We start from the raw sequence: 115343 nt of genomic DNA on the forward strand, positions 1-115343 counted from the left end.
GTAATTGTTTTTGAAAAATGAGTTGTGACCGTAGCAGGCATGCGCCATGACCAGTGCCTGCATGGTAATGGTGTTTTCTTCCATCAGGTAGGCAATGCACGGATTGGAGTTGATCACAATCTCGTACGCCAGTCCTTGCTGGCCGTGCTTATACAGACGTTCTGTTTCGATAAACTTTTTACCGAACGACCAGTGGGGATAGTTAATAGGCATCCCGACGCTGGAGTAAGCATCCATCATCTGCTCGGACGTGATGACTTCGATTTGATGCGGGTAGGTTTCCAGGCGGTAGAGTTTTGCCACCCGGTCGATCTCGGCGAGATACACATCAAGGAGATCGAAGGTCCAGTCAGGTCCATCACTGAGACGTACAGAATCCTTATTCATGGAATCAATCGTAGCCATTAGCGCGCCCTCGTTGTTAACAACCTTCTCTGTATGGAAGGTCTCATTTCAATGATAGATCACGCAATAAAAACTGTGGGTTAGCGAGATTTTTTTCTTCACGATTTCTTGTCGTGAATGACCGGGAAATAGCGCCATGAACAGCAGATTATACTGAGACTAAAGAACGTGCAGCAGGAGATGTCATCCAGGTGAATACCTTTATTTACGGAAAGATGTGAGAAATATCACCATAAAAAAGCCATATGTTGAATAACATTTTCATCTGGGTTATCAATTTGTAATCAGATGATTGTGCTTTACTCATGGGAGCAGGCTATGCGAGTTGTCGTACTGGGGGGAGGGGTTGTGGGAGTCACCAGCGCGTGGTATTTACGCCAGGCAGGTCACGAGGTGACAGTAATCGACAGGGAGGCTGGCCCGGCACTGCAAACCAGCGCCGCGAATGCCGGCCAGATTTCGCCCGGGTACGCAGCGCCCTGGGCGGCTCCTGGAGTACCGCTTAAAGCGATCAAATGGATGTTCCAGCGCCATGCTCCGCTGGCCATCAGTCTTGACGGCACCCCCTTCCAGCTAAAATGGATGTGGCAAATGCTGCGCAACTGCGATACCCGTCACTACATGGAAAATAAAGGGCGAATGGTACGTCTGGCGGAATACAGCCGCGATTGCCTGAAGCTATTGCGCGACGAAACCCAGATTCAGTATGAAGGTCGGCAAGGTGGAACACTGCAGCTGTTCCGCACCGCCCAACAGTATGAGAATGCGACCCGCGATATCGCAGTGCTTGAGGACGCGGGGGTACCTTATCAACTGCTGGAGTCAGCCCGCCTGGCCGAGGTCGAACCGGCGCTGGCCTCCGTCGCCCACAAACTAAGCGGTGGCTTGCGTCTGCCAAACGACGAAACTGGTGACTGTCAGCTCTTTACGCAACACCTTGCTGAAATGGCCGAACAGGCAGGGGTCACATTCCGCTTTAATACCCCGGTCGATCGCCTGCTATATGAAAACGCGCAAATTTATGGTGTGAAGTGTGGCGAGGAGATCATCAAAGCCGATGCTTATGTGATGGCGTTTGGCTCTTATTCCACCGCGATGCTGAACGGCATTGTCGATATCCCGGTTTATCCGCTGAAAGGCTATTCACTCACCATACCCATTGCGGATGAGGCGGGTGCGCCAGTTTCGACTATCCTCGATGAAACTTACAAGATTGCGATTACCCGTTTTGATAATCGTATTCGGGTGGGGGGAATGGCTGAAATTGTCGGTTTTAACACCCTGTTACGTGAACCCCGGCGCGCGACGCTGGAAATGGTGGTAAAAGATCTGTTCCCTCATGGTGGGCATGTTGAGCAGGCCACATTCTGGACCGGTCTGCGTCCGATGACGCCAGACGGTACACCGATTGTCGGCCGTTCACCCTTTAAAAACCTGTGGCTTAATACCGGTCACGGCACGCTTGGCTGGACAATGGCCTGCGGCTCGGGTCAGTTACTCAGCGATCTGATTTCAGGTCGGACCCCGGCAATACCGTGGGAAGATTTGAGCGTGGCGAGATACCTGCCTGGATTCAGTCCTGGTCGCCACGACCAGTTGCATGGTGCACACAACTAAAACAAGGAGACAGCATGTCACGTCCTGTTCAGGCCACGATCGATTTGCAGGCACTGCGCCATAACTTGCAGATTATTCGACGTGCCGCCCCAACGTCACGCGTCTGGTCCGTGGTGAAAGCCAATGCGTATGGTCACGGTATTGACCGAATCTGGCGGGCGCTTGAAGGCACGGATGGCTTTGCGATGCTCAATCTTGAAGAGGCGATTCTGCTGCGTGAACGCGGCTGGAAAGGGCCGATTCTGATGTTAGAGGGCTTCTTTAATGCCGATGAATTGCCCCTCTTCGATAAGTATCGCCTTACTACCAGTATCCACAGTAACTGGCAGCTGAAAGTGCTCCAGGATGCAGAATTGCACGCGCCCCTGGATGTCTATTTGAAAATGAACAGCGGTATGAATCGACTGGGTTTTCAACCTGAACGTGTACAGAGTATCTGGCGACAGTTGCGTGAGCTGAAAAATGTCGGGAACATCACGCTGATGGCCCATTTTGCCAATGCGGAGTTACCGGAGGGGATTACGGAGGCCGTACAACGGATTGCGCAGGCAAAAGAGGGGCTCGACTGCCCACTGTCACTGGCCAATTCGGCGGCCACGCTCTGGCATCCGGAAGTGCATGCTGACTGGGTACGTCCCGGTATTGTGCTCTATGGCGCGTCGCCTTCCGGGCAATGGCAGGATGTGGCTAATAGCGGTATCCGCCCGGTAATGACGCTTACCAGCCAGATTATCGCCGTGCAGACATTGCAGGCGGGTGATTGCGTCGGTTATGGCAGTCGTTACTGTGCCAGCGGCGAGCAGCGGATAGGGATTGTCGCCTGCGGTTATGCGGACGGTTACCCGCGTCTGGCACCCACCGGGACACCCGTGCTGGTGGATGGTGTTCGCACAGGCACTGTGGGGGCTATCTCGATGGATATGCTGACGGTGGATTTAACGCCGTGCCCGCAGGCAGGTATCGGTACACCCGTTGAGCTATGGGGTAATGACGTCAAGATTGATGAAGTGGCTTCAGCGGCAGGGACGGTGGGTTATGAGCTGATGTGTGCTCTGGCACCACGCGTCCCGGTTGTGACGGTGTAACTTATCGCGAGGCGGTTATTCCGCCTCGTCTTCTGCAACGCGAACACCGACTTTTAGCACGGCGTTCTCTGCTTTCTCCGCTACTGTCCAGATCATTCCAGCAAACTCCACCTGGTCACCGACGACAGGCGCGGCACCGAGTAGTTGTTGCACAATTTCACCCAGTGTCTGCTGCTTTTCACGATACTCCAGCCCGTCCTCCAGGCCGTAAATCAGCGCGACATCGGCAAACTTGGCATCCGCCTCAAGAATAAAGTCGCCGAAGAAACGTTGATCGAGCGCGACCGGAGGCGTCTGGCTGAAAAGCTTGCCGAGGGCAGGTAGATCGCCTTCGCGGCCAATCACGCAGAGTACGTCACCTTCGCGCAGCCGGGTGCTCCCGCTCGGGTGTAAGAGAGCATTATCGCGAAACAGCGCCGCAATGCGCGTCTCAGCGGGCATGTGCAAATCACGTAGCGCGGCACCGACGCACCATTTATCTGCGCTGAGTTGATAAACAAACTGCTCCCACGGATTCTCCGGGTGAATATCAAGCCCCACACGTGAAACCGGCATCCCGACCGGCGGCACCACCACCTTCGCTTTTTTCGCCGCCCAGGAGAGTGACGTTCCCTGGAACAAAAGGGAGATCAACACCACGAAGAAGGCGACGTTAAAGAACAAGCGGGCATGATCCAGTCCCGCCATCATCGGGAAGACGGCAAGGATGATGGGCACCGCACCGCGCAGCCCCACCCAACTGATGAAGACGCGCTCGCGCAGATTAAAGCCGCGAAACGGCAGTAGTCCGGCGAAAACTGACAGCGGACGGGCGACAAAAATCATCCAAGCCGACAGGATCAGCGCCGGTATCGCAATCGGCAGCAGGTCGGACGGTGTCACCAGCAGTCCCAGTACCAGGAACATGCCAATTTGCGCCAGCCAGGCCAGGCCGTCAAAGTTTTGCTGAATCGCAAAGCGGTTACGAATTGGGCGATTACCCAACACAAAACCACACAGATAGACCGCCAGAATGCCGCTGCCTTCGATGGCAGTGGTGACGGCAAAGACCAGAATGCCGCCGCTCAGTGCTAATAAAGGATATAGCCCGGCAGGCAGGTCAATGCGGTTGACCATCTGCAACAGCAGGTAACCGCCACCGAGACCCAGCAAAATCCCCAGCCCGAACTCTTGTACGATGTGCACCGCAAACATCCAGCTCAGCCCGAGATTGTGCTGCTGGATCATCTCAATCAGCGTAATCGTGAGGAAGACCGCCATCGGGTCGTTGCTACCGGATTCAATCTCCAGCGTTGAACCGACACGCTCGTTAAGCCCTTTGCCGCCAAGCAGCGAGAAGACCGCTGCTGCATCCGTCGAGCCCACAATCGCGCCAATTAGCAACCCTTCAATCACATCAAGATGGAACAACCAGGCCGCCATCATCCCGGTCAGACCGGAGGTGATCAGTACACCTATCGTCGCCAGCGACAGGGCAGGTCCGAGCGCCACGCGAAAAGAGCTGGCCTGAGTCCGCATCCCACCATCGAGCAGGATCACTGCCAGCGCCAGGTTACTGACCATATACGCGAAGGGATAGTTGTCGAACGGAATACCGCCAATACCATCAATACCTGCCAGCATACCAATGGCAAGGAAGATGACCAGGATAGGAATACCGAGACGGGAAGAAAATGAACTTAATAAAATACTGCAGGTTACAAGTACTGAACCCAAAATAAACAGACTAATTACCGCCTCAGCGTCCAATGTCGTGCTTCTCCTCTCTACGTCACTCCACTCAACATCCGCCCCTGCATAAGTTTTGCGCAGTGGCAGGCACGGATGTGAAAACCTATCTATATTAACGGCAGAAAAGTTGAATCAATCAGCCAAATAAAGATTTTTTTATGCAGATAGTACCGGATGCCCGCTAATGGTCAGGCGTGTCGTCTCACTTTTCTCCAGGACGGCATGTGCGCCCAGAGGCAAGGTCACCGTTTGTTGCTCGTGGCCGAATTCCAGTCCTGTGATAACAGGGATTGACAGGCGACTGCGCAGGTAATCCACCATTGTCATTAAAGTGTAGCCTGCATCGTACTCATTCGGCTCGGAACGGGTGAAACTGCCGAGAATCAGCGCATTCTGACGCGCCAGCACGCCAGCGTGCAGAAGCTGAAGCAGCATACGCTCAACGCGGAAAGGGTGTTCGTTGATGTCTTCCACCACCAGAATCCCGCCATCGATAGCCGGGAACCAGGGAGTGCCAAGCAACGAAGTGAGCATCGCCAGGTTGCCGCCCCATAAGGTGCCTTGCGTATTGCAACGCGGACCTTCACCGTCCCACTCTATAGTAAAGTATGCATTGCTCAGTGCTCGCCAGAAATGGTCCACGGTGAAGTCATTGAGGGAAGGGGCGCCGAAATTCGCGGCCAGCATTGGCCCACTGAAGGTGATGACGTTACCCAGCGACAGTAATCCCAACTGGAAGGCGGTGAAGTCGCTGTGCCCACAAATCAGCAGCGGGTTTGTACGCTGACGGGCAATTAACCCCTGCCAGTCAACCTGCTCCAGTAAACGGCTGGCACCATAACCCCCGCGCACGGGCAGAACAATCACATCGGCATTGTTTAAATCTGTCAGCGCATTCAGATCCTGAAGGCGTTGCGTGTCGCTTCCGGCGAAGCGTTGATCCCGGCGGGCAATTACCTGGCGATTATCTACCTGGTGCCCCATTGCCTCCAGTCGTTGAACCCCAAGCGCTGCGGCAGACTGATTAATGCAATAGCCGGAGGGCGCTATCAAATGAAACCTGGACATGGCAATTCCTTGCTGACATCTGATCGGAAACAGTTATCATGCCGCTAACCCTGTTCGTTGTCATCCGTAGAGATGCGTTCACCAAAGAAGGATTGCGTGTGAAATTAAGATGGTTTGCTTTTTTAGTCGTGTTGCTGGCGGGCTGTAGCTCTAAACAAGATTACCGTAACCCTGACTGGAATCCGGAAGTGCCGGTTAAACGGGCAATGCAGTGGATGCCAATCACCGAGAAGGCAGGGGCCGCATGGGGCGTGGATCCGAAACTGATTACGGCCATGATAGCGGTAGAGTCTGGCGGTAATCCGGCGCTGGTGAGTAAATCAAACGCTGTTGGATTGATGCAACTGAAAGCTTCAACTGCCGGGCGCGAAGTGTATCAACGCATGGGCTGGAAAGGTGAGCCCACCACCAGTGAGCTTAAGAATCCGGAACGCAACATTTCCATGGGTGCCGCGTATCTGAGCATTCTTGAGCATGGCCCGCTGGCGGGAATAACCAATCCTCAGGTGATGCAGTACGCGCTGGTGGTCTCGTACGTCAACGGTGCGGGTGCGCTGTTACGGACGTTCTCATCTGACCGCAAAAAAGCCATTAATGAGATTAATGATTTGAGCGCGAACGAATTCTTCGATCACATCGTGGAAAACCACCCTGCACCGCAGGCGCCGCGCTATATCTGGAAAGTTCAAAAAGCCATTAACGCGATGTAACTATCGCACCCGATTGGCACGTTCGCGCGCTTCACGCTCCAGCGAGAAGATAATGCGCTGGAGTTCGCGTTCTACCCCTGGGCTGACGTTCAGAAAGCGGAAGCTCAGGCGTGGCGTGGTAATCGTCTCGTTCTTGCCATCCACCACTTTGCGCTCACCAATCGCGATAAGCTGGGCGTCGAAATAGAACTGACCCCAGGACGCCATATCCAGTTCAATCTGTGAAAAACGCATACCGGCCTGTAAACCTTCCGGCAGTGCCCCTTCCAGCAATGCACCCATTCCACCCAGTGACAGGTCGAACAGGCGAAAACGCAGCTCCGCTTTATTCGGCATTAACGCTTTGCAGAAATAGGCAGGGTGCAGAGGCGCGTTGATACGAAAATATTCCCGGCGCTGGATGAAAAACAGCGTTTCGGGCAATGATGTGATAAACGCAGGTAACGACTGCCAGATGCCGCTTTCAAGCTTAGGCAGCGTAAATTCCACTTTTGCACCCTGGGTTTCCGCAGAGATGGTCACCTTTCCCGCGCGCTGAACGGAGGTGTTTTCAAACTCCTGGCTGCCAAAGTCCATGACCAGTGCATCAGGGGTCACTTCAAGGATCTTACTGATGAACTGACCACTCGCCCAGGTGATGCGAACCGGGACCTCATTCTTCTGCAGGTCACGAATCACACCGAGCACCGCTAAGGGGTTATTTTTCAGGAACTGCTCACTGTACTTACTCACGCCGAAAGGCTCCTTGACCACTGACAGATCGTATGGTTTGTCTATCGGCATTTGCCGGAATTTCTTAAGACAAAACCCAAATTATTTTCTTAAAAATTTCTATTAAGTCCGTGAGCAGAAATCATTTTTCACTCCATAGCCTATACTTAACGTAACGCGACACCATGGTGGTCATCGCGGTTGTATGACGTTTGAGCAGGAGAGAGTAAAATGGGCATTATCGCGTGGATTGTTTTTGGCCTCATCGCCGGAATTATAGCCAAGTTCATCATGCCGGGTCGTGATGGCGGTGGTTTTATTCTGACGTGTATTCTGGGGATTGTCGGTGCGGTCGTCGGCGGTTGGCTTGCCACAATGTTTGGCATGGGCGGCGATGTGACTGGCTTCAATATCCATAGCTTCGCCGTGGCAGTCGTGGGTGCGATTGTGGTACTGGCTGTGTTCAGGATGATTCGCCGAGACTGAGTCATTTCCCGCTACAAACCCGATTGAGAAAGAAACCCGGTAGACTTCAACCTGCCGGGTTTTATTTTGCTTACTGCACGGCTTTCTGGGCTGTTGGTTGTGTCGATATCGCCGATGCCGGCTCAGCAGCAGGTTGGGTGGCAGGCAAGCTGTCACACGGATTCTCTTTCGGGCAAACTAAATCAAGCATCTTGAGAGTGACGCCGTTCGTCCAGCCAAATCCATCCTGCAGCGGGTACTCACCGCCGCCACCGCCGGTCCCGGTGGTGCTGACATCATATTTCTCCACCAGTTTCTTCTCACGGTCATAGGTATGCTGGACGTTAGAGAGGAAGCGCCAGGTCACGTCCATCGCCAGTTTCTTGTGGTTGTAATTCTGTAACCCGGCGGTCGCCACCCATTGCAATGGCGCCCAACCGTTCGGCGCATCCCATTGCTGACCACTGTTCACAGTTGTGGTTGCAATGCCACCCTGCTTCAGCAGCCGGGCCTGAGTCGCGCTGGCGACCTTATCCGCTCTGTCTTTCGCCGCAGCATTCACATACAGCGGGAAGAGGGCGGCGGCGGTCAGTTGATTACGTACTTTCTTCGTTTTCAGATCGTAATCGGCATACCAACCCTCTTTATCATTCCACAGGTTGGCTTCCATTGCTTTCTGTCGCGCAGTAGCCAGCGCTTCAAACTTACTGGCTTTGGCGCTGTCACCGGAGACCTGGCTGGCACGGGCAATCATTTTTTCCAGCTTGAACATTAATGCGTTCAGATCGACCGGAACAATGCTGGTGGTGCGAAGGGTGCCAAGCTGGTTCGGATCATCCATCCAGCGAGAGCTAAAGTCCCAGCCGGATGCCGCCGCAGAGCGTAAATCACGGTAGATTTCGGTTGCCGGGCGATTAGGGTTATTTTTGGCGGTGGTGACATCGTCCAGCCAGGATTCCGGACGCGGTGTGTCTTTGTCGTCCCAGTAGCGGTTCAGCACCGAACCGTCATCCAGTTTAACAACACGCTTGTTTGCCTGTCCGTTCTGCAAGCTGTCTGCACCGTCCATCCAGTACTGATACTCTTTTTCCAGTTGCGGAAGATAGGTTTTCAGAACCTCATCGCCTTTATCACTGGCTAACAGTTCGACCATAAAGGCGAAGAACGGCGGCTGCGAGCGGCTCAGGTAGTAGCTGCGGTTACCGTTGGGGATATGCCCCCAGCTGTCTATTTCCCAGGCAAAGTTGGCTACCATATCGTCGATCTTATCCCAGTGACCACTTTCCGCCAGGCCGAGCATGGTGAAGTAACTGTCCCAGTAATAGACTTCACGGAAACGACCTCCGGGCACCACATAGGGTTTTGGCAGCGGTAACAGTGAATCCCACTTACTGGCGTGATCGGTGGTGCGCGTCAGCACGCTCCAGAGCCCATCAATATGCTCGCGCAGATTTTGGCCTTCTGGTGGTACGTACTTTTCACCTTCTTTGGGTAACTCAAAATTGACGTTCACAAAATGGCGTAAATCGAAGCTGGTTTGTGTTCTCTGCATCCGGTAATCCGCGAGGATCATCAGCGGGTCCCCTTTGGGTACCGCATCAGCAAAGGTTTTCTGATCGGGGAAGAGTTTGGCGCTTTGTACATCGCTAAAGAGCGGCCCCAATAAAATGTCCGGTGATTGTTTGATGTTCTGTTGTTCTGCCGCAAGGGCTGAGGGAATCAGAGAGAGCAAAGCACCACCCAGCGCGATGTGCATTGCAAGGTAAAGAGTGCGCTGACGGCGCAAATCAGGTCTTGTCATCAAGTGTTCTCCTTAGCGGGTAAATGCGGGGCCGCTGTAGCCAACCTAGTGAAAACCTTAGTCGAAGATGAGAAGCGTAGCGTGTTGGATGTGGCATTTTGCTCGCTTCCAGACAATTTACCTTGCGATAAAAATGTGCTGAATGCCGGATAGCTGCTTTCTTTCCTCCCTCTCCCCGAGGGTGAGGGCTGGAGTGAGGGGAAACAGGCAGTACCGGGGGGGCGTCTCGTTTTTCTCCCTAGCCATATCATCCTCTTATAAAAGCGCTATTAAATATAAAAGCTGAATAATGTCAGCTGAGTAATTTCTCAGTTAATGAAATAAAAATGATCGATATGATCAAATTCTCTTGTTAATAACTATCAGTAACAATTGATTCAAATCAATAAAGCTGAATTGATTCGGTTATTGCTTATTTATTATGCTTAAGCGAGACTTAAAATTGTCGTGAGGCAAACATTTAATTAAGCACTGGTTAAATAAGGTGAGATCAGGAATGAATAATTCTGAAGAGATTCGTAAGAATATTCGCAGAACTGGTTAAGTATATTTCATCATAATATCTTTACAGCCCTTGAATAATCACGCCTGTGACGATGGCCCTCTATTTGGTGTGGTTTGTGAACTACCAGTATTCGGAGTAATAGTGCGCTTTTTGATGTTTTAGGATTAATCTGATCACGCGAAATCAATTACCTGCTACTACAATGGCATCTTGTGAAATTCGTTTAAATTCAACTGGGTGTATAATTTACTGCAGTGACAGTCACCCTAAATGAAGAAATTTCACGATGTAATCGATTTAAATGAAATTATTACTTGAGAATTGTCTTAATTTGCTTAAATTTTGAATATTCATTTTTCAAGTGGTCGGAGATCATATTGAATTGAATTGTTCAATCTGTAAGATTACGCCTCGCCAGATATTAGGGTTATGTTGATTGTTGCCTTGCTTGCGCACAGGTTCGTGCGGTAGCTATGCCCTGAATTAATTCTCTCGAGATTTTCAGGATAATGACCGGGATGATTTTGAACGATTTAAATACTGCTTTCCAAAACGTTCCAGATCGACACAGTAATATATTTGCAATGGAAAATTACCGTTATGAAAATGCGAAATGTATTAGCGCTTCTTTTTGTCTTTGCTCTCTCTGCCTGTAAGGCTCCACCGCCGCCAGCCCCAACGGATGACACCATTGTCACCAGCGAAGTTAACGGTGTGACCTTAACCCACCGTTATGCTGTTAAACCGCCTAAAGAGTTCCAGCCGATCAATGAAAACTATCGTGCCCTCTATCCCGCCTCCCTGATGACGCAACCTGATTACGGCGGCAAGCTGGTTCGCCAGTTGGAAAACGGCAAAACTTATGTTGTTCTCGGTCAGGTCGAGCATTTCTGGATGGCGCTGGCAGAAGAAGGGAAAGAAGAGTTGATTGGTTACGTGCCACTGCGTGCGGTGGTGAAAAGCGAACTGTACGAAGATACCGTTCGTAAACAGACTCCACGTCTCAGACCACGTCAGAAACAGACCTGCGTCAACGTTGACGGCAGCAGTAAAGCCTGTAAAAACAGCACGTCAGGCACCTGGATAATCAACTAATTCGCCCTTACACGCGATGAAAAATATGAACATTCCCGGGCTTTCACGCCAGATTTTGCTGGCGTTTTTCCTTACGCTGACCACCCTGGTCAGCGGTTGTGAATCGACTCCACATAGCGCACCTGTCAGCTATACCCTCAACTTTAAAGCGAACCCGCAGGTCAACGCCGCCGCGCCGCTTAAGGTTAGGGTCCTGCTGTTGAAATCTGATGCGACGTTCATGTCGGCAGATTTCTGGTCGCTACAAAACAATGCAGAAAGTGCCTTAGGGGCCAACTTGCTAAACAGTGATGAATTTTTCCTGATGCCCGGACAGCTCTCAAAAACGCTGACCGGACAGACGACGCCAGAGGCACGCTATTTTGGCGTCATGGCGGAGTATCAGACGCTGGATGGCAAAAAATGGCGGATCTCAATCCCACTTCCCGTGCAGGGCGAAACCCCTTTTTACGTGTTCTGGAAATCGTCTGCTGATTCACTTGAAGCCGACATTATTCTCGACGTAACCGGTGTTCGCGCCGTTTCCCGGTAGCACCGTTTCAACAGGAAAACAGAATGAATAAAGCAGAAAAGGTCGTCTGGACCGAAGGTATGTTTCTGCGGCCTCATCATTTCCAACGCGCGGAAAGTCACCTTGAAAACCATATCCGCGAATGGGGGTCGTTACAGCGTCCTTATTTGTGGGGATTTCTTGATTTTGAACTCGATGAAACCATGCTTCGCCAGGGCAGCATTGCCCTGAGTTATGCCAGCGGTCTGCTACCGGATGGCACGTTTTTTTCCTTTCGCGATCCGAAGAGTGCACCCACACCGCTGCTGATTCCGGACAATCTCACGCATGAACGCGTGGTGCTGGCACTTCCGGCACGGCGTGGTGGGCGTGATGAAGTGATCTTCAGTGAAGAAAAAGATTCGCTGGCGCGTTTTGTCACCTTCGAAACCGAAGTGGATGACGACAATGCGATGTCTATCGGTCCGGCTGCTCTGCAGTTCGGTCGTTTACGTCTGAAGCTCATGCTGGAGAAAGATCTCAGCGCAGAATGGACGGCGATGGGAGTGGTGCAGGTACTGGAAAAGCGCAACGACAATCACATTCGCCATGACAGCAGTTACATTCCGCCGATGCTGAATGCCACGAACAGTCCGTCTTTGTTCGCGATGATGAACGATCTGCAAAGCCTGTTAGTACAACGTAGTCAACAGTTGGCGCAACGTTTACGCCAACCGGGTCGTTTTAATACCTCGGAAATGGTGGAGTTTTCACTGCTTGCGCTGATTAACCACCATGTAGGGCTGATTACCCATCTGAAAACACTGCCCTTGCTGCACCCGGAAGATCTCTGGCGCGACTGGCTGGCTTTTGCCACCGAGCTGTCGACCTGGACGGCAGCCCGCGCACCGCAGGACGTTTTGCCGGTTTACGATCATGACAACCTCGCGGACTGCTTCGAGCGACTGGGATTGATGCTGCGACAGGGACTGTCGCTGGTGATGGAAGAGCATGCTATTCAGTTGCCACTCACCGAGCGCACCCATGGCCTGAACGTCGCAACCTTGCCCACAACCAGCATGGCCCGTGAATTCGGTTTTGTGCTGGCCGTGAAGGCCAATGTGCCGGGCGATGTACTGCAAACCCACTTCCCGGCACAGATGAAAGTCGCACCGGTCACCAAAATTCGCGACCTGGTGCAACTGCAACTGCCGGGCATGAGATTGCGCGTGATGTCCGTTGCACCACCGCAAATTCCCTGGCATGCGGGCTACAACTACTTCGAGCTGGAGAAGGGCGGCGAGTTGTGGGGCGAGATGGAAAAATCGGGCGCTTTTGCGCTGCATCTGGCCGGTGAATTCCCCGGACTGGACATGGAATTTTGGGCCATTCGTCAACAAAGCGAACAATAGCGAGCGCAGACATGCAGGAACAGACCTTCAATGGCAGTGACGCCGCCGCAGCCGCGAGTGGGAACAATCCGCTGGTGGTGGCTGCGAATCCCTTACTCAACGCAATTCCGCAGATTCGCCACTCCGTTTCTCATAACGATCAGGCGGGGCTACGTCAGCAGTTGATCGATGAAATCAGGCGCTTTGAAGTGCGCTGCCAACAATCGGGACTGACCTATGAAGTGATTGTGGGTGCCCGTTATTGCCTGTGTACCGCGCTGGACGAAGCGGCGGCGCTGACCCCCTGGGGAAGTCGGGGAGTCTGGTCCGGTAGCGGCTTGCTGGTTACCTTCCACAACGAAACCTGGGGCGGCGAAAAGTTCTTTCAACTGCTCGCCAGATTGTCGCAAAACCCGCGTGAACACGTAGCACTGCTTGAGCTCATCAACTACTGCCTGCTACTCGGGTTTGAAGGGCGTTACCGGGTCATGGATAACGGTCGCACACAACTGGACACCATTAAACAGCGTCTGTGGCAGATGATTCGCGGTGTGCGCGGCAACTACCCGCCACCGTTGTCGCCGCACCCGGAAGACCAGCCGGTGCTGCGTAAACTCTGGCGTCCGGTCATTCCATTATGGGCCTGTGTCGCACTGGCCGGGTTTATCGCCTGCCTGTTTTACATCGTGCTCAACTGGCGTCTGGGAGACGGCACCAATCCCGTACTGGCGAAGATTTACCAGACGACGCTTCCGGAAACAACCATCGCCCAATCGGCACCTTCGCTACCGCCGGTTCTCAACCTGCGTGCCTTCCTGAAACCGGAAATCGATGCGGGACTGGTCGCCGTTCGCGATGGTACGGATCGCAGCGTGGTCACCCTAAAAGGCGATGGTCTGTTTGCCTCCGGCTCAACGGTCGCCAGAGATTCCTACGAACCTGTTATTGCGCGTGTGGCTCAGGCGATGAATAACGTCAGCGGCAAGATTCTGGTGGTGGGTTACAGCGACAACGTACCGATCCGTAGTGCACGGTTTGCCTCTAACTATGAACTTTCGCTGGAGCGTGCCCGTTCCGTGCAGTCGCTGCTGGAAAAACAGCTTAGCCAGCCAGGGCGAGTCAAAGCCGAAGGGCGAGGGGAGATGAACCCTATCGCACCTAACAATTCGGCAGAAAACCGGGCCCGTAACCGCCGGGTGGAAGTGACGTTGCTGGTCTCGCCGGATAACACGGCAGCCGAACTGAACGGATTGCCACAAGGAAACTAAGGATGATGAGTTTGCTTTCAATTCTGACCAACCGCATTTTGTGGGGTTTTCTTGGCATGACGGCGCTGGCCGCCGTGGTCTGGATGATAGGTCCGCTGCTCTCCGTCGTTGACTCCCGACCACTGGAGTCGGAACAAAACCGCATTATCACCATCGCCGTGATGTACTTCATCTGGATGCAAAGCCACATTGTGCCGCGTCTTTACAACGCCTGGCTCAACCGCAAGCTGATGGATAACCTGAAAAGTGAGAATGCAACCGCCCAGCCTGCTGACAGCAAGCGGCTGAGCAACGAAGATCAGATCCTCAACGACCGTTTTGAAGAAGCGTCGCAGATCCTCAAAAAAGCCCACTTTAATCAGCCGGGTCAGCGTGGCGGGCAGTGGACTCAGCGTTTCAGCACCCAGTATCTGTACCAACTGCCGTGGTATGTGGTCATCGGCGCACCGGGGGCGGGGAAAACCACCGCGCTGGTGAATTCCGGGCTGCAATTTCCTCTTGCAGATAAATTTGGCAAAACGGCACTGCGCGGGATTGGCGGGACACGTAACTGCGACTGGTGGTTTACCAACGAAGCCGTTTTGCTGGACACCGCCGGGCGCTACAGCACCCAGCAGAGTGAGCAGGCGCAGGATGCCAGCGAGTGGCTGAAGTTTCTCGGGCTACTGCAAAAATATCGTCGTCGCCAGCCGATTAACGGCGTCATTGTCACCGTCAGCATCGCCGATCTGCTGACCCAGTCGGCAGAGGCGTCTCGCGAACAGGCGCAGAACCTGCGTCAGCGCCTGAGTGAACTGCATGAGCAACTGGGGATTCGCTTCCCTGTCTACATTCTGGTGACCAAAGCGGATCTGCTCAAAGGTTTTCGCGCCTATTTTTCCGGGTTTGACAAAGCGCAGCGTGACCAGATCTGGGGCTTCACCTTCCCGTGGGAAGAGGGTAAACAGGCCGGATTCGATCTGAACGGCCGTTTTACCCAGGAGTATGCACTGCTGCAACAGCGACTTGATGCCGCACTGCCGGACATCCTGCTCAAAGAGAGCGATGCGCAGGCGCGCGCAGAGTGTTATCTCTTCCCGCAAGAGTTTGCCGCACTTCGGCCTCTGCTGGCGGATTACCTGCAAACCCTGTTTGCCCGCTCCAACTTTGAAACTGAATTTTCCCCACGCGGCATCTACCTAGCCAGCGGTACTCAGGAAGGGCTGCCGTTTGACCGGGTGATGGGCGAACTGGCACGTTCACTCTCGTTACCACGAGGCGAGGCGGGCGACAGTTGGGATGCGGTCAGCAAAGAAGAACCGGTGCCGGGCAACAAGGGGCAGAGCTTCTTTATCAAGAATCTGCTGCAAAACGTGATTTTCCAGGAAGCCGGGATCGCCGGACAGAATCGTTGGTGGGAAATGCGCAACCGGGCGGTGATGTGGGCGGGGTACGCGGCTCTGCTGGCACTCCTTATCGTCATCAGCGGGTTATGGCTGACCAGCTACGGCAACAACCGGGATTATCTGGCGGAAGTGGATGCCAAAGTCCCCGGTATCAGCGAGCAGGTAAAAGCATTGCGCACCCGTACTCAGGGTGACCTTTTTGCCCTGTTACCGCTGCTCGATAGCCTTAGCGCACTGCCGCAGAGCGAGCATTTTGATGTAAACCATCCGCCGTTAACCCGTCGCATGGGGCTGTACCGGGGGAATGATGTTGCGGACGCCTCGCAGACGCTCTACCAGAAGGCGCTGGACCAACTGCTGTTGCCGGATGTGGCGACACGCATCACTCAGTGGCTACGTAGCGACGACGGACGGGATGTGGAGTACAGCTACGAGGCCCTGAAAGCCTACCAGATGCTCTACCAGCCTAAACATTACGACGGCAAGTTTCTTCATGCCTGGGTGATGCTGAATCTGGAGCGTAATCTGCCGCCGAATATGACCAAAGCGCAGCTTCGTCGCATGGAGTGGCATCTGACCCAACTGCTGGAACCGCAAATTCAGTCTTCGCCTTTTGCCAAAGATGAGGCGCTGATTGCTCGTGAACAGGCGCTGATTAACCAACAGCCGCTGGCAACACGTGTATACGGTCGTCTCAAACGCCTGCTGGCTGCCGATGAAATTCTCAAACCGGTGTCGCTGGCAAGCCTTGGCGGGCCGCAGAGTGAACTGGTGTTCTCGCGCAAAAGCGGCGCTTCAATGAGCGACGGCGTGCCGGGGCTATTTACTCCGGACGGTTACTGGAAACATGTCGATCCGCAGATTGGTCCTGTTACCAAAGCACTGCATGCGGATGACCTGTGGGTGCTGGGCAGTTCTCTGGCTCAGGCATCGCAAGAGACAGACAGCGCAGTGCGCCAGCTTTATGCCAGTGACTTTATCAGCCAGTGGGATGGCTTCTTAAGTGACATTCAGCTTAACAACAGCGCCAATCTGACCCAGCGTATAAACACGGCACGCTTGCTGTCCGGCAATGCCTCGCCGCTGCGTCAACTGGTGGTGAACCTGAGTCAGGTTCTGACGCTAACACGCGATCTTCCCCAGGAAGGGGAGAACAAAGCGCCAGAAGCCAGTTCGACCAGCCGCACGCTGAATGCGCTGTTTGGTGGGCATGATGAGTCGGGCAGCGCACCGGTGGTGGCGATAAATCAGTCTCCGGAACAGCGGGTGACCGAACACTATGCACCGGTTATCGAACTGGCGCAGCCGCTGGAAAAAGGTGGTAAGGCGCTGATCATCGACGATTTTCTCAAACAAGTGGATGAACTTTACCGCTACCTGACCGCCGTGCAGGATGCGGCGAACAGCGGGATGCCACCGCCGGGTGGCGAGGCGATAAGCCGCCTGCAGGCCAGCGCAGGGCGTTTACCAGGTGGGTTGCAATCCATGTTCAGCAATATGGCGGTGGGGGCCAGCAGTGATACCCAGCGTCGCGAACTCGATAACGTGCGTAAGCGAATCAGCGTAGAAGTGGGGAGTTTTTGCCGTCAGGCCGTTGCCGGGCGCTACCCTCTGGTGCGTTCCGCCAGCGCGGATGTGACGCCTGACGATCTGGCCCGCATGTTTGCACCTGGCACCGGGCTAATGGACAGCTTCTTTCGTGACAACCTGACCAACAAAGTTGATACCACCCAGTCACCGTGGCGCTTCACGCCGGGTATAGACGGTAAAACATTGCCGGGAAGTGAAGGACTACTGGCTCCGTTCCAGCAGGCGCAGTCGATTCGCGATGCGTTCTTTGCCAACGGCAGCACGACACCGTCGTTTCGCACCACGGTGCGCACGGTGCAGATGGATAACGCCATTCTTAACTTAACGCTGGATGTTGACGGGCAAATTCTACGCTACAGCCATGGCCCGCAGGCGGTGCAGGTGATCAACTGGCCGGGCCCCGGTGGAACCAATCAGGTACGTATGCAACTGGGGTTAACTAACGGTACCACCTCTACGTTGGTCAGCAACGGTGCCTGGGCATTGAACCGTTTTGTCGACAAAGCCCGCGTCAGCCCTGGCAGCAGCAGCCTGGCGCGCCAGGCCACGTTCAGCGTCGATGGTCATCAGGTCACACTGGAGTTCATCCCTGGCAGTATCCGTAATCCGTTCCAGCTTCCGCGCTTCGCGTGTCCATAACCGCAAGGAAAGCCGAATGACAACACCTTCAGTTTTGAGCTGGTACGGAAAGTTACCCAGTGCCGGTGATTTCCTCCAGCGTCGCTTCCCGGATGCCCTGCAACGTCAGTGGTCCCACTGGTTTCAGCTTGGGCTACTGAACTGGCAGAAAGAGGCGGAAAGCGCACCCGAGAGAAAGTTTGGTCATGCACCGGTGTGGAATTTTGTTGTGCCTCCCATGCTCGGTGGGCAGCAGGTGCAGATGGGCTGTTTGTTACCTGGGCGCGACAGCGTCGGTCGCCAGTACCCGGTTTGTGCGCTGTTAGCTATCAACCCGGCTGAGTGGTCGCCGCGCCAGCTTGCACAGTCAGGCGACTGGTATCAGCAACTTGGGCGTACGTTGCTGCATGCCGTGAAAAATGGCTATTCGCCGGAACAACTTGATCAGGCGCTGTTGTCGATTCCCACGCCACAGGCTGTTGAAGTCGAAAGCCGGTCGGACATCCTGGACGTGCTGGGTTACGAGGGTGACGGTGAATCCACCCTGGGATGGCGTCAGGCGGCTGAGTGTTTCGACCCCCAGCGCCAGACCAGCTTCTGGTGGACTAACCGCTGCGACGGTTATCCGCTCTACACCCATGTTCATAGCGGTAATTTCACCGGGCAGTTGTTTACGTTGTTGTTTGATCCGGCAGGGGGCGCTCGACCGGGCAGACATGGCCTCTATCCCCCGATGTTTGAATAAGTGAGTCCCACCATGACACTCGAAACTTTACTCGCCCCGGTCAGCTCAGAGCAGCCGTGTGGTGAAAATCTGGAATATGACGCCGAGTTTCAGGCGCTGGAGCAGGCAAGCCAGGGAAAAGCGGAACAGCAATTCGGTGACACCATTATTCCGGCGGAACCGGCGGACTGGAACCGGGTAGAAAAGCTGGCCACTGCACTGCTCGCCCGTACCAAAGACTTAAGGGTGATGGTGGCGTTAACTCACGCCTGGACCCGTCGCCAGGGGCTGGAAGGTTACGCCAACGGCCTGTCTCTCATCGGGCAGGCACTGGCGCTCTACTGGGAGGCGCTCTGGCCGGCACTGACCGAGAACGGGGAATACGATCCGTTTTACCGCATTAATGCCCTGGCAGGTCTGGGCGACAAATCTGAGTTGACCACCACGCTGCGCCAGAGCGTTTTACTGCGCAGCAATGGTGATGAACTCAACGTGCGCGATGCCCAGGCATTGCTGGACGGCAGTAAAACTGAATGTGCAGGGTTCCCTGGTGGACGGGCGCGTCTGGTGGATGAACTGGCGCGTGCCGGGCAAGGTGACGGCGGCATCATGCGACAAATTGAAGGGCGTCTGACCACTATCCGCAGCTGGCTGGTGGACAAACTCAGTGAGAGTGGAGCACCGGAAATGGACCAACTGATCAAGACCGCGACCACCATCAACAGCGTCTCCCGCACCCCGCAGGATGAGACGCCCGTCGTCACTGCAGATGACACGGTCGCAACCCCCGTTGCCAGCGTAAACGTCCGCGGCGACTGGCGTAGCGCTGAGATAACCAACCGGGCGGATGCGCAACTGATGCTGGAAAAGGTGAAATTCTACTTTTCGCAGCACGAACCCAGCCACCCGGCGCCGCTGATGATCGACCGTGTACAGCGGCTTATTGAACAGGATTTTATGGCGATTATTCGCGACCTTGCCCCGGATGGCGTACAGCAACTGGAAAACATTTTTGGGCGTCACTCATAACCTTTGACGACGGGGTGAAACAATCCCACCGCGTCACCGCGCATCTTCGATGGAGAGCATCATGGCAATAAGTAACAGTGGACAAAAGTTTATCGCGCGTAACCGCGCACCACGCGTACAGATTGAGTATGACGTGGAAGTGTACGGCGCGGAGCGCAAAATCCAGCTTCCCTTTGTGATGGGCGTGATGGCCGACCTGGTGGGTAAACCGGTCGATAATCTGCCGTCGATTGATGAGCGAAAATTTCTGGAAATCGACATCGATAACTTCGACGAACGCATGAAAGCGCTGAAACCGCGCGTGGCGTTCCAGGTCGACAATACCCTCACCGGCGAAGGCAAGCTGAACGTGGATTTAACCTTCGACAGCATGGAAGATTTCCTGCCGGATGCGGTGGCTCGCAAGGTCGAACCGCTGAATGCGCTGCTGGAAGCACGCACCCAGTTATCCAACCTGCTGACCTACATGGATGGTAAAAACGGGGCCGAAGAGCTGATCGCCAAAATTCTCAAAGATCCTACGCTGCTGAAATCCTTAAGCCAATTGCCGGATAACCACGGCAATGAGCAAGGTAAAGAGGAGTAAACCATGAGCAATCCAACCCAACAGCATGAACTGCAGCGTGAAGAGGTCTTCAGTCAGGACGAATTCAGTGCGCTGCTGAACAAAGAGTTTCGCCCAAAAACCGAACAAGCGCGTTCAGCGGTTGAAACGGCGGTGCAGACCCTGGCGCAGCAGGCGCTGGTAAACACGGTTACATTCTCCTCCGATACCTACCGCACCATTCAGAACCTGATTGCCGGTATCGATGAAAAACTCTCCCAGCAGGTGAACGAAATCCTGCACCACGACGAGTTTCAAAAACTGGAGAGCGCCTGGCGTGGCCTGAGCTATCTGGTCAACAATACCGAAACCGATGAAATGCTGAAAATCCGCTTTATGAGCATTTCAAAGCCTGAACTCGGTCGGATGCTGAAGCGCTATAAAGGCGTGGGCTGGGATCAGAGCCCAATCTTCAAAAAAATCTACGAAGAAGAGTACGGCCAGTTTGGCGGCGAACCTTTCGGCTGCCTGGTGGGTGACTACTACTTCGACCACAGTCCGCAGGATGTGGAACTGCTGGGCGAAATGGCGCGTATCGGCGCTGCGGCACACTGTCCGTTTATCACCGGTACTGCACCAAGCGTGATGCAGATGGAGTCCTGGCAGGAACTGGCGAACCCGCGCGACCTGACCAAAATTTTCCAGAACACTGAGTACGCCGCCTGGCGCTCACTGCGTGAATCTGAAGATGCGCGTTATCTGGGGCTGGTGATGCCACGTTTTCTGTCTCGTCTGCCTTATGGTATTCGCACCAACCCGGTGGACAGCTTCGATTTTGAAGAAGAGACTGACGGCGCGAACCACGGTAACTACTCGTGGGCCAACGCCGCTTACGCGATGGCGACCAACATCAACCGCTCCTTTAAAGAGTTCGGCTGGTGTACCTCTATTCGCGGCGTGGAATCCGGCGGGGCGGTGGAAAACCTGCCGTGTCACACCTTCCCGAGCGATGACGGTGGCGTGGACATGAAGTGCCCGACAGAAATCGCCATTAGCGATCGTCGCGAAGCAGAACTGGCGAAAAACGGCTTTATGCCGCTCATTCACCGTAAAAACTCCGACTTTGCTGCCTTTATTGGTGCGCAGTCGCTGCAAAAACCGACCGAGTATCATGATGCCGATGCCACCGCCAACGCGCGTCTGGCTTCCCGTCTGCCGTATCTCTTTGCCTGCTGCCGCTTTGCCCACTACCTGAAGTGCATTGTGCGCGACAAAATCGGCTCCTTCCGCGAGCGTGACGAGATGGAGCGCTGGCTCAATGACTGGGTGATGAACTACGTGGACGGCGACCCGGCTAACTCCTCCCAGGAGACCAAAGCGCGTAAACCGCTGGCCGCCGCCGAAGTGCAGGTTCAGGAGATTGAAGATAATCCAGGTTATTACACTGCGAAATTCTTCCTGCGTCCTCACTACCAACTGGAAGGTCTGACCGTCTCACTGCGCCTGGTGTCAAAACTGCCATCGCTGAAAACCAAAGAGGCGTGATGCAATGTGCCGGGTAGCGTAATGTCACCCGGCAATAAGGATATCCCATGAAAAAAATCTCAACGCTGGTCTGTGCGATGTTAACGATGTGCGCGGCGTATTCCGTGAATGCGGAAATGTTTGAGTATCCGAGCGCAACGTCATTACCTTATGACGATACCCGTGTCTTCCCTCGGGATCCTGAACTGCTTACTGGATATGACTTCAACCTGAGTGCTGAACGCTTTGTCAACGCCTGGTCTTCTAAAACCAATGAGCGTGAACGTATTAAGGCAAATATGTATCTGCTTGGCGTACTGGATAGTGCAGAAGGGACCGGATGGTGTGAATCCAAACAGGTTCTACCGAATTCACGATATGAGATGCTCTATCCGTATTTTAGAAATCTCACTGCGGAACAAAAAAAACAGCGTGCTTCAACCTTAATTGTTGCGGCGATGGCTGAAGTGATGCCCTGTAAAAAGGAGATGAAAAAATGAGGCCTTTATACGAACAGTTAAAACGCAATCATTACTCATCTATAGAAACTCAACCTGGATATCTTCCATCTGACGCAGTATTTAGTGAAATTGGCTACAACTTTAAGCAAATGGTCGCAAGCAATGAAGCGTATAAAAATACCTGTGCCGTCCGTATGAGTCTCGCGTTATTAAAATCAAATATTGATTTTGATGGTCGTTTCACGATTAAAGATGGATTGTACAAAGGACGAAAATTCGAAACCGGAGCCAAGTTACTGGCCGATCAGCTTTATAAAGCCAGCGTATTTGGAAAAGCAGAAGTTTATACTGATATTCGCGTTGCCGGGCAAAAATTGCGTAACCGCCGTGGTGTTGTCTACTTTCATAATATTGTGGGCTACGGCGGTGGTCATATCGACATCATTGAACCTTTGCATGACAACATGTTTCTCTGCAATAGCGGGTGTTTTACCAACTGCAAAGAAGTCTGGTTTTGGGAACTCAATTAACCTGATGGCGTCCCCCTTAATTTGACGACTTATCCCTTTCAGATGTCAGCAATTTTAAAAACAGCAACACAACTTATTCCCTGTTGTCTGCACCTGGCAGGTAGCAAAGAATGCTGAATAGTGAAAGCTATTCATATCCGAGGCAGAGGTAAATATGGACGGTTTTCTTTCGCCCCATGCTTTCCTGTTTGCCATATAAGTGCTTTTTCGAAAGCAATAATTTTCAACCACGAAGAGTAGATATTATGGCTATTGATATGTTTCTGAAGGTCGACGGTGTGACTGGTGAATCAAAAGATTCTAACCACACGGGATGGACAGATATCACCTCCTTTTCCTGGGGTGCATCACAACCGGGAAACATGAGTGTTGGCGGTGGCGGCGGTGCCGGTAAAGTCAACTTCAACGACCTTCATATTAATGCACTCATTGATAAAGCAACGACCGCCATTCTGAAACATTGCGCCAGCGGTAAGCACTTAACCAAAGTGGAACTCTCCGTCTGCAAAGCGGGTGGTCAACAGGTGGAATATGCCCGTATTACCCTGGAAGAAGTACTGGTCACTTCCGTGCAATACACCGGTGCCGATAACGGCGACACCGTCGGTGTGACCTATGCCTTCCAGGCAGCAAAAGTGAAACAGCAATACTGGGAACAATCTTCTTCCGGCGGTAAAGGTGCAGAAACCAGCGCAGGCTGGAATATCAAAGAGAATAAAGAAGCGTAAGGTTATTGGCGATTTGACAAACACAACAGGCCAGGGGGATGTCCTCTGGCCTGTCATGTGAATGTACATCCAACAAAAATGAATGTGTGATAATCTGTTATTCTTCAATACTCCAGGACTGAAGAGTAAATGCTAGTATTCACCCTTATGCTTCAATAAGTAGGTGGGCACAAAGAAAATGAAAAATAAAGTCTATCATCAACCACGAGTATTTCGCCTTACAGCATCAGTAGGTGAGTGTGGATTCAATGATGTTGAAGAAGTTAAAGCGATACAGCAGATAATAAAAGATTCAAGTTATACTCTGGCAACTGGACGCATCATTAATACTGATGGCCGCTGCACAGCAGATACAATTGAAGCTATAAGATGGCATCAAAGCATGATTAATATGCCAGCGTCGGGGCTGATTCATCCCACCGATGTTTGGTTTATGGAGGCTCTTGAGAATGCGACGGCTCTACTCTGGCGAGCCAGGCACACCGGCGGATCATTACAGGTTTCAGAAGGTCAACTGACTTTTGATTACGAAGGCGTTGATTACATAACTGCCGTCGAACCATTCAGACAACCAGCCCGCATGCCATGGTTTTCCAGAATTCTTCACCATCCAGCTTCAGATTCGGGAGTAACATTGGGTCGCGGTTATGACATGAAAAAACGTAGCGCAGGAACGATACTGCATATGCTTAGACAGTCAGGAATTGAAGAATATAAAGCTCAGATATGTTCAAAAGCCGCATACCTACAGGGTGGGCAGGCAGATGATTTTATTAAATTTTACGGCCCTCTGGTTGGAGAGATTACGCATCAACAGCAAATTCGACTCTTTGAAATTTCTTACCGTGAGAAAAAAGATTATGCCAGAGGGGTATATGGCCGCAACATCACCAAGCTTACCAATCCGTTAGCATGGGAACAAATAGATATTAAGATTCGAGATGTCTTTGTTGATACTATTTTCCAGGGTAACAGAACTGCAAAAACCATGGTGAATATTATGGCGGAAGGTGGTAGCAAAGAAGATGTTATAGAATATCTCAAAGCTGATCTCTTTCAATCTCGCGACCAACAACGCTTATCTTTAAGGCTGACCTATTTAAAATGAAAAATATTATTTTAACGATGCTTATGATTTTCTTTTCTAATCACGCCTTGGCTGCTGTAGGTAATGTTGCTCACAATAAAGAAGTTGAACAGTGTGTTAAAAAGTATGGTGAAAATAATGACGAATGCCTTGGCGATATTAGTGATAAATCAGAGGGTGACTTAAAAAAGGTTTATGAAGCTAAGTTGAAAGAGATTTCTGACTTTGATTATACGCGGTGGTGGATGGGGACTCAGGAGCAAAAAGATCGACTGCTGGCAACATATAAAAAAAATCAACAAGACTGGGTTCAATTCAAAAATGATTATTGCGAACTCGTCTCAACTCAGGCCAAAGGTACGCATGCATTTACAGAAAATATGCTGAGCTGCGTAATAAATATGAATGAGCTAAGGCGGGAGCAGATACGGATGATCGCTCTTTGAATATCTCAAATTAGATGTCATCTGTCAGTTCTATTTCTACAAGAAAACAGGGGACTGTATTTAATATAGGCACCTGTGTTTTAAGTGGCCACATCACTGGACGCCAGCGTATCACGATCATATTGCGGGTATCACATAGAAGCGACCAGACTCAATAATCACGACCTGTAAACGCAACCGTATAAAGCACACTTCGCCATTTGAATGCGAATAACTCCAGCAGGAACACGCTATGCGATTCACAATAGTCACCAATAAACCCGGTCACCAACCTGTGCAGAGCCGCTGCGATTTTTATCCACCGGGTGGCACCATTGGTCGCGGCACCGATAATAATCTGGTGTTGCCAGATAACGACCGTGCAATTTCCCGATTGCAGGCCATTGTTCACATTGCCGGAAATGGCGAATGCCGTATTACCAACCGTGGCAACGTCACGCGGGTGGTGCTGAATGATATTCCGCTGGAACGTGGGCGCCAGGTGGAATTACAGGATGGCGATGTTCTCGGTATCGACGAATACCGCATTGAAGTCAGCGATCTTATCCTCGATACGCAGCCGGTGAGCCGCATGGCCGCCAACGTTCAGGCAGGACTGACCCCGGAACCAGCGCCGACCCCAACCGAGAAAAATGACAACGCGCCTGCAGCGGTCCCGACCGAGATTTGGGATAGCCTGATGCAGGAGTTCTCTATCTCAGACAGCATCTCTAAGAGCCGGGCAAAACCGCAGGAGATACCGGCAGCAAATCCCTTTGCTGCCCCTGAAGCACCTGAGCGCAACCCTGAAGATCCGCTATCGCTACTGAGCCAGAATGACCCGGTTATTGCTCCACGTTCAGTGAACACCGATAACCTGTTTAACGACGACGCGCTGTTCAAAAGCGACAGCATCTTTGCCGATGCCACACCGTCTACGTTAGTGCCACCCGTGGGGCAACCGGTGCGTGACACGCGCGCGGCAGCCGATGAGCTCGATCCGTTGGCACTGTTTGGTGGCGCAGGAGCTGGAACTTCCCCTGCGCGTGATGACGATCCCCTTGGTCTGCTCAGTGGCGCGGTTCCCCTGACGCACGCGGATGACATTATTCCTGCGCCCACGGCAGAACCCGCCTCTGTTGTTTCCGCCGCACCTGAAGACGTGCCGATGGTGCCGGAAATTCTGCAAGTGGTGGACGAACCTGCTGCCAGCGACGACATCCCTGACTACGTACCTATCACCTTGCCGACGCCGCAAACGGTGCAGCGTGCCGCAGCGCAAACACCGAAAGGCCGTCTGCGCATCGATCCGGTACAGAGCGAAGCGGCACCAACCTCTGGTGGTGACAGCGGGGACGTACTCAAAGGTGAACTGCTGGATGCATTGCTTGAAGGGATGGGACTTAGCGACATGCAACCCACGCCGCAGTTTGACCGGGAAAATATGCGCCAGCTTGGGCAGATGATCAGCATGTTTTCTCAGGGGACCGTGGCGTTGCTCTCATCACGCTCCATTCTGAAACGCGGTGTGAAAGCCGACATGACCATGGTGCTTGATGACGCCAATAACCCTTTCAAATTGCTCCCTTCCGGCAAAACGGTGCTGATGCAGATGTACGGCAACCGTATGCCCGGCTTTATGCCACCGAAAAAATCGGTTCGCGATGCATTGATTGATTTGCAGGCGCACCAGTTAGGGATGATTTCCGGTATCCGCGCAATAATCGCCGCCATGCTGCAGTCGTTTAATCCTGAACTACTGGAAGAAGAGGCGAAACGCGATGGGGCAATGGGGCGAGTGGGCATGCTCTCCAACCGCAAGGCCGCCTTGTGGGACTACTTTGTTCGCAGCTACGGTGAAACGGCTGGCGAAATTGATGATGACTTCCACACGTTGTTTGGCGAGGCCTTCCTGCATGCCTACGACATGGAGGTCAACCAGTACAAAGACTCACAAAGCGGATCGGAAGAATAATGAATATCAGCACTGCCTCCATATCCCGACAGGGTGGGCGAGCCAGCAACCAGGATCAGACGGGCGAGACCATTGGCGATCGCGCGGCCTGTTTTGTGGTCTGTGACGGCATCGCTGGTCTGCCTGGTGGCGACGTGGCTGCCGAACTGGCCCGCAACGCTATCATCAGCGGCTTCGACGGTGATCAACATCTGAATGCGCAATCTATCCGCCAGTACGTGAACGGCGCTAACCATGCCATCCGCTGCGAACAAAAAGTGGGGCAGGAGAATGCGCGCATGGGCACCACGCTGGTCAGCCTGTTTATCGACAGGGATTTCCATCTGGCCTACTGGGCGCACGCGGGGGACAGCCGTTTATACCTGTTTCGCCGCGGCTGGCTTTACCACGTGACTACCGATCACAGCCTGGTCCAGCAGATGAAAGATGCCGGACACCAGACCGATGGTATCAACAGCAACTTGCTCTATTTTGCATTAGGGCTTGGCGACGACCAGCGTGAAGCGAGCTACAGCGACGTGGTGCCCATTGAGGACGGCGATGTCTTTCTGCTCTGTACCGATGGCTTCTGGCATGGCGTCAGTGAAGAGTTAATGAAACAGTCGCTGCACATGGTGAATACCCCCAATGAGTGGTTGACTCTTATGAATCAAATCCTGCTGCGCCACACCGCTGAGAGCGATGATCAGCAGGATAACTACAGCGCTGTCGCGGTTTGGGTTGGCGCGCCTCAGGATACGACGCTGCTGCATTCGCTGGCACAAGCAGCGCTTTTTCTCCCTCTTCGTGATTGATACAGACTGACAAGGACTTTTATGAAACGTTGGCTTCCGGGTTTGACACTGCTTGCCGTGGGTTTCTGCGCCCAGGCTGAGAATTACCGCATTGTGCAATCGCCCTCTCAAAAACTGGATATCTGGATCGATAATATCGCTGATAACTCACCAAAAAGTTGGTGTGCGAAAGAGTTACCGCTGCGCATCGTTGCCAATGGGGATAAGAAGGTCAGCGTGCTAGATAACTTTATGCCACGTCTTGGTGCGTTGCTGGAAAATCAGTGCGGCACACTGGTACAGGTGAACTGGAAACTGACCGACGCGCAAAACGTCACGCTGGCACAAGGCACGGCAAGAAAAGCCAAAGAGTGGGCACCCGAAGTGACGCCATCAGCAGCCACTGCAACCCCAACCACGGCATCGACAACGGCGGCTACGGCGACCTCATCGCTCACGTTGTCAGAGAGCAGACCAGAGACGCTGTCCCCCCCGGCAAACCGTACGCCGTGGCAAGAGTTCACTATGCAGGATGGTTGCCATTTGCGCACCTTCTGGCAGGGCGACAGCAGTGCTTCCTCACTGTTTATTCCGGCAAAAGAAGACGGCAAGTGTGAGAAAGGTGGCTGGTTGAATGGGCGCAGTGAGGTGACCCAGCTCAGCAACGGCAGTGAAAAGAAAGTGACCATGACCTTCGTGCATGGTTTCCCGGTAAATGGGTTAAGCAGCAGTGTGGACGCCGACCATCTGTTGATCACTACCGTCAACAACGAGCGCATGGTAGCCAGCGAAGGCAGCTCCGGTCAGAGCTGGATGCTGCTGCCTTATGACGCCAGCCTCAATGCCTGGCAGGCGAATGGCACCATTGCCGTGGAAGTGTCACGGGATATGGCCAGCGATGAAAACCGTCTTCGCGCCAGGCTGGAGGAAGTCCGCAAAGTCTGGACACCGTGGTTTGAACCCGGCACCCGTCTCAACATTGTTTTGATTGATGCGCTGCGCCCGCAATTGCGCGACCCGGCGGTGGGCAAGTACACGTCAGTGAATTAATTTTTTCCCTCGTATTTCTCCCTCTCCCTGAGGGAGAGGGGCGGGGTGAGGGTAAAACACATCACCACAGTCCAATTCACAGGAGCGGTTATGAACACGCTTGAAGAACAACTCGCAGGGGGATCCCTCAAGGCAAGCCTGGGGAATCTGGAAAACCAAATTCGCACGCAGCCCACTGATGCTGATCTGCGCGCGGCCTTCACACAACTGCTCTGTCTGGACGGAAACTGGTCACGCGCCCTGGCGCAACTGAAAGGCTGGCTGGCCCTTACCCCCCAGGCGCAGCCGACCATTAACCTGCTCGAACAGGCCATCAACGGCGAAAAGCAGCGCGCCGAAGTGATGGCCGGGCGTGCTCGTCCGATGATGCCTTCCCGCCAGTGGCCGTGGCTGGCGGCAATGGTCAATGCGCTGGATCTCTTCGGTCCGGAAGCCTGCACGCACCGGATTGTGGCGCTCGAACAGGCCGACGCCATTCCCGGCGAACTGACGCTGCAGGATGGCACAACACACAGCTTTGATTGGCTGATGGACGGCGACTGCCGTTTTGGCCCGGTATGCGAAACCATCGTCAATGGCAGCTACTGTTGGCTTCCGTTTAGCGCGATCGAAGAGATGACCTTTCAGGCACCAGCCAGCGTTACCGACCTGGTCTGGCGGCACACGCTGATTCGTCTGCGTGACGGCAGTGAGCAGGTTTGCCAGATCCCGGTACGTTACCCGTTTGACGCCCAGACCGACGACCGTTTCCGTCTCTCGCGCACCACCGAATGGCAGCCGCTGCCCGGTGAAGATCCGCACTACATGGGGCTGGGGCAAAAGGTCTGGCTCAATGATACGGCGGAGTATCCGCTGCTTGATCTCGCGACTTTGCGTTTTGCTGAGGTAAAAACGCATGAGTAACCAGACGCAGGACGAGAGTGACCTGCTGCATAGCGGCTGGCGGGCGCGTCGATATAAAGAGACCGTCAGCAGTCGCGACAAAATGCAGCCATCGCTTCTCGACAGGCTGACCGATGATGCCCGCGACAAGCCGCAGGAACCGCGCAACAGCACGATGATTGCCCATGCCGCACTGCGCAGACACGTCCTGCGCGACCTGCAATGGTTGTTCAATACCATCAACAACGAAGCGCAAAACGATCTCTCTGGGCTCAATCACGTCCGTCGCTCGGTGGTGAATTATGGTGTGGCCCCGCTGGCGGGTAAGCGCATGTCCGACATCGAATGGCAGGACATTCAGCACAAACTCACGCAGGCGATCCTCCATTTTGAGCCGCGAATCCTGCCGCAGGGACTGTCAGTGCGCTGTATCTCGGACACGCAGTCACTGGATCTTCACAACGTCCTGTCGATTGAAATCAAAGGCCGCTTATGGTGTGTGCCGTATCCGCTGACTTTTCTGTTTCGTAGCGATGTCGATCTTGAAAACGGCCATTTTGAGCTGAAGGATGTGGAGTAAGCATGGAAAGCAAACTGCTCGACTATTACAACCGTGAACTGGCCTGGCTGAGGGAGATGGGCCAGGAGTTCGCCGGGCGTTACCCGAAAGTCGCGGGGCGTCTGGGGATGAACGGCATGGATGTTGCCGATCCTTATGTAGAACGACTGATGGAAGGTTTTGCCTTTTTGACCTCCCGTGTGCAGCTCAAAATGGATGCTGAATTTCCCCGCTTCTCTGAACGACTGATGGAGATGATCGCACCCAACTACCTGGCCCCCACGCCGTCTATGGCGATTGCTGAACTTCAACCCGATGCCATGAAAGGGGATCTGAGCAAAGGTTTCGTGGTGCCACGTGGCACCATGATGGACAGCCAGGTACTGAAGAAAAACGGTGTCACTTGTAGCTACACCACCGCGCATGACGTCACGTTGCTGCCACTCTCTATAACGCTGACGGAACTGGGCGGTGTCCCCGCCGACCTGCCGCTGGCGCGCAGTGGTCTGGGGCAAAGCGGCGCGGCCAGCGCGCTGCGCATTCGGTTGACCTGCGAGGGGCCTACGAAACTGGCGCATCTGGATTTCGACCGCCTGGCGTTTTTCCTGAGCGGCCCGGATATGCAGGCCCTGCAACTGCTCGAACTGCTGATGGCGCATCAAGTGGATACGCTGGCGCTGATCCCCGGCAGCGGAAACTCGGCGCTTATCCTCGGTTCGGATGCCCTTCGCCATGAAGGTTTTGAGTCCGATCAGGCTCTACTGCCTGGGGACCTACGTAATTTCGACGGTTACCGTCTGTTGCAGGAGTACTTTGCGTTTCCGTCACGGTTTCTGTTTTTCAGCATTCAGGGTTTGCGCCCGCTGCTGGCGAACTGCGGTGAAGCGAAGTCATTCGACATTATTGTGTTGCTGGATAAAGCCGATGCACCGCTGGAGCGCGTGGTGGATAAAAGCCATCTGGCGCTGCACTGTACGCCAGTCATTAACCTCTTCAGCAAGGTCGCTGAACGGCAGAAACTGCGTGACAACCTGCATGAATATCATCTGGTGGTGGATAACATCCGCCCGCTGGATTACGAAATCTACGCGGTCAATAAAATCTACGCCAGCCGCGACGGGCAGCGTGATGACCAGGAATTTCGCCCGTTCTGGCGAAGCGTGAATCAGGATAACGGCAACTACGGCGCTTACTTTTCACTGCGCCGCGAGCAGCGGGCACTCTCTGAACATGCACAACGCTATGGCACGCGTACCGGCTACACCGGGTCAGAAGTTTTCGCCTCGCTGGTGGATGAGCAGCATGCGCCGTGGCAGGAAGAACTGCGTTACATCACCGCAGAGGTGTTGTGTACCAGCCGTGATCTGCCGCTGCTACTGCAACAGGAACTCGGGCAGTTTGTGGTGCCGGATTCGTTGCCGGTGAAGCATCCGCGACTGCGTAAAGGGCCGACGCCACCGCGCCCGGCGCTCGCTGAAGGGCTCAGTACCTGGCAACTGGTCAGTCAGTTGCAGATGAACTACTTAAGCCTGATGGACGGCGAAGAGGGGCAGGGGGCAGCGGCGCTGCGCCAGTTACTCGGTCTCTATACGCGACTGGCGGAAGCCTCAGTGGCGCGCCAGATTGACGGCGTGCGCGAATGCGTTCTGCAACCGGTACATCGGCGGGTACCAGAACCCGGCCCGATTGTCTTTGCCCGTGGCGTTGGCATTAGCCTCACTGTCGACGAGCAGGCCTTTTCCGGGTTTAGCCCGTGGCTGTTTGGTAGTGTGCTGGAGCGAGTATTCGCCCGTCTGGTGGCGATGAACAGCTTCACCGAATTTACCCTCAACAGCCTGCAACGCGGTGAGATAGGTTACTGGCCGCCCCGAATGGGCAAGAGGGCGCTGATATGACAAAGACCCTCGTACCAAAAGCCACCATCCGCCGGGCAACGGCATTACCCGCGAGTTTCTGGCAAAACCTGATGGTGGCGCCGTGGCGCTACGATCTGTTTAGCCTGCTGCGACGCATTGACGCGCAGGCGGGTGAGCGTTATCCGCTTGGACGCGCACCTCTGCCGCGTTTCGAGCCGCTGCGCATCGGGCAAAAACCGTCGCTTGGTTTCGCACCTGCCACCCTTGCCGGGGTGAGCAAACGGGAGTCGTCGCCACTGTACGACGTCTCGATCCTGAGTTTTGGTCTGTTTGGCCCCAACGGCCCACTACCGGTGCATTTAACCGAATATGCCCGCGAGCGTATCGACCACCATCAGGATGATACCTTCAACGCCTTCACCGATCTGTTTCATCACCGCCTGGCGCTGCTTTTTTACCGGGCCTGGGCCGATGCGCAGCCCACCGTGTCGCTGGACCGTGCTGATAATCGCCGCTTCGAGCAGTACGTAGCGTCATTGATCGGTATGGGGCAGAAAGGACAATTGGATAAAGGCAGTCTCAGTCCTCACGCACGATTCGCGCTGGCAGGGCACTTGACCCGCAACGGGCGCGACCCAGAGGGGCTGGAGAAAATTTTGCGCCACTACTTTGGCGTGCCGGTTCAGGTGGTGGAAAACGTGCCGCAGTGGATGCCGCTGAGTCCTCGTGAGCAAGCGCGATTACAGGCCGGTCGTCATGCGCCGCGACTGGGCAAATCGGCTTTTTTAGGCGCAGCCGTACGTGACGTCACACACTGTTTTCGTATCGACATTGGCCCTTTAGATTTGACCACCTACCGCCAGTTTCTACCCGGTGACTCAGTTGCAACACGTGTTCGCGATTGGGTGCGCCAGTATCTGGGCATCGAGTACAAGTGGTCGCTGCGCCTATTTTTAAAGCGCGAAGATGTTTTGGGTACGGCGCTGGGTGGCAGTGAGCGCCTGGGCTACAGCGCGTGGTTGGGGAAACAACCACAGCCCGTCCCTCGCGGCGACCTGGTTTTCAGCCCGGAGCAGTAAGCTCCGTCCAACGCAATTTCATTCATTCACGGAATCGATCATGTCAGAAATTAGCCGTGCCGTGCTGTTCGGCAAACTGGATACGCTGTTATTTACCTCGCTGGAAAGTGCCACGTCGTTTTGCAAATTACGCGGCAACCCTTACGTGGAACTGGTGCACTGGCTCCATGCCTTAATGCAGCAGGATCAGGGCGATCTCCAGCAGGTCATTCGCTATTTTAACCTCAGTGAAGAGGCGCTCAGCCGCGATATTGTCAGTGCGCTGGATGCCCTGCCGCGTGGGGCGACGTCGGTGTCCGATCTGTCGGAACATATTGATACCGCCGTGGAGCGAGCCTGGGTTTACGGTTCGCTGAAATATGGCGTGACCCGTATTCGCGGCGGACACCTGCTGATTGGCCTGCTGAAAACCTGGAGCCTGGCTTCGGTACTCAAAGGAATTTCTTCCCAGTTCGAGCGCATCCGCGTGGATACGTTGCTGGACGACTTCGAACAGATTTTTGCCGACAGCAAAGAAGCGGCACAGACCTTCACCGCGCCGGAAAGCACGGCTGCGGTACCTGCTCGTCAGGGCAGCCTCGCGCAATACGGTCAGGATCTGACTGCCCGCGCCCGTGACGGCAAAATTGATCCGGTGGTTGGGCGTGACGAAGAGATCCGCCAGATGGTCGACATCCTGATGCGTCGTCGGCAGAACAACCCGCTGCTGACGGGCGAAGCGGGTGTCGGCAAGACGGCAGTGGTCGAAGGGCTGGCGCTACGCATTGCTGCCGGTGACGTGCCGGAGCCACTGCGCGATGTCCAGCTCTGGCTACTGGATATCGGCATGCTACAGGCTGGCGCGAGCATGAAGGGTGAGTTCGAAGCTCGTCTTCAGGGACTCATCAATGAAGTCCAGTCCAGCCCGACGCCGATCATGCTGTTTATCGACGAGATCCACACCCTGATTGGTGCCGGTGGGCAACAGGGCACGGGGGATGCGGCAAACCTGCTGAAACCCGCTTTAGCACGCGGTCAGTTGCGTACCATCGGTGCAACCACGTGGGCTGAATACAAAAAATACATTGAGAAAGATCCGGCGCTGACCCGTCGTTTCCAGACGGTACAGGTTGCCGAACCGGATGAAGAAAAAGCGGTACTGATGCTGCGCAGCACCGTGTCTGCTCTGGAAACTCACCATCGTGTGCTGCTGCTGGATGAGGCCGTGGTTGCTGCGGTGAAACTGTCACATCGCTACATTCCTGCGCGCCAGCTACCGGACAAAGCCGTGGCGCTGCTTGACACCGCCTGCGCCCGCGTGGCAGTCAGCCAGAGTGCGCCGCCGCCGATGCTGGAAGATTGCCTGCACCGTATTGCCGGGCTGGATGTGGAAATCGACATTGCCAGCCGTGAAGTCCGCATGGCCACCGGCGACGCCGGACGCGTGGCACAACTGCAAGTTGCACGCGAATTACTGGAAATGGAACGCGACAGCCTGACGCAAAATTGGGAGCAGGAGCAGACGCTGGTGGATGAGATTATCCGCCTGCGCGCGCAGCTCCGTGATGAAGCCTGTGAGAACCCGGATTCGTTACGTGAAAACCTGGCGCTGAAACTTCAGGCGCTGCACGAGATGCAGGGCGACACGCCGCTGTTGTTTGCCTCCGTTGACGCCAACATTGTTGCTGCCGTGGTGGCCGACTGGACGGGCATTCCGTTAGGGAGGATGGTGAAAAACGAAATTGATGCGGTGCTCAAGCTGGCGGAGACCCTGGGGGAACGCGTCATCGGGCAGCAGCACGGGCTGGAGCTGATTGCCCGCCGCGTGCGCACCTCCCGCGCCCGTCTGGACGATCCGAACAAACCGGTAGGCGTGTTTATGCTCTGCGGCCCGTCCGGGGTAGGGAAAACCGAAACCGCCCTGGCGCTGGCGGAGTCGCTCTACGGTGGGGAGCAAAACATTATCACCATCAATATGAGTGAGTTCCAGGAAGCCCATACCGTTTCGACCTTAAAAGGCGCGCCTCCGGGCTACGTCGGCTATGGCGAAGGCGGTGTGTTAACCGAAGCCGTGCGCCGTCGCCCATACAGCGTGGTGCTGCTGGATGAGATTGAGAAAGCACATCCGGATGTGCACGAGATCTTCTTCCAGGTCTTTGATAAAGGCTGGATGGAGGATGGCGAAGGGCGGCACATTGATTTTCGCAATACCATTATCATCCTGACCTCCAACGTGGGGACCGATTACATCGCCAGCCTGTGCGCCGACCCGGAACTGCTGCCGGAGCCTGAGACCCTGCGTGACGGGCTGCGTCAGCCGCTGTTGCAGGTCTTCCCGCCTGCACTGCTGGGCCGCCTGCTGGTGGTGCCTTACTACCCGCTAAGCGACGCGCAGCTTGCGCAAATTGTGCGCCTGCAACTGAAACGCATCCAACACCGCCTTGCCGATAATCACGGGATTACCTGCGAGGTGGACGACAGTGTGGTGACGCAGATTGTCCAGCGCTGTACCGACGTCGAATCCGGGGGCCGTATGGTGGATGCCATTCTGACCAATACGCTCTTGCCACAAATGAGCCAGATTTTACTGGGTGCCAGTGCGCGTGATGAGCGCTACCGGCAGCTACGTATCACCTTTGAGCAGGGCGAATTCCAGTGTGAATTTGCAGCCTGAAGCTATGACCAGGAGAGTTGCAACAATGACGGAAAATGATAACAACCGGGCTGTACCAAACGCGCTGCCACCCGGCTATCGCTTCAACGAATTTGAAATCAAAGAGGTGATTGGCGGGGGTGGATTCGGCATTGTCTATCGTGCCTGGGATCACCAGCTTGAACGTACTATTGCGATTAAAGAGTTTATGCCGTCGTCGCTTGCCGTGCGCAATGATGACATGACGCTGGTGCTGCGAAGCGATCGTTTCAGCAAGGCCTTCTCTGCCGGATTAAACAGTTTTATTCAGGAAGCGCGTCTGCTGGCGCGGTTTAACCACCCGAACCTGCTGCATGTCCTGCGCTTCTGGGTGCAAAACGACACGGCCTATATGGGTACCGTGTTCTACAGCGGCACCACATTGTCTCGCCTGCGGGATCAAAATCCGCGCCTGGTGGATGAAGTCTGGATCCGCCGCATGCTGCCGATGTTACTGGGTGCCATCAAAACCATTCATGATGAAGGCTATCTGCACCGGGATATTTCGCTGGATAACATCCAGATTCAGGACAACGGCCTGCCGGTGCTGCTCGATTTCGGATCTGCACGCCGCAGCATTGGTTCTGTTTCGGATGAGACGGAAACTATGCTCCGTCCGGGGTTTGCTCCTATCGAGCAGTACACTGACGACAATGAAAGTGAGCAGGGGCCGTGGACCGACATTTATGCATTGGGCGCGGTACTGCATACCCTGATTGTGGGCTCGCCGCCGCCGGTCAGCGTGGTGCGCAGTATTCAGGATGGTTATCAGCCATTGATCAGCCGCCATTTGCCGGGGTATTCCGCACCGTTGTTGATTGCTGTGGACAAGGCACTGTCGCTTAAAATGGAAGATCGCCCGCAGACCATCGACGAGTTTGCCGCGCTGATTGAGATGCCGGTAGCTGGCATGAACGATGTGGTCAGCGTCAAAAAGCCCGGCACGATGCTGGTGCCCATTGAAGAGATTGAAGAGAAACCAAACGTGCTGGACTGGCGGCGCTACAAGGTGCCGGGGCTGGTAGCGGCAGGTGTGCTGGTGGGTCTCATCGCCGGAAGCCAACTCTTCCGTCAGGATGCGGCACCGGAAGCGGTCGCTTCGCAAACGGCGAGCAATACGCCAACTGAAGCTCCGGTTACCGCGACGACGCCGTCAGAGCCTACGTCACCTGTCAGCACGACGGCACAAACGATGACGCCCGCAGCGACGGCACCACAAATACCTGTAGCGACGCCATCGACAACGAATACCGCCGCTCCCGTTGCACAGGTCTACATTCGCATGAATGAAGGCGAAAAACTCTCGCTGAACGGCGAGGCGCAATCGGTCAGTGCGGCAACCAGCGGTTTTGCGACCATCAAGCTTCAGCCGGGACGCTATGAGCTTGTGCTTCAGGGCAACGGACAGTCACGCAGCCAGACGCTGACTATCGCCAACGCCGGGACCTGGCTTGTGAATCCGCAACGATGACTCACCCCCAACGGCATTGTGCAATGATGCTAAGAATGAATGATGAATGTACTCAGACAGAGCCTTGATGGCAGTGGTGAATCCACTTTTGTCGTGTCACGCACACGTGCGGAGCCCGGCGATAAAGTGCATGACGTTGCTGCCCGTACCCTACGAGAATTAAATGAGACGCTGACGGATTTTTATCTTGAGTCAACGCAAATGCTCACTGTGGATAGCTATCCGGCTATCGAACTTTTCTATCAGTTTAAGAATGACAACCATGTGATTTATCAGCGCCAGACGCTGATTCTGATCGACACGGTCGAGGCCGGGAAAAAACTGGTGGCCTATGTGGCAACCTGTCCGGACGAGTTTACTCGTCACCATCAGCAGCAGTATCAGGACATTATTCAGGGGATTAAATTTCATCGCGGCAAGTAGCCGTTCCCCTCTCTGATGAAGGAAAGACCTCCGCTTTAGAAAACCGCACTCAACGGTCCCCTTCTCTGAGGGAGAGGGCCAGGGTGAGGGGCCTATGCCCGCACGATTTCCTCTGGTCATTTGAACGACTTAACCTTTCGGATGTATTGATATGCTTAATCGTATTACCGTACAGCTTCCGGTCGAGGGGCTACTCTTCTGGAAACTCTCTGGTCGCGAAGCGCTCTCCGAGCCATTCTCACTCGGCCTGACTCTGCTCGGCACCGATGCCCGAATGGATCGCAGTCAGCTGCTGGGCAAGCCGGTGACCGTCACCATCCCGACGCAAAATATGCTGTCGCCACGCTATCTGAACGGCAAAATCACCCGCGTGGCGGTGAGTGCCGTCGAGCTTTCTGGTACCCGCTATGCGGTATACCAACTCACCGTAGAGCCGGACCTGTGGCCGATGAAGCGTGATCGTAACCTGCGTATTTTCCAGGGACAAACCGTACCTCAGATAGTCAAAACTGCTGCTCAGTGAATACAAGGTTAATGTTGAGGATAAACTCACTGGCAGCTATCGCGTCTGGGATTACTGCGTGCAGTACCAGGAGAGCAGCTTCGATTTCATCAGCCGTCTGATGGAGCTGGAGGGCATCACTTACTCCTTCCGCCATGAAGCCGAGCGCCATGTGCTGGTGCTGACTGATGCCGCTACCCAGCACCAGCCGTTCCCCGGCTATGAAACTATTCCCTACCATGTGACCGCATCCGGCGGTAGCACCGATGAAGAGGGGGTCAGCCAGTGGGCGCTGACCGACAGCGTCACGCCGGGGATTTACAGTCTCGACGATTACGATTTCCGCAAACCCAACGCATGGCTGTTCCAGGCGCGCCAGAATCCGTCTTCACCGCAGCCGGGCAGTATCGACGTGTACGACTGGCCGGGACGTTTTGTCGAAAATGGCCACGCCGAGTTCTATGCCCAAAGTGCGTCAGGAGCGCTGGCAGGTGGAACACCAGCAGGTACAGGGTAGCGGCACTGCGCTGGGCATTGCCCCAGGCACCACCTTCACCCTGCACAATGCGCCGTCGTTCAGTGATAACGGTGAATACCTCACCACGGTCGCTAATTACTGGCTGGAAGAAAACCGCTACGCCAGCGGTGGTGACTCGCAGACCATTCATCGTGTCGACTTCACGGTCATCCCGTCATCAGTAACGTACCGCCCGGCGCAGACCGCACCCTGGCCGCGCACCTACGGGCCACAGACGGCGAAGGTCGTAGGTCCAAAAGGTGAAAGTATCTGGACCGATAAATACGGACGCATCAAGGTGAAATTCCACTGGGACCGTCTGGCAAAAGGCGACGACACCAGCTCCTGCTGGGTGCGCGTGTCAAGCGCCTGGGCAGGCCAGGGCTTTGGTGGGGTGCAAATCCCGCGTGTGGGCGACGAAGTGGTGGTGGACTTTATCAACGGCGACCCGGACAGACCGATTGTGACCGGGCGCGTGTATAACGAAGCCAGCATGCCGCCGTGGACATTACCGGCAGGTGCCACCCAGATGGGCTTCTTAAGCCGCTCCAAAGACGGCTCCGCCGACACTGCCAACGCCCTGCGTTTTGAAGACAAAGCGGGTGAAGAGCAGGTGTGGATCCAGGCAGAGCGCAACATGGACACGCACGTTAAAAACGACGAGTCACATAAGGTGGGCGGTGAACGCAGTCATTATGTGAAGAAGAATGAACTGCATCGAGTGGAGATCAACCAGACTCAGGCAATCAAAGGCGGAACCGAGATATTAACCGGCAAAGGTAAGCTCGATGCCGTGGTGGAGCAGTACGTCCTGGCATCAGGTACCAAACTGCGACTGGTCTGCGGTGAGAGCGCGTTCGAGTTGAATGCCAACGGCAAAATCAATCTTATCGGCAAGTCCTTTAACTTCTTCGTTGAGGAAGACGGACATATTAAAACCGGTGGCAAATTGCATCTTAATGCCGATGACACCCAGCCCGGCACAGTTGCACCGGGTGCCGATCATAAAAGTGATATTGATGCAGCGGTGCAGTCGCATTTTACGCCGGAGCAAAAAGGACAATCGGCGGGTGCTGCTCCACAAAGTCAGACCGCGTCTAAGCCGACAGCCGCGGCAGTGACGAATGAAAATGCATCGAGTCGTGAAAAATTTGACAAGATATCCCCCGTCATCTTTAAGAATGAAGGTGGCTTTGTTAATCACCCCGCCGATCCCGGCGGTGCTACGAATAAAGGGATCACATTCGGTACCTGGAAAGCTTATGCGCAGCAGGATCTTGGGGTAGAGCCTACATTGGATAATTTAAAAAACATAACAGATGAACAAGCTAAGACCATTTATTTTAACCGCTACTGGCAACCCTCGGGGTTTGATCAATTAAAAGATCAGAACCTTGCTCTTATGTCATATGACTGGACGCTTACATCCGGTGGTGCAGGAAAACAAATTCAAAAATTGTTAAATAATGAATTTGGTCAATCAGTCTCGACAGATGGCATTATTGGGCCAAAAACAATAGCAGCAATGAATAGCGTGCCTGACTCTGCTACACTGACTTCGCGCATTGCTGATATACGTAAAGATTATTATCGTGATTTGGTGACGGCAGCACCGGAAAAGGGCGTATTCCTCAAAGGATGGCTCAATAGGGTCGATTATTGTTCAGGAGTGGAGTTGTGACGATGAAAAAAAGGGCTCTTTTAACCTTGACTGCTTTGGCTATAAGCCATGCAGCGCTTGCCGGAAGTCTGTTCGATGGAAAATGGAGCGGCGAAGAAAAGAACGAGGATGGACTTTCTCAATTAACGTTAGTCATTGATCAGAATAATGAAAAACTGACGGGAAGTTATTGTTTCATCACGCGCGACGGAGCCCGTATAGATTGCCCTGATGAGAATATTAAAAACCTGCATGGAAACGTCAAAGGGAATCTGGCCACCATTACGTTTGATTCAGAATTCGGTGGAAAAAATGGTCATGCAACATTGCAACTTGTCGAAAATAAAATCAAATGGTCGCTCACTCAACCACCTACCAATGGTGAATATTATGCGCCACACGCTTTTACATTGAACAAAATTGATGAAAAAAAACTGCGCGCCGGAACTACCAGAAAATTTTCTACAGATAAATTCTCTGTTTCAGTGACAAATCGTTGCGGTGATTTTAATACTCAGTGTGATGATATGTTCTATCTCGGAGTAAGAAATAAAGATAATGAAGTCATAACCCTTAAAGGTAAAACAGTTCAGGATGTGAAAACGGGTTCCGTCATCGGTGCCGTATTTAAAAATGGCGATGTGGTATATTCAGTGGATTATGCAGGTCCTCGGTTAGAAGTAAAACAAAATGATAAGGTGCTTACTGAGCAATCTGGTCGTTGGATTAATTAATATTTTACCCCCACCCAATCACTGAAAATAATTTAACTCAGTTTTTATATTTTCTGCAGGTCGGGGGGGTAAGTTTATCTTTGTGCATTCGCGAATAATTAACACTCCTTCACCTATTCGGTTATTTATTTTCTTCAAAGGGCTAATGATGAAATATCACCTCCAGGAAGGTTCCTTCCAGTTATTTCCTGCGCAGTGGCAGGACACCAGCATGACGATTTTGCGCGATGACGACAGCGGCTTATCCGTTGTGGTCAGTCGGGGGCAGATCCCGGAAGGCAGTGATGCGGAAAAAGAATTTCATCGCCAATGGGATACTCTGCGTACGCAAATGGGTGATGTTCAGCAAAGCGAATTTGCACGTGTGCTGGTGGGTCCGCAACGAAATATTCGCGCGATCGAAGTCGAAACTACCTTTCTGCGCGCTGAGCACCACATCTGGCAAAAACAACTGGCGGTGCAGGTACCCGATAAACCGGTGCTGCTGGTCTTCACCTTCTCCGCACTGCGTGCGTTTACTGAGCAGGATGCCGAGCGCTGGAGCGGGATTAAAGCGACGCTCGCCCTCAACGACAATCGGAATGTATAAGGCATGAGCGACAAGCACGCGGCCCGTAAGGGTGACGATATTATTCACTCCAGCATCTTTGCGGACATCACCAGCATTGTGGCTGAAGGGGTTGCCTATACGGTGATTGGTTCAGCCGTGGCCGGTGTTGCCATGCTGGCTGGACCAATTTTGGTCCCCACACTTGCTGCGGCGGGTGCAGGCGCTGCGGCAACGGCAACAGCAACCGGACTTGCCGCCATAAGTTCAAGCTGTGTTCTCAGCGGAATAATAGGCTCCATTCTGGCTAATGTTGCCGGTGTGACGGACGATATCAGCAATGCCGCAGCAGCTCTGGGCGACGCCATTTTCCCGCCATCACCCGCCGGAAAAATTGCCAGCGGCTCCGATAATGTGCTGACCAATAAGACGCCTGCCGCCCGTGCCGCCGGGACGCAGACGCCAGGAGACACACCACCACCGGAACCCCAATCGCCTACCAGTTTTGCTGACTACGGCGGCATGTTGCTGTCGATGGCGGCGCAGTTTGGCAGCAACATGTGGCAGCCACAGGTCGCATCGGCGGCGGAAGGAACCTCGCCGCTCGAAGAGGACAAAGTTGATTGCGAAAAACACTCGCCGCAGCAGTACCTGGCGGAAGGGTCAAAGAGCGTTTTCATCAACAACCAGCCCGCCGCCCGTGCCAAAGATCGTACCACCTGCGAAGCCACCATCTCGGAAAAGGTGTCGCCAGATGTCATTATTGGTGGTGAAACGCTGACTGTACGCGATATCAAAAGTGGCAAGAAAGCTGGACTGGCGCTGGGAATGATTGCCATGTCACTGATTCGAGGCCGCTTTGGCTCAATACGCACAAGTATGCCCTGTGCAATTGCCTCAGCGGGTGCAGGTATGCTCACTGACATGGCCATTAGTGCCGTGTTTGGTTCCTCAAACCCGGTACACGCGTCGACCGGGGTGAAAGTCCTTAACGATGAGAATGAACAGGACTTCGCGCTACCGGGACGTTTCCCACTGGTCTGGCAACGTAGTTACAACAGTCTTACCACGCGAACCGGTTTGTTCGGCACCGGCTGGGCGACCGTGTTTGACAGCTATCTTCAGCTCGATGGCGAAACCGCCACCTGGTTTGACGACACCGGGCGTGAGCTGACCTTCACCTTGCCTGCCAGCAACAGCGCCTTTTACAGCATCAGCGAAGGCTTGATTATTCGCCGCAACGAGCAGGGCGATGTGGTGATTGCCGACGATGACGGTGCGCTCTGGCGGCTGTTTAAACCGACACGGAAAAACCCGGCCCTTCTTCGTCTGGCCTCACTCAGTGACGAGTACGGCAACGCGCTGGAGATGGGCTGGGACGAGCATGGACGGCTGGTGCGCATCCATGACGAACCCCTCGCCATCGACGTGGCGCTGCGCTACGAAGATGAACGTTTCCCGTCACGCGTCACCTCCGCCAGCCACTTTGATGGCGAGCAGCGCTGGCCGCTGATGACCTGGCGCTACGACGCGCGCGGTCAACTGGCCGCAGTGCAGGATGCGGCTGGCGTGGTGACTCGCGAGTTTCGTTATAACGACGATCATTTGATGACCTGGCACCGCCTGCCGGGTGGGCTGGAAAGTGAATACCGCTGGCAGGAGTTTGACCACTGGCGGGTAGTGGAAAACCGTACCAGCAGCGGCGATGGTTGCCGCTTTACCTACGACCTGGACACCGGGCTGACCACCGTCCAGCAGTATGACGGTCACATCCGCCAGCATTACTGGAACACGCAGGGGCTGATCACCTCCTTTGTGGACGAACGCGGCGAACGCTGGCAGTACGAATGGAACGATAACGAACTGCTGACAAAACGTATCGATCCACTGGGCAACACCACGACCTTTGTGTACGACGATACGGGCAACCGTATCCAGGAGATCGACCCGCTGGGGAATGTTCGCGCCACGCAGTGGCTGGTGCAGCGCGCGCTGCCGACGGTGATCACTGAACCCAACGGGGCAGCGACGCGTTTTTACTATGACGAACACTTTGGACTTGGACGCATTGTTGACCCCATGGGGCAGACCACGCTGCTGCGCCGCGATGCGTTTGGGCAGGTCATTGAAGAGGTGGATGCGGGAGGGAATACGTATCGTACAAAGTTTGGTGATTCAGGATTAGTACAGAGCCGGACGGATTGTTCAGGTTACACAACTCATTACCGATATCACCCGCTTGGTTGGCTGAATTTCATCCGTACCGCTTCGGGGGAAGTGACCACCATTTTTCACGATGCCGCAGGGCGCACATTGCGAATTGAACGTGCAGAAGGTTGGCAGCAGACACTGGAATGGAATCTGCTTGGGCAGGTAGTGGGCCAAATAGCGGCGGACGGTACGCGTAGCGAATTTGAATATGATGCTATTGGACGGCTTATCACCACCAGAGATCCTCTTGGCCTGGAACATCATCGCCACTGGGATAATCGCAACCGCTTGACCGAACTGACCAATCCTAATGGTGAGAAGTATCGTTTCGAGTGGGGTTCCGGTTCGAAGCTTCTGGAGGAAGTGGGCCTTGACGGTGTAATTACGCGCTATACCTATGATGCTTGCGGACGAGTGACCAGCCGTGAGTTCGCTTCGGGGCATCAGGAATCAATCACGCACGTATTTAACTGGAATGCTGCGGGCCAACTGCGTGATCGTATAACGCCTGAAGCGTCAACGAGATACACATACTCTTCCACTGGTCAGATTCAGCGAGTCGCCGTTTATCCGCCACTTGGTGAAAATATCTGGAGTCCGGTTGCTGAACAGGAACTTACCTTCACATACGATTTACTGGGGCGCATGACACATGAGGAAGGTGAAAACGGCGCGTTGTCATGGCAATACGATAATTCAGGTAATTGCACGGCTATTGAGTTGCCACATAGCAATACTCTCAAGTATTTGCACTACGGTAACGGTCATCTCCTGAGTATCGCGTTTAATGGGGTAACGATCAGCGATTTCACACGCGATGAAATGCATCGGGAGACGAGTCGAACACTTGGTGGGCTAACCTGCCGCAATGAGTATGATCGCCTCGGACGCATTCAGCGTCGGGATGTTTTTGTCGGACATTCTCAGCGTCCGGCCCCCAGACGCTGGTCTCGTCGTTGGGACTATGACTATCACAGTCAGCTTGTGCGTGAAGAGCGTGAGGATAACCCCTTTAAGTGGTCAAATTGGCAGTATGACAGTTTAGGAAGATTGCTGACTCAGGATGGCACGTTAGGAGGCAATGAGCAGTGTCGCTGGGATGCGGCTGGAAATCCTTTGGACACCGGCCTGTCTGAAAACGTCGCTTTTAACCGTATCACCCGGCTGAATGGCATCCGCTGGCAGTATGACATCCACGGACGCACCACCGATAAAGACAATGGTCAGACGCGCTGGACATACCGTTATGATGGCGAGCATCGCCTGACGGATGTAATAAGCCAACCGCGCGATCGCAATAAACCGCAGACGCAGGTTAGTTTCCGCTACGATCCGCTGGGCAGACGCATCAGCAAAACCCGCCAGCAAATGCTCGGCGGCCACCTCATTGGTAAGCGAATGACGACCCGTTTTCTGTGGGAAGGTTTCCGCCTGCTCCAGGAGATCCACGACGACGTTCCATTGACCTATGTCTACAGCGACCAGGAGAGCTACGAGCCGCTGGCGCGTATTGATGGCACCGACTCGCCGGAGATTTTCTGGTTCCACTGCCAACCCAACGGCACGCCTGAGCGGATGACGGATAACGAAGGTGAATTGCGCTGGGAAGGGCAGAACAGTGCCTGGGGCAAGTTGCTGCGTGAGATTCCGCACAAGGCTACGGATTATCCGCAAAACCTGCGAATGCAGGGGCAATACCTGGATCGGGAAACTGGGCTGCACTATAACCTCTTTCGTTACTATGATCCGGATAGTGGTCGTTTTACTCAGCATGATCCAATTGGTCTTGCGGGGGGGATAAACCTTTACCGATTCGCACCGAATGCCCTTGTTTGGATTGACCCGCTTGGCCTGGCATCAGCTATTGTGTATTGGCTTGCTCCATCCAATCCGGGCTCTGAAGGCGCAACAGGGCATTACACCGTAAAAGTAATGGGTGATAAAATTTTGCATACTCATCAGTATGGTGGTTACGATGACATGGTGAATGAAGGTGGACGTATGGTAGGGATCAACCCTACGGATACCCAGATAGCAAGCGATGGCCAATCACAACTTAACAGCGCAAAAATGAAGGGAGAACCTATTCATAAAGCGACGTTTGATATGACGGATGCTGGAGCAGAAAAGGCTCTGGAATTTCAAAGATCACAACTGGGTAAAAGCTTAGGTCCGTACGATGTTAGGACCAGGAGTTGCCTTACACATGTTATGGAGGTCCTCTCTGCTGGAGGCGTTGATGTTCCCCAAGGTGCGATGCGGCAGTATCATTACATTCAGAAGAAACTGGGTGTCATAAAATGTAAACAACGAGGCTCATAATGCGATTACTTTGCCCAATCCATCAGAAAGCACAAACAATTTCAGTCTCCAGAAAAGTTAGAGATATTTTAGTAAACCATCTTCCGCTTTCAGACTATACATTTGTTCGTGTCGTTGTTCATACACAAGAAAATGGTCAGGAAGTCCAAAGCGGATATTCATATCTTGAAAAAGAAGATGTGTTATTTTTAAACCTCCCTCTTAAATCAGAGGTTCATCTTGTTGACAGAGACTATGTTCTGAGAGAGTGGAATGATCGAAAAAAGATATTTGAGATGCGACCTCTTTTAAAAACTGTATGTGACGACTGTTTTGCCCCTTTGGGTGAATTAAAGTTATGGTGAAATGAATCCCAAAACTTTGTAGTGTTGGCTGGCTGGTTTTTTAATTCCCAGGACGTGAGGGTTGCTATTTTTTTTGGTGGTTTATTTAATTATCTACGATGTAAGGACCAAAAACCGCCTTGTCCGCGTAATGAAAGCATTGGGGTAGGGTGAGACTGGTATACCGAAAGGAGCAATGAAGATATGTCATTTCAGGCAATGGGAGTTTTGTCGATAAAAAATATAAGAAAGGAATGTAATCATGTTGGGTTTATGCAAGATTCATAATGAACCAGAAGGCATTTATGTTTCTCGAAAGATAAAGAACATTCTTAATGATAACCAATATTTATCTGATTATAGCTTTTTCCACATCATTGTGCATACCGTTGATGGTGGCAAGCAAACGGGGGTGTGTCATTATTATCTTGAGGGGGAGGATATGCAAAATATTGGATTACCGTTAGAGTCACCGATTGAACTTTGGGATAGAGATAAAGAATTGAAATCTATGAATGATCGGATTTTATGTCTAAAAATAAGAAAGTTGGTTATTGGTGTTTGTGAGAAATGCTTTAGTCCTATCAATATTTTTAAATCTTAATGTTTGTTGAGTTGATAGGTTTTTTTTGTGCAGGTGTGCTCTATTGCTCAAGAGAGTCATGAATTTTTTAAGTTCGTTTGCTTTTTCTGCTTGTAAAAAAGCACAAAGCTTCTATCTCAGTACCACTTATAAGCACATTGCTAAACACTCATTCTTTGAAAATAACAGGCATATGAAGCGGTAAGATAAAAATCGAGCCAAAAATAAGAATAGTAAAATACTGCTATCTGAAATTTTTCAGATTAAAACCTTCATAGCTCCTTCGGTAATGTTGTTTTTAAATTTTCTTTTCGACCCAATTTGAAAATCAACAATATTATTTCAAAAGTCAGAATAACAACCGGAATGTATAAGGCATGAGCGATAAGCACGCGGCCCGTAAGGGTGACGATATTATTCACTCCAGCATCTTTGCAGACATCACCAGCATTGTGGCTGAAGGGGTAGCCTATGCGGCGATTGGCGCCGCAGTCGCTTTTGCTGCGACGGCAGCGGCACCGGCGCTTGCTGCGGCAGGAGCAGGGGCTGCCGCGGCAAGTGTCGCAGCGGTGGGTTCAAGTTGTGTACTGAGCGGAATAGTCGGCTCTATCATCGCCAACGTGGCAGGCATCACTGACGATATCAGTAACGCCGCCAATAGCATCGGCGACGCCATTTTCCCACCATCGCCCGCCGGAAAAATTGCCAGCGGCTCCGATAATGTGCTGACCAACAAGACGCCTGCAGCCCGTGCTGCCGGAACGCAAGTACCTGGAGACACGCCACCAGCGGAGCCTCAGTTACCCACCAGTTTTGCTGACTACGGCGGCATGCTGCTGTCGATGGCGGCGCAGTTTGGCAGCAACATGTGGCAGCCACAGGTCGCATCGGCGGCAGAAGGCACGTCCACGGAAGAACAGGACACTGTGGACTGCGAGAAACACTCGCCGCAACAGTACCTGGCGGAAGGGTCGAAGAGCGTTTTCATCAACAACCAGCCCGCCGCCCGCGCCAAAGATCGCACCACCTGCGAAGCCACCGTTTCAGAGAAAGTTTCCCCGGATGTGATTATCGGCGGTGAAACGCTGACCGTGCGCGACATCAAAAGCGGTAAGACGCCAGGTCTGGCACTGGCAATGATCGCCATGTCGCTGATTCGCGGGCGTCCCGGTACGATCCTCAAAAACATGCCCTGTGCCATTGCCTCAGCGGGTGCTGGTATGCTCACTGACATGGCCATCAGTGCCGTGTTTGGTTCCTCAAACCCGGTACACGCGTCGACCGGGGTGAAAGTCCTTAACGATGAGAATGAACAGGACTTCGCACTACCGGGACGTTTCCCGCTGGTCTGGCAACGTAGTTACAACAGTCTTACCACGCGAACCGGTTTGTTCGGCACGGGCTGGGCGACCGTGTTTGACAGCTATCTTCAGCTTGATGGTGAGACCGCTACCTGGTTTGACGACACCGGGCGCGAGCTGACTTTCACCTTGCCCGCCAGCAACAGCGCCTTTTACAGCATCAGCGAAGGGCTGATTATTCGTCGTAACGAGCAGGGCGATGTGGCGATTGCCGACGATGACGGTGCGCTCTGGCGGCTGTTTAAACCGACACGGAAAAACCCGGCCCTTCTTCGTCTGGCCTCACTCAGTGACGAGTACGGCAACGCGCTGGAGATGGGCTGGGACGAGCACGGACGGCTGGTGCGCATCCATGACGAACCGCTCGCCATCGACGTGGCGCTGCGCTACGAAGATGAACGTTTCCCGTCACGCGTCACCTCCGCCAGCCACTTTGATGGCGAGCAGCGCTGGCCGCTGATGACCTGGCGCTACGACGCGCGCGGTCAACTGGCCGCAGTGCAGGATGCGGCTGGCGTGGTGACTCGCGAGTTTCGTTATAACGACGATCATTTGATGACCTGGCACCGCCTGCCGGGTGGGCTGGAGAGTGAATACCGCTGGCAGGAGTTTGACCACTGGCGGGTGGTGGAAAACCGCACCAGCAGCGGCGATGGCTGCCGCTTTACCTACGACCTGGACACCGGGCTGACCACCGTCCAGCAGTATGACGGTCACATCCGCCAGCATTTCTGGAATACGCAGGGGCTGATCACCTGCTTTGTGGACGAACGCGGCGAACGCTGGCAGTACGAATGGAACGATAACGAACTGCTGACAAAACGTATCGATCCGCTGGGCAACACCACGACCTTTGTGTACGACGAGACGGGCAACCGTATCCAGGAGATCGACCCGCTGGGGAATATCCGCGCCACGCAGTGGCTGGTGCAGCGTGCGCTGCCGACGGTTATCACTGAACCCAACGGGGCAGCGACGCGTTTTTACTATGACGAACACTTTGGACTTGGACGCATTGTTGACCCCATGGGGCAGACCACGCTGCTGCGCCGTGATGCGTTTGGGCAGGTCATTGAAGAGGTGGATGCGGGAGGGAATACCCGTCGCCAGGCCTTTAATGATGCGGGCCAGATCATAACTGAAACCGATTGTTCCGGCCGTACCACGCGTTATCGCTATCACCCGCGTGGCTGGCTGAAAGCCGTTGAGACCGCAGATGGTGAAGAGACGCGGTATCAGTACGACGCCGCAGGTCGCCCGCTGCAACTTGAACGCGCGGAAGGCTGGCAGGAGTCGATTGGCTGGAACACGCGTGGCCTGCCTGAATTCCATATCACCCCGGACGGTAAGCGCCAGGAGTTTGAATACGATGCGACGGGTCGACTCGTTGCCAGTCGTAATGCGCTCGGTGAGGCTATCCGTCGGCAGTGGGACAGCCGTAATCGCCTGACTGCGCTACATAACGAGAACGGTGAAGCGTACCGGTTCGAGTGGGGTGCGGATTCACTCCTGTTAGCGGAAACCGGGCTGGATGGTGTGGCAACGCGCTATGCGTATGACGCCTGCGGACGCACGATCGAGCGCACCTTCGCCGCCGGGCACCCGGAGGCCATTGCGCATGGCTTTCGCTGGAATGCAACCGGGCAACTTATTGCGCGCACCTCCCCTGAGGGGCTAACACGGTATCACTACTCTGATGCCGGACAGATTGAACGGGTAGCCCAGCATCCACCGCTGGGTGAGGGCGTCTGGAGTCAGGCCGCTGAGCAGGAAATTTGCTTCCGCTACGACGCATTAGGGCGGGTCATCGGCGAAGAGGGTGAAAATGGCACACTGGGCTGGACCTATGATGCCCTGAACAACCGGACGTCGGTGCAACTTCCTGACGGGCGCAACCTCAAGTACTTCTATTACGGCAGCGGGCACCTGTTGAGCCTGGCGCTGGATAACCTTCCCATCAGTGATTTCACCCGTGATGAACTTCACCGGGAAGTGAGCCGCAGCCAGGGGTTGTTGACCAGCCGAAATGAGTACGACCGCCTGGGCCGTGTGCAGCGTCGTGACGTGTTTGCGGGCAACGCACAACGCCCGGCACCGAGGCGCTGGTCGCGCCGTTGGGACTACGACTATCGCAATAATCTGGTACGCGAAGAGCGTGATGACAATCCTTTTAGCTGGTCGAACTGGCAGTATGACAGCGCTGGGAGGTTACTGGAGCAGGATGGCACGCTCCCCGGCCAGGAGCAGTGGCGCTGGGATGCCGCAAGTAATCCGCTGGATGACAGTTTGCAGCAGAGCGTGCGTCACAACCGCGTAACCCGGTTAAATGGCATCCAGTGGCAGTACGACATCCACGGACGCACCACCGAAAAAGACAATGGTCAGACTCGCTGGACATACCGTTATGATGGTGAGCATCGCCTGACGGATGTGATAAGCCAACCGCGCGATCGCAATAAACCGCAGACGCAGGTCAGTTTCCGTTACGATCCGCTGGGCAGGCGCATCAGCAAAACTCGTCAGCAACTGCTCGGTGGTCAGCCGATGGGTAAGCGCGTTACAACGCTGTTCCTGTGGGAAGGCTTCCGCCTGCTCCAGGAGATCCACGCTGACGTTCCATTGACCTATGTCTACAGCGACCAGGAGAGCTACGAGCCACTGGCGCGTATTGATGGCACCGACTCGCCGGAAATTTTCTGGTTCCACTGCCAGCCCAATGGCACGCCCGAGCGGATGACGGATAACGAAGGTGAATTGCGCTGGGAAGGGCAGAACAGTGCCTGGGGCAAGTTGCTGCGTGAGATTCCGCACAAGGCTACGGATTATCCGCAAAACCTGCGAATGCAGGGGCAATACCTGGATCGGGAAACCGGGCTGCACTACAATCTTTTCCGCTACTACGACCCGGACAGCGGACGCTTCACCCAGGAGGACCCGATAGGGTTGGCGGGGGGGATAAACCTCTACCAGTACGCGCCAAATGCGTTGGGTTGGGTGGATCCGTGGGGATTATCGAGATGTAAAGCACCGAATGGATATAGAGCTGGTGATGTTGATCCACATGGTAAACTTTCTCCAGGTGCAAACAGAGCGTTGGGCCATACAAATAGTAAAAATGATGGATTTGTGCAAAGTCACCATCCAATACAAGACGCTTGGGCTAAGAAAAGAATAAACGATTACCAGAGAAATACTGCACCTGCTACGTTACTTAAATCTGCATCAGGCAGTCCACATGCTAATATAAGTTCTGCTCAACGAAGTCGTAGAGCTTTGCCTGGCGGTTGGGATACGACATTGAAACAAGAGTTTCATATCAGTTACAAAGAAATGATTGATGCAGGTGTTCCAAAGCAGCAGGCAAGGAAAGCGATTAGTGATTCTTATAAATATTTTGACCAATTGAGAGAGTCTAATGATAATAATGTTCACTTTGATATCTAACTTATTCATTTATAGGTAATCCGGTATGGAAAAAAAAGATTTAATTGATCAGTTAAATAAAATTGAAAAACTCGTGAACTCGTCATTACCTTCGGAGTACAAGCGCTTCATGGTTGATAATGTCAAGGATTCTGATGCTTATGAAATTCAACGAGCAAATGGCGACCAGCTTTATATTTTCAATTGTTTTGATTTGCTTGAAAGAAATAATACATACACAATCCAACAAATTGAACCTGACGTTTTATTGATTGGTCAAGATGGTGATCTGGGATACTTTTTGGATTTAAACAAAGGAACTGATGAGATTTATTCTTTAGATCTTGGAGCGTTAGGAAGTCTAAGTATGGATAAAGAAAGTAATAGTATATTTATGCTATAGTTTTTAACTGTTCTGAAACTTGTTCGGTATAAAGAAAAACCCACGCCTAACGTGGGTTTTTTCATTCATAACAAACCAAACGTTAAATAGGAAGTTCAGCATATCGCCATCTTTAATTATGTAATCTTTCCCTTCTGCACACATTTGCCAGTTTCCTTCGTGTGTTGTTCACCGTGTTCACGATAAGCTATTAGTTTACCCGTGACGAACGTCACCTTTTGACCAGCCGCACGCAGGGGCTGCTGAGCACTCGCAGCGAATACGACCGCCTGGGCCGTGTGCAGCGTCGTGACGTGTTTGCGGGCAACGCACAACACCCGGCACCGAGGCGCTGGTCGCGCCGTTGGGACTACGACTATCGCAATAATCTGGTACGCGAAGAGCGTGATGACAATCCATTTAGCTGGTCGAACTGGCAGTATGACAGCGCGGGCAGGTTGCTGGAGCAGGATGGCACGCTCCCTGGCCAGGAGCAGTGGCGCTGGGATGCGGCAAGCAATCCGCTGGATGACAGTTTGCAACAGAGCGTGCGCCATAACCGCGTCACCCGGTTAAATGGCATCCAGTGGCGGTACGATATCCACGGTCGCACGACGTTCAAAGACAATGGCCAGACCCGCTGGACATACCGTTATGATGGTGAGCATCGCCTGACGGATGTAATAAGCCAACCGCGCGATCGCAATAAACCGCAGACGCAGGTCAGTTTCCGTTACGACCCGCTGGGCAGGCGCATCAGCAAAACCCGTCAGCAACTGCTCGGTGGTCAGCCGATGGGCAAGCGCGTTACAACGCTTTTTCTGTGGGAAGGTTTCCGCCTGCTGCAGGAGATCCACGATGACGTTCCATTGACCTATGTCTACAGCGACCAGGAGAGCTACGAGCCGCTGGTGCGTATTGATGGCATCGACTCGCCGGAAGTTTTCTGGTTCCACTGCCAACCCAACGGCACGCCCGAGCGGATGACGGATAACGAAGGTGAACTGCGCTGGGAAGGGCAGAACAGTGCCTGGGGCAAGCTGCTGCGTGAGATGCCGCACAAGGCTACGGATTATCCGCAAAACCTTCGAATGCAGGGGCAATACCTGGATCGAGAAACCGGGCTGCACTACAATCTTTTCCGGTACTACGACCCGGACAGCGGACGCTTCACCCAGCAGGACCCGATAGGGCTGGCGGGGGAATAAACCTCTACCAGTACGCGCCAAATACGCTGGGATGGGTGGATCCGTGGGGGCTTAAATGTTGGAGCACGGCAAGAAAAGATTTTTGGAAAAATGAAGCAAAGATTAATCCAACAAAATATTCGCAGAGAAATTTAGACAGGATGAGTAATGGCCTTGCTCCTAAGATGCGAATTGAAGTCTTTAACCATAAAAAACAAATATTTGAAATGAAAAATGTATCAATGGAAATACACCATAAATATTTACCTCAGCGAGGTGGTTCTCAGAAAGCTCATGAATTATGGAATCTTGAGAAGGCTACGCCGTGGGGTCATGCTTCAATGGATCCATATCGACATACCGGTTACGACTTAATACGAATTATTAAAGGAACGAACTCATGGTGACGACAATAGATGTTAAGAATTATATCTCAACTGATAGTTATTTGAATTTATTAGATAAGGCAGTGTGTTCGTTATCATTTACGTTGCGGGAGGGGAATATTCCAAGTCAGGTTTTTAATATTGATGCAGGTTGTCTTAATAAAGCTGGGATTGGTCTTTCTGAGTTAAATGAACTTTATGATGATGATGATAAAATCATAAGATTTATAGAGTTGCATCAAAATGAGATACAAGATGATGACGATGACTACTATGAGGATAATGACGAGGATAAAAGCGAAACAATAGAAGTGCTTCCGTCATATAAGAATTTTCTAATCGGATATTTAATTAAGTATTATTTTTTAAAAAAACAACCCAAAAGGTCTCGATGTTTATTTAAAGGCATTGCGGATTCCTAATCACAAAAAATATGCTGTAGAATTAAAAAGTATTTATAGCCGTTTGTGAAAAATAAAGCCGGAAAAGATCCCTTGATCTTTCCGGCTTATTTTTATTTAGTCGCTGTTGTTCAGTGAACTAAACAAGCGCTTCCCACCCGGTTAAATGGCATCCAGTGGCAGTACGATATCCACGGTCGCACGACGTTCAAAGACAACGGACAGACCCGCTGGACATACCGTTATGATGGTGAGCATCGCCTGACGGATGTGATAAGCCAACCGCGCGATCGCAATAAACCGCAGACGCAGGTCAGTTTCCGTTACGACCCGCTGGGCAGGCGTATCAGCAAAACTCGTCAGCAACTGCTCGGTGGTCAGCCGATGAGTAAGCGCGTTACAACGCTGTTCCTGTGGGAAGGCTTCCGCCTGCTCCAGGAGATCCACGCTGACGTTCCATTAACCTACGTCTACAGCGACCAGGAGAGCTACGAGCCGCTGGCGCGTATTGATGGCACCGACTCGCCGGACATTTTCTGGTTCCATTGTCAGCCCAACGGCACGCCCGAGCGGATGACGGATAACGAAGGTGAATTGCGTTGGGAAGGGCAGAACAGTGCCTGGGGCAAGTTGCTGCGTGAGATGCCGCACAAGGCGACGGATTATCCGCAAAACCTGCGAATGCAGGGGCAATACCTGGATCGAGAAACCGGGCTGCACTACAATCTTTTCCGCTACTACGACCCGGATAGCGGACGCTTCACCCAGCAGGACCCGATAGGGTTGGCGGGGGGGATAAACCTCTACCAGTACGCGCCAAATGCGTTGGGATGGGTGGATCCGTGGGGATTGATGAAGTGTTCAACCCATGACCGTATTATCAATGATGCTAATAAGGTTGCATCACCAGGTGGGCATATAACACCAAAGCAAGCACAGATATTAAAGGGGAATTTACCTAAAGTACAAAGGCGCAGCGTTTTCCAGAACAAGTCAGTCCGAAAAGAGTTTATAAGAGACCAAAAATACCTCATGAGTCAATGGGAAATAAACACTGGAAGAGCTTGGCCTACGGGGGCAACACCACATCATATCATTCCATTAGAAAGTGGTGGTGCTAATAAATGGTGGAATTTAATGCCAACAAATGGTTCATTACCAAATCATTCATTGCCTGGAATAGAAGGTCCACATGCAGCAGGTGGGGTGCTTCGTACTACAATTCAACAAAGTAGAAAGGCTTTGCCACCAGGAACCATAACAGATTTGAGGTTATAATATGAAAAGTTTTGATGAGATCTTGAATGAGATCGAGAAGGCGAGTTTTTTTTCGAGTATGGGTGTGCCTGATATCCAGGATGAAAATGTTATTTTGATCGAAGGTGTATGTAAGGTTTTCGTACATCCTTCTGATATCGATTTTAAAGGATACTATGCAGGCACTGAGTGGCTTCCAACGTCTCCAACACAAGATGACCCATTTTATAAAAAAATAAACAATCCTAAAGACATTGTTGATCTTAGAATTAAAATCAACAAGGCTATAATGAATTCAATAAAAGAGGTCTCTAAGGATAATTTTATTTGTGCACCACATGACTTCAGCCTGGCTGCGAAAAATGGCATATGCTTTGCTTTTAGGCAATATGTTTCTGAACATTACCTTGGCCTAGGGAATAGATGGGAGGAGATTGTTAACCTTTATTATTCGGGTCATTGGCCTGTTGGTTATGCTAAAGAAAAAATAATTGCTATTTAGTCTTTTGAACTGGAGAGGATATCATAAGTTCTTTCCAGTTCAATGACAGGTCGGAGATATATACGAATCTGAAAAACTGGTGCTTTTCCGAATCTTTTGATTGTTTATCACGCCAGAATAATCTCTGGTATGCATGTGCCTATGCCATAATACGCGGCAAATAGGTACGCCTGACCATATTTTAATATCTGAAACAACGTCCTGAAGCGCCCGCAATACCATCCAGAATGTGCTGTGCATCGATGCAACTATGCTCTTGGGTGGTGAGCATTAGCAGTTACGAGGTTTTCTCCGCTGGGGGCAAGCTGATCAGCGGCGCAGTTAGTAAGCTGATAGTGACGAGTAGCCACGCACAAAGTTTCTTCATGGCTTTGGGCTGTTAGGAATAATTAGCCGTGGTGGCCACATTTAGCCACCACCAAACTGTAACCGACTTAAAAAATACTCGCCGACCTTAATACACCCGACTCCGGTGTAACCCTCAGCGGGGAACGCACAATAAGCGAGGGAAGGGCGAGTTCGATATCATGATTCGCCAGGTTTTCAATAATGCGGATATTAATCTCCTGCTGCACATCCATATATTTATTGTAGTCCGCGGTATTGACAATATGAACGACTTCATAGGTCAAACGATCTTTATTGAAGTCCAACAAGTGAGCACGATCGAATTTTGTTTCACCCACATCGGTAACGATTTTTTTCACCAGATCGCCAATGATACGCAATTTTTCCGGTGGGGTTGTAATCGACACGCCGAAGGTAAACACAATGCGCCGCGTCTGCATTCGTTTATAGTTGTGAATGGTCTGCTGCAATAATTGCGCGTTTGCACAAACAATTTGTTCACCACTAAGACTGCGAATTCGGGTTGTTTTTAACCCAATATGTTCGATCGTACCTGCTACATCGTTAAACACAATAAAGTCGCCAATCTCGAAGGGCTTATCAAAACCAATAGAGAGTGAAGCAAACACATCGCTCAGCACCGTCTGAACGGCAAGTGCAATGGCAATACCGCCGACGCCGAGGCTGGCTATCAATGCTGTAATATCCACACCCGCATTGGCGAGCACCGAGAGGAGCATGATGGCCCAGACAAAGGTGCGCAATATCATGCCCAGAATGACCAGCGTAACCGGGTTTTTATTGGTGCCTGGAGAGTAGAGTAAATGGCGCATCCATGACTGCACGCCCTGATCGAGCCAAATGGCCATTTGAATGGCGACCACGACGAACCAGGCGTGCGAAAGGGTAGAGAATAAGCGTTCAGGCAAGGCGACAAACCGCAGACTGAAAAGAAAAGCGGCAAATAGCATAAGCAACTTATTGGTTTTTTTCAGCGTATCGAAAGCCACTGAACCCATCCGCTCAAAACGAGCGTTGTTTTTACCTGCACGATGAATGGTCTTATAGAGGAGATCAAGTAGGCGGTTCGTGACCCAATAAGTGATCAGCGTGATAAAAAACACAATGGCCAGATTGATCCAGAATGTGGGCGACATTAATACCGAAATGATGTTCATTTGTAGCAAATAAGCCATTCTACCTCCCAAATAAATAATGACAGTGGTTCAGTATAGACATACAGGATCCGTCTGGCGGACGTGGTACCAACCGGGAAGCCATATTGGGAAGAACAGCGAGGAGATAACCGCTTGCTTTATAAGCCAACAAGCGGTCATGTTGTCTGGCAACGAAGCACGACTGAAGTGGCTCTCACACCACCGGGATCGTTCCCCCGTCGATAACGTATTCCGTTCCGCTAATGGCCGAAGCGAACGGAGAGACCAGGAAAGCAATCAGTGCGGCGACCTCTTCAGGTTTACAAGGACGACCCAGCGGAATACCGCCCAGTGCATCCATGATTATCTGTTTGCCACCTTCATAATCCGTGTCGGCTTGCTGCGCTAACCGTTCTGCCAGTGCTACCGCGGCGTCGGTTTCCACCCAACCGGGCGACACACGCACCACACGAATGCCCTTTGGCGTCACCTCTTTTGACAGCGACTTGCTATAGGCCGAAAGCGCCGCTTTAGCTGCAGCGTAAGCCGTTGTGGATTCGGGAAGCGGTAGCCTATTCTGGATTGACGTGACGTGTACAATCACCCCTTTTCCCTGCGTCAGCATCCCCGGCAGTAAGGCTCTGTCCAGCCGTACGGCGGGCAACAGATTAAGATTAAACTCCTGTTGCCACTGCGCCTCATCCAGTGCCTGTACGCCGCCTCCTGGTGCGGATGAACCGCCCAGCACATGGACAATCGCATCCACCCCTCCCCAGTGCCTCTCCACTTCGGCGACTACGGTTTCACACCCGTCATACGTCGACAAATCGGCATCAACAAAAATGTCCGCAGGCGTTGCGGTGGGAACATGACGCGCCGTGGTCATTACTTTTGCGCCTGCCTGCTGGAAGAACGCCACAGTGGCTTCACCCACGCCTTTCGTACCAGCGGTAATCAATACGCGTTTGCCGGTTAAATCCAGTGTCATTGCCATTATTTCTCGCTCCATTATTTGCGGACAGTGTCTTTCGCGAAATATCCAGAACACTGAACCGATGAAGACGAATTTTATTATTTGAGATAATTAATCTGGCTGTTGAAATAATTTTGAATTTAAACTGAATGTATTACAAGAACGCACGGAAAATTAAGTAGGTCTCTGATGGGTAAGTTATATACGCCAGCCACGGCAGCAGAAGATGTTGAAGCAGCTTTTTCTTTATTAGAGGGACGGTGGAAGTTGTTGATTATCTTTCACCTTTTTGATGGCAAAGTGCAGCGTTATTCCGATCTGGAAAAACTGATCCCGGCGATTTCACAAAAAATGCTGGCACAGCAATTACGCCAACTGGAAGCAGACGGTATTGTCAGTCGCATGCTCTACCCGCAAGTGCCGCCGAAGGTGGAATATCGTTTGACTGAATGGGGCCAGGCGTTATGCCCGGCATTGGATGCCCTGCTGACCTGGCTCGACAAAAAAGAGGGACAACAACCAATTGAATAATCCTGCCTTTTTAATCACCTAACGTAAAAATAGCTCACCGGGATCGCATCTGCGCACATTAGTAAATTCTTAACCAGGTAATATTAGGTATGCTGAACACATAGGTTAACGATTTACGCTTACGAAAAGGATGGATCTCAGCTATGAAGACAGCCGTTGTATTTCGACATGTGCCTTTCGAGGATTTGGATTCCCTGAGCGAAACCTTGCTGGCGAAAGGGTATCGCTGGCGCTGCATTGATACGCCTGTTCAGTCCCTCGCATCCTTTGATGCCCTCAAAGACGATCTGCTGATTGTGCTGGGGGGGCCTGTTGGCGTCTACGAGCAGCATCTTTATCCCTTCCTGGAGACCGAGCTGCGGATCATCCGTGAACGACTGGCCGCCGGGAAGCCGGTGTTAGGCATCTGCCTTGGCGCACAAATGATGGCAACCGCGCTGGGGGCCAGCGTCGCGTCGATGGGTGTGAAGGAGATTGGCTACGCACCGATTACCGTCAGCGAAAGCGCGCCCGACTATTTTGCGCCACTCAATAATCTCCCGGTCCTGCACTGGCACGGCGACAAATTCGAGATCCCGGAAACGGCGACGTTGCTTGCCAGTAGCGATGTGTGCGACAACCAGGCGTTCAGCGTTGGCAATTATGCCCTGGGCTTCCAGTTCCACCTCGAAGTCACGGCGGCGGGGCTGGAAAGCTGGCTGGTGGGGCATGCTTGCGAACTGAGCCATGCGGGTATTGACCCGCGCACGCTACGCGAAGAGGCCACCCGTTACAGCGCTAAACTGTCCAGCGCGGCGCGCCAGGTGGTTGGGCAATGGCTGGATGCGCTGCCGGTGAGTGCCTGATATCAACCTGCCGTCTGGCGCTTCTCCAGGCGGCGGTAAAGTGTACTCCGGGAAATCCCCAGTTTCTTCGCCGCCAGGCTCATGTTGCCCAGTGCTTCCTGGATGGCCATCTCCTCCTCAGGTTCAGCAGGCAGAATGACCGGAATACGCTCTGGTACCGGTTCGCCGGGTAAGTCAGCCAGCATAATCTCGTCGCCATCATCTGCCAGCGCCATCAAAACCCGTAATTGACTGATTAACTGACGAACATTTCCCGGCCAGAGGCGGCGGGAAAGGGCGGACACCACGTCATCGCTCAGCGTTATACGACGCCCTGCGGCCCCCAATCCCTGCCATAGCGTGTGAATAAAACTGGTGATATTTGACCATTCACGCAGCGGTGGAATGCGGTACTGGAACTCCTGAATCCGGTAGAGCAGGTCTTCACGAAATGCCCCTGACTGGACACGCTCCGCCAAATCCTGGTGAGTCGCACAGACCAAAGCAAAATTGACGTTCCAGGTGGTGTTTGAACCCAGCGGAGTCACTTTTTTCTCCTGCAGAACCCGTAACAATCGAGTTTGCAGACTCAACGGCATGTCGCCAATCTCATCAAGAAATAAAATCCCGCCATCGGCCTCACGGCATTTGCCGATATACCCCTTCGGATTAGCACCGGTGAAAGCACCCGGCACATAGCCAAACAACTCAGATTCAATCAGGTTTTCCGGTAATGCCGCACAGTTAATCGCGACAAAATTGCCGTTGCACCACTGGCTTTTGCCATGAAGTTCTCGCGCCAGATACTCCTTCCCGCTGCCTGTTTCACCCGTCACGCACAGCGAAATCCCGGCGTTGAGTATACGCAGCGCTTTCTCTTTCTCCGGTGAGACGACAGGCGCGGGGCGGGTGACGCCGCGACCACTGTAGCGCCGTTCAGGTGCTGTCTGGCGAACGAAGTAGCGCTGGCGGTTGGCCGCATCCAGCATACCCTGGCCTGCCTGCAGGATTGCGCCAGGGAACAAGGCATTAAGATCTGTTGTGCCAAAGTGTCCCTGGGTAAGCGAGAATGCATCTATTGCCAGCTTGTTGGCACCGAGTAACGTCTCATCTTCAAAGATAAGCAGCAGTTCATGGGCAGAATTCAACACGTTCGCGTCCTGATGCAGACTCAGCAACCAGCGGTTTGCGCCCACCGCACTGGTGGTCCATGCATGTTCGATTTCGCAGACGGCTCGGCGGATAAAGGCGGCGGCATCGTGACGAGGCAGCTGTGCCGGGGTCGAGATATCCAGTACGCCAGCAATGTGCCCGTCCGGGCGAAACACCGGTGACGCGGAACAAAACAGTCCGGCGTTGCGGCTGAGGTAGTGTTCACCGCCGGAGACTTCACAATGGCGTTGCAGAGCAAGCGCGGTACCGATGGCATTGGTCCCGCGTGCATGCTCGCCCCACAGGTTACCCGGCGCGAGTGCGTAGCGTTGCGCTTTGTGCAAAAAGTCGGTGTTGCCGTGGGTTTCCAGCACCAGACCTGCCGCATCCGACATCACCATAATTGACGGGTGACGAGCAAGATCCGGGCGCAGGCGCGTGAGCAGTGGCGCAACGAGTTGGCTAATCCAGGCGTTTTCCGCCCGGGCATCTTTCAGCAGCGAGGTTGCAACCCAGGGTTGGGTGTCGTCATCGCGGGTCAGTCCATAGTTCAGGCTGCGTTGCCAGGAGTCTTCCAGTTGACAGGGTAATCCAGCGTTGTGCTGGATGAGGGCTGAAGACAGTGGGCGTTGCGGCATGGCTCACTCCATAAACTGAGATGTTACAAATGTGTAGCATATTGGTGTCGCACATGTAGCGACACACGACACAGTTCATGAAGAGAATCCCATACTTTATTTCCACGAATGAAAGATTCAGCCCTGGTGAACTCTATTAACCTGCTGTTTTTAAACTTATAAATAAGAATTGATGTTCCTTTCCCATTCCTGGCATAAGAACTGCTTATTAAAGCTTGTACCGATACTCTGACGAGCCTCACCTGTACCCATAATAAAGAGAGGAACATCTAATGAAATACGTTCATCCTGGCCTTGTCGGCGCGAAAGTCTCCTTTAAGCAGCGTTATGGCAATTACATCGGCGGTGAGTTTGTCGACCCGGTCGAAGGGCGTTGGTTCTCCAATACCTCCCCCGTGACCGGGCAGGTTATTGCCGAGTTCCCACGTTCGGGCGCAGAAGACATTGATAAAGCGCTGGATGCTGCCCATGCTGCCGCCGAGGCCTGGGGTAAAACCAGCGCGCAGGATCGCGGTAATGTGCTGTTGGCGATTGCCGATCGTATTGAGCAAAATCTGGAGCTGCTGGCACTGACTGAAACCTGGGACAACGGCAAACCGATCCGCGAAACCCTCAATGCTGACCTGCCGCTGGCGGTCGATCACTTCCGTTATTTCGCCGGCTGTATTCGTGCGCAGGAAGGGACGGCGGCGGAGATCGACAGCACCACCGTGGCTTACCATATTTACGAGCCGCTGGGCGTGGTCGGGCAGATTATCCCGTGGAACTTCCCGTTACTGATGGCAGCCTGGAAACTGGCCCCGGCGCTGGCAGCCGGTAACTGCGTAGTTCTCAAACCAGCAGAACAAACACCGCTGGGGATTTGTGTACTGATGGAGCTGATTGGCGACCTGTTACCAAAAGGGGTGTTGAACGTGGTGCACGGCTTTGGTACCGAAGCCGGTGAGCCGCTGGCACGCAGCAAGCGTATTGAGAAAATTGCCTTTACCGGTTCGACGTCTATCGGGCGACATATTCTGTCCTGTGCGGCAGAAAACATTATTCCAAGTACCGTTGAGCTGGGCGGTAAATCGCCGAACATCTACTTTGAAGACGTGCTGAACGGTGACGAAGGTTACGTTGATAAAGCCATTGAAGGCGTGGTGCTGGGCTTCTTCAACCAGGGCGAGGTCTGTACCTGTCCATCGCGTGTGCTGGTGCAGGAGTCCATCTACCCGCAGTTCGTGGAAAAAGTGCTGGCGCGTATGGAAAACATCCGTAAAGGCGACCCCTTTGATACCGACACGATGATCGGTGCGCAGGCTTCCCGCGAACAGTACGACAAAATTCTCTCGTATATCGATATCGCCCGTGAAGAGGGTGGCGAGATCATTACCGGCGGCGCGCACGTGGCCCACGGCGATGAACTGGGTAACGGCTTCTACATTCAGCCCACGCTGATTAAAGGCCACAACCAGATGCGTTGCTTCCAGGAAGAGATCTTCGGACCCGTCATTGGTATCACTACTTTCAAAGATGAAGCTGAAGCGCTGAAACTGGCGAACGACACCGAGTATGGCCTCGGGGCGGGCGTCTGGACGCTGGACATTAACCGCGCATGGCGTATGGGGCGCGGCATTAAAGCCGGTCGCGTGTGGACCAACTGTTACCATCTCTACCCGGCTCACGCCGCATTCGGAGGCTACAAAAATTCCGGCGTTGGCCGTGAAACACACAAAATGGCACTCAGTCAGTACCAACAAATAAAGAACCTGCTGGTTAGTTATAGCGGGTCAGCCATGGGCTTCTATTAATTATTTATTGCTACACCAGGGGAAACCAACACAGCGGAGCAGAGATGCTCCGCTAACCTGACCGCTTCTTGCTCGATGGCGCAAGCTTATCGGGTCTATGGTTTTTGCGCTTATTCCGTCCGTTGGAAATCCAAATTAACCGCATGGTGTCACATATCACTTCGCATTCTGCCCATCATTTACCTCACCATTACTCTGCCACCGCCTCATTTGGCGAATAAATCTTCTGCTAGTGTGGATACCGCCAGTAATTTCCTGGCTTCTTTCACTTAAGGGCTAATTAATTACGTTTCTTTGCCGATGAATAGTGTACCTAACGGAAATATGACGCTGAAAAGGTCTGTCGCGGCAGTATTGAACGTTGAGATTGAGACCCTTGAAACGCGCGAGAACATTGCAGTCTTTCCCGTTCGGACTGCATATCGCCGGGTATTTGTTAAGCCAGTTGACCCAGAATAGAGAATTTTAAAGATGCCTAAACATATCCTCATTGTTGATGACAGTCGTTTATCACGGATGATCTCACGACAGTATGTGCTGAGCCTGCATAAGGACTGGAACATTGTTGAGGCTGCAACGGGCGAGCAGGCTATTGAAATGGCGGCAGAAAAACAGCCCTACCTGATCCTGCTCGACGTCAATATGCCGGGTATGGGCGGGCTGGCTGCGGCGGCAATTCTGCGCCAAACCCATCCGGATACACACATTGTGCTGCTGACCGCTAACGTACAGCACTCTGTTCAGGCGCAGGCCGACCAGCTCGGGCTGGGGTTCTTGTCCAAACCCATTAAAGAAGCCGATATTCACGCCATGCTCAACGCGTCTGGAGTCCAGCGTATGATCGATGAACTGAGCATGAGCGGAACTCGAAGCGGACAGCCTGATGGAGATTTTCAACATCGGGGTGGGGCACGCGGCAGCGGCGATGAGCAGCATCGTCAATGAAGAAGTACGCATGTCCGTTCCCGTCCATTCGTATTACGACCCGCTCTGAAGCCGCTGACGAGCTGGGCGCGGGTCTGTCTCTCTGTGGGATCAGCCAGCAGTACAAAGGGGCTTACGCGACTGAAGCGATTCTGATGTTCCCGGAACGCGCCAGCTTCGAAATCGTTCGCATGATGGTAGGCGACCTGATCCCCGCAGATGAACTCGGGGAGATGGAGCGCGAGGCGATGAGTGAAATCGGTAATATCGTGCTCAACGCCTGCGTGGGCACACTGGCAAATATGTTCCAGAAAGAGCTGGAAGGGTCGCTGCCGGTGTTTCGTGTCGGCAGTAGTGAGGAGATCCTCAACCCTTACGCATGATGAAACGAATCCGTCGGTGCTTATGCTACGCATCGATTTCTGCGCTGGAGCGTAAGCAGATCGAGGGCTATCTGGCCTTTATCCTCGACATGTCGGCGCTGCGCGATCTGCGCGAACAAGTCAGGCTGTACATTGCGCGCCTGGAATCCGGTATGGTCCCTGACGGATTATAATAACGATGAAAGACAAGCTGTTACTGGATGCATTTTCCGCCCTGAGCCTTGGGGTGATAGTTGTGGATGCGAACTACCGCATTACGCTGTGGAACGCTTGGTTAGAAACACACACAGGACGCAGCGGCGAGCGATACGCGTGGTCAGGATTTCTTCACCGTCTTCCCGGACCTGCGCAACCACCGCGTCGGCGTCGCACTTAAGCAAGCGCATCAGTCACAATCTTCCGGCGCTGTTGTCGCAGTCGCTGCACCGTTCGCCGTTCCCGCTGTTTGCGGACCCGGCGACAGCCGCGGTCAGCGTCTGAGCCAGGCGGTCACCATTGTGCCGCTGGGGGAGCAGTGAACGTTACGCGTCTGATTCAGATTGTCGATGTCAGCATGGCGGTGCGGCGCGAGTCGTTACTGCGTGAACAGGCTCATGTCCTGCTGTCTCAGTCCTTGTCCGATGGCCTGACCGGGGTGGGCAACCGTCGCTACTTCGATGTCTGTATCGACAAAGAGTGGCGGGCCAGTAAGCGCAATAGCAAACAGCTCTCTTTGCTGCTGATCGATGTTGATCATTTTAAGCGTTACAACGATCGCTACGGTCACCAGCAGGGGGACCTCTGTCTGCAGCAAGTGGCAGCAGCGATGCGCAATGCACTGCCGCGCAGTAGCTGACTTGCTGTTTCGCTACGGCGGCGAAGAGTTTTGCGCGTTGTTGCCTGAAATGCGCTCTGCCGACGCGGTAGAGGTCGCGGAGAAACTGCGCGCCAGCGTGCAAAGTCTCGCGCTGCCACACGCGAATGCTCCGGCGGGGATTGTCAGTGTCAGTATCGGCGTTGCCAGCCACAATCGGCGCAACCACACGGATTACGGTCACCTGATTCAGGCGGCGGATGATGCCCTCTATGAGGCAAAACATGCGGGTCGTAACATCGTGCGCGCCAGCGTACCGGCCTGGCCGGATAATCTGTCAGCCGTCTAGGATCGGTCAGCCAGGAATAAGTTGTCTTTCAGTATCCGTCCCGGTGAAACAGTGCACCGGGACTGTCATCGTTTCCCTGCATTTCCTCAGCGGGATGTCTCTCGTCAATCGTGTGATCTCTCTTTTTCTCCAGATGCCCCAACGCTTTCTCCGGGAAACAGTAATCCCGAACGCGGCGTTTTAACTCTGCAGCATCCGGGAAGCCCCCGTCCTTTTTGCGTTCCCAAATGAGCATGCCCGTCGATATCAATCACAAAAATGCCGCCGGTGCCGGGTATCAGGGTGACGGAGCCGAGGTCGGCGCTGAAGCTGTGCAGCAGCTCCTGCGCCATCCAGCTGGCGCGCAGCATCCAGTTGCACTGGGAGCAGTACTGAAGGGTAATGGCAGGTTTTGTTGTCATCATTGTGTTAACCGTGAAGAGTGAAAGGTTGCGCAAGTGTAGCCAAAAGAATGGCGTGAAAAGTGAAGAAATTGTGAAGTTGTTGCAAGTGATAATTATTATCATTATTATTCGCGATCAGAAAACAAAAGTGAACTAACGCTGTCGTGTGCGGACAGACGGTCACTCAATAAAAAAACTGGAAGCAAGCGCGTGAGCCTGATACTAATAAATTCTAAGGCTTGCAAAAAATATGGGTACATCGCAATTTTCCCAGGTGCCGTTTCGCAAAAGCATCCTGGTTACTTCACTGCTCGCAGCACTGTATCAGACCTCCGCTCTGGCGGCTGATACGTAACGTACACCGACCATCGACCGATCAGCACGCAGGACAATGCCGAGGAGATGGTTGTCACCGCACCGGCACCGGTACTCAAAGCGGGCAGCAACCATTCGGTGAGCGCCCAGGATCTGCAAAACAAAGGCGCGAACGACTTCGGCTCGATCATGCGCTATGAACCGCTGATCAGCGCGACCGGCGCCAGCGGCGGCTCCGGCAATGGCAAAAGCGGCTTCGACCGTGGCGGCTATACCGGTTACAACATCCGTGGCCTGGAAAGCAACCGTGTCGGTATCGACGTTGACGGCATTCCGCAACCGGACGCCACCGGGCGCAGCTATGTCAGCCGTGCAGGCCTGAACTCCTTCGGTATTGGCCGCGACTATATCGACCCGTACATGTACGGTAACGTTGATATTCATTCTGGCGCGACCGCCATTGATAACGCCAATACCTCTATCGGCGGCAACGTCTCGTTCCAGCCCAAATCGGCGGACGACTACCTGCATGCGGGGAAAGAGACGTACTTTGGCTACCAGACGCGATTATGATTCTGCCGATCGCAGCTGGCACAACGGCCTGACGGCAGCGGGCGGCGATGACACCCTGCGCGGCGTCTTTGTTTACAGCCGTCGTGACGGCCAGCAGACCCGCAACAACAGCGGTACGATCGACGCGTACCCGGCAAACTGGCACTCCGATGCGATGATGGCCTCCGGTATCTGGCAGGCGACCGATGCGCACAAACTGACCACCACGCTGGATTACTACCACAAGACCAACCATACCCATTACGACGCCTGGGACAGCGCGGGCAGCGCAATCATCGGTACGGCGCAACAGACCACCCAGAGCGCGCCGCTGGGGCATCAGCCTGAAAGATGACTGGACGCCAATGAATGGCGTGGCTGGACAGCATGTCCACCAAAGTTTTCTATCAGCATACCGAAGCCCACGACTGGACCTATATGCCGGACAGCACCTCGCTGGCGCTGGAAACGGTCAACTCCAACTATGACACCGACACCTGGGGCATCCAGAATGCGCTGGCGAAAACCCTTGGCCGCCACGATCTGAGCGCCGGCTTCAACGCCAGCACCAGCAAAACCGAGCGTCCGTTCAGCCAGTCGCCGGTGCCGAGCACCTTCAGCGCAATCATGCAGCCGGAAGCGGACTCCAGCAGCTACACGCTGGGCGCGTTCGTCCAGGATCAGATCAACTTCGATCGTCGACGGTCACAACTTCGCGATTATCCCGGGCGTGCGCGTTGTGCATCAGTCGATGAAGCCGGACAACCTCAGCAGCCTGACCACCAACAGTACGGTGCTGGATGAATCCGAAGTCGTTTCCACGCTGTACGGTAAAAATTCGGATACCCAGGTACTGCCGTCGCTGACCTTCCAGTACGACATCACGCCGCGTCTGATGACCTACCTGCAATACACCCGCGGTGCGGAATTCCCGAACGCCAGCCAGCTGTATGGCTCCTGGAACCTCGGCTCCAGCTATGCGGGTCGCGGCCAGTATGCGCTTATCGGCAATACCGATCGTTAAAACCGAAACCAGCGATAACCTGGAATGGGGTATGAAAGGTGAAGTGACGGAAGGTATCACCATGCGCACCTCGCTGTTCTATAACAGCTATAAGAACTTTATCGCCTATACCCGTTACACCCGCACCGGCAACCCGGACAAGTTCACCCGCGTACCGTCCAACATTTACACCATTTATCAGGCAGAAAACCGCGATAAAGCCTATATCTACGGCGGCGAAATCAGCACCAGATTTAACTTTGGCACCTGGTTTGAACAGGTTGATGGCCTGAGCGCGACTCTGGCCTACGGCTACACCCAGGGCCAGTCGAAGTCACGCTATATGGGTGACAAATACATCGACCTGGACAGCGTTGCGCCGATGAAAGCCATTGTTGGCGTGGCCTGGGATGACCCGGCGAAACAGTACGGTACCGCGCTGACCGCGACCTTCGTGAAAGGCAAACAGGCGACGGCGACCAGCCGCGAATCCTATACCAACACCGGTTCGGCCATCAGCGATTCCAGTAACGAATATATGCGTGTACCGGGCTACGGTTTGCTGGACTGGACCGCGTACTGGCAGGTGGCGAAAAACGTCAAAATCAATGGTGGCGTTTACAACATCACCGATCGCAAGTACTGGGATTATCTGAACAGCCGCACGCAGGAAGTCTCCACTCAACCAGGATGCCTACGACAAAGCGCTGGCAACGATGCCGGGCCGTACCTGGCAGTTGGGCGTGAACGTCGACTTCTGATTTTTGTACTTACCTGCCCTCCGGTCATCGTGGCCGGAGGTTTTATCATAATAAGGAAGCACTGACATGACCGTTTCATCGCAAAACGCTCAGGAAATCTGGCACCAGTACCAGACCATGAAAACCGCCACGCCGTGCAAAATACGCTCGCGATCATCGCCACACGATTTGGGCATCAGCGAAGCGGAACTAACGCTCGCTCGCGAACCGGACATGACGCCGTGCGCCTGACCATGACGATGCCCGCGCGATCCTGACCAGTGCGCTGGAAGCTGGTCGGGGAAACCAAATGCATCTGCCGTAATGAGTATGCGGTCCACGAGCAGCTTGGCAGTTTTAGCAACCTGAAGATCGGCGAACATGCTGGCCTGGTGCTCAATCCGCGCGCGCTCGACCTGCGTCTGTTTATCACCCAATGGGTCAGCGCCTTTTGCCCTGCGTGAACCAGAGCCAGCATGGTGAGCGCCAGAGCATTCAGTTCTTCGACGGGCAGGGCGATGCGCGTGCTGAAAGTCTATGCGACGGCCAATACGGATATCAGCCGCATGGGATGCACTGATTGCCAGGTTTACCGCGACGGCAAGATCTGCCGCTGAATCTGAAACCTGCTGACGCGCCAGCAACATGCCACGGACACCGATGCCGCGTACGCTCGACAGCGCCTGGCGCGGCATGACCGATGTGCATCAGTTCTTTGGCCTGCTGAAGAAAACACAATATTTCCCGCCAGCAGGCTTTCCGCCTGGTGGGGGACGACCTGGCCTGTCTGGTCAGCAATGAGGCGCTGCCGCAGCTGCTGGATACCGTGCTGGCATGACGGGAACGAAATCATGATTTTCGTGGGTAACCGCGGCTGCACGCAGATCTTCACCGGTGCGCTGGAAAAAGTGGCGCCCATGAAAGGCTGGCTGAACATTTTCAACAAGGCCTTCACCCTGCATCTGCGCGACGACACCATTGCCGAAAGCTGGATCACCCGCAAACCGACCGCCGACGGCCATGTCACCAGCCTGGAGCTGTTCGCCGCCGACGGCACGCAGATTGCGCAGCTGTACGGTCAACGCAGCGAAGGCAATGCCGGAGCAAACGCAGTGGCGTGCGCAGGTAGACGCGCTGACCGCACAAAGGACAAGCCGCATGAAAAAAATCCTGATGCTGCTGGCAGCTCTGCCCTTGATGGCACAGGCTGCGGCAGAGCGCGTCATCCCGCTTGGCGGCGATGTCACTGAAATCGCCTGGGCGCTGGGGGCGGGTAACGCGCTGGTGGCGCGTGACAGCGACCAGTACCTGGCCTGCCGAGGTGGTAAAACTGCCGAACGTGGGCTATGTCCGCCAGCTTAATGCCGAAGGTATCTTGTCCCTGCGCCCGACGCTGGTGCTCGCCAGTGCTCAGGTGCAGCCTTCCCAGGTGCTCGACCAGGCTCAGCGGAAAACCATGTCAAAGTGGTGACGGTGCCGGGAGGCTATGACCTGGCGTCAATCGACAAAAAGGTGGATGTGATTGCGGATGCGTTGGGCAAAAAAGAGCAGGGCGATGCGCTGCGTAAAAAGCTCGAAGGTGAGATTGCCGCGTTACCCAAACAGCCGCTCAATAAACGGGTGCTGTTTATTCTGAGTCACGGCGGTATGGGGTCGATGGTCGCCGGGCAGCAAACTGCCGCGGACGGGGCAATTCGTGCCGCTGGCCTGACCAATGCCATGCAGGGTTTTGATCATTACCGCGCACTTTCCCAGGAAGGGGTGATTGCCAGTAAGCCGGATCTGGTAGTGATTTCCGCTGACGGGGTAAAAAGCATGGGGGGAGAAGCGAACCTGTGGACGTTGCCAGGCCTTGCCGATACGCCTGCCGGGCGTAACAAACAGGTGCAGATCATTGATGATATTGCGCTGTTAGGCTTTAGCGTACGCACGCCCCAGGCGCTGCATGACTTACGCAGCAAAGCGGAGTCACTGCCCTGATGAGTCGCGTTGCTTCGCGGTATCTGCTGGCATTAGCGGTGCTGCTGGTGGGGATGACGTTGACTGGCGATCACGTTGGGTGCGATGCGTCTGCCACTGGCAAGCCTGTGGCACGGCGGGGACGAAGGGCTACGCCAGATTTGGCTGACCATTCGTTTACCACGTGTGCTGCTGGCGCTTGCTGGTCGGGGCGTCGCTGGCGCTGTCAGGCTGCGTACTGCAAGGGGTGTTTCGTAACCCTCTGGCCGATCCGGGCTTGCTGGGTATTTGCGGTGGTGCAGCGCTGGCGGTAGCGATGTGGCTGGTGCTGCCGTTAACGGTTCCGCCGCTGATAGCGCTCTATGCGCCGATGATTGCCGCTTTTCTGGGCAGTCTTGCCGTGATGGTGGTCATCTTCCTGCTCAGTCGCTCTCAGGATGCTTCACTGTCGCGTCTGCTGCTGGTCGGGATTGCCATTAATGCGTTGTGCGCCGCAGCCGTCGGGATGCTCTCGTGGATCAGCAATGATGCGCAGCTTCGCCAGCTTTCCCTTTGGGGGATGGGCACCATCGGGCAAGCGCAATGGTCAACGCTGATTGTCGCCGCCACGTTGATGGTGCCGTCATCATTGGTTATCTGGCGGGTGTCGGCACAACTCAACCTGTTGCAACTGGGTGATGAAGAGGCCCATTACCTGGGCGTTAACGTCCCAAAGCTGCAGCGTATTTTAATGCTGACCAGCGCCCTGCAGGTGGCCTCATCCGTCGCTATCTGCGGCATTATCGGTTTTATTGGCCTCGTGGTGCCGCATCTGATGCGGTTATTGTTGGGGGCCGATCACCGTGGACTGGTGCCAGGCTCTCTGCTCATGGGGGCTATTTTGTTGCTGGTTGCTGACACCGTTGCCCGTACGATCGTTGCGCCTGCTGAAATGCCCGTGGGATTGATTACCAGTTTCATCGGTGCGCCCTGGTTTTTGTGGCTGATATTTAAACAAGGAAAAGCGGCGCATGGATAACCGACTGACGGCTGAACATCTGCGTCTTGAGATAGGCTCACGCCAGCTAATCGATGACGTCTCGCTGACGCTGGATGCCGGGGAGATGGTGGCGTTAATCGGTCCGAACGGTGCGGGGAAATCGACGCTGCTGCGTTTGCTGACCGGTTATCTTCCTGTTCGTCTCGGAGAGTGCCGGATTGGCGAACGTCCGCTTGCCCAGTGGCCGACTGAAACCCTCTCACGCCGCCGTGCGGTGATGTTGCAACAAACCCAACTGCGTTTTGACTGGCTGGTGGAAGGGATTGTTGCTATGGGCCGCGCACCCTGGGGGAAGAGACAGGAGCAGGACATTGTTCAGCAGGTTATGGCGTTGACCGACTGTCTGTCGCTCGCCGGACGTAATTACGCCACCCTGTCCGGTGGTGAACAGCAGCGGGTGCAACTGGCCCGCAGCCTGGCGCAGCTCTGGCAGGATGACGGCCCACAGGGATGGTTGTTTTTAGACGAACCGACCTCAGCGTTGGATCTCTACCATCAACAACAGCTGCTGCGCCTGATGAAAAGTCTGACGCAAAAAGGGAAGCTGCACGTGTGCGTGGTGCTGCATGACCTGAACCTCGCCGCGCTCTGGGCCGACCGGATTCTGCTGTTGCACCAGGGCAAACTGGTGGCGCAGGGGACGCCAAAAGAGGTGTTTATGCAACCGATCATCGAAAAATGGTACGGTGCCGAGGTGAGGGTCGAACAGCACCCCGATGGAGAAACGCCGCAGGTCTTTTTGATGCAGTGAGTCAGACAGGAAAGCTATATTATTGCCCTGACCATCACTCACGCTATTAGCCGGAGAATACGGATGCTGAACGACGTCGCAGTGGATACGGTAAAAATTAAGTGGGGCATTATTGCGCCGGGGCGAATTGCCCATGCGTTTGCCAGCGATCTTTTACTTTCGGACGGCAGCGAACTTGTCGCTGTCGCGTCAAGAAGCCCATCACGTGCGGACGCATTCGCGCAGAAATACGCCATTGATGAAGTCTATTACGATTACAACGAGTTGGTGTTAAACAGCTGCTGCGACATCGTTTATATCGCCTCGCCCCATGCTTTCCACAAAGAACAGACGCTGGCCTGTATTCGGGCCGGTAAATCAGTGCTGTGCGAAAAGCCTGTAGGGCTTTCAGCCGCGGAAATGGATGAGATGGTTCAGGCAGCGAAAGAGCACAACGTCTTCTTTATGGAAGCGATGTGGACGCGCTTCTTCCCGGTGATGGAACAGGTTATGTCGGCCATTGCCGAGGGTAAAATTGGTGCGGTGAACCTGGTGCATGCCAACTTTGGCTTTAAAGCAAAAGCCGATTTCACCGATCGCCTGTTTGATCCTGCGCTTGGCGGCGGGAGCCTGCTGGATACGGGTGTGTATGTCATTTCGTTGGCTCAGATGATCTACAACACATTGCCACAAGAGATATTGACCCAATCGGTGATGACGCCCACGGGCGTGGATGGCACCGGCACCTATCTGCTGCGCTATGTTGACAATCAACTGGCACAACTTTCGTCGTCCATAGTCACTCAGACAGTCAACAGCGCGACAATTTATGGCGAAGAGGGCTATATCACTCTGGAGAATTTCTGGATGCCTTCACGTGCGGTTTTTCATTTCTCTGACGGGCGCGAAGAGGTTATTGAGTATCAGCCGCAGGGCACGGGGTATTTCTACGAAATTAAGCATGTTGAAGCCTGCCTCGCGGAAAAACGCATCGAAAGCCCGAAACGAAAATGGCAGGAAACGCGGGATGTTCTGTCGGTTATGGACAGCATTCGCAACAGGTGGGGGTTGGTCTATCCTGGTGAAAAATAGTCTGACGTAGCGGGACTGGGTATGAAGGAAAAACCGGCGAGCAGGATACCCGCTCGCCGGTTAGCACTAGAGAGAGGATTACAGGTCGAAACGATCCAGATTCATCACTTTCGTCCAGGCTGCCACAAAGTCAGTCACGAACTTCTGTTTGGCATCGTCACTGGCATAGACTTCCGCCAGTGCACGCAGGATGGAGTTAGAACCAAAGACCAGGTCGGCACGTGTCGCCGTGTATTTCACCTCGCCGCTCTTACGGTCGCGGCCTTCAAACAGCTCCGCTTTCTCATCAACCGGTTTCCATGCGGTACGCATATCCAGCAGATTAACGAAGAAGTCGTTGCTGAGAACACCGACGCGATCGGTAAAGACGCCGTGTTTACTGCCGTCGAAGTTAGTGCCAAGTACGCGCATCCCGCCAATCAGAACGGTCAGTTCTGGTGCGCTCAGCGTCAGCTGTTGGGCTTTATCGATAAGCAGTGTTTCGGTGGTAATTTCGTCATGCTCCCGGCGATAGTTACGGAAACCATCCGCCAGCGGTTCCAGCAGTTTGAAGGACTCCACATCGGTCTGATCCAGACGGGCATCAACACGGCCTGGGGTAAACGGCACGCTGGCATGGACACCGGCTGCAGCAGCAGCTTGCTCAATCCCCACCACACCGGCCAGCACAATGATATCAGCCAGAGAGGCTTTACCCGACGCCTGCTGAATGGCCTGAAGGGCAGGTAAGGCTTTAAGCGCCACAGCGTTGACCGGCCAGCTGTTTTGCGGTGCCAGCGCCAGACGTGCACCGTTAGCGCCGCCGCGTTTGTCGCCACCACGGAAGGTGGACGCCGACGCCCAGGCCACGGAAATCAGCTCACTCACTGACAGGCCTGCACCGGCAATCGCCACTTTCAGGCTGGCAATATCGGCATCGGTCGGTTTGTGGGTGGCGGCCGGTAACGGATCCTGCCAGATCAGATCTTCGCTCGGGACTTCCGGTCCAATGTAACGTGCTTTTGGCCCCATATCACGGTGGGTCAGCTTGTACCATGCGCGGGCGAAGGCTTCGTTAAAGGCTTGCGGATCGTTGAGGAAGCGACGGGAAATTTTCTCGAAATCCGGGTCGAAACGCAGCGTCAGGTCGGTCACCAGCATGGTCGGCTTACGTTTTTTCTCCGGGTGGAACGGATCGGGGATGATGACCGGCGCGTCTTTAGCTTCAAACTGAATGGCACCTGCCGGGCTGCGGGTTTGCGTCCACTCGTATTTGAACAGGTTCTCGAAGAAGTAGTTACTCCATTGGGTCGGTGTCTGCGTCCAGACCACTTCCAGACCGGAAGTGATGGCATCTGCACCGGCACCACTGGCGTAGCTGCTGTTCCAGCCCAGGCCCTGAGCTTCCAGCGGCGCGGCTTCAGGCTCGGCACCGACGTGATCGGCAGAGGCCGCACCGTGGGTTTTGCCCAGCGTGTGACCACCGGCAATCAGGGCGACAATCTCTTCATCATCCATACCCATGTTGCCAAAGGTAGCGCGAATCGCATCTCCGGCAGAGGTCGGTTCGCCGCTGGCGTTGGGGCCTTCCGGGTTGACGTAGATCAGGCCCATTTCGGTCGCCCCGATGGCGGCCTGCGCAAGGCTTTCCGGATGACGATGCGCCAGCCAGGATTTTTCGTTACCCCAGTTCACATCCAGATCCGGTTCCCATACATCTTCACGCCCTGCGCCAAAGCCAAAGGTACGGAAACCGGCGTTTTCCAGCGCCACGTTGCCTGCCAGCATCAGCAGATCGGCCCAGGAAATTTTCTGCCCGTGTTTTTGTTTGACCGGCCACAGCAGGCGACGAGCTTTATCCAGGCTAACGTTATCCGGCCACGAGTTGAGAGGAGCAAAACGCTGCTGACCACGACCGGAACCACCGCGCCCATCGACAGTGCGATAGGTACCGGCACTATGCCAGGCCATACGAATAAAGAGTCCGATGTAACTGCCCCAGTCAGCAGGCCACCAGTCCTGAGAATCGGTAAGGACCTTTCTGATATCAGCTTTCAGTTCGGAGTAGTCGAGTTTTTTGAATTCTTCACGATAGTTGAACGTTTCATCGAGGGGATTGGAACGTCTGGAGTGTTGATTCAGCAAGTCCACGCGCAGTTGTTCAGGCCACCAGTCACGGTTGGTGGTGACGTCACTCTTTTTCGCGGGCTTTGAACCGCCTTCATGAAAAGGACATTTTGCTGCCGAGGATTCCGGGGATGTGTCTTCTGACATGCTCATATCTTGCTCCATTTGTTTTGTTAATGGGTCTACGATATATCACTGCTTCCTGTTATAGATATTTGAATGAATCTACGGAATTGATAGTTAAAACCTTCAAAGTAAGCCACTGGCTGTGCGTTGCGTCGTGTGGCAACGCTGCCTGCTAAAGTCTCATCATTGATCATTACTTCAAAATCTTAGTACCGCCTCGATCACATGCTCGAGTATATTTTCATAAAGATATAATTTTTAATGTCTTCTGTATGTTGAGAGCGCCGATACGTTGACCCGCAATGGGAAAACTGTCGCCAGTATCGGCTCTGTAATGCCCCATCCAGACAGGGAACCTCCGTTTCCAATGTATAGTTTTGTGCGATCTTCTTGACACCACGTTGACAAACATTTGCCTGGTCAGTAATTTCAATTGTAATTATTGACCAGGCAAATAACATGAAAGACGTTGCGGACATTTCTCACCCTAAACTCCATCTCGGCCTGCTAATCCATCTGGCGAACCAGTTCAAAGACCAGTTGATAAGCCACTTTTTTGCCGACACCGATATCACCGCTGCGCAGTTTAAGGTTCTGATCAGTATCTACAAAGGCTTCAACAGCCCGCTTGAAGTCAGCAAAAACCTGCTGATGGATGCCGGGGCGATGAGCCGGATGCTTGAGCGCATGGTGAAGCGCGACCTTATCCTGCGAAACCCGAATCCCGAAGATAAACGCCAGGTGATCCTGGCACTGACCGACAAAGGCCGGACCATCTGCGACCGTTTTCAGAATGAGGCGCTCGCCTCGATTCTGGGCTCGCTCACCGCGCGTCTGACCCCTGAAGAATCACGCCTGCTGGTACAGCTATTGATAAAAATGCTGCCGGACGAGGCGACCAAACTCCATCGCTAAGCTGTATAGAAAAAGGTTTAACCTGAATGCAAACTTCATCTGCACCTTCATCAGCACAACCCGAACGTGCCCCAAGCAAACGCAAACGTAATTTTGCGATTTTGCTGGTAATCCTGATTTTAATCGCGGCGGGATGCCTGGCGTGGTACTTGCTCTATGCTCGTTACTACGAGACCACTGACGATGCTTACGTCAATGCCAACCTCGTGACGCTGACGCCGCAGATTGCGGGCACGGTCACTCAGGTCGCCGTTGATGAGGGGGATTACGTCACCAAAGGTCAGCCACTGGTATTGCTCGACCCAAGTGACACGCAAATCGCCCTGCAGCAGGCGGAAGCCAACCTGGCGAGCACCGTACGCCAGGTACGCGGCCTGTACAGCACGGCAGATAACTACCGTGCGCAGGTTGCAGCCAAACAGGTCACCCTGCAAACCGCCCAGAGCGACTATGCCCGTCGACAGAAAATTTTTGCCGCCGGTGCCGTATCAGCCGAAGATCTGGCCCACTACCGCGATGCGGTGGCCACGGCGCAAAGTGATTTAGCGGCGGCCAAACAGGCCTTAACCACCAACCTGGCGATGGTCGATGACACCGTTATCGACAGTCACCCGGAAATCAAAAGTGCGGTAGCAACCCTGCGTCAGCGTTTCCTCGATAATGCCCGCAGCACTATCGTTGCGCCGGTCAGTGGCTATGTCGCTAAACGTGCCGTGCAACTGGGGATGCGCGTGGATTCCGGTACGACATTGATGTCGATCGTACCGCTGGATCAGGTCTGGGTGGATGCCAACTTTAAAGAGAGCCAGCTCAACACCATGCGCCTGGGGCAGAAAGTGGTGCTGAGCGCCGATCTGTACGGCGACAAAGTGGAGTACCAGGGCACAATTGAGAGCCTGGGTATCGGGACCGGCAGTGCGTTCTCACTGCTGCCTGCGCAAAACGCCAGCGGTAACTGGATCAAAATCGTTCAGCGTCTGCCGGTGCGCATTACGCTTGACCCGCACGATATGGAGAAACATCCGCTGCGCGTTGGGCTGTCGATGTTTGTGCGCGTGGACATTCGTGATACCGATGGGCATCTGCTGCCTCAGCAAACCGTGGCAGCTCCACGTTTCACCACCGATGTGTATCAGAACGCGCTGGATGAAGCCGACCACGTGGTGGCGAAAATCCTTCATGACAACAGTCAGGCCGTAGCGGCGACCAACCGCTAAGAGAGGCGTTATGCAAGATAAGGCGGCGTTTACACCACCCAGCCTGCTGCTCGCCACCATTGCGCTGTCGCTGGCAACATTCATGCAGGTGCTGGATACCACCATCGCCAACGTGGCCTTGCCGACCATCGCCGGGAACCTCGGCGTGAGTTCGGATCAGGGCACCTGGGTTATCACCTCGTTTGCGGTCTGCAATGCGATTGCGCTGCCGCTGACCGGGTGGTTTACCCGGCGCTTTGGGCAACTGAAGCTGTTTGTCGGCTCAGTCACGATGTTTACGCTGACCTCATTCCTGTGCGGCTTTGCCCACAGCATGACGGAGCTGATTATCTTCCGTGCGTTGCAGGGCTTTTTCGCCGGACCCATGTTCCCGATGTGTCAGACCTTGCTGCTGGTTATCTTCCCGACGACTAAACGCAGCATGGCGTTGGCGCTGCTGTCGATGGTGACGGTGGTAGCACCCATTGTCGGGCCGATCACCGGGGGCTGGATAACGGACAACTACTCGTGGCCGTGGATTTTCTACATCAACGTGCCGATCGGTATTTTTGCGGCCATCGTGGTGTGGACACAGCTGCGTGAGCGTGAAGAGACGACGACCATTGCGCCCATTGATTATATCGGCATTGCCCTGCTGGTGCTTGGGGTAGGGCTGTTGCAGGTGGTGCTGGACAAGGGTAACGATCTTGACTGGTTCTCTTCCACCGAGATCATCGTCATGTCGGTGATATCCGCCATTGCGCTGGTCTCCTTTGTGATTTGGGAACTGGGTGAGCGCCATCCGATTGTTAATCTGCGGCTGTTTACAGACCGCAACTTCGCCATCGGTACCACTACCCTGATGCTGGGTTACGCGGCATTCTTTGCTATCAACATCATTTTGCCGCAATGGCTGCAAACCCAGATGGGTTACACCGCTATCTGGGCGGGGCTGGCGGCGGCACCGATGGGCTTCCTGCCGCTGCTGCTCACCCCCATTGTTGGGCGCTATGCCAACCGGGTCGATCTGCGTATTCTGGCGTCGCTCTCATTCCTGACGATGGGGGCATCGTGTCTGCTTCGTGCGCAGTTCAACACCAGCGTTGATTTTCGCACCATCGCTGAAGTGCAGATGTTTATGGGGATTGGTGTGGCGCTGTTCTTTATGCCGATCACCACCATCGTCTTGTCGAATCTGCATGGTAATGAAGTGGCGGAAGGTTCCGGTCTGGCGACCTTCTTCCGTGTGTTGGGCGGCTCGTTTGCGTCATCACTGACAACATGGATGTGGTCACGGCGTGAGGTTTTCCATCACGCGAACCTGACCGAAAGTGTCTCGGTCTATCATCCGCCGGCAGTGGATTACCTCAATAAGATGGGCGGCGTGACGCAGCAGCACCTGGCCGCGGTGGATAAAACCATTGAACAGCAGGCTTACATGATGTCGACTATCGACTATTTCTGGTTGCTGGGCTGGGGCTTTATGGGGCTGGTAGTCATTATCTGGTTTGCTAAACCGCCGTTCGTCAAGTCGGGTGCGCCGGGTGGGCCGCCTTCTGCCGCACACTGAATATCCGTCATTCTTCACGAATTAATTGGGTATCAGGCGTTGTAACAACACAACACATCGGCACCGGGCACCTAAAAGCCCGGGCCGTTTTTTACTTTAATGGGATACGTTTATGGCACCGGTGTTATCTGCTCGCGACGGCAGTTTGTTGCAGCATCGTTCGTTTGTGGCGTTCTGGCTGGCGCGCACCAGCTCCAGCTTTGGTTTTCAGATGCTGTCGATTATCGTGGGCTGGCAAATTTACTCCCAGACTCACAGCGCGTTCTGGCTGGGGATGATCGGTCTGGTGCAGTTCTTTCCCTTCCGTCGTTCTGGCGCTGCCTGCCGGGCATATTGCCGATCAGTTTGACCGCCGCCGGGTGGTGATGTTCGGACAGGTGTGTCGAATGGATTGCCATTGCCCTGCTGGCCTGGCTCACCTGGAAAGGGGATGCCAGCGTCGGGATTATTCTGCTGCTGATCTTTATTATCTCGTGCGCCAAAACCATTGAATCACCCGCAATGATTTCTATGTTACCCGCGCTGGTACCGACCTCTATTTTACCCCGCGCCACGGCGGCAAACGCGGTCTCCGGCCAGGCGGCGCAAATCGTCGGCCCGGCACTGGGCGGTTTTCTCTACGCAGCCGGTGCGGACGTGGTCTATACCGTAACCGCCGGGTTGTACCTGGTCTCACTGATGCTGGTTATCACGCTGCGCTATGAGCAGGCACTGCCACCCCGTACGCCGCCGACGCTGACCTCGCTGTTTGCCGGCGTTGACTTTATTCGCAAGCGCCCGGACGTGCTGGGGGTGATTTCGCTGGATCTTTTTGCCGTACTGCTGGGGGGCGCCACCGCGCTGTTGCCAATCTTTGCACACGATGTGCTGCACACCGGCCCGATGGGGCTGGGGTTATTGCGTAGCGCACCTGCCGTTGGCGCTCTGCTGGTCGGTTTCTGGTTGAGCCACCGGGCGCTGAAGCGCAACGTCGGCATCATCATGTTTATGAGCGTGGCGGGCTTTGGTGTTGCCACACTGATCTTCGCTTTCTCAAGCTGGATGTGGCTCTCGCTGCTGGCACTGTTTGCCCTGGGCGGTTGCGATATGGTGAGCATGGTGATCCGTGGTTCACTGGTGCAACTCGATACTCCGGACGAGATGCGTGGTCGCGTGAATGCGGTGAACTCCATCTTTATCAACACCTCGAACCAGCTTGGTGAATTCGAATCTGGCATGCTCGCCGCCTGGCTGGGCGCAGTGCCCGCCGCCGCCATTGGTGGTATTGGTACGCTGATTGTGGTGGCGCTGTGGATGAAGTGGTTCCCTGGGCTGCGTCATCGCCAGCGGCTGGAGAGTTAAGGTGCTTGCAGGCTGCTATCCTGAGTAAGAACGTGTTTAATGATGCCTGACAAGGGGAAGCGAATGCCTGCTCACGCCACTTCAGCGTTACGTTTTGCGATTAACCTGGGCAATGCCGTTCTGGCAACCCAGGATGCAGAAGGCCAGCCCGACGGCATCACCGTGGCACTGGCAAAAAAGATCGCCGCCAGCATGGGCCGGGTGCCTGAATTTGTCACCTATCCTTCGGCGGGCAAGGTGGTGGAGGATGCGGGCAGCGGAATCTGGGATATCGCCTTTCTGGCTATCGACCCGAAACGTGAAGCGCTGCTGCGTTTCACGTCGCCCTACATCACCATTCAGGGAACGTTGCTGGTCAGGGCCGACAGTGGGTGGCAAAGCGTGCAGGAGATGGACAGGCCCGACGTGGTCATTAATGTAGGTAAAAACGCGGCTTATGATTTGTGGCTTACCCGCGAACTGCATCATGCAACGCTCACGCGCCATGCTACTTCTCGGGCGGCCATTGAGGCTTTTTTGCACGGCGAAGGGGAGATGGTTGCAGGCATACGTCAGCCGCTGGAGAAAGCCGCCAGAGATAACATGGGCTTTCGGGTGCTGGCTGATGATTTCACCGGTATCCATCAGGCAATTTGTGTGGCCAAAATGGATCAGCAGCTTTTCCCTGTGATAAGTGCATTACTGACACAGTGGCAGCAAGAGGGAGTGATAGAAAGTTTGACTGAACCATATTTATCACAGCAGTAAGGTCATACCTGTTCTTCCACCTGACGCGCTTCCCGCAGCGCGCCGGGCGAGTGGCCGACAATGCGCTTAAACGCCCGGCTGAAGGCGGCCAGCGAGCTGTAGCCCAGGCGCAGCGCCACGGTTTCAATCGCCTGGTGCTCATGGTTGATGTACTGAATCGCCAGCCGCATCCGCAGCTCGCTGAGGTATTTCGCGGGCGTCGTGCCGGTGGCGGAGAGAAAACGCTCGGCAAACACCGAGCGCGACGTGCCCGCTTCTTTTGCCAGCGCCGCCACGCTCCAGTTGACGCCCGGCTGCTGATGCATAGCATAAATCGCCCGGCTCAGGCGCGGGTCGCGCAGCACCTGCACCCAGCCGCTGGCCTTGCCGCATCCGGCTTCCACCCAACCGCGCACGATCAGCGCCGCCACCACGTCGGCCAGCCGCGGCCAGTATTCCGGCAAAGCCGACCTGGCGGGTCATGGATTCTCGCTCCATTGCGGCGAGCAGCGGGTGGATCTCCGGCCAGGTGGACATCAGAGCGGCTGACCATCATCACCTCCGGCATGGCTTTGATCAGCGGCTGCATCCCGCCAAGCTCAAAGTCCATACAGCCGCTGAATATCACCGTGCTGGCGCTGTCCGGGCAGGGCTGCGCAGGTGACGGCACTAGACATCGCCGCAGATCGGCTTCAGTGGGCAGACGACGGCACGCGGCGTGACCGCCGGCGTTTTCATCGGAGAGCAGGCGCGTGGGCGTTGCCGTTGGGGATAAACAGCGCATCGCCGCTGCCGAGGGCGAAGGTGGCTCCGCTCTCCATGCGCAGAACCGCCGTGCCCTTGGCTGACAAAGTGAAACTGCGCTTTGCCGGGGGCAGAGCCGAAAGCGACGCCAAACGGCGAGCTGGCCTGGATCCGGCGGTACTTCACGCCGGACAGGCGCATGCCGCGCAGCAATTCGCTGATGAGATCGGGGGTCTGTACCGCCATGAGCGCTAACTCCGGACGAATTATCAATAACTGAGGATTATATGCCATAGATCGTCCAGCGGGGAACTTCCTATGCTTTGCGAGGTTTGTCACACTTTTCTAACGGGAGAACAACAGATGACGTCATGCATCGCGGCGAGCGAGGCCATCGCGCCTGTCAAAACCCGCCTGGCGAGCGGTCTATTCACTGGGACTGGGGGTTTTTGGCCTGATTACGGCAGAGTTTCTGCCCGCCAGTTTACTGACGCCGATGGCCGCCAGTTTAGGGGTCAGCGGAGGGAATGGCGGGGCAGGCGGTCACGGCGACGGCGCTGGTGGCGCTGGTGAGCGGTTTGCTGATCTCGGCGGCGACCCGCAATATCGACCGCCGCTGGGTGCTGATGTTTTTCTCCCTGCTGCAAATCCTCTCCAGCCTGCTGGTGGCCTTTGCGCCGTCGCTTAGAGGTGCTGCTGATAGGGCGCCTGCTGCTGGGGGTGGCGATTGGCGGGTTCTGGGCGATGTCGACGGCGACGGCGATGCGGCTGGTGCCGGCAGATAAAATTCCGCAGGCGCTGGCGGTGATTTTCTCCAGCGTGTCGGTTGCCACCGTGGTGGCGGCGCCGCTTGGCAGCTTTCTGGGCAGCCTGATTGGCTGGCGTAACGTCTTCATTCTGTGCATTGTGCCAAGCTGTGCTGGCGCTTGCTCTGGCAGCTGTGGGTATTGCCATCAATGAAACCTGACAACAGCGGCAGCCTCGGGACGTTGCTTAAGGTGTTACGCCGTCCAGGGATGATGGGCGGGATGCTGGCGACCATTCTTATTTTCAGCGGCCACTTTGCCTTCTTCACTTACTTGCGTCCGTTCCTGGAAACCGTAGGACAAGTGAGTGTGGAGAGCATTTCACTGATCCTGCTGGGCTTTGGTATCGCCAACTTTATCGGTACCTCGATTGCCGGACATCTGCTGACCCGCAATTTGCACCTCACGCTGGCGCTGGTCCCTTTTGCGATGGGCGTACTGGCACTCACTATGGTGGCATTCGGGCATCTGGCGGTTCTGGACGGCGTCCTGGTCACCCTGTGGGGATTTGCCTTTGGCCTGGTGCCGGTCGGCTGGACCACCTGGCTTGCGACCACCGTACCGGATGAAGCGGAAAGCGCGGGCGGGCTGCTGGTGGCTTCCATCCAGTTTGCGATTGGTGCTGGTGCGGCGGGTGGCGGGGCGGTGTTTGATCTGAGCGGGGCAAGCGGTGTTTTTACCGGCAGCGGTCTGTTATTGGTCACGGCGATGGTGATTGTCTTTGCCGGTGTGCGAGTCAAACAGACAGTAACGGAGTCATCCCGATAATGTAAAAACGGGCATCGTGTCGATGCCCGTTTTTTCTAGCGTAGCGATGTCGCGTACTGCGCCCCAACGACGCGGTTGCTCAAACGACCAATTTTCTCAATTTCCACTGCAATCTCGTCATCTTCATGCAGGAACAACTGCGGCACTCGGGATTTCCCTACGCCGCCCGGTGAACCCGTCATGATCACATCTCCCGGTGAGAGGGTGGTAAAGGTGCTGATGTACGCGATCATTTCCGGAATGGTATGCAGCATATTGGCAGTTGTATCATCCTGCACCAGTTGATTGTTAAGCCAGGTCTTGATGGTCAACTGGTGCGGATCGCCAATCTCGTCCGGTGTCACCAGCCAGGGGCCAAAGGCTCCCGTCGCAGGCCAGTTTTTACCGGCGGTGTACCACTTGAACTGCCAGTCGCGCACTGAGCCATCCATATAACAGCTGTAACCGGCCACGCACGAAAACGCCTCTTCTTTAGGTATGCTGCGCACGCTGCGACCAATGACGATCGCCAGTTCACCTTCATAGTCAAATTGCTCAGAACAGGCGGGTTTGATGATCATCCCGTTGTGTCCAATCTGTGAGTCAGCAAAACGGACAAACAGGGTCGGGGCCTCATCAGTCTCGTTAAACTCTTTGCGTTTTTGCGCATAATTCATGCCGACACCAAAGATCTTACCTGGCTGGTCGATGACCGGCAGAAAGCGTATTTCATCCAGACTCAGGTCTGCCGGATAATCTTCAAAACGTTTAAGCTCGGCAACCTGATGCTGCTGTAACCAGGTGTTGATATCCCGACAGCCAATGTGACAGCCAATATCGATAATCCCATCCTGATGATAAAGGCCAAAACTGCGCTCTCCGGTTTTATTCGATATAAAATTAACAATTTTCATAAATACACCTGGTGACGTTTTATTACAGTGGGACGGTATTGGTCACGACCAGCGAGAACACCATCACGAAGGAGAAAATAACCACTGGCACAAATGAATAACGGATATGGTCTTTTAATTCGACCCCCGTCAGGCCAATAGCTAAATACGTGGTAGCAAATACCGGACTTAGCATCATGGTGATATTTTTACCGACCACCATAGTTAACCCCATTTGCTCCCAACTGATGCCGTAATTGGTGCCGACTTTGGCAACCAACGGATAAATACCGTAGAAGAAGGCGTCCGGCCCGATAATAAAGCCGATTAAACCGCCGAGCAGACCCATAATGATGTGCAGGTGAGAACCGAGAGAATCTGGCATGACGTGCAGCACCACGTCGGCCATTTCCGTCAGAATAGAGGCATCACCGCCACCGCTCAGGATACCGACGAAGGCACCCGCCGCCATGACCGTTCCGGAAATCATATACGCGGAATAGGCATATTTTTTCATCACCCCTTCCTGTGCTTTCAGGTTCGGGTAATTGAAAATCATGGCGGCAGAGAAGGCGCACATGAAGATGATATAGGCCTGAATATGGGTAATCAGCAACAGTAGCGTAGCACCGACCACCAGAGTGGCGTTGATGGCAAACAGCAGGCGATTCTGCGGCATTTGGGTGCCATGCTGATCTTTGCCCGCCGCCAGTTTTTCCGGTTCGAGGGATGCTTCCGGAATCGGAAGTCCCAGTGCGATACGGCGTTTTTCACGCAGACCCAGACAGACGCCCAGCACAATCATGCACACCAGACCAAACACTTGCGTCGGGATAAGCTGATGGTAAAGTGCATTCACATCCAGACCGGAAACTGCCGCCACGCGCGCCAGCGGACCCGCCCACGGTGTAAAGTTGGTCACACCCATACCGGCTGCCAGCATGCACAACAGTACCGTGGGGCGAATACCGAACTTTTTATAAATCGGCAGCATGGCACCAATGGTAATCAGCACTGTCGGCACAGATGAACCGTCCAGGTGGGCGATGGTGGCAATACAGCCGGTCACCACCACAATCGCCACCACGCTGTTACCGGCGATTTTGGTCATCCAGTTTACCAGCGGCTGAAAAACGCCCGCATCGGTGACAATGCTGAAAAAGATGATTGAGAAGGTAAATAACACTGCATTAGGCGCGGTTTGCATCACGCCCTTCATAATATAATCGTTCATCTGCATCGGCGTATAACCGGCACAAAATCCTGCTATTACCGATAAAAAGATAAACAGTGAAATCGGTGTCGCTTTTCCTTTAATCAGGAAAAACATCAGGCATGCAATAAGCACATAGCCAACCAGAGCAAGGTACATTTTTATTTTCCTTATTTTAATTTAACGCTGTGCTTATAACGGACAACCTAATTTGCGCAGAATGGAATTAAAGCGTTCAGGGTCGCTGGTACCGGCGGCATTGCTGGCACGAATGGCTTCTTCTTTCTTTAAGTGTGCCTGTGCACGTACCAGCACGCTTTCGGCCTGAGTCTGGGGGATCGCCAGCACGCCATCGCTGTCAGCAAGCAGCAGGTCGCCAGGGTTGACCACAAGGCCCGCGCAGGCGATCGGGACATTCACTTCGCCTGGGCCACTTTTATCCGGGCCACGGTGAGTGTGCGCTTTGGCAAAGACCGGCACCTTGCCATCAGCCCATTCCGCCAGGTCGCGAATCGCACCGTCGACGACAAACCCGGCGATTTTTTTGGTCAGGGCCGTTGTACGGATAAGCCCGCCAATCAACGCCTGGGTCACATCTCCACCGCCATCAATCACGATGACATCACCAGGTTGAGCCTGCTCTAAGGCTTTATGAATCATCAGGTTATCGCCAGGTCGGACCTTGACGGTAATCGCCGGGCCGCAGAGGCTGATGTTCACATCCTGGTGATAGCGCTGCAAGCCAACGGTGCCACTGATGCGACCCATACAGTCACCTGCGACGGCGACAGGAATAGTGCGAAATGCCTCAATGAGTTCGGGCGAAAGGGTATTCTGGCGTTCGGCAATATAAAAACCGGCGGGCCAACCACTGCGTGCGTTGTTCATATTTCCCCTGTCATCACAAATAATAGAATCTGTATTCTTACTTTCAGTGCGGGCATTATTGTTCGTGGCATTCATTTCCACTAATATACTTTTTTATATGATTGATGAATATAAGGAATAAATAATGAATAACAGAGACTTAGAGTACTTTATTGTGGCGGCGAAGATAATGAATTTGGGACAAGCATCACAAAACCTCAATATCACTCAGCCTGCACTCTCTAAGTCAATCGCGCGGCTGGAAAAAGATCTGAACATTAAGTTGTTCAAACGTAGCGGGCGAGGGCTGGTGCTGACTGAAGCCGGGGCCATTCTTTACCAGCGCGGACTGATGCTGCAAAGTTCCTGGGACGATGTGGCAAAAACCATGGCGGAATTAAGCAGTGGATGCGGTGGCGTGGTGCGGGTCGGGAGCGCAGGCTCCGCGACGCAATTTCTCCTGCCTGAGGTGTGTAAACGGCTGCAAAGGGAGGTGCCCAATGTGAAGCTGGAGATTCAGATTGGCATGAACGATGTGCTGTTTGCCCTGTTAGAGCGACACGAACTGGATATCATCATCGGCCCGCTGGTGGGTTACAACAAGCCGGTGGTGCAGCATCCGGTGACGGCAGACAGGGTGGTCGTGGCGGCTTCACGCGAGCACCCGCTGGTGGGTAAACCGGCAACACTAAGGGATCTCAGTCGTTATGGCTGGATATTGCCGGCCAAAACCGTTTCGATGCGTCAGTGGCTTGAGCGCATGTTTTATGAAAATCACTGCCCGGCGCTGGATGTGAAAATTGAAATCAGTTCCCTTGCTGCCGTACCTGGGCTGATTGCCAGCAGCGGACTGCTGAGCTTTATTTCCGAAAATAGCCTGGCAGAGAAAGAGTTTGCCTCCAGACTGACGCGGATTGATAACGACCAACTGGTTATGGCACGCCGGGTGGGGATTACGTATCTGCAGGATGCGTTCATTTCTCCTGCTACACAGCAGGTGATTGACGCCACCTGCGCGTACGGGGAACAGCTCAGTCTGAAATCGTGAATTCCTGGGGTGGGGGGCCGCGAAAAGTCTTGCGCCACTCGACCGGACTGACGCCCAGTTTCTGGCGAAACGTCTGCCGAAAGGTGATGGCGGACTGGAATCCGACCTGCTCTGATACCCGTTCAATGGAGAGATCGGTGGTTTCCAGTAACTCCTGACTGCGGGAAATGCGCTCTTTGCTGAGCCACTCTCCAACAGACATTCCTGTGGACTTCTGGAAATGGCGGGTTAGCGTTCGACGGCTCATCGACACCCGCTCAGCCAGCACGTCGATATCATGGCTTTCATGAATATGCTGTTGTAAATAATCCAGTAGCATATTGATTCTGCTGTCAGAGGTACGGTGCGGAACACGCTGCGCAATGTACTGCACTTGCCCGCCATCCCGGTAGGGCGGCGTGACCATTCTGCGGGCAATCTGGTTCGCGACACGTGCGCCAAAGCGCTGGCGGATGACGTATAAACAGCAATCCAGCGCCGCCGCGGTTCCCGCAGAGGTGATAATGCTGTCGTCTTCCACATAGAGTACGTTGACATCCAGTTGCACTTTTGGAAAGCGCTGCTGGAAGAGGGCTTCAAACTCCCAGTGCGTGGAGGCTCGCAGCCCATCAAGTAACCCGGCATGTGCGAGCACAAAGGTGCCCAGACAGAGCCCCACCAGGGTGGCACCGTTATTGCGTGCGTTAATCAGCGACGTCAGCAACAACGAAGAAGGGCGTTCATCGATATCTTTCCAGAAGGGCACCACCACGATATCGGCGCTCTCCAGCGCCACAAAGTCATAGTCCGCCTTCACCGCCGTGCCGTCTTTTGACCAGACCAGCCCGGGCCTTTCTGCGCAGAGCAGTCGGGTAAACAGCTGCGTTTCAGCCCCCGTCTCGCCAAACAGAATCAACGGGACGGAAAGGTGGAAGGTGCTAAAACCTTCGGTGGCAACAATCGCGACGCGGGTGGTGGGCATGCAGAGCGCTCCGTAGGTATCCGTTAAAAAGTCAGCGTTTCACCGTCCGCCGGTGCGCTCACCAGTGGAGCAATGAGGTTATCCTGCGCGTAGTCGAGGACGTCCTGGCGCGTTGTCAGACAGTGGTTCACCGCCTCCATGTGGGTCGCGACGATCCGGGCATCTGGTAAAATCTGGTGCGTTTTAAGAATATCTTCTTTACCGAAAATGATCGGTCCAAACCCCAGAACATGCGCCCAGCCGGTGTTGAGGATCACCACGCCCGGCGTAAATTCAGCCAGCGTCTGTGCGACTGACGGGATCCAGATGGAATCACCGGCCAGGTAAAGCGTCTTCTCCGTGGGGTGACGGAAGACAACGCCGCTGGATTCCCCCAGTCTTTCCGCCAGCTGTGGATGGGCGTACGCGGCATCTGAGCCATGCTGGCAATGCGTTTTGATCAACTCCACGTCTTCAAAACGCGTAACGTCACTGAGGGTTACCAGGTTGCTGAACCCTTGTGAGCGTAGCAGCTGCGCATCATCGTCGTTTTGCACATAGATACGCATCGTTTTCGGTACCTGCTTAGCGGCAGCATCATCCCAGTGGTCGGGGTGCGTATGGGTGACGATGATGGCATCCACATCCAGCAGTGTCGCGATATCTACCGGCAGCGCCACCATCGGATTGCGGATGTGAGAACGGGCGGTGCCTTCGAATCCTGGCCAGGCTTCTTTGTCAGACAGCATGGGGTCAATCAAAAAGCGTTTTCCGCCAAAGGTCAGTAGCTGGGTGGCGTTGCGGATTTGCGTAAGTTTCATCGGTTGTATCCTTGTGCTTAAACGGTCATGGCAGGCCTGGAACCTGTGCAGACCATTATGCGTAACGCCGATTTTATTACCGCTGGCGTAAGGACAACATACGATGGAAATGGGTCAAAACAAAAAGGGATTCGGGCCAGCGGTTGCCAGCCCGGATGGTTAATCGACAATAAACAGCTTCGCGCCGGTTTCGGTTGATGAACGATGAGCTTCGGCGTTATCCGCCACCTGATAACTTACGCTGGGTGTCAGGAGAAAGGTGCGCCCGTCTTCAAGTTCAGTATGCAGTTCACCTTCAAGACAAAACAGGACATGTCCTTTCAGACACCAGTGGTCGGCTTTGTAGCCTGGAGAGTATTCGACGATGCGTACACGAATATCATTGAACTGAGCAGTGCGCCAGAGGGCATAACCTTCTTCGCCGGGGTGGCGAACCGGTTCAATATCCTGCCAGTGCGTGAGTGCAAACGGAATGTCGCTCATCTTCATACTAACCCCTCCCATCCATCTGAAATGTTTACACTTTATAAATCACTTTCAGAACGGAAGGAAGGGGGTATCCCTACGGTATTCTTATAAACCCAAAGCGCTCAGATCCGGGCCTTGCGGCACAATCCCATTGGGGTTCAACGCCTTGATGGAGTAGTAACCCTGCTTGATATGGTCAATATTGACCGTATCACGAATACCCGGAACCGCCAGCATATTGCGCAAATAACGATCCAGATTCGGGTACTCAGCCAGTTTGCGCAGGTTGCATTTAAACAGGCCGTGATAGGCGGCATCAAAACGCACCAGGGTCACAAACAGGCGAATATCTGCTTCGGTAAGCTGGCCGCCCGCAAGGTAATCCTGTGTTGCGAAGCGCGCCTCGAGTTTATCAAGCATCGTAAACACGTCGCTGACGGCTTCCTGGTAGCTGACCTGGGTGGTCGCAAAACCAGCACGATAGACGCCGTTATTCAGATTCGGGTAAATCTCCGCGTTTAACCGATCAATCTCTTCACGCAGCAGAGCCGGGTAAAGGTCGATATCGTTACGTGCAAGGTCACCGAAACCACTGTTGAAGATGCGCACGATATCGGCAGATTCGTTGTTAACGATGGTACCGGTTTTCTTATCCCACAATACCGGCACCGTGGCACGTCCGGTAAAGTGTTCGTCGGCGCGGGTATAGAGCTGGTGCATCCATTCGGCGTTGTTCAGCGTGTCTCTGTTCGCACCCGGATAATCACCAAAGTGCCAGCCTTCATCAAGCAACTGAGGCTCCACAACGGAGATGCTGACGACGTCTTCCAGCCCTTTCAGTTTACGGGCAATCAGCGTGCGGGATGCCCAGGGGCAGATCAGCGCTACGTACAGGTGGTAGCGATCCGGCTCGGCCTTAAATCCACCGTCGCCGGTGATGCCGGGTGCCCCGTCCGGGGTCACCCAATGGCGGAAACTTGAGGTCTGGCGAACGAATCCCCCTTTCTCGTCGGTGGACTGCACCGGGTGCCAGTCCGCCGTCCATTTACCGTCAATCAGCATGCGTACTCCGTTAACCTTTGAAAGAGGTGGGTTTCAGCGCGTATTTTCCGTCACCGGTCAGGGCCAGTGCAAGCAGGCCGACAATCCAGAATGCCGGGAATTCCCAACCGCCATTCGGGCTGGTGAAGAAGAATCCGGCCGGACCGTGAACGGTGAAAATCGCACCCAGCAGAATCGGAATCAACACAATGGCGACGACGCGAGCATAAATGCCAAGAATCAGGGCAATGGCACCCAGAAGTTCAACCGCCATCGTGACGTAGGCCAGTCCGCCAGGTAGACCGAGGGAGGCGAAGAATTTCGCAGTTCCCGCCGGGGTGAAGACAAAAAACTTCAGGCCAAAGTGCGCCAGAAACAGAATACCGAGCGCCAGGCGCAAAAGCAGGGATGCGTACGGAGCAGTGCGTGAATCAGTCATGGTGGTGTCCTCTCGAATAAGTTGATGAGAGGACTATAGAGTGTTTCTGGTTTAATGATTATCGGGTTGAAAAGAGGATGTTTATTTCCATTTTGGAAATTATCGTTGATTAACCACGGCTGGCATAAGCCTCAGCCAGAAAATCAATCAACACCCGGGATTTTTGCGCCAGGTAACGGGCAGGCGGATAGACCGCATACAGCGCCAGTGGTGGGGCTTCGAAGGCGGCCAGAATGGGCACTACACGGTTGGCTTTCAGTGCGTTTTCGGCGATAAACATTGGGACTCTGGCGATGCCAAGGCCCGCGCAGGCGGCTTCGATACAGGCTTCGGCATTGGAGAATTTAATGCGCCCGCGAACGGGCTGCACATGAATCTGCTGCTGGGCATCCTTAAACGGCCAGTGCCACGGGTCACGGAAGTTGGTATCCACAATCAGCGCATGTTGAGTCAGTTCAGACCAGTGTAGGGGTTCACCGTGCGACGCGAGATAGTCCTGAGCGGCGACGACCACGCTGCGAACCGGGCATAACCGGCGTGCTACCAGGCTGCTGTCCGTCAGGTTGCCGATGCGCAGTGCCATGTCAAAACCCTCATCCACCACGTTGACCAGGCGATCGGAGAAGTTCACATCCAGTTCGATATCCGGGTACTGCTGGGCGAAAGTCACCAGCAAGGGGGCGAGTTGTGAGACGCCAAAGGTAACGGGTGCGGAAATACGTAACAGGCCAGAAGGCGCATTCGAGGTGTTGCGCACCGAGTCGTTAAGCGCGTCGTAATCGATAAGTAACTGACGAATCCGCTCGTAATAGGCCAGTCCGACTTCGGTGGGTGTCAGAGAACGGGTGCTGCGGCGCAGAAGATTGACACCGAGTTCACTCTCCAGACGGGAAATCAGTTTGGAAGCCTGACCGTGGCTGGTGCCACAACGTTGCGCGGCGGCGGTAAAACTGCCTGTTTCAATTACCGCCACAAACATGCGGTCACACTCCAGCCGTTCCATGAGAAAGTCCTGATAACAAAGCGATAAAACGCACCATAGCAAAACCTCTTTGCGCTGAATAGCGCTTCAGACCGTGGTGATACCGACGCTTTCAAACAGCAGTGCCCGCACCCAGCGATGGCCCGGATCGCGGTGGGTGCGTTCATGCCAGACCGCCAGTTTCGTAAAGCCGGGGATCTCAACGGGCGTTTCAAATGCCACCAGACCAGGGGCGCTCTCCACCAGTCTTCGTGGCAGAACGGCCAGCAGGTCGGTGGTACGCAGTAACCCGGCCAGCGCGAGAAAACTGGTCATCGTCAAGGCAACGTGCCTCTCCCGGTTAATTTTTGCCAGCGCATCATCCGCTACGCCCCAGAACCGTTCGCCGGTAAAGGAGACCAGCGCATGGTCGAGTGCGCAGAACCGATCCAGTGACAACGCGCTGCCCTGTGCATCAGGGTGCCCAGTGCGCAGGGCGCAGACGTAGGTCTCATCGAACAGGCGACGAGCGTGAAGATCGGGAAGTGCGGTTTCTGGTGTCATCAGGGCAAGATCCAGATCGCCGCGTTCAAACTGGGTCTGCGCCCGGTCATCCTCAACCGGACGAATGGCCACCCGGATTCCCGGCGCACGCTGTCGAAGCAGCACCATGAACGGCAGGACTACTGTCTGTAACGCATAATCTGTTGCCGCAATGGACAGAGTGAAACGCGCACTGAGTGGGTCGAAGAAGGCAGGTTGCAGCAGGGTGTCGATGTCGCTCAGGATCTGCTTTACCGGACCCGCAAGCTCGCTCGCACGCAGTGTGGGCACCATACCGCGTTGGGTGCGAACGAACAGGGGGTCGTCAAAACTCTCACGCAAACGGGTAAGCATGCCGCTGACCGCAGGTTGCGTAAAACCCAGACGCTCTGCGGCTCGGGTGACGCTGCGTTCGTCCAGCAGGGCGTCGAGGGTGCGCAGTAAATTAAGATCCAGCGTTTTGATATCACGCATCGTTATGACTTCTATGCTCGAGTGTTATTTGTCTTATTTCTGCCGTTTTTTTATCGTTCATGCAAGCAAAACGCTCTCACACGTAAGGATCAAACATGAACGCGATTATCTGGCCGCAGGGCTACCTGCCGGGCTTTACGGAAAACTTTGTCTCTAATGAAGTGATTGTTGCCGGGTTGACCGCCGCCCAGGTCTGGCCCTTTTTGAGTCAGGCCACCGTCTGGCCCACCTATTACGCCAACTCTGCCAACATTCGTTTTTACGATGACAAAGGCCCGACCCTGGCGCAGGGCGTGCGCTTCTACTTCGAAACCTTTGGATTCCCTGTAGAAGCTCAGTGCACCGAATATGTCGCGCCGACAAATGGACAGCCAGGCCGCATTGCCTGGCACGGTTGGGCCGGTGAAGAGGGGACAGACGAACGGCTCGACGTGCATCACGCCTGGCTTATCGAAGATCTGACAGAAGGTCGGGTGCGCATCCTGACCCAGGAAACACAAAAAGGGAAACCGGCGCAGGTGCTGGCACAGACCAAACCCAACCCGATGATCAACGGTCACCAGGAGTGGCTCGATGGTCTGGTGGATGCAGTCCGGGCGGCCGGTGCGACAGCACGATATTAAACTGTAATATCCCTTCAAATTTTGCGCCATTAGGCACTTTCTTAATATCAAAACGGGTATAATGCAAAGCGCATCCAGGAGTCACTCGCATTATTTAATCAAATTACTTCCGCCAGGCATAAATTTGATATCAATCAATATCCGAGAAAATATTGAAATGCGAAGAGTTGTTCCCTGATAAGAAAAAAGAAGAGGTAATACAATGCGCTCAAAAATGAAGGGAGCCGCACTGAATTTGGTGGATATGTTGAATCAACCTTCGCACCACCATATTTTGCAACAATTTCGTAGCAAGAAATTCCGCAAAGGGGAACGTATCAGCAGTCCGCATATGGATTGTAATGATGTGTTTATCGTGTCGGCGGGGAGACTGCGGGTTTTTCTCTCGTATGGTGAGCGCGAATTCACTCTTTACTATCTGGAAGCGGGCGACATCTTTACCACCCATACCCGTGCCTGGATTGAGGCCGTGAAGGATTCGTCCATCATGGTTTCTTCGACCCGCACCTTCGGGCAGCACCTGGTGAATCACCCGGAAATCGCCGTGCAGATGACGGGAATATTGGGTGATATGCTCGGCAGTTCATGGGACGTCATCGAGGGTATTATTTTTCACGATGCCAAAACCCGGTTAATTGCCTTTATTTTGTCACTGGGGAAAGAACGCGGTGAGATAACGGAAAACGGTGCTGAGTTTGATTGTGATTTAACCATGGAAGATATTTCACTGATAATTGGTTCAACGCGTCAGACCACATCGTCGTTATTTAATGTACTAATTAAAGATGGCGATATTTTACGGGTCAGCAAAAACAGATACGCCATCGCAGATATTCATGGACTCAGTGCCCGGCTCACAGAGTATAAATCCTGAGCCGGGAGGTCGTTAACGCTCCGTACACGAAATACAGGGGTCGATACTGTTCACAATCAGCGCAACATCGGCCACCGTATTGTCCTGCATCATGACCGGCAGAGCGTCCCAGTTCGGGTAGCTCGGCACACGCCACTTCAGGCGCTCAGGCATATCCGTACCGTTGGTGCGCAGGTAGTAAATCAGTTCCCCGCGGGGCGCTTCGGTTTTCGCCACCGCTTCACCTGCCGGTACGATCGGTAAACCTGGAACAGCGACCGGGCCTTCAGGCAGTTGCGCCAGACACTGGCGAATCAAAGCAATCGCCATTTTCACTTCGTCCAGACGCACCATCGCGCGCGACCAGACGTCACCGTCCGGGCGGGTCATGGTGGCAAAATCCAGCTCGGGATAGATGGCATACGGCGTTTTGGCGCGCACGTCATATTCCACCCCGGAAGCACGTGCCACCGGGCCAATCAGTCCGTATTCCAACGCGATAGCATTGGGCAAAACGCCCACACCACGGGTACGGGTCAGAATGCTTGAATGGGTGCTGTAAATGGCGTGGATCTCATCTACCGCCGGGGCGACCTCGTTCAGGCGTTTGAGCAGGTAAGCGATGCTCTCGGCATTGAGGTTGTATTTCACCCCGCCAATGCAGTTAGCACCCAGGTCCATGCGGTTGCCGTACAGCGTCTCTTTGATGTCCTGCACGATTTCACGGGTTTCCAGCACGTGCATAAACAGCGAGGTAAAACCGATGATGTGGGCCATGATGCCGACGTTGAACAGGTTTGAGGCCACCCGTTTGATCTCATCGGCAATCACCCGCAGGTAGTGCCCGCGTGGCGGGACGTCTATCCCGGCAATCTCTTCCAGCGCCATGCAAAAGGTGGTGGGGTGACTGTTGGAGCACAGCGAACAGATGCGCTCGGTCAGGGTGATGTTCTGGTAGAAGTTACGTTTCATCACCAGGTATTCCATACCCCGGTGTACGTGCCCGGCAGAAATGTGCAGCCCTTTAATGGTTTCGCCTTCAAGGTCGAGTTTGAAGTACATCGGCTCTTCGAGAGCGACATGCAACGGGCCAACCGGCATTTGATAACGGGTCATTGTGACTCTCCACGTTGCTGCATAATTTTTTCCCACAGTGCTTTGGTACTGGCGGCGTTCACCATGTCCGAGAACGGGATGAATTTTTGCAGCACGGCCGCATCAATATTCTCATCAATAAACAGCCGTGTCGGGTTCGGGTGGCCGACGGCGTTGATGTCGTACAGCTCCATAAATTCGCGCTCGTTCCAGTCGGCGTTGTGAAACACCGGGGTCAGGGAAGGGATATCCCGCTGACCTTCGGCGAGAAACACCGTCATGGTCAACGTGGCACCATCAAGGTCGAAGTGGTAAGCAATTTCGTGGATCTCACTGGGTTTCCCTTCCACGCGCTGATACGCGCTGATGGTGTGCAGCCTTCCCCCCACCTGTTTGATGCTGGTCGCTGCCGGCAAGCAGTTGTTCGGTGGCGGACAGGCGCACCCAGGCGGTGGCAACGCCCCATTTGTTGACGCGGGTCTGGAAGGTAAAGCCGGGCGTCAGGTGCTGGTTAAACAGGTCTTCCACCTGTCGGGATAAGATCACTCATGGCGTTTCTCGATAGGGTTAAGACGCAGTTCGCGGTGTGCAATCCCAAGATCGTGGATCTGATCGATGCCAGGGGTATTTTGCTGGGCGGCCGCACGGGCGCGGCGGCAATCCGGGCACAGTTCGCTCATCGCCGGGTCAATGGCCGCTGGCGTGTGGTAGACCTTGTCCATCAGCGCCGGGCTTGCGGGCAGGAAGGAGGTGCTGCAAGCCACACAGGTTTTGAAGAGCATGGTGCCTTCTTCAATCATGCGGTACTTGTCTTCCTGCTTGTGCGCCAGGTGCCAGTCATTGGTCAGATGGATGGCTTTCGGCACGCAGTAGTGCTCGCACAGGCCGCAAAAAGTGCAGGTGTTGTGCCACAGGATGAATTCCACGCCGTGCGGGGTTTCTTCAAAGCGAATGGCGCCGCCCGCACAGACGTGTTCGCACATGCGACACACCGAGCAGCGCGACGCATCAAACGCAATACGCCCGCGCAGCGCATCCGGGGTGAAGGTCTCACCAAACGGGAAGGGGTCGGTGGATGGCCCCTGGCGCAGGTTACGAATCAGGACTTTCAGAAAGTTCATGCCGGGCTCCTAAATGCGCTGACGCCAGATGTCGATTGCCATGGCGATCCCTTCGATGATCGCCTGCGGGCGAGGCGGGCAGCCCGGCACGTTGACATCGATCGGCAGATAGCTGTCCATCGGCCCGGCAACCGCATAGCTGTCGCGAAATACGCCGCCGGAAATCGGGCAAATGCCAATTGCCACGGTCACTTTGGGTTCCGGGATCTCCTGATAAACCCGCAGCACTTTCTCTTTAACCTTCATGGTCAACGGCCCGGTGATCAGCACAATATCCGCATGCTTTGGGCTGCCGCAGTACTGGCAGCCCAGGCGTTCCACGTCATAGCGAGGAATGCAGGCGGTGGTCGCAAGTTCCACATCGCAGCCGTTACAGGACCCGGCATTGATGCGATACAGCCAGGGCGAACGGGTGGCGATGGAGTTGAGTAACGTCATAATCTTTTCCCTATGCCTGAGCCAGTACGCTGATAAGGCCAACCACGCCCAACAGCTCAGGCCACTTCAGATAAAACCAAAAGGCCTGGTCGATACGCATCCTGCCCACCAGCGCGCGCAGCAGCGTTTTGCACAAAAAGGCGATGACCAGACATTTCACTAAGAACACCACGACGCCCGCGATACCCGCTGGTCCGTTGGGGAAGAACAGAGTGATGGCAAGGCCGACCACCACCAGGGTTTTCAGCGCCGACATCAGATGAAACAGCGCCAGCCCAGGCCCGGTGTATTCCAGAATCGGCCCTTCAAGCACCTCAGACTCCGCTTCAGGGATATCGAAAGGGGGAATGCCGAGGTTGGCAGGCATAAACAGCACGTAGGCCGCCAGCGCAGGCCACATCCACGGGTCGAACAGAAACGCCCCGTGTTCCTGCTGGTACGCCACGATGTCAGTCAGTGAGAACGTGACCCAACCGCCCTGAGCCATGCCCGACTTTCAGGGCCACACTTGCCAGCGCCATCAGCAGCGGGCCTTCGTAGGCCAGCACCAGCGCCATTTCGCGGGAAAACCCTACCGCGCCGTACACCGAACCGGAGCAGGAGCCTGCGAGCATCAGCACCACTGCAGGTACGGTCAGCAGATAGAGCAGCACCAGCAGATCGCCCAGCCCCGTTGACGGCAGGTAAACGTTGGCAATCGGGATCAAGGTGACCGCAATCAGCATGCTACCCACGCCGACAGCAGGCAGGGCGAGGAACAGACGGCGCGGCGCGCCATCCGGGACCAGGGTCTGCTTACGCATCAGCTTAATGATGTCGAAAAACGGCTGCAGCAGCGGCGGACCGATACGCCGCTGCATGCGGGCAATCACCACGCGATCCACCCCTTTGAGTAACAGACCAAATATCAGAGCCGCCGCGCCGAGCGGGATAATCATCAGAGGCGCAAAAAGTGAAGTCATCATGGTTTAGTCCTTCTCCCGCACGCGCAGAACCTGGCGGATAAAGCGTTCGGGTGCCGGGTAAAGCGCCGAGGCCGGAACGTGCGCCTGTACCGGGGTAATGTCGGAGACGCCGCCCTGGTGCAAATGAATCGAATGCGACTGGCGATTGCTGAGACGATAGAACAGCCAGCCTGTCACACCCATCAGGCCAACCAGCAGCCACAGGGTTAACGGATGCCAGCCACCGGTGCCGGGTAACGGCCCCGTCCAGCTCACGGCAATATTGCCAAGCCCGGTCTGCGCCATTAAATGCGCGATCGGCACCAGCAGCACGCCCGGCAGCAGGCTGACAATCAAAGCCATCAGACTGAGCACGCCCATTGGCAGCAGCATCGACAGTGGTGCTTCGTGTACGTTTTCCAGGTGCGCTGAGGGTGTTCCCATAAAGGCGGCATGGGCAAATTTCAGTACCGCCGCCAGGGTAAACAGGCTCGACATCATGGCGCTTAAGCCGAGCAGGTAGTGCCCGCTCTCAAATGCCGCCTGGTAAATCAGCCATTTTGAGGCGAAACCGTTAAGCGGCGGGATGCCCGACAGCGACAGTCCGGCAAACAGGAACAGGCCAAAGGTCAGTGGCATTTTGCGTCCGAGACCGCCCAGCTCATCAAGGCTCGACACGTGCACTTGCGCCAGGATGCAGCCCGCTGCGAGGAACAGAATGTCTTTAAGCAGCATGTGGTTCACCAGGTGCATCAGGCCACCGGCAATACCTTCCGGCGTGGTGAGCGCCAGCCCCAGCAGGATGTAGCCCAGTTGGCTCACGGTGCTGTAAATCAACAGCCGCTTAATGCCGTTCTGGATAAGCGCCATCGCTCCGGCGTAGAGCAGGGTGATGGTGGCAATCACCGCAATGGCGTACATCAGTACGTTGGTGTTGCCCAGTTCGCCAAAGCGCACAAACAGCAGGCCGGCCCCCCCCAGCGCAAACAGTTTCAGCACGCCGTAGATACCACTTTTCAGCAGCACGGCCGAGATATAACCACTCACCGGGGTCGGTGCGGTTGGCGGGTGCATCTGGTAATCAATGCGCCACGGCAACTGGGCGGCTTTCATTATCAGTCCGCTCAGTACCAGCAGCAGACCGGCACCCAGCCACGGTAATGGCATGGTGCGTGAGGCCAGAAGAATCGCGTCGAAGCCAAAGCCGTCACTGCGCGCGCAGAGCATGGCGACGCCGAGGAACATGCAGGTCGCCCCGACGAAGTTGAAGATGAAGTATTTAAACCCTTCGCGCAGCGCCGGTTTGCTCTCGTCGTGGATGATCACGAAGTAGAGCGTCCAGCTACTCATGATTTCCCAGAAGGCGAAGAAGTTGAACAGATCCTGAGCTTGCGGTGACGCCGAGCAGGCCGCCAATCATAAAGACGAAGAAGAAGAAAAAGCGGTGCTGGCTATGAGCATGGTCCATATAGCCAATGGCGTAGCACAGGTTAAGCACGCCCACTCCGGCAATCAGTGCGGCGAACCACCAGGACAGCAGGTCATAGCGTCCCGCGTCCATCAGCACGGCAGCAAGAGTCAGTGCCATTACGCCGGTGGCAATCACCTCCGGCTTTATGCGGCATACGCTTACCGACCACAAAGGTGGCGACGGCCCCGATAATGGCAATCAGCGCGGCAGGTGACCAGTCCAGATTCAGCGACGGCAGCGCAGGTACTGTCCACTGCTAGCGGACCGGCAATCTGTTCGATAACCGGGCGTACCCAGTGCTGCAAACCGTAATCCGGGAACAGGCCGCCGAGGACAACCAGCGCGGCCAGGAAGCCAGTTGCGACCCGCATCGCCAGCGGCGCATCTTCAACCTTTTCACCCTGCCACGGGCGAGAAGAACAGCACACGGACGATGCGCAAATAATAAATTGCGCCCAGCACACTTCCGGCGAGGAACAACGCAGCCACCACCAGTGCATCGGCTTTCACGGCGGCGTAAATCATCATAAATTTACTGAAGAAACCGCTGAACGGCGGTAGCCCCATCACCGCCAGTGCGCCGATGGCAAAGCACAGCGCGGTAAACGGCATTACCCGACCCAGGCCTGCAATATCGGAGAGTTTTTTGCCTGCCGCACGGGCTATCAGGCCACCGGCGGCGAGGAACAGCAGGTTTTTGAAGATCGCGTGGTTCATCACGTGGAGCAGCGCACTGGCGAGGCTCAGACTGGTCATCAACCCCAGCATCGCCAGAATTTCTCCCACCTGCGCCAGCGTTGAGAAGGCCAGAATGCGTTTGAGATTATCTTCGCGCAGAGCCATCACTTCGCCATAAATCACCGTCATGCAGCCAAGCGTGGTCAGTACCAGGCCAAACGCCGGATGCGACCACAGATTCAGCAGTTGCCCGGTGAGGCTTGCCCCCAGCACGATGAACAGGATTTTGACCAGCCCGAAGACGCCTGCTTTGGTCAAGATGCCGGACATCAGCGCTGAAATGGACGAAGGGGCGACCGGGTGGGCATCCGGTAGCCAGCCGTGCATTGGCCACAATCCGGCTTTAACCCCCAGCCCCACCATGAAGCACAGGCCAATAACGGCGGCAAACCCAGGGGTGAGCAGCGTCGCCTGCGAGGCTATCACTGACATATCAAAGCTGCCAAAGCGGGTATGGCACACCAGAATGCCGAAATGCATGATGTACGCCCCGGTGCAGCACATCAGGAAGTACTTACGCCCGGCTTTCAGCGCCTGCGGCGTGCGTTCGTGTACGACAAGGAAATACGAGCTCCAGGTCATTAATTCCCAGAACAGGTAGAAATTACCAAAGTCCGGCGCGGAGGTGACGCCAATCAGTGAACCGGCCATCAGGAACAGGAAGAAATAGTAGCGGTTAGCGTGCTCATCATCACGCATATAGGCCTGAGAATAGACCACTGCCACGGTAATCAGACCGGCGAACAATACTGAGAATAAATGCGACAGGCTATCACTGTGGTTATGCTGCCAGACCAGATATAAAGTCAGCAGCGCAATAATGACCGCGGCACGATCGCGCAATCTCGCATTTATTTTCCCCAGTCCATAAAGAACGAAGCCGCCGACATAAGGCAATATGACCCAGTAATGCCAGGGCGTTTCGAAATTAGGCACCGGTGTTTTTATCGACGATGACGCATAATGCTCTGCAAGATGTAATAACGGCTCGGGCATTAAACTAAGCCAGATGGTGAGGGCAGTTAATAGCAGTAATATTATCCAGCGCGGCGTTAATAATTTCGTCAGCGGCATGGCTTCTGCTGGTGCATTATTATCCGGTTCCAGACAGACACGCTGAATAACAATAATATAATAAATTGAGGCGAGAATGGTCGCCAGGGTCGCGACGGCAGCAATTGCCCATTGGCCCTGTTCCATTGCGCCATAAAGGATTAAGAACTTACTGAATGAGCCTTTAAAGGGCGATAATCCCATCACGGAGAAGAGACCGAAACCGAAAAGCAACGAGGCCAGCGGCATACGCGAGCCGCTGCCGGCCAGCTTGTCGAGATCGCTGGAGCCTGTTCGTTTAATAAGCCAGGCCGCGCTCAGGATCGTCAACAGGCGCATCACTGCCTGTAATCCCAAATGCATCAACGCACCGGTTTCGCCCGATGCGTTATCCAGCCCGTAACCCAGAATGACATAACCCACTTCTGCGAGCGTAGAAAAGAGCAGCAATTTTGACAGATTGCGCAGATGTAATAACGCCATTATTTCGCCGACCAATAATATTAGTGTTCCTGACCAGGCGAGTAATGGAATGCCGAACAGTGATACTCCCATTTATTCCTCACGATACGTAGAGAGCGGATAGGCGGGAGTGAATTTATAAAATGTCGCCAGAGATGTCTGTCGGCTGGCTGACAGATATCCGGCAGGGAAACTGGGAATATGGCGTTCAGCCAGGGCGTTATTAATACATTATTAACAACCACCTGAATAAAGTATGAGGGATATCACCTTATAGTTGAGAATGAATATTAATACGCCTTAAGGGGTAGAGGGAGAAGGCATTATTTTTGTTTTTTTCTGCCGTTATTCATCGCAATTAAGATGATCTTAATCAAGAAAGGTAGTTATTTTTTGTCGGCAACAACCTGTGATTTTAAAGCGTGATTATCGCAACTGAATTAGCGCATGTGTGCAGACGAAAACCGGAGAGCACCGCCTATGTGTCTGGGGATCCCAGGGCAAATTCTGGAAATAAAAGATGCCGCTAACCTGCTCGCGGTGGTGTCGGTGGCCGGGGTGAAACGGGAGGTCAATATCGCCTGCCTGGTCGGCCCGGAACAGCCACCGCAGGCATGTGTGGGCTATTGGGTGCTGGTGCACGTTGGCTTTGCGATGTCCCGCATTGATGAACAGGAGGCGGCAGAAATGCTGATTGCCCTGAGTGAACTCGATGAACTGGACTGAGCGGAGGGAATGCGCAGATGCATGAAGCGGCATTAACCCAGGGGCTGGTGAAGATCCTGGTCGCAGAGGCCGGGCGGCATCAGGTCACCGCGATTACGCGGGTACGCCTGAAGGTCGGCACGATGCGAGCGGTGGAGCCGCAGTCGATGACGTTCTGTTTTGCCGCGTTCGCCGCCGGGACGATAGCGGAAAACGCCGAGCTGATTATCGACGCGTTGCCAGCCATCGCCCACTGCCAGGCCTGCGGGGAAGATTTTGAAGTGATCAAATTCCATTTTCAATGTGCCCTTTGTCACAGCCGGGAAGTTCAGCTTATCCAGGGTGACGAACTCTACATTGAAAGTTTTGATGCGTGAGGTAGAGGGTAACGACATGAAGAAAAAGGAAAATGTCATGATTTACGCCAATGCGCAGAAATGCCTTGGCTGCCATAGCTGTGAGATGGCCTGTGCGGTTAGTCACGGGGGAGATAACGGGTTGTTTGATGCGGTACGCGACCAGCTACCGCTGCATCCGCGCATTAAGGTGGTGGCGGCGGGTGACGCCAACATCCCGATGCAGTGTCGCCAGTGTGAAAACGCCCCCTGTGCGATGGTCTGCCCGACCGGGGCCTGTCGCCAGACGGACGGGCAGGTCTACATCAATGAAGCCAACTGCGTGGGGTGCAAGCTCTGCGTCATGGTCTGTCCATTCGGCTCCATCACCGTGCGCCGTACTGAACAACAAAGCCTGTACAGCGTGACCAACCAGGGCGTGGCGCAGAAATGCGACCTGTGCGTCTCCTGGCGTAAAGAGCAGGGCAAAGAACAAACCGCTTGCGTCGAGGCATGCCCCACTAAAGCCATCAGTCTGGTGGATATGCACACGTACCGGCAGGCACTCATTCTGGCCAGAGCCAAAGAACTGGCCCAGTCGCAGAAAAACATCGATGTGGTCTTAAGGGGAATGTAATGGATATCAAAACCAGAACGAGTGATGCGGCAACGATTGCCCTGTGTCCGGTAGCGGAACAAGAGGGTATTGCCACGGTATTTGACCGTCATCAGATGCAACAACCCCAGTGCGGTTTTGGTAGCCTCGGGCTGTGCTGTCGTATTTGCTGGAAAGGGCCATGCCGTGTCGATCCCTTCGGCGACGGTCCACAGTACGGTATTTGCGGGGCCAACCGCGACACCATCGTGGCGCGTAACCTGATCCGTATGATGGCCGCCGGGGCGGCGGGCCACTCCGAGCACGGTCGCCACATTGCGCTGGCGATGCAGCGTGTGGGCAAAGGCGAGCTGCCGGATTATCAGATTCGTGACCCGGAAAAACTGCGTGGGGTGGCGAAGCGTCTCTCCATTGAAACAGAAGGGCGCAGCACACGCGAGATAGCCTATGACGTGGCGACTAAAACCCTCGAAGACTATCAAAACCAGGACAGCAAAGTTCCGTGTCACTGGCTCAAAGCCACACTGCCGCCGAAGCGTTTGAACCTGCTCGGCAAGCTCGGTGTACTGCCGCACAACATTGATGCCACTGTGGCGCAGATTATGTCCCGTACCCACATCGGTTGTGATGCTGACCCGACCAACCTGGTGCTGGGGGGGCTGCGCGGTGCGCTGTCTGACTTCGACGGTATGGTGCTGGCCACCGAACTGTCGGACGCCATGTTTGGCACGCCGAAGCCGGTTGTGACCCAGGCCAACATTGGCGTTATCAAGAAAACCGCCGTCAACATCGCCGTTAACGGCCACAACCCACTGCTCAGCGAAGTGATTTGTGACGTGGCGATCGAAATGCAAAGTGTCGCCCGCGATGCCGGTGCGCCGGACGGGATTAACATCGTCGGCATCTGCTGTACCGGTAACGAAGTGATGATGCGCCATGGGATCCCGCTGGCGACCAACTATCTCTCGCAGGAAATGGCTATTTTCACCGGGGCTCTGGACGCGATGGTGGTGGATGTGCAGTGCATCATGCCGTCGCTGTCGACCATCAGCGAGTGCTACCACACCGAGTTCATCACCACTGCTGACGAGAACAAGATTCAGGGCTCCCGCCACATCAGTTTCCACGAAGAACATGCGCGTGAAACGGCGCGCAAAATCATCCAGTACGCCATCGATGCCTATGGCCGCCGCGACTCAAGCCGCGTGAAGATCCCGGACATCAAACAGACCGCGATTGTGGGCTTCAGCACTGAAGCGGTGATGGATGCGCTGGCCCTACTGAACCCTGAAGATCCGCTGGCCCCGCTGGTGGAGAACATCGCCAACGGCAACATTCTGGGCGTGGCCCTGTTTGCCGGGTGTAACACCACGCGTGTGAAGCAGGATGACAGCTTCCAGAAAATGGCCAAAATCCTTGCCCGCAACAACGTGCTGATGCTGGCCACCGGCTGTGGTGCTGGCGCGTTCGCCAAAAATGGCCTGATGAACCAACAGGCGACCGAAGCCTGGGCCGGAGATTCACTGAAAGCGGTACTGACCGCGATCGGTACTGCAGCCGGTCTGGACGGGCCGCTGCCGCTGGTACTGCATATGGGATCTTGTGTGGACAACAGCCGTGCCGTGGTGCTGGCGACCGCACTGGCGGAAAAACTGAACGTCGATTTAAGCGACTTGCCGGTGGTGGCGTCTGCACCGGAGGCGATGTCAGAAAAAGCCATCGCCATTGCCTCCTGGAGCGTGGCACTGGGCCTGCCGACCCATCTGGGTGTCATCCCGCACGTTACCGGGTCGAAAGTGGTGACCGATCTCATTACTGAACAGTCCAAAGATCTGCTCGACGGCTATTTCCTCGTCGAAACCGATCCGGTGCTGGCGGCTGAGAAACTGGTCGAGGTGATGAAAGAAAAACGCCGGGCACTTGGGATCTGACACCCGTCGCCCGCGTCGCAGGGTGCGGGCGTAGTCGTTGACTGAAGAGGTAGAGATGAAAATAGCCATTGCAGGTAAAGGCGGTGTAGGTAAAACCACCCTCGCGGGGTTACTGGCGCGCTCATGGGCGGCAGAGGGCAAACAGGTGCTGGCAATCGACGCTGACCCGGACGCCAACCTGGCGTCGGCAATTGGGATTCCAGCGGAACGTTGCAGCGAACTGCAGCCCTTTTCGCGAATGAAAGAGCTGGCGATGGAGCGGACCGGGGCCGGTGGGGGCTACGGCAGCCTGTTTATCCTCAACCCGAAAGTGGATGACCTGCCGGATGCCTTTTGCGCTCAGCATGAAGGGGTTCGCTTGCTGCAAATGGGAACGGTGGAGCATGGCGGGACCGGCTGCGTCTGCCCGGAACATACCCTGTTGCGTCGGCTAATGAGCCACCTGTTGCTGGAGCGTGACGATGTGGTGGTGATGGACATGGAAGCCGGTATTGAACACCTCGGGCGTTCGACGGCGGAAGCGGTGGATGTGCTGGTGGTGGTGGTTGAACCCGGACAGCGCAGCATTCAGACCGCGCAGCAAATCGGCGCACTGGCGGCAGATATCGGTATTCGTACCCTCGCGTATGTCGGCAGCAAAATTGCGAAACCATCCGACAAAGCGTTTATGCAGTCGAGGCTGGAGAGCGACAAAATCCTCGGCTATCTCTCACTGAACGACACCATCCGCAATGCCGATCTGAGTGGCAGTGCGCCTTTCGATCTGGGCGGCGAGTTTATGGCGGAGCTGAATGAGATTAAACAGCGCCTGGCGGCGTTGTGCTGAGCGAGGAGACGAAGAATGTGCCAGTTACGGGTTCGGGTCGCGATGCCTGACCAGAATGAAGAGCTGCTCGACGAGGTGACCAACGTGCAAGTGGAGGGGAAAAACATCACCCTTTCCCCTCTGTTTGAGCCGCCGCGCGAATTGACCGGATATGAGATTAAGTACATCGATTGCATGCATAACACGGTGCTGCTTGTGCCGTGTGCAATCGACTAAGTGCAGGAGAATATTGATGATTGAAGTCCCGCTGTTAAAGAAACTGCATGTGCTGGTGCCGCACTGGCGTGAGCACAACGATGAGCACATCGCGGAAATGGAAAAGTACCTGCGCGCGCTGGAAGAGCAAGGGCAGACGGAGCTGGCAAATCGCTGTCGCGATACTCTTGCGCAGATGAGCCTGGTGAGCGTCAAACTGGCGGCGATGGCGCAGCAGCTAACGCCTGTCAAACTCCCCGCGAAGGGGCAGGAGTAGGCGATGTGCGATAACTGTGGCTGCAACATTCCTCACCGAAGCCAGTTCAGCCTGGGTAATGGCGTCATTCATGCGATTATGCCGGTGAAAAGCAAAGGGTCGCATACGGTGCAGGTGCTGAAAAACCTGATGCAGGATAACGATCATCTGGCAGAGCACAACCGGCAGCACTTTGATGCCCACGGCACCCGGGTGTTTAACCTGATGTCATCCCCTGGCAGCGGCAAGACCTCGTTGCTGGAGGTGACCATTGAGCAGTTGCTGGCGCGCGGCCTGCGCGTGGCGGTCATTGAAGGGGATCTGGAGACGGAAAACGACGCGGTTCGTCTGCGGCGCAAAGGGGTCCCCGTCGTGCAGATTACCACCGGCATGGCCTGCCATCTGGATGCGCAGATGATCCACAATGCCTGGCACACACTGAGTGCTGATCCGGTGGACATTCTGTTTATCGAGAACGTCGGCAATCTGGTCTGCCCGGCGAGTTTTGACCTCGGTCAGCACCATAATGTGGTACTGCTTTCGGTGCCGGAAGGGGATGATAAACCGGAGAAATACCCGGTGATGTTCCGCCTCGGTGAAGCAGTGCTGGTGACCAAGATGGATCTGTTACCGTACTTCCCGGACTTCAGCCCGACACGCGTGCGTGAGGAGATTGACCTGCTGGCCCCGAACGCGAAGCTGATGCAGGTGTCCACGAAAGTGGCAGAAAGCCTGACGCCGTGGGTCGAGTGGCTGTGTGAGCGGGCGGCGAGTCACGACGCAGAGTTCAAAAGACAGTAAACCTATCCGCACGCCAGGCTACAGGCCAGGCGTGTTAACTGGCTTGTCGCTAACTAACATCGGCCACAGACGTAATGTGGTGTGGATGATCTGCATTAGCTTTTCCTCATCAGCCCCTTCGCGCGCACTGACGGACATACCGTAAATCACGCAGCTTAAAAACTGCGCGAGTAGGGGTAACGCCGCTTTCTCAGGTATTTGTCCACGCTGCTGGCGCTTGCGTAAAAAGTCCATCAGGGCCTGTTCCTGTCGGGCATGCCGCTCCCGGACAGAACAAGCAATCGACTCTGAAGCCGCAGCAAGCGTGGCAGAAGTATTAATGAAAAAACAACCTGCCGGGGTGTCTTTACATGCAAACCCCTGGGCTACGGCCGTTAAGTAACCGAGCAATGCCTGTTCCACCGTTTTCTCATCACAAAGAAGCTCCGCTTTATGCTTTTCCACAAAGCGAACGACATAGCGGTCAAGCACCGCTCTGAACAATCCCTCTTTATTCGTGAATTCTGCGTAAAGCGTCGGGGCTGTTGCACCGGTCGCTTCAACCAGTGAGGAAAGCGATGTGGCTTCGTAACCATGCTGCCAGAACAGCTCCATCGCAGTATCAAGCATGTTTTCCCTGTCGAACATTTTAGGTCGTCCCCGGCCTTTTCTGCTGCAACCCGAGGTGTGAGTGGTCATAGTACCGCCTGTTTTGTGTTTTTAATTAACACTCATTATAAAAATAAAAGACCGGAGATAGCCAGAACTAAAAAAGGGAGAGGGATTGTGATTTATATAAATGATTTATATGGATTTTATAATTTAAATAACGTTCATTATAAAATAATGTTGACGCGTGATGCAGATCACGTTTATGATTTACCTATCGAACGTTAACAAATTAATTTCAACTGTATCGATGCGAAGAATCAGCACGGCACAGCGGGGATTTATCAATAACGCAGATTGGATACAGCAGCAGAATCACCCGGTTTTTAGTCAGGCTTTCGATGGAGAAGGGCTGGCAGCAAGCGACCTCAAATAGCCGAAGTCGGATTGCAAATACACGTCTTAGTCTCGGGCAACATTGCCCATAACAAATACTGTCATTTAAGGAATTATCATGAAATCGCTCAAAACTCTTATCGCCGTTGCCGCACTGTCTATGATGTCATTTGGTGCTTTTGCTCAGAGTATTACTGCAACTGCAAGAACCCTCGACGATGCAGAAGCACAAATCGCTGCACAGGCACATCAGGCAGGTGCGTCTTATAAAATCACTGAAGCCAATGTGAACAATAATGTCCACATGACTGCGGAATTAACGAAATAACTGGGATTACTCGGACAGGCCACCAGATGTGGCCCGTCCGCCCTCAGAATTTAACCTCGCTTAAACCCCTCGTTGTAAACAACCTGTCTTATTTTTGCGTTATTCTTTGTGCCAGTTTCTGTATACCAGCGACAATTTCCACGGGCGAATGCGCGGCAAAACCCAGGAGAATGGCCTGTTTTGCTGGCTCTATCTGGCAGTAACGTGAAAGGGGTTGTGCGCCTAACCCAGCTTTACGACAGTTCTCAATGATGTACGGTTCCTCGATACCTTCCGCTAACCAACAGACAAGGTGAATACCGGAGTCCAGCGGCTCAACGGAAAGAATATCAGGCAGATATAATTTTATGGCTTCAATCATTACGCGCTGGCGTTCGTGACATGCCTTTCTGACCCTTCTGACATGGCGCGCGTAGTGACCCTCAGAAATAAAGTTGGCAAGTATCGCTTGTTCCATGACGGAGGTGCGTGTATCTGCGTAATACTTTGCAATTTTAAACGTCTCCACGAGACTCTCCGGGATGACTAAAAATCCCAAATGAAATCCCGGGAACATCATCTTCGAGAAAGAACCGGCATAGATGACTCTCTGCTGTTTATCTAATCCCTGAAGCGCTTGTACAGGCTGAGCGGCATATCTGAACTCACTGTTATAATCATCTTCAAAGATCCACATTTCATTTTCAGCAGCCCATTCAAGCAGAGCCATTCTTCTGGATAAACTTAATGTCCCGCCAAGAGGGAATTGATGTGAGGGCGATGTGAATATCATCTTCGCATTCGGCCAATGCTTTATCGCATAGGAAATATCCATGCCGTTTTGGTCACTTGTTACAGGGCGGATCCTGGCCCCCATAGCAGTAAATGCCCCCAAAGCGCCGTCATAACCCGGTTCATCCAGCCATACCTCATCGCCGTCTTGTAAAAGAACGTGCGCCGCAAGATTCATGGCTTGCTGCGTGCCATTGACGATCAGTATCTGTTCTTCAGTACAATTCAAACCACGTGTTGCACGCACATATTCACTGATGGCAGACCTTAATGGTTTAAATCCTGAAGGTTCATTGAGATTACCGTTATGGTGACGAAACTGACGCCACACTCGACCCATTATGCGTCCCCAAAGCTCATGCGGAAATATGTCTAGACAACCGACGCCAATATTAAATGTCATATTGCTTCCGGCAAGCGGTGAGGTTGCATCCCATATTTTTTTCATTACCCGCGTGTGCGGGTTAACGTTGAGGGCGTTTCTGTCATCACTGATTTTCTTTGGCGATGAAGGGGATTTAATCTGTATGACCTCATCAGGGATCACCGAGGTGACATACGTACCGGAACCTTTTTTGGTTTCCAGATAGCCTTCAGCAATCAGACGTTCTAAGCCAGATAAAACGGAATTACGGGAAATTGACATCATTTCAGAGAATGTTCTGCTGGAGGGCAGTTTATTTCCCGCTTTCAGTTGGCCATTCATTATTTTTTCTTTAATGGTCAAATAAAACTGCTCTTGTATTTTCCCTTTATTGAGCAAGAACCCTGGGTAGCTGACAGCCTCTTTTTTCATTTTCAAAGTGGACCCGTAAAAAATCAAAAAAGTGTACCTTTTATGATACCACTGTAAGCGTTACGCTTTCACCTCCAGATTAGTAGGAGTTAAAAAGGTGTTTGATATGTCACAAGAAAATTTAAAAATATCTGTGGTGCCGGTGCAAGAAGACGATTACGCAAAATGGTTGCCGTACTGGCTAAGTTATCAGCAGTTTTATGAGGTTCAGTTATCTGAAGAGACCACCCTCGAGACATGGAAGCGTTTTTTCGATGCTGAGAGTGACATGTATTGTGCCGTTGCAAAAAAAGGCGCGGAAATTATTGGCTTTGTTCATTATCTGTTTCATCGCTCGACATGGTCAGTCAATGACTACTGTTATTTAGAAGACCTCTTTGTTTCTAAAAATCATCGCGGTGAAAATACAGGGAAACACCTTATTGAGTATGTCCAACAGAAGGCCAGCGAGCGCCAGTGTGCACGGTTATATTGGCACACGCAGGAAAAAAACCTGACAGCGCAGCGACTTTATAACTGGGTAGCCGAAAAGCCAGGTGTTATCGAATACAGATTGCCCCTCTAAACGTGCCGAGGGCAGGGTAAATTACACCAACACGCCCAGTTTCCTCGCCTGATTCACTGCCTGAATACGCCCACTCGCATCGAGCTTTTCGTAAAGCTGCTTGAGGTGCCACTTCACCGTTTCGACGGAAATACCGAGCGTGCGGGCGATGGCTTTATTGGAGTTGCCCTCGGCAATCAGGCGCAGCGTCTGTTGCTCACGCTCAGTCAGCCGTAGCGTATCTGGCTGAGGGACAATTCCCAGTAGGGTTTCTGCGCCCGACACGCTATCTGCACCTTCCCGGTGTTCACGCATCCAGGCAAGAAGAAGGGGCAGATCCGGCCCGGCATCCTGCAGGCTCTGCGAAAGCTTTTGCTCTACGGCGAGCGCAAGCGCAGGCGTGCAGCCCCTTGCTGCCTGTTTAGCGTCACCGGCTTGCCACAACGCCACCGCTTGCAACAATCTGGCGCGTAGGGCAGATAACGTCTCACCACAGGCTTCTTGCGCCATTATCACTTCATCGAGTCGGGCAGCCGCAACTCGCGATTTACCTTCTGCCAGCAGCAGGCGGCTTTCACTGAGGAGGCTATGCCAACGGGCAACAACGTTATTTGACTCGCGAGCCAGCCCGGTCAGCGTGTCAAAAGCCTGACGGGCACCGTGTGTCTCTCCGGCCTCCTGTAACAGCTTCACCCGTTCGGCGAGCAGCGCGACGCGGGTACGCCACCAACCCCGGCGGAGTGACAACTGTTCGGCATGCATCAACAACGCCTGAGCTTCAGGCCGCTGGCCGTTCAAATGCGCACGGCGGGCCAGAATTCGGTAACACAGACTGACGCCATCGGCCGGACAAACGTCGTCAATCATACTCAGGAGCGGTGTTAATAGCGCGTGGGCTGCGGCATCGTTGCCACGCTCCCAGGCAACGGCAGCCAGCAGCGGGGCAAGGGTCGCACTGCTACTGGAGTTGAGTCCGGTTTGAAGCTCTGCCAGGCGCAATGCCTGCGTTGCCTGGCGTTCTGCCTCATCAAGATTGCCCAGACGCAACCAGGCCAGCGACAGCACGAATGCCCGGTAAACCTCGATAAACATATTGCGTTTTTTGGTCATCCCGACGGGGAATTGTTGCTGCACGTCCAGTGTCTTGCGGGGTTGGGCGAGTGCCAGGTGGCAATAACTGAGGATGTTGCAAACCAGCCCGTCAACCCAGACATCCCCGCAGGGCACTTGCGCGAGGAGAGGCTCGACGATGGCAATGCTGTCGGTGATGTTATCGGCAAAGGCTTCGCAGATAGCACGCACGACTTGCTGTTTGACACGGGTTGAGCGTGCCAGCGGCTGACGTTGAGCGGACTCCATTGCATCGATGGCGTCGAGCAACTGACGGGCGTCGTCGAAACGAAAGTGGTGCGCTAATGCCCAGGCCAGATTGAGTTGCAGTTCAACGCGGGAGGGATCCGGCGTGGCGGGCAGATAGCGTATCCAGCGCACCATAGTATCAATATCGCCTTCTTCAGCCAGCGACTGCGCGCCCACTTCAGCGTGAAGGGTGACCGATTTTCCGGCCGCCAGTGCATGGCGTATCGCTTCAGCCCAGAGTTGCTGGGCGGCAAACCAGTTACCTGCTCGCTCGTGTAACTGAGCAATATCCCTTTCATCGCGCAGTTGCAGACGGGCCCGGAGCGCATCACGCATCAGCGGGTGATAGCGAAACCAGAGTCCACCTTCATCGAGCGCACTGACGAACAGATTATGCTGTTCAATCCAGGCAAGCATGGTTTTACCGTCTGTAGTTTGCGTGACAGTGTCACATAAATCAGGGTGCAGGCGATTGAGAATCGAGGTTTGCATTAAAAACTGAAGCACCGCGGGTGGTAGCGGGGCAAAAATCACCTCGTCCAGATAGCGGGTAATTGATCGCGAGCCTGAGCGCAGTTCCCCCGCAAGGTGATGAACCATTTTGCCGTCATGCGGGGCCAGTGAGGCCATCTTCATGCCGGCGATCCACCCCTCGGTGAGTGATAGCAACTGCGGGATCTCCTGCTGCTTAACGGTGTTTTTTTCCGTCAGAGCAAAATAGCCCTGCGCTTCAGCCAGATTGAAACGCAACGACTGGTCATCTATTTCCACGTACTGCTCCTGAATCTGCAGGCGACTCAGGGTAAAGGGCAGTCGGTTGCGGCTGCCAATAATCAGATGCAGACACGCTGGAGCATGGTGAACCAGCCAGCTTACTCCGTGATGAATCTCAGGATTGCTCAGGGTGTGATAGTCATCGAGGATCAGAAAAACCGGATCGGAGCAGGTGTGTAACGCATTGGCGAGTTGTGCCAGAAACAGAGGATAGTCTGCCTGGCTGGTGTGGGGGGCCGTATGTGCAGACGCCTCATCCAGCGCCGGACACATCGGCCGCAGTGCGGCCAGTAGGTAGCGGATAAACAGTGCGGGAGTGTTGTCATCCTCTTCCAGACTAAGCCAGGCCATCGCGTCTCCCTGTTGCAGGCGCGCGCGGTACCACTGAGCCAGCAGCGTCGTTTTACCGAACCCGGCGGCGGCGCAAACCAGCGTCAGACTGGCGGTGGTGGCGCTGTCCAGAAGGGTGAGCAGGCGATCGCGTTGCAACAATGTTCCCGGTGTGCGGGGCGGAGTGAGCTTGGTGAGGATCAGCGGAAGTTTGTGGGTAAAGCGAAAAGGGGCGTCGTCAAGGTTCTCCGTGGTCAACGGACCACCAGGGGAAATAAACGTCATAAAACCGTGACCTCGTTATTCTTTCTTTCCCCGAGTGTACTCAAGGACGCTGCGTCAGAACCAGCGCTACACGCCTGATAACACATTCGCCCATCGTGCCTACCCCCCCATCAGAGGGGGTAGGCCACCCCTCGCGCGGGCGGTACTGTAATTCCACATCATGCTGTTGTTAATGCAGCGTTTTTTCTATCAGGATGAGGTGAAGAAAGTATGGCTATCGAAAATAAAGTCGCGCTGGTAACCGGTGCCGGTCAGGGGATTGGTCGCGGTATTGCATTGCGTCTGGCAAAAGATGGCGCATCAGTCATGCTGGTGGACATGAAAGCCGACGAGCTGGAAGCGGTTGCGGCTGAAGTCCGGGCGCTAGGGCGCAAAGCAGCCACGTTTGTGGCCGATATCTCCGACCGTGAGCAGGTCTACGAAGCTATCGCGCAGACAGAACGCGAGTTGGGCGGCTTTGACATCATCGTCAACAATGCGGGTATTGCCCAGGTGCAGCCGCTCTCGGATGTTACCCCGGAAGAGGTGGATCGCATTATGCGCATCAACGTGCAGGGCACCTTGTGGGGTATTCAGGCGGCGGCGAAGAAATTCGATAGAGCGTAAGCAGAAAGGCAAGATCATTAACGCCTGTTCTATCGCCGGGCACGACGGCTTTGCGATGCTGGGCATTTACTCGGCGACCAAATTTGCAGTGCGTGCACTGACCCAGGCTGCGGCCAAAGAGTATGCCAGCCGTGGCATTACCGTGAATGCGTATTGCCCAGGGATTGTGGGTACCGGCATGTGGACTGAAATCGACAAGCGCTTCTCCGATATCACGGGTGCACCAGTGGGTGAAACCTACAAGAAATACGTTGAAGGGATTGCTCTGGGCCGTGCCGAAACGCCGGATGACGTGGCAAGCCTGGTGTCGTATCTGGCAGGTCCGGATTCTGATTATGTAACCGGGCAGGCGATTCTGATTGATGGCGGGATTGTGTATCGCTAACAGTTGAGACAGTGAAAGGGAACCTTTCCTC

At 54.2% G+C, this 115343-nt stretch carries 103 protein-coding genes and 11 pseudogenes (1 of these 114 running past the window's edge); 76 read left to right on the forward strand and 38 right to left on the reverse strand.

Going from position 1 to position 115343, the window contains the following annotated elements:
- Nucleotides 1-405, reverse strand: the beginning of a protein-coding gene (locus AC5JPW_RS16360; RefSeq protein WP_494241981.1) for a SpoVR family protein. 1128 nt of this gene lie to the left of the window's left edge; 405 of the gene's 1533 nt are visible here — the first part of the coding sequence; the start codon lies at nt 403-405; its stop codon lies beyond the left edge, outside the window.
- Nucleotides 406-723: 318 nt separating this feature from the next.
- Between AC5JPW_RS16360 and AC5JPW_RS16365 the strand changes: the two genes are divergently transcribed.
- Nucleotides 724-2022, forward strand: a complete 1299-nt coding sequence (locus AC5JPW_RS16365) for a D-amino acid dehydrogenase (RefSeq protein ID WP_494241983.1) — start codon at nt 724-726, stop codon at nt 2020-2022.
- A gap of 14 nt (nt 2023-2036) precedes the next feature.
- Entirely contained in the window at nt 2037-3107 is a 1071-nt protein-coding gene (dadX, locus tag AC5JPW_RS16370) for a catabolic alanine racemase DadX (RefSeq protein WP_494241984.1), read from the forward strand.
- A 15-nt stretch (nt 3108-3122) separates the two neighbouring features.
- Here dadX and AC5JPW_RS16375 read toward each other — a convergent pair whose 3' ends face one another.
- Both AC5JPW_RS16375 and ldcA read right to left on the reverse strand, forming a co-directional pair.
- Nucleotides 3123-4856, reverse strand: a complete 1734-nt coding sequence (locus AC5JPW_RS16375; protein ID WP_494241986.1) for a potassium/proton antiporter — start codon at nt 4854-4856, stop codon at nt 3123-3125.
- Nucleotides 4857-4994: 138 nt separating this feature from the next.
- Nucleotides 4995-5906 carry a muramoyltetrapeptide carboxypeptidase gene (gene ldcA / locus AC5JPW_RS16380; protein WP_494241987.1) on the reverse strand — a complete coding sequence of 304 codons (912 nt, stop codon included), beginning with the start codon at nt 5904-5906 and terminating at the stop codon, nt 4995-4997.
- Nucleotides 5907-6004: 98 nt separating this feature from the next.
- Between ldcA and emtA the strand changes: the two genes are divergently transcribed.
- Complete coding sequence (gene emtA, locus AC5JPW_RS16385) at nt 6005-6616, forward strand: membrane-bound lytic murein transglycosylase EmtA (RefSeq protein WP_494241989.1); 612 nt, start codon at nt 6005-6007, stop codon at nt 6614-6616.
- On the opposite strand, the gene ycgR is transcribed toward emtA, so the two are convergent.
- Nucleotides 6617-7348 (reverse strand): flagellar brake protein YcgR, encoded by a 732-nt coding sequence (ycgR, locus tag AC5JPW_RS16390; RefSeq protein ID WP_494241991.1) that lies wholly within the window; start codon nt 7346-7348, stop codon nt 6617-6619. It lies immediately after the preceding gene.
- A 210-nt stretch (nt 7349-7558) separates the two neighbouring features.
- On the opposite strand from ycgR, the gene AC5JPW_RS16395 reads away from it, so the two are divergent.
- Nucleotides 7559-7813 carry a GlsB/YeaQ/YmgE family stress response membrane protein gene (locus AC5JPW_RS16395; protein WP_494241993.1) on the forward strand — a complete coding sequence of 85 codons (255 nt, stop codon included), beginning with the start codon at nt 7559-7561 and terminating at the stop codon, nt 7811-7813.
- A 70-nt stretch (nt 7814-7883) separates the two neighbouring features.
- On the opposite strand, the gene AC5JPW_RS16400 is transcribed toward AC5JPW_RS16395, so the two are convergent.
- Nucleotides 7884-9593, reverse strand: coding sequence for an alpha,alpha-trehalase (locus tag AC5JPW_RS16400; RefSeq protein ID WP_494241994.1), 1710 nt, complete (start codon nt 9591-9593; stop codon nt 7884-7886).
- 1105 nt (nt 9594-10698) lie between these two features.
- Between AC5JPW_RS16400 and AC5JPW_RS16405 the strand changes: the two genes are divergently transcribed.
- The 32 genes and pseudogenes from AC5JPW_RS16405 (at nt 10699) to AC5JPW_RS16560 (ending at nt 52312) form a co-directional block, all read left to right on the forward strand.
- Nucleotides 10699-11193, forward strand: coding sequence for an SH3 domain-containing protein (locus AC5JPW_RS16405; protein ID WP_494241996.1), 495 nt, complete (start codon nt 10699-10701; stop codon nt 11191-11193).
- A gap of 16 nt (nt 11194-11209) precedes the next feature.
- On the forward strand, nt 11210-11725 hold the full coding sequence (gene tssJ / locus AC5JPW_RS16410; protein ID WP_494241998.1) for a type VI secretion system lipoprotein TssJ: 516 nt from the start codon (nt 11210-11212) through the stop codon (nt 11723-11725).
- 23 nt (nt 11726-11748) lie between these two features.
- Nucleotides 11749-13095: a type VI secretion system baseplate subunit TssK gene (gene tssK, locus AC5JPW_RS16415; RefSeq protein ID WP_494242000.1), complete on the forward strand. Its 1347-nt coding sequence runs from the start codon at nt 11749-11751 to the stop codon at nt 13093-13095.
- 11 nt (nt 13096-13106) lie between these two features.
- Nucleotides 13107-14342 carry a DotU family type VI secretion system protein gene (locus AC5JPW_RS16420; protein ID WP_494242002.1) on the forward strand — a complete coding sequence of 412 codons (1236 nt, stop codon included), beginning with the start codon at nt 13107-13109 and terminating at the stop codon, nt 14340-14342.
- Nucleotides 14343-14344: 2 nt separating this feature from the next.
- On the forward strand, nt 14345-17956 hold the full coding sequence (tssM, locus tag AC5JPW_RS16425) for a type VI secretion system membrane subunit TssM (RefSeq protein WP_494242003.1): 3612 nt from the start codon (nt 14345-14347) through the stop codon (nt 17954-17956).
- A 16-nt stretch (nt 17957-17972) separates the two neighbouring features.
- Nucleotides 17973-18680: a type VI secretion system-associated protein TagF gene (gene tagF, locus AC5JPW_RS16430; protein ID WP_494242005.1), complete on the forward strand. Its 708-nt coding sequence runs from the start codon at nt 17973-17975 to the stop codon at nt 18678-18680.
- A gap of 12 nt (nt 18681-18692) precedes the next feature.
- Nucleotides 18693-19688 carry a type VI secretion system protein TssA gene (gene tssA / locus AC5JPW_RS16435; RefSeq protein ID WP_494242007.1) on the forward strand — a complete coding sequence of 332 codons (996 nt, stop codon included), beginning with the start codon at nt 18693-18695 and terminating at the stop codon, nt 19686-19688.
- Between the two features lie 61 nt (nt 19689-19749).
- Complete coding sequence (tssB, locus tag AC5JPW_RS16440; protein ID WP_494242008.1) at nt 19750-20274, forward strand: type VI secretion system contractile sheath small subunit; 525 nt, start codon at nt 19750-19752, stop codon at nt 20272-20274.
- Nucleotides 20275-20277: 3 nt separating this feature from the next.
- Complete coding sequence (gene tssC / locus AC5JPW_RS16445) at nt 20278-21777, forward strand: type VI secretion system contractile sheath large subunit (RefSeq protein ID WP_494242010.1); 1500 nt, start codon at nt 20278-20280, stop codon at nt 21775-21777.
- A 47-nt stretch (nt 21778-21824) separates the two neighbouring features.
- The gene (locus AC5JPW_RS16450; RefSeq protein WP_494242012.1) at nt 21825-22256 is read left to right on the forward strand and encodes a Rap1a/Tai family immunity protein; all 432 of its coding nucleotides are present in this window, start codon (nt 21825-21827) and stop codon (nt 22254-22256) included.
- The gene (locus tag AC5JPW_RS16455) at nt 22253-22747 is read left to right on the forward strand and encodes a T6SS effector amidase Tae4 family protein (RefSeq protein WP_494242014.1); all 495 of its coding nucleotides are present in this window, start codon (nt 22253-22255) and stop codon (nt 22745-22747) included. The genes AC5JPW_RS16450 and AC5JPW_RS16455 overlap by 4 nt, the downstream gene beginning before the upstream one ends.
- Before the next feature lie 245 nt (nt 22748-22992).
- Entirely contained in the window at nt 22993-23475 is a 483-nt protein-coding gene (locus tag AC5JPW_RS16460; RefSeq protein WP_494242016.1) for an Hcp family type VI secretion system effector, read from the forward strand.
- A 178-nt stretch (nt 23476-23653) separates the two neighbouring features.
- Nucleotides 23654-24583, forward strand: coding sequence for a DUF8812 domain-containing protein (locus AC5JPW_RS16465; protein ID WP_494242018.1), 930 nt, complete (start codon nt 23654-23656; stop codon nt 24581-24583).
- Nucleotides 24580-25008, forward strand: coding sequence for a lysozyme inhibitor LprI family protein (locus AC5JPW_RS16470; protein ID WP_494242020.1), 429 nt, complete (start codon nt 24580-24582; stop codon nt 25006-25008). The genes AC5JPW_RS16465 and AC5JPW_RS16470 overlap by 4 nt, the downstream gene beginning before the upstream one ends.
- 232 nt (nt 25009-25240) lie before the next feature.
- The gene (gene tagH / locus AC5JPW_RS16475) at nt 25241-26962 is read left to right on the forward strand and encodes a type VI secretion system-associated FHA domain protein TagH (RefSeq protein ID WP_494242022.1); all 1722 of its coding nucleotides are present in this window, start codon (nt 25241-25243) and stop codon (nt 26960-26962) included.
- Complete coding sequence (locus AC5JPW_RS16480; RefSeq protein WP_494242023.1) at nt 26962-27756, forward strand: PP2C family protein-serine/threonine phosphatase; 795 nt, start codon at nt 26962-26964, stop codon at nt 27754-27756. The genes tagH and AC5JPW_RS16480 overlap by 1 nt, the downstream gene beginning before the upstream one ends.
- A gap of 21 nt (nt 27757-27777) precedes the next feature.
- The gene (locus AC5JPW_RS16485) at nt 27778-28785 is read left to right on the forward strand and encodes a hypothetical protein (protein ID WP_494242025.1); all 1008 of its coding nucleotides are present in this window, start codon (nt 27778-27780) and stop codon (nt 28783-28785) included.
- A gap of 90 nt (nt 28786-28875) precedes the next feature.
- On the forward strand, nt 28876-29688 hold the full coding sequence (locus AC5JPW_RS16490; protein WP_494242027.1) for a type VI secretion system accessory protein TagJ: 813 nt from the start codon (nt 28876-28878) through the stop codon (nt 29686-29688).
- The gene (tssE, locus tag AC5JPW_RS16495) at nt 29681-30247 is read left to right on the forward strand and encodes a type VI secretion system baseplate subunit TssE (protein WP_494242029.1); all 567 of its coding nucleotides are present in this window, start codon (nt 29681-29683) and stop codon (nt 30245-30247) included. Before AC5JPW_RS16490 ends, tssE begins: the two co-directional genes overlap by 8 nt.
- 2 nt (nt 30248-30249) lie before the next feature.
- Nucleotides 30250-32121, forward strand: a complete 1872-nt coding sequence (gene tssF, locus AC5JPW_RS16500; protein WP_494242031.1) for a type VI secretion system baseplate subunit TssF — start codon at nt 30250-30252, stop codon at nt 32119-32121.
- Nucleotides 32118-33161: a type VI secretion system baseplate subunit TssG gene (gene tssG / locus AC5JPW_RS16505; RefSeq protein ID WP_494242032.1), complete on the forward strand. Its 1044-nt coding sequence runs from the start codon at nt 32118-32120 to the stop codon at nt 33159-33161. The genes tssF and tssG overlap by 4 nt, the downstream gene beginning before the upstream one ends.
- A 40-nt stretch (nt 33162-33201) precedes the next feature.
- Nucleotides 33202-35814: a type VI secretion system ATPase TssH gene (gene tssH / locus AC5JPW_RS16510; protein ID WP_494242034.1), complete on the forward strand. Its 2613-nt coding sequence runs from the start codon at nt 33202-33204 to the stop codon at nt 35812-35814.
- Nucleotides 35815-35839: 25 nt separating this feature from the next.
- A complete protein-coding gene (locus AC5JPW_RS16515) occupies nt 35840-37303 on the forward strand; it encodes a serine/threonine protein kinase (protein WP_494242036.1) in 1464 nt (487 codons plus the stop codon).
- Nucleotides 37304-37342: 39 nt separating this feature from the next.
- Complete coding sequence (locus AC5JPW_RS16520) at nt 37343-37726, forward strand: DcrB-related protein (RefSeq protein ID WP_494242037.1); 384 nt, start codon at nt 37343-37345, stop codon at nt 37724-37726.
- A 151-nt stretch (nt 37727-37877) separates the two neighbouring features.
- A pseudogene (gene tssI / locus AC5JPW_RS16525) lies at nt 37878-40426 on the forward strand (type VI secretion system tip protein TssI/VgrG).
- On the forward strand, nt 40423-41139 hold the full coding sequence (locus tag AC5JPW_RS16530; RefSeq protein WP_494242039.1) for a hypothetical protein: 717 nt from the start codon (nt 40423-40425) through the stop codon (nt 41137-41139). Before tssI ends, AC5JPW_RS16530 begins: the two are co-directional and overlap by 4 nt.
- Before the next feature lie 148 nt (nt 41140-41287).
- The gene (locus AC5JPW_RS16535; protein ID WP_494242041.1) at nt 41288-41728 is read left to right on the forward strand and encodes a DcrB-related protein; all 441 of its coding nucleotides are present in this window, start codon (nt 41288-41290) and stop codon (nt 41726-41728) included.
- 3 nt (nt 41729-41731) lie between these two features.
- On the forward strand, nt 41732-46219 hold the full coding sequence (locus AC5JPW_RS16540; RefSeq protein ID WP_494242042.1) for an RHS repeat-associated core domain-containing protein: 4488 nt from the start codon (nt 41732-41734) through the stop codon (nt 46217-46219).
- Complete coding sequence (locus AC5JPW_RS16545; protein WP_494242044.1) at nt 46219-46563, forward strand: hypothetical protein; 345 nt, start codon at nt 46219-46221, stop codon at nt 46561-46563. The genes AC5JPW_RS16540 and AC5JPW_RS16545 overlap by 1 nt, the downstream gene beginning before the upstream one ends.
- 241 nt (nt 46564-46804) lie before the next feature.
- On the forward strand, nt 46805-47146 hold the full coding sequence (locus AC5JPW_RS16550; protein ID WP_494242046.1) for a hypothetical protein: 342 nt from the start codon (nt 46805-46807) through the stop codon (nt 47144-47146).
- Nucleotides 47147-47502: 356 nt separating this feature from the next.
- The gene (locus tag AC5JPW_RS16555) at nt 47503-51930 is read left to right on the forward strand and encodes an RHS repeat-associated core domain-containing protein (RefSeq protein ID WP_494242049.1); all 4428 of its coding nucleotides are present in this window, start codon (nt 47503-47505) and stop codon (nt 51928-51930) included.
- Nucleotides 51931-51955: 25 nt separating this feature from the next.
- Nucleotides 51956-52312 carry an SMI1/KNR4 family protein gene (locus AC5JPW_RS16560; RefSeq protein ID WP_494242051.1) on the forward strand — a complete coding sequence of 119 codons (357 nt, stop codon included), beginning with the start codon at nt 51956-51958 and terminating at the stop codon, nt 52310-52312.
- 78 nt (nt 52313-52390) lie between these two features.
- Here the strand turns inward: AC5JPW_RS16560 and AC5JPW_RS16565 are convergent.
- Nucleotides 52391-52488, reverse strand: a pseudogene (locus AC5JPW_RS16565) (DUF933 domain-containing protein); the annotation flags it as partial.
- Nucleotides 52489-52506: 18 nt separating this feature from the next.
- On the opposite strand from AC5JPW_RS16565, the pseudogene AC5JPW_RS16570 reads away from it, so the two are divergent.
- The 4 genes and pseudogenes from AC5JPW_RS16570 to AC5JPW_RS16585 form a co-directional block, all read left to right on the forward strand.
- Nucleotides 52507-53885, forward strand: a pseudogene (locus tag AC5JPW_RS16570) (RHS repeat domain-containing protein); the annotation flags it as partial.
- On the forward strand, nt 53879-54286 hold the full coding sequence (locus AC5JPW_RS16575) for a hypothetical protein (RefSeq protein ID WP_494242053.1): 408 nt from the start codon (nt 53879-53881) through the stop codon (nt 54284-54286). The pseudogene AC5JPW_RS16570 and the gene AC5JPW_RS16575, both read left to right, overlap by 7 nt.
- A gap of 135 nt (nt 54287-54421) precedes the next feature.
- Nucleotides 54422-55543, forward strand: a pseudogene (locus tag AC5JPW_RS16580) (RHS repeat-associated core domain-containing protein); the annotation flags it as partial.
- Between the two features lies 1 nt (nt 55544).
- The gene (locus AC5JPW_RS16585; protein ID WP_494242055.1) at nt 55545-56024 is read left to right on the forward strand and encodes a hypothetical protein; all 480 of its coding nucleotides are present in this window, start codon (nt 55545-55547) and stop codon (nt 56022-56024) included.
- Between the two features lie 434 nt (nt 56025-56458).
- Here AC5JPW_RS16585 and AC5JPW_RS16590 read toward each other — a convergent pair whose 3' ends face one another.
- Both AC5JPW_RS16590 and AC5JPW_RS16595 read right to left on the reverse strand, forming a co-directional pair.
- Entirely contained in the window at nt 56459-57568 is a 1110-nt protein-coding gene (locus tag AC5JPW_RS16590; RefSeq protein ID WP_494242057.1) for a mechanosensitive ion channel family protein, read from the reverse strand.
- A 175-nt stretch (nt 57569-57743) separates the two neighbouring features.
- A complete protein-coding gene (locus AC5JPW_RS16595) occupies nt 57744-58523 on the reverse strand; it encodes an SDR family oxidoreductase (RefSeq protein ID WP_494242059.1) in 780 nt (259 codons plus the stop codon).
- Nucleotides 58524-58691: 168 nt separating this feature from the next.
- On the opposite strand from AC5JPW_RS16595, the gene AC5JPW_RS16600 reads away from it, so the two are divergent.
- Together AC5JPW_RS16600 and AC5JPW_RS16605 are read left to right on the forward strand one after the other, a co-directional pair.
- Nucleotides 58692-59033: a winged helix-turn-helix transcriptional regulator gene (locus AC5JPW_RS16600; RefSeq protein ID WP_494242061.1), complete on the forward strand. Its 342-nt coding sequence runs from the start codon at nt 58692-58694 to the stop codon at nt 59031-59033.
- A 143-nt stretch (nt 59034-59176) separates the two neighbouring features.
- Nucleotides 59177-59878, forward strand: coding sequence for a glutamine amidotransferase (locus AC5JPW_RS16605; protein ID WP_494242063.1), 702 nt, complete (start codon nt 59177-59179; stop codon nt 59876-59878).
- A gap of 2 nt (nt 59879-59880) precedes the next feature.
- Here AC5JPW_RS16605 and AC5JPW_RS16610 read toward each other — a convergent pair whose 3' ends face one another.
- Complete coding sequence (locus AC5JPW_RS16610) at nt 59881-61647, reverse strand: sigma-54-dependent Fis family transcriptional regulator (RefSeq protein ID WP_494242064.1); 1767 nt, start codon at nt 61645-61647, stop codon at nt 59881-59883.
- 272 nt (nt 61648-61919) lie between these two features.
- Between AC5JPW_RS16610 and exaC the strand changes: the two genes are divergently transcribed.
- From exaC to AC5JPW_RS16645, 7 genes are all read left to right on the forward strand, one after another.
- The gene (gene exaC / locus AC5JPW_RS16615; protein WP_494242066.1) at nt 61920-63440 is read left to right on the forward strand and encodes an acetaldehyde dehydrogenase ExaC; all 1521 of its coding nucleotides are present in this window, start codon (nt 61920-61922) and stop codon (nt 63438-63440) included.
- Between the two features lie 471 nt (nt 63441-63911).
- Nucleotides 63912-64385 (forward strand): response regulator, encoded by a 474-nt coding sequence (locus AC5JPW_RS16620; RefSeq protein ID WP_494242068.1) that lies wholly within the window; start codon nt 63912-63914, stop codon nt 64383-64385.
- On the forward strand, nt 64345-64434 hold the full coding sequence (locus AC5JPW_RS16625; protein WP_494242070.1) for a hypothetical protein: 90 nt from the start codon (nt 64345-64347) through the stop codon (nt 64432-64434). Before AC5JPW_RS16620 ends, AC5JPW_RS16625 begins: the two co-directional genes overlap by 41 nt.
- A 309-nt stretch (nt 64435-64743) precedes the next feature.
- Nucleotides 64744-64920 (forward strand): hypothetical protein, encoded by a 177-nt coding sequence (locus AC5JPW_RS16630; protein ID WP_494242072.1) that lies wholly within the window; start codon nt 64744-64746, stop codon nt 64918-64920.
- Nucleotides 64921-65059: 139 nt separating this feature from the next.
- Complete coding sequence (locus AC5JPW_RS16635; RefSeq protein ID WP_494242073.1) at nt 65060-65227, forward strand: hypothetical protein; 168 nt, start codon at nt 65060-65062, stop codon at nt 65225-65227.
- 34 nt (nt 65228-65261) lie between these two features.
- A complete protein-coding gene (locus AC5JPW_RS16640) occupies nt 65262-65582 on the forward strand; it encodes a GGDEF domain-containing protein (RefSeq protein ID WP_494242075.1) in 321 nt (106 codons plus the stop codon).
- Nucleotides 65560-65889, forward strand: a complete 330-nt coding sequence (locus AC5JPW_RS16645; RefSeq protein WP_494242077.1) for a diguanylate cyclase — start codon at nt 65560-65562, stop codon at nt 65887-65889. The genes AC5JPW_RS16640 and AC5JPW_RS16645 overlap by 23 nt, the downstream gene beginning before the upstream one ends.
- Nucleotides 65890-66013: 124 nt before the next feature.
- Here the strand turns inward: AC5JPW_RS16645 and AC5JPW_RS16650 are convergent.
- A pseudogene (locus tag AC5JPW_RS16650) lies at nt 66014-66290 on the reverse strand (Rdx family protein); the annotation flags it as partial.
- Between the two features lie 232 nt (nt 66291-66522).
- Between AC5JPW_RS16650 and AC5JPW_RS16655 the strand changes: the two are divergent.
- From AC5JPW_RS16655 to AC5JPW_RS16680, 6 genes and pseudogenes are all read left to right on the forward strand, one after another.
- Nucleotides 66523-68903, forward strand: a pseudogene (locus AC5JPW_RS16655) (TonB-dependent receptor domain-containing protein).
- Between the two features lie 117 nt (nt 68904-69020).
- A pseudogene (locus AC5JPW_RS16660) lies at nt 69021-70022 on the forward strand (hemin-degrading factor); the annotation flags it as partial.
- 18 nt (nt 70023-70040) lie between these two features.
- Nucleotides 70041-70862: pseudogene (locus AC5JPW_RS16665) on the forward strand (heme/hemin ABC transporter substrate-binding protein).
- Nucleotides 70862-71859, forward strand: a pseudogene (locus tag AC5JPW_RS16670) (FecCD family ABC transporter permease). Before AC5JPW_RS16665 ends, AC5JPW_RS16670 begins: the two co-directional pseudogenes overlap by 1 nt.
- A complete protein-coding gene (locus AC5JPW_RS16675) occupies nt 71852-72631 on the forward strand; it encodes a heme ABC transporter ATP-binding protein (protein ID WP_494242079.1) in 780 nt (259 codons plus the stop codon). The pseudogene AC5JPW_RS16670 and the gene AC5JPW_RS16675 overlap by 8 nt, the downstream one beginning before the upstream one ends.
- A 63-nt stretch (nt 72632-72694) precedes the next feature.
- Entirely contained in the window at nt 72695-73702 is a 1008-nt protein-coding gene (locus AC5JPW_RS16680; RefSeq protein ID WP_494242080.1) for a Gfo/Idh/MocA family protein, read from the forward strand.
- A 78-nt stretch (nt 73703-73780) separates the two neighbouring features.
- On the opposite strand, the gene katG is transcribed toward AC5JPW_RS16680, so the two are convergent.
- Nucleotides 73781-75961, reverse strand: coding sequence for a catalase/peroxidase HPI (katG, locus tag AC5JPW_RS16685; RefSeq protein WP_494242081.1), 2181 nt, complete (start codon nt 75959-75961; stop codon nt 73781-73783).
- 432 nt (nt 75962-76393) lie between these two features.
- Between katG and AC5JPW_RS16690 the strand changes: the two genes are divergently transcribed.
- The 5 genes and pseudogenes from AC5JPW_RS16690 to AC5JPW_RS16710 all read left to right on the forward strand — a co-directional run bounded on the left by AC5JPW_RS16690 (nt 76394) and on the right by AC5JPW_RS16710 (nt 81703).
- On the forward strand, nt 76394-76849 hold the full coding sequence (locus AC5JPW_RS16690; protein WP_494242083.1) for a MarR family transcriptional regulator: 456 nt from the start codon (nt 76394-76396) through the stop codon (nt 76847-76849).
- Nucleotides 76850-76875: 26 nt separating this feature from the next.
- Nucleotides 76876-78066 (forward strand): HlyD family secretion protein, encoded by a 1191-nt coding sequence (locus AC5JPW_RS16695; RefSeq protein ID WP_494242085.1) that lies wholly within the window; start codon nt 76876-76878, stop codon nt 78064-78066.
- A 10-nt stretch (nt 78067-78076) separates the two neighbouring features.
- A complete protein-coding gene (locus tag AC5JPW_RS16700) occupies nt 78077-79615 on the forward strand; it encodes a DHA2 family efflux MFS transporter permease subunit (protein ID WP_494242087.1) in 1539 nt (512 codons plus the stop codon).
- Between the two features lie 112 nt (nt 79616-79727).
- A pseudogene (locus AC5JPW_RS16705) lies at nt 79728-80956 on the forward strand (MFS transporter).
- Between the two features lie 63 nt (nt 80957-81019).
- Nucleotides 81020-81703 carry a transporter substrate-binding domain-containing protein gene (locus AC5JPW_RS16710; RefSeq protein WP_494242089.1) on the forward strand — a complete coding sequence of 228 codons (684 nt, stop codon included), beginning with the start codon at nt 81020-81022 and terminating at the stop codon, nt 81701-81703.
- 2 nt (nt 81704-81705) lie between these two features.
- Here AC5JPW_RS16710 and AC5JPW_RS16715 read toward each other — a convergent pair whose 3' ends face one another.
- From AC5JPW_RS16715 to AC5JPW_RS16725, 3 genes are read right to left on the reverse strand one after another with little or no spacing between them, the layout of a single operon-like run.
- Complete coding sequence (locus AC5JPW_RS16715; RefSeq protein WP_494242091.1) at nt 81706-82146, reverse strand: helix-turn-helix domain-containing protein; 441 nt, start codon at nt 82144-82146, stop codon at nt 81706-81708.
- Nucleotides 82101-82352, reverse strand: coding sequence for a hypothetical protein (locus AC5JPW_RS16720; protein ID WP_494242093.1), 252 nt, complete (start codon nt 82350-82352; stop codon nt 82101-82103). Before AC5JPW_RS16720 ends, AC5JPW_RS16715 begins: the two co-directional genes overlap by 46 nt.
- Complete coding sequence (locus tag AC5JPW_RS16725; protein WP_494242095.1) at nt 82352-82720, reverse strand: cupin domain-containing protein; 369 nt, start codon at nt 82718-82720, stop codon at nt 82352-82354. Before AC5JPW_RS16725 ends, AC5JPW_RS16720 begins: the two co-directional genes overlap by 1 nt.
- A gap of 69 nt (nt 82721-82789) precedes the next feature.
- Here AC5JPW_RS16725 and AC5JPW_RS16730 point away from each other — a divergent pair.
- Nucleotides 82790-84000: pseudogene (locus AC5JPW_RS16730) on the forward strand (MFS transporter).
- A gap of 35 nt (nt 84001-84035) precedes the next feature.
- Here the strand turns inward: AC5JPW_RS16730 and AC5JPW_RS16735 are convergent.
- From AC5JPW_RS16735 to AC5JPW_RS16745, 3 genes are read right to left on the reverse strand one after another with little or no spacing between them, the layout of a single operon-like run.
- A complete protein-coding gene (locus tag AC5JPW_RS16735) occupies nt 84036-84893 on the reverse strand; it encodes a fumarylacetoacetate hydrolase family protein (RefSeq protein ID WP_494242096.1) in 858 nt (285 codons plus the stop codon).
- A gap of 22 nt (nt 84894-84915) precedes the next feature.
- Nucleotides 84916-86244, reverse strand: a complete 1329-nt coding sequence (locus AC5JPW_RS16740; protein ID WP_494242098.1) for a CitMHS family transporter — start codon at nt 86242-86244, stop codon at nt 84916-84918.
- Between the two features lie 33 nt (nt 86245-86277).
- The gene (locus AC5JPW_RS16745; RefSeq protein WP_494242100.1) at nt 86278-86973 is read right to left on the reverse strand and encodes an RraA family protein; all 696 of its coding nucleotides are present in this window, start codon (nt 86971-86973) and stop codon (nt 86278-86280) included.
- 124 nt (nt 86974-87097) lie between these two features.
- On the opposite strand from AC5JPW_RS16745, the gene AC5JPW_RS16750 reads away from it, so the two are divergent.
- Nucleotides 87098-88000 (forward strand): LysR family transcriptional regulator, encoded by a 903-nt coding sequence (locus tag AC5JPW_RS16750; protein WP_494242102.1) that lies wholly within the window; start codon nt 87098-87100, stop codon nt 87998-88000.
- Here AC5JPW_RS16750 and AC5JPW_RS16755 read toward each other — a convergent pair.
- The 7 genes from AC5JPW_RS16755 to AC5JPW_RS16785 form a co-directional block, all read right to left on the reverse strand.
- Nucleotides 87984-88961: a GlxA family transcriptional regulator gene (locus tag AC5JPW_RS16755; protein WP_494242104.1), complete on the reverse strand. Its 978-nt coding sequence runs from the start codon at nt 88959-88961 to the stop codon at nt 87984-87986. The genes AC5JPW_RS16750 and AC5JPW_RS16755 overlap by 17 nt on opposite strands.
- Before the next feature lie 23 nt (nt 88962-88984).
- Complete coding sequence (locus tag AC5JPW_RS16760; protein WP_494242106.1) at nt 88985-89761, reverse strand: MBL fold metallo-hydrolase; 777 nt, start codon at nt 89759-89761, stop codon at nt 88985-88987.
- 159 nt (nt 89762-89920) lie between these two features.
- Nucleotides 89921-90250: a DHCW motif cupin fold protein gene (locus AC5JPW_RS16765; RefSeq protein ID WP_494242108.1), complete on the reverse strand. Its 330-nt coding sequence runs from the start codon at nt 90248-90250 to the stop codon at nt 89921-89923.
- An 84-nt stretch (nt 90251-90334) separates the two neighbouring features.
- Nucleotides 90335-91291, reverse strand: coding sequence for a glutathione S-transferase family protein (locus AC5JPW_RS16770; protein ID WP_494242110.1), 957 nt, complete (start codon nt 91289-91291; stop codon nt 90335-90337).
- 10 nt (nt 91292-91301) lie between these two features.
- The gene (locus AC5JPW_RS16775) at nt 91302-91709 is read right to left on the reverse strand and encodes a DoxX family protein (protein ID WP_494242112.1); all 408 of its coding nucleotides are present in this window, start codon (nt 91707-91709) and stop codon (nt 91302-91304) included.
- Between the two features lie 109 nt (nt 91710-91818).
- Complete coding sequence (locus AC5JPW_RS16780) at nt 91819-92712, reverse strand: LysR family transcriptional regulator (RefSeq protein WP_494242114.1); 894 nt, start codon at nt 92710-92712, stop codon at nt 91819-91821.
- 66 nt (nt 92713-92778) lie between these two features.
- Nucleotides 92779-93687, reverse strand: coding sequence for a LysR family transcriptional regulator (locus AC5JPW_RS16785; RefSeq protein WP_494242116.1), 909 nt, complete (start codon nt 93685-93687; stop codon nt 92779-92781).
- Between the two features lie 95 nt (nt 93688-93782).
- Between AC5JPW_RS16785 and AC5JPW_RS16790 the strand changes: the two genes are divergently transcribed.
- Nucleotides 93783-94310, forward strand: a complete 528-nt coding sequence (locus tag AC5JPW_RS16790; RefSeq protein ID WP_494242118.1) for an SRPBCC family protein — start codon at nt 93783-93785, stop codon at nt 94308-94310.
- Nucleotides 94311-94512: 202 nt separating this feature from the next.
- A complete protein-coding gene (locus tag AC5JPW_RS16795; protein WP_494242120.1) occupies nt 94513-95184 on the forward strand; it encodes a Crp/Fnr family transcriptional regulator in 672 nt (223 codons plus the stop codon).
- 12 nt (nt 95185-95196) lie between these two features.
- On the opposite strand, the gene AC5JPW_RS16800 is transcribed toward AC5JPW_RS16795, so the two are convergent.
- Genes AC5JPW_RS16800 through AC5JPW_RS16850 form a run of 11 tightly spaced genes read right to left on the reverse strand, consistent with a single transcriptional unit; the run spans nt 95197 to nt 102578 of the window.
- Nucleotides 95197-96279: a hydrogenase large subunit gene (locus tag AC5JPW_RS16800; RefSeq protein WP_494242122.1), complete on the reverse strand. Its 1083-nt coding sequence runs from the start codon at nt 96277-96279 to the stop codon at nt 95197-95199.
- On the reverse strand, nt 96276-96647 hold the full coding sequence (locus tag AC5JPW_RS16805) for an NADH-quinone oxidoreductase subunit C (protein ID WP_494242123.1): 372 nt from the start codon (nt 96645-96647) through the stop codon (nt 96276-96278). Before AC5JPW_RS16805 ends, AC5JPW_RS16800 begins: the two co-directional genes overlap by 4 nt.
- A complete protein-coding gene (locus tag AC5JPW_RS16810; RefSeq protein WP_494242124.1) occupies nt 96589-96804 on the reverse strand; it encodes a hypothetical protein in 216 nt (71 codons plus the stop codon). Before AC5JPW_RS16810 ends, AC5JPW_RS16805 begins: the two co-directional genes overlap by 59 nt.
- Nucleotides 96801-97379 carry a 4Fe-4S ferredoxin gene (locus AC5JPW_RS16815; protein WP_494242125.1) on the reverse strand — a complete coding sequence of 193 codons (579 nt, stop codon included), beginning with the start codon at nt 97377-97379 and terminating at the stop codon, nt 96801-96803. Before AC5JPW_RS16815 ends, AC5JPW_RS16810 begins: the two co-directional genes overlap by 4 nt.
- Before the next feature lie 9 nt (nt 97380-97388).
- The gene (locus AC5JPW_RS16820) at nt 97389-97817 is read right to left on the reverse strand and encodes an NADH-quinone oxidoreductase subunit B family protein (protein WP_494242127.1); all 429 of its coding nucleotides are present in this window, start codon (nt 97815-97817) and stop codon (nt 97389-97391) included.
- A 10-nt stretch (nt 97818-97827) separates the two neighbouring features.
- Complete coding sequence (locus AC5JPW_RS16825; RefSeq protein WP_494242129.1) at nt 97828-98304, reverse strand: NADH-quinone oxidoreductase subunit H; 477 nt, start codon at nt 98302-98304, stop codon at nt 97828-97830.
- The gene (locus AC5JPW_RS16830; RefSeq protein ID WP_494242131.1) at nt 98267-98782 is read right to left on the reverse strand and encodes an NADH-quinone oxidoreductase subunit H; all 516 of its coding nucleotides are present in this window, start codon (nt 98780-98782) and stop codon (nt 98267-98269) included. Before AC5JPW_RS16830 ends, AC5JPW_RS16825 begins: the two co-directional genes overlap by 38 nt.
- A 3-nt stretch (nt 98783-98785) precedes the next feature.
- The gene (locus AC5JPW_RS16835; RefSeq protein WP_494242133.1) at nt 98786-100111 is read right to left on the reverse strand and encodes a complex I subunit 5 family protein; all 1326 of its coding nucleotides are present in this window, start codon (nt 100109-100111) and stop codon (nt 98786-98788) included.
- Entirely contained in the window at nt 100104-100349 is a 246-nt protein-coding gene (locus AC5JPW_RS16840; RefSeq protein ID WP_494242135.1) for a hypothetical protein, read from the reverse strand. Before AC5JPW_RS16840 ends, AC5JPW_RS16835 begins: the two co-directional genes overlap by 8 nt.
- Before the next feature lie 41 nt (nt 100350-100390).
- Complete coding sequence (locus tag AC5JPW_RS16845) at nt 100391-100660, reverse strand: hypothetical protein (RefSeq protein WP_494242137.1); 270 nt, start codon at nt 100658-100660, stop codon at nt 100391-100393.
- Nucleotides 100629-102578 carry a proton-conducting transporter transmembrane domain-containing protein gene (locus tag AC5JPW_RS16850; protein WP_494242139.1) on the reverse strand — a complete coding sequence of 650 codons (1950 nt, stop codon included), beginning with the start codon at nt 102576-102578 and terminating at the stop codon, nt 100629-100631. Before AC5JPW_RS16850 ends, AC5JPW_RS16845 begins: the two co-directional genes overlap by 32 nt.
- A 387-nt stretch (nt 102579-102965) precedes the next feature.
- Here AC5JPW_RS16850 and AC5JPW_RS16855 point away from each other — a divergent pair, with 387 nt between their 5' ends.
- The 8 genes from AC5JPW_RS16855 to hypB are packed head-to-tail and all read left to right on the forward strand — an operon-like array spanning nt 102966 to nt 108150.
- Nucleotides 102966-103211, forward strand: coding sequence for a HypC/HybG/HupF family hydrogenase formation chaperone (locus tag AC5JPW_RS16855; protein ID WP_494242141.1), 246 nt, complete (start codon nt 102966-102968; stop codon nt 103209-103211).
- Between the two features lie 17 nt (nt 103212-103228).
- The gene (locus tag AC5JPW_RS16860; RefSeq protein ID WP_494242143.1) at nt 103229-103567 is read left to right on the forward strand and encodes a hydrogenase maturation nickel metallochaperone HypA/HybF; all 339 of its coding nucleotides are present in this window, start codon (nt 103229-103231) and stop codon (nt 103565-103567) included.
- 16 nt (nt 103568-103583) lie between these two features.
- Complete coding sequence (locus AC5JPW_RS16865) at nt 103584-104162, forward strand: 4Fe-4S dicluster domain-containing protein (protein ID WP_494242145.1); 579 nt, start codon at nt 103584-103586, stop codon at nt 104160-104162.
- Nucleotides 104162-106072 carry an anaerobic carbon-monoxide dehydrogenase catalytic subunit gene (gene cooS, locus AC5JPW_RS16870; protein ID WP_494242147.1) on the forward strand — a complete coding sequence of 637 codons (1911 nt, stop codon included), beginning with the start codon at nt 104162-104164 and terminating at the stop codon, nt 106070-106072. Before AC5JPW_RS16865 ends, cooS begins: the two co-directional genes overlap by 1 nt.
- A gap of 55 nt (nt 106073-106127) precedes the next feature.
- Nucleotides 106128-106898, forward strand: coding sequence for an ATP-binding protein (locus tag AC5JPW_RS16875; protein WP_494242149.1), 771 nt, complete (start codon nt 106128-106130; stop codon nt 106896-106898).
- A 15-nt stretch (nt 106899-106913) separates the two neighbouring features.
- Nucleotides 106914-107114, forward strand: a complete 201-nt coding sequence (locus AC5JPW_RS16880; protein ID WP_494242151.1) for a CooT family nickel-binding protein — start codon at nt 106914-106916, stop codon at nt 107112-107114.
- A gap of 16 nt (nt 107115-107130) precedes the next feature.
- Nucleotides 107131-107370: a DUF8180 domain-containing protein gene (locus AC5JPW_RS16885; protein ID WP_494242153.1), complete on the forward strand. Its 240-nt coding sequence runs from the start codon at nt 107131-107133 to the stop codon at nt 107368-107370.
- A gap of 3 nt (nt 107371-107373) precedes the next feature.
- The gene (gene hypB, locus AC5JPW_RS16890; RefSeq protein WP_494242155.1) at nt 107374-108150 is read left to right on the forward strand and encodes a hydrogenase nickel incorporation protein HypB; all 777 of its coding nucleotides are present in this window, start codon (nt 107374-107376) and stop codon (nt 108148-108150) included.
- An 18-nt stretch (nt 108151-108168) separates the two neighbouring features.
- Here hypB and AC5JPW_RS16895 read toward each other — a convergent pair whose 3' ends face one another.
- A complete protein-coding gene (locus AC5JPW_RS16895; protein ID WP_494242157.1) occupies nt 108169-108828 on the reverse strand; it encodes a TetR/AcrR family transcriptional regulator in 660 nt (219 codons plus the stop codon).
- A gap of 424 nt (nt 108829-109252) precedes the next feature.
- On the opposite strand from AC5JPW_RS16895, the gene AC5JPW_RS16900 reads away from it, so the two are divergent.
- Complete coding sequence (locus AC5JPW_RS16900) at nt 109253-109462, forward strand: YdgH/BhsA/McbA-like domain containing protein (protein ID WP_494242159.1); 210 nt, start codon at nt 109253-109255, stop codon at nt 109460-109462.
- An 88-nt stretch (nt 109463-109550) separates the two neighbouring features.
- Here the strand turns inward: AC5JPW_RS16900 and pdxR are convergent, their stop codons facing one another.
- A complete protein-coding gene (pdxR, locus tag AC5JPW_RS16905; RefSeq protein WP_494242162.1) occupies nt 109551-111029 on the reverse strand; it encodes a MocR-like pyridoxine biosynthesis transcription factor PdxR in 1479 nt (492 codons plus the stop codon).
- Between the two features lie 106 nt (nt 111030-111135).
- Between pdxR and AC5JPW_RS16910 the strand changes: the two genes are divergently transcribed.
- The gene (locus tag AC5JPW_RS16910) at nt 111136-111594 is read left to right on the forward strand and encodes a GNAT family N-acetyltransferase (protein ID WP_494242164.1); all 459 of its coding nucleotides are present in this window, start codon (nt 111136-111138) and stop codon (nt 111592-111594) included.
- A 21-nt stretch (nt 111595-111615) separates the two neighbouring features.
- Here the strand turns inward: AC5JPW_RS16910 and AC5JPW_RS16915 are convergent, their stop codons facing one another.
- Nucleotides 111616-114321 (reverse strand): winged helix-turn-helix domain-containing protein, encoded by a 2706-nt coding sequence (locus tag AC5JPW_RS16915; protein ID WP_494242166.1) that lies wholly within the window; start codon nt 114319-114321, stop codon nt 111616-111618.
- Nucleotides 114322-114531: 210 nt separating this feature from the next.
- Here AC5JPW_RS16915 and AC5JPW_RS16920 point away from each other — a divergent pair, with 210 nt between their 5' ends.
- On the forward strand, nt 114532-114927 hold the full coding sequence (locus AC5JPW_RS16920; RefSeq protein WP_494242168.1) for an SDR family NAD(P)-dependent oxidoreductase: 396 nt from the start codon (nt 114532-114534) through the stop codon (nt 114925-114927).
- Nucleotides 114830-115312 (forward strand): SDR family oxidoreductase, encoded by a 483-nt coding sequence (locus tag AC5JPW_RS16925; RefSeq protein WP_494242170.1) that lies wholly within the window; start codon nt 114830-114832, stop codon nt 115310-115312. Before AC5JPW_RS16920 ends, AC5JPW_RS16925 begins: the two co-directional genes overlap by 98 nt.
- Nucleotides 115313-115343 lie beyond the last annotated feature (31 nt).

This window comes from Phytobacter sp., from assembly GCF_059074235.1.

Bases quoted from the DNA above. Each gene is read 5' to 3' on its own strand.
- AC5JPW_RS16750 (WP_494242102.1), top strand. From the start codon at position 87,098: ATGAATAACAGAGACTTAGAGTACTTTATTGTGGCGGCGAAGATAATG.
- AC5JPW_RS16630 (WP_494242072.1), top strand. From the start codon at position 64,744: ATGATGAAACGAATCCGTCGGTGCTTATGCTACGCATCGATTTCTGCG.
- AC5JPW_RS16695 (WP_494242085.1), top strand. From the start codon at position 76,876: ATGCAAACTTCATCTGCACCTTCATCAGCACAACCCGAACGTGCCCCA.
- AC5JPW_RS16575 (WP_494242053.1), top strand. From the start codon at position 53,879: ATGGTGACGACAATAGATGTTAAGAATTATATCTCAACTGATAGTTAT.
- AC5JPW_RS16815 (WP_494242125.1), bottom strand. From the start codon at position 97,379: ATGAACTTTCTGAAAGTCCTGATTCGTAACCTGCGCCAGGGGCCATCC.
- AC5JPW_RS16590 (WP_494242057.1), bottom strand. From the start codon at position 57,568: ATGGCTTATTTGCTACAAATGAACATCATTTCGGTATTAATGTCGCCC.
- AC5JPW_RS16825 (WP_494242129.1), bottom strand. From the start codon at position 98,304: ATGGCTCAGGGCGGTTGGGTCACGTTCTCACTGACTGACATCGTGGCG.
- AC5JPW_RS16460 (WP_494242016.1), top strand. From the start codon at position 22,993: ATGGCTATTGATATGTTTCTGAAGGTCGACGGTGTGACTGGTGAATCA.
- AC5JPW_RS16835 (WP_494242133.1), bottom strand. From the start codon at position 100,111: ATGAGTAGCTGGACGCTCTACTTCGTGATCATCCACGACGAGAGCAAA.
- cooS (WP_494242147.1), top strand. From the start codon at position 104,162: ATGGATATCAAAACCAGAACGAGTGATGCGGCAACGATTGCCCTGTGT.
- tssH (WP_494242034.1), top strand. From the start codon at position 33,202: ATGTCAGAAATTAGCCGTGCCGTGCTGTTCGGCAAACTGGATACGCTG.
- katG (WP_494242081.1), bottom strand. From the start codon at position 75,961: ATGAGCATGTCAGAAGACACATCCCCGGAATCCTCGGCAGCAAAATGT.
- AC5JPW_RS16455 (WP_494242014.1), top strand. From the start codon at position 22,253: ATGAGGCCTTTATACGAACAGTTAAAACGCAATCATTACTCATCTATA.
- AC5JPW_RS16545 (WP_494242044.1), top strand. From the start codon at position 46,219: ATGCGATTACTTTGCCCAATCCATCAGAAAGCACAAACAATTTCAGTC.
- AC5JPW_RS16470 (WP_494242020.1), top strand. From the start codon at position 24,580: ATGAAAAATATTATTTTAACGATGCTTATGATTTTCTTTTCTAATCAC.
- AC5JPW_RS16760 (WP_494242106.1), bottom strand. From the start codon at position 89,761: ATGAAACTTACGCAAATCCGCAACGCCACCCAGCTACTGACCTTTGGC.
- AC5JPW_RS16860 (WP_494242143.1), top strand. From the start codon at position 103,229: ATGCATGAAGCGGCATTAACCCAGGGGCTGGTGAAGATCCTGGTCGCA.
- AC5JPW_RS16840 (WP_494242135.1), bottom strand. From the start codon at position 100,349: ATGGCACTGACTCTTGCTGCCGTGCTGATGGACGCGGGACGCTATGAC.
- AC5JPW_RS16800 (WP_494242122.1), bottom strand. From the start codon at position 96,279: ATGACCCGTTATCAAATGCCGGTTGGCCCGTTGCATGTCGCTCTCGAA.
- ldcA (WP_494241987.1), bottom strand. From the start codon at position 5,906: ATGTCCAGGTTTCATTTGATAGCGCCCTCCGGCTATTGCATTAATCAG.
- AC5JPW_RS16405 (WP_494241996.1), top strand. From the start codon at position 10,699: ATGAAAATGCGAAATGTATTAGCGCTTCTTTTTGTCTTTGCTCTCTCT.
- AC5JPW_RS16550 (WP_494242046.1), top strand. From the start codon at position 46,805: ATGTTGGGTTTATGCAAGATTCATAATGAACCAGAAGGCATTTATGTT.
- AC5JPW_RS16820 (WP_494242127.1), bottom strand. From the start codon at position 97,817: ATGACGTTACTCAACTCCATCGCCACCCGTTCGCCCTGGCTGTATCGC.
- AC5JPW_RS16785 (WP_494242116.1), bottom strand. From the start codon at position 93,687: ATGCGTGATATCAAAACGCTGGATCTTAATTTACTGCGCACCCTCGAC.
- AC5JPW_RS16365 (WP_494241983.1), top strand. From the start codon at position 724: ATGCGAGTTGTCGTACTGGGGGGAGGGGTTGTGGGAGTCACCAGCGCG.
- AC5JPW_RS16605 (WP_494242063.1), top strand. From the start codon at position 59,177: ATGAAGACAGCCGTTGTATTTCGACATGTGCCTTTCGAGGATTTGGAT.
- AC5JPW_RS16790 (WP_494242118.1), top strand. From the start codon at position 93,783: ATGAACGCGATTATCTGGCCGCAGGGCTACCTGCCGGGCTTTACGGAA.
- AC5JPW_RS16775 (WP_494242112.1), bottom strand. From the start codon at position 91,709: ATGACTGATTCACGCACTGCTCCGTACGCATCCCTGCTTTTGCGCCTG.
- tssG (WP_494242032.1), top strand. From the start codon at position 32,118: ATGACAAAGACCCTCGTACCAAAAGCCACCATCCGCCGGGCAACGGCA.
- AC5JPW_RS16755 (WP_494242104.1), bottom strand. From the start codon at position 88,961: ATGCCCACCACCCGCGTCGCGATTGTTGCCACCGAAGGTTTTAGCACC.
- AC5JPW_RS16680 (WP_494242080.1), top strand. From the start codon at position 72,695: ATGCTGAACGACGTCGCAGTGGATACGGTAAAAATTAAGTGGGGCATT.
- AC5JPW_RS16395 (WP_494241993.1), top strand. From the start codon at position 7,559: ATGGGCATTATCGCGTGGATTGTTTTTGGCCTCATCGCCGGAATTATA.
- pdxR (WP_494242162.1), bottom strand. From the start codon at position 111,029: ATGAAAAAAGAGGCTGTCAGCTACCCAGGGTTCTTGCTCAATAAAGGG.
- AC5JPW_RS16795 (WP_494242120.1), top strand. From the start codon at position 94,513: ATGCGCTCAAAAATGAAGGGAGCCGCACTGAATTTGGTGGATATGTTG.
- AC5JPW_RS16895 (WP_494242157.1), bottom strand. From the start codon at position 108,828: ATGACCACTCACACCTCGGGTTGCAGCAGAAAAGGCCGGGGACGACCT.
- tssM (WP_494242003.1), top strand. From the start codon at position 14,345: ATGATGAGTTTGCTTTCAATTCTGACCAACCGCATTTTGTGGGGTTTT.
- AC5JPW_RS16770 (WP_494242110.1), bottom strand. From the start codon at position 91,291: ATGCTGATTGACGGTAAATGGACGGCGGACTGGCACCCGGTGCAGTCC.
- AC5JPW_RS16900 (WP_494242159.1), top strand. From the start codon at position 109,253: ATGAAATCGCTCAAAACTCTTATCGCCGTTGCCGCACTGTCTATGATG.
- AC5JPW_RS16745 (WP_494242100.1), bottom strand. From the start codon at position 86,973: ATGAACAACGCACGCAGTGGTTGGCCCGCCGGTTTTTATATTGCCGAA.
- AC5JPW_RS16925 (WP_494242170.1), top strand. From the start codon at position 114,830: ATGTTACCCCGGAAGAGGTGGATCGCATTATGCGCATCAACGTGCAGG.
- AC5JPW_RS16540 (WP_494242042.1), top strand. From the start codon at position 41,732: ATGAGCGACAAGCACGCGGCCCGTAAGGGTGACGATATTATTCACTCC.
- tagH (WP_494242022.1), top strand. From the start codon at position 25,241: ATGCGATTCACAATAGTCACCAATAAACCCGGTCACCAACCTGTGCAG.
- AC5JPW_RS16585 (WP_494242055.1), top strand. From the start codon at position 55,545: ATGAAAAGTTTTGATGAGATCTTGAATGAGATCGAGAAGGCGAGTTTT.
- AC5JPW_RS16480 (WP_494242023.1), top strand. From the start codon at position 26,962: ATGAATATCAGCACTGCCTCCATATCCCGACAGGGTGGGCGAGCCAGC.
- AC5JPW_RS16600 (WP_494242061.1), top strand. From the start codon at position 58,692: ATGGGTAAGTTATATACGCCAGCCACGGCAGCAGAAGATGTTGAAGCA.
- AC5JPW_RS16400 (WP_494241994.1), bottom strand. From the start codon at position 9,593: ATGACAAGACCTGATTTGCGCCGTCAGCGCACTCTTTACCTTGCAATG.
- AC5JPW_RS16595 (WP_494242059.1), bottom strand. From the start codon at position 58,523: ATGGCAATGACACTGGATTTAACCGGCAAACGCGTATTGATTACCGCT.
- tagF (WP_494242005.1), top strand. From the start codon at position 17,973: ATGACAACACCTTCAGTTTTGAGCTGGTACGGAAAGTTACCCAGTGCC.
- dadX (WP_494241984.1), top strand. From the start codon at position 2,037: ATGTCACGTCCTGTTCAGGCCACGATCGATTTGCAGGCACTGCGCCAT.
- AC5JPW_RS16875 (WP_494242149.1), top strand. From the start codon at position 106,128: ATGAAAATAGCCATTGCAGGTAAAGGCGGTGTAGGTAAAACCACCCTC.
- AC5JPW_RS16610 (WP_494242064.1), bottom strand. From the start codon at position 61,647: ATGCCGCAACGCCCACTGTCTTCAGCCCTCATCCAGCACAACGCTGGA.
- AC5JPW_RS16880 (WP_494242151.1), top strand. From the start codon at position 106,914: ATGTGCCAGTTACGGGTTCGGGTCGCGATGCCTGACCAGAATGAAGAG.
- tssK (WP_494242000.1), top strand. From the start codon at position 11,749: ATGAATAAAGCAGAAAAGGTCGTCTGGACCGAAGGTATGTTTCTGCGG.
- AC5JPW_RS16765 (WP_494242108.1), bottom strand. From the start codon at position 90,250: ATGAAGATGAGCGACATTCCGTTTGCACTCACGCACTGGCAGGATATT.
- AC5JPW_RS16865 (WP_494242145.1), top strand. From the start codon at position 103,584: ATGAAGAAAAAGGAAAATGTCATGATTTACGCCAATGCGCAGAAATGC.
- AC5JPW_RS16465 (WP_494242018.1), top strand. From the start codon at position 23,654: ATGAAAAATAAAGTCTATCATCAACCACGAGTATTTCGCCTTACAGCA.
- tssB (WP_494242008.1), top strand. From the start codon at position 19,750: ATGGCAATAAGTAACAGTGGACAAAAGTTTATCGCGCGTAACCGCGCA.
- tssA (WP_494242007.1), top strand. From the start codon at position 18,693: ATGACACTCGAAACTTTACTCGCCCCGGTCAGCTCAGAGCAGCCGTGT.
- hypB (WP_494242155.1), top strand. From the start codon at position 107,374: ATGTGCGATAACTGTGGCTGCAACATTCCTCACCGAAGCCAGTTCAGC.
- tssF (WP_494242031.1), top strand. From the start codon at position 30,250: ATGGAAAGCAAACTGCTCGACTATTACAACCGTGAACTGGCCTGGCTG.
- AC5JPW_RS16555 (WP_494242049.1), top strand. From the start codon at position 47,503: ATGAGCGATAAGCACGCGGCCCGTAAGGGTGACGATATTATTCACTCC.
- AC5JPW_RS16620 (WP_494242068.1), top strand. From the start codon at position 63,912: ATGCCTAAACATATCCTCATTGTTGATGACAGTCGTTTATCACGGATG.
- AC5JPW_RS16780 (WP_494242114.1), bottom strand. From the start codon at position 92,712: ATGGAACGGCTGGAGTGTGACCGCATGTTTGTGGCGGTAATTGAAACA.
- AC5JPW_RS16450 (WP_494242012.1), top strand. From the start codon at position 21,825: ATGAAAAAAATCTCAACGCTGGTCTGTGCGATGTTAACGATGTGCGCG.
- AC5JPW_RS16885 (WP_494242153.1), top strand. From the start codon at position 107,131: ATGATTGAAGTCCCGCTGTTAAAGAAACTGCATGTGCTGGTGCCGCAC.
- AC5JPW_RS16535 (WP_494242041.1), top strand. From the start codon at position 41,288: ATGAAATATCACCTCCAGGAAGGTTCCTTCCAGTTATTTCCTGCGCAG.
- AC5JPW_RS16515 (WP_494242036.1), top strand. From the start codon at position 35,840: ATGACGGAAAATGATAACAACCGGGCTGTACCAAACGCGCTGCCACCC.
- AC5JPW_RS16915 (WP_494242166.1), bottom strand. From the start codon at position 114,321: ATGACGTTTATTTCCCCTGGTGGTCCGTTGACCACGGAGAACCTTGAC.
- AC5JPW_RS16560 (WP_494242051.1), top strand. From the start codon at position 51,956: ATGGAAAAAAAAGATTTAATTGATCAGTTAAATAAAATTGAAAAACTC.
- AC5JPW_RS16910 (WP_494242164.1), top strand. From the start codon at position 111,136: ATGTCACAAGAAAATTTAAAAATATCTGTGGTGCCGGTGCAAGAAGAC.
- AC5JPW_RS16520 (WP_494242037.1), top strand. From the start codon at position 37,343: ATGATGAATGTACTCAGACAGAGCCTTGATGGCAGTGGTGAATCCACT.
- AC5JPW_RS16675 (WP_494242079.1), top strand. From the start codon at position 71,852: ATGGATAACCGACTGACGGCTGAACATCTGCGTCTTGAGATAGGCTCA.
- tssJ (WP_494241998.1), top strand. From the start codon at position 11,210: ATGAAAAATATGAACATTCCCGGGCTTTCACGCCAGATTTTGCTGGCG.
- tssE (WP_494242029.1), top strand. From the start codon at position 29,681: ATGAGTAACCAGACGCAGGACGAGAGTGACCTGCTGCATAGCGGCTGG.
- AC5JPW_RS16645 (WP_494242077.1), top strand. From the start codon at position 65,560: ATGCACTGCCGCGCAGTAGCTGACTTGCTGTTTCGCTACGGCGGCGAA.
- AC5JPW_RS16725 (WP_494242095.1), bottom strand. From the start codon at position 82,720: ATGGCATATAATCCTCAGTTATTGATAATTCGTCCGGAGTTAGCGCTC.
- AC5JPW_RS16830 (WP_494242131.1), bottom strand. From the start codon at position 98,782: ATGATGACTTCACTTTTTGCGCCTCTGATGATTATCCCGCTCGGCGCG.
- AC5JPW_RS16920 (WP_494242168.1), top strand. From the start codon at position 114,532: ATGGCTATCGAAAATAAAGTCGCGCTGGTAACCGGTGCCGGTCAGGGG.
- AC5JPW_RS16740 (WP_494242098.1), bottom strand. From the start codon at position 86,244: ATGTACCTTGCTCTGGTTGGCTATGTGCTTATTGCATGCCTGATGTTT.
- AC5JPW_RS16700 (WP_494242087.1), top strand. From the start codon at position 78,077: ATGCAAGATAAGGCGGCGTTTACACCACCCAGCCTGCTGCTCGCCACC.
- AC5JPW_RS16735 (WP_494242096.1), bottom strand. From the start codon at position 84,893: ATGAAAATTGTTAATTTTATATCGAATAAAACCGGAGAGCGCAGTTTT.
- tssC (WP_494242010.1), top strand. From the start codon at position 20,278: ATGAGCAATCCAACCCAACAGCATGAACTGCAGCGTGAAGAGGTCTTC.
- AC5JPW_RS16690 (WP_494242083.1), top strand. From the start codon at position 76,394: ATGAAAGACGTTGCGGACATTTCTCACCCTAAACTCCATCTCGGCCTG.
- AC5JPW_RS16850 (WP_494242139.1), bottom strand. From the start codon at position 102,578: ATGGGAGTATCACTGTTCGGCATTCCATTACTCGCCTGGTCAGGAACA.
- AC5JPW_RS16485 (WP_494242025.1), top strand. From the start codon at position 27,778: ATGAAACGTTGGCTTCCGGGTTTGACACTGCTTGCCGTGGGTTTCTGC.
- exaC (WP_494242066.1), top strand. From the start codon at position 61,920: ATGAAATACGTTCATCCTGGCCTTGTCGGCGCGAAAGTCTCCTTTAAG.
- AC5JPW_RS16710 (WP_494242089.1), top strand. From the start codon at position 81,020: ATGCCTGCTCACGCCACTTCAGCGTTACGTTTTGCGATTAACCTGGGC.
- AC5JPW_RS16855 (WP_494242141.1), top strand. From the start codon at position 102,966: ATGTGTCTGGGGATCCCAGGGCAAATTCTGGAAATAAAAGATGCCGCT.
- AC5JPW_RS16420 (WP_494242002.1), top strand. From the start codon at position 13,107: ATGCAGGAACAGACCTTCAATGGCAGTGACGCCGCCGCAGCCGCGAGT.
- AC5JPW_RS16490 (WP_494242027.1), top strand. From the start codon at position 28,876: ATGAACACGCTTGAAGAACAACTCGCAGGGGGATCCCTCAAGGCAAGC.